At 35.0% G+C, this 111491-nt stretch carries 113 protein-coding genes (1 of these 113 only partly in view); 26 read left to right on the plus strand and 87 right to left on the minus strand.

What is annotated here, in order from left to right; all coding sequences use genetic code 11:
* The 10 genes from EQG63_RS09905 to recR all read right to left on the minus strand — a co-directional run.
* On the minus strand, positions 1-79 hold the 5' portion of the coding sequence (locus tag EQG63_RS09905; RefSeq protein ID WP_129436216.1) for an O-antigen ligase family protein. Its footprint begins 944 nt before the window's first position; only the first 79 of its 1023 coding nucleotides appear in the window; its start codon is at positions 77-79; the stop codon falls past the left edge of the window.
* Positions 80-248: 169 nt separating this feature from the next.
* Positions 249-1523 carry a lipopolysaccharide biosynthesis protein gene (locus tag EQG63_RS09910; protein ID WP_164974496.1) on the minus strand — a complete coding sequence of 425 codons (1275 nt, stop codon included), beginning with the start codon at positions 1521-1523 and terminating at the stop codon, positions 249-251.
* 45 nt (positions 1524-1568) lie between these two features.
* Positions 1569-2441 (minus strand): glucose-1-phosphate thymidylyltransferase RfbA, encoded by an 873-nt coding sequence (gene rfbA / locus EQG63_RS09915; RefSeq protein WP_129436218.1) that lies wholly within the window; start codon positions 2439-2441, stop codon positions 1569-1571.
* 91 nt (positions 2442-2532) lie between these two features.
* On the minus strand, positions 2533-3579 hold the full coding sequence (gene rfbB, locus EQG63_RS09920; protein WP_129436219.1) for a dTDP-glucose 4,6-dehydratase: 1047 nt from the start codon (positions 3577-3579) through the stop codon (positions 2533-2535).
* Positions 3580-3585: 6 nt separating this feature from the next.
* Positions 3586-4947: a UDP-glucose 6-dehydrogenase gene (locus tag EQG63_RS09925; RefSeq protein WP_129436220.1), complete on the minus strand. Its 1362-nt coding sequence runs from the start codon at positions 4945-4947 to the stop codon at positions 3586-3588.
* A 28-nt stretch (positions 4948-4975) separates the two neighbouring features.
* Positions 4976-6247 (minus strand): nucleotide sugar dehydrogenase, encoded by a 1272-nt coding sequence (locus EQG63_RS09930; protein ID WP_129436221.1) that lies wholly within the window; start codon positions 6245-6247, stop codon positions 4976-4978.
* Complete coding sequence (locus EQG63_RS09935) at positions 6244-7242, minus strand: SDR family oxidoreductase (RefSeq protein WP_164974497.1); 999 nt, start codon at positions 7240-7242, stop codon at positions 6244-6246. The genes EQG63_RS09930 and EQG63_RS09935 overlap by 4 nt, the downstream gene beginning before the upstream one ends.
* A complete protein-coding gene (locus EQG63_RS09940; RefSeq protein WP_129436222.1) occupies positions 7214-9688 on the minus strand; it encodes a polysaccharide biosynthesis tyrosine autokinase in 2475 nt (824 codons plus the stop codon). The genes EQG63_RS09935 and EQG63_RS09940 overlap by 29 nt, the downstream gene beginning before the upstream one ends.
* 8 nt (positions 9689-9696) lie before the next feature.
* Positions 9697-10482 (minus strand): polysaccharide biosynthesis/export family protein, encoded by a 786-nt coding sequence (locus EQG63_RS09945; protein WP_129436223.1) that lies wholly within the window; start codon positions 10480-10482, stop codon positions 9697-9699.
* A gap of 73 nt (positions 10483-10555) precedes the next feature.
* Positions 10556-11176, minus strand: coding sequence for a recombination mediator RecR (gene recR / locus EQG63_RS09950; RefSeq protein WP_129436224.1), 621 nt, complete (start codon positions 11174-11176; stop codon positions 10556-10558).
* Between the two features lie 86 nt (positions 11177-11262).
* Between recR and EQG63_RS09955 the strand changes: the two genes are divergently transcribed.
* Positions 11263-12759: a sodium:solute symporter gene (locus EQG63_RS09955; RefSeq protein ID WP_129436225.1), complete on the plus strand. Its 1497-nt coding sequence runs from the start codon at positions 11263-11265 to the stop codon at positions 12757-12759.
* 114 nt (positions 12760-12873) lie between these two features.
* Here EQG63_RS09955 and EQG63_RS09960 read toward each other — a convergent pair whose 3' ends face one another.
* Positions 12874-13239 carry a CoA-binding protein gene (locus EQG63_RS09960; protein WP_129436226.1) on the minus strand — a complete coding sequence of 122 codons (366 nt, stop codon included), beginning with the start codon at positions 13237-13239 and terminating at the stop codon, positions 12874-12876.
* Between the two features lie 115 nt (positions 13240-13354).
* On the opposite strand from EQG63_RS09960, the gene EQG63_RS09965 reads away from it, so the two are divergent.
* Entirely contained in the window at positions 13355-13990 is a 636-nt protein-coding gene (locus EQG63_RS09965; protein ID WP_129436227.1) for a MarC family NAAT transporter, read from the plus strand.
* 48 nt (positions 13991-14038) lie between these two features.
* Here the strand turns inward: EQG63_RS09965 and ctlX are convergent, their stop codons facing one another.
* The 3 genes from ctlX to EQG63_RS09980 form a co-directional block, all read right to left on the minus strand.
* Positions 14039-14974 (minus strand): citrulline utilization hydrolase CtlX, encoded by a 936-nt coding sequence (ctlX, locus tag EQG63_RS09970; RefSeq protein WP_129436228.1) that lies wholly within the window; start codon positions 14972-14974, stop codon positions 14039-14041.
* A 1-nt stretch (position 14975) separates the two neighbouring features.
* Positions 14976-15932, minus strand: a complete 957-nt coding sequence (locus tag EQG63_RS09975) for an arginase (protein ID WP_129436229.1) — start codon at positions 15930-15932, stop codon at positions 14976-14978.
* A gap of 114 nt (positions 15933-16046) precedes the next feature.
* A complete protein-coding gene (locus tag EQG63_RS09980) occupies positions 16047-17330 on the minus strand; it encodes a citrate synthase (RefSeq protein WP_129436230.1) in 1284 nt (427 codons plus the stop codon).
* A 304-nt stretch (positions 17331-17634) separates the two neighbouring features.
* Here EQG63_RS09980 and EQG63_RS09985 point away from each other — a divergent pair, with 304 nt between their 5' ends.
* Positions 17635-18324, plus strand: coding sequence for a hypothetical protein (locus EQG63_RS09985; protein WP_129436231.1), 690 nt, complete (start codon positions 17635-17637; stop codon positions 18322-18324).
* A 53-nt stretch (positions 18325-18377) separates the two neighbouring features.
* Here EQG63_RS09985 and eno read toward each other — a convergent pair whose 3' ends face one another.
* The 34 genes from eno to rpsL all read right to left on the minus strand — a co-directional run bounded on the left by eno (position 18378) and on the right by rpsL (position 38136).
* Entirely contained in the window at positions 18378-19670 is a 1293-nt protein-coding gene (gene eno / locus EQG63_RS09990) for a phosphopyruvate hydratase (protein WP_129436232.1), read from the minus strand.
* A gap of 106 nt (positions 19671-19776) precedes the next feature.
* The gene (gene carA / locus EQG63_RS09995) at positions 19777-20886 is read right to left on the minus strand and encodes a glutamine-hydrolyzing carbamoyl-phosphate synthase small subunit (protein ID WP_129436233.1); all 1110 of its coding nucleotides are present in this window, start codon (positions 20884-20886) and stop codon (positions 19777-19779) included.
* Between the two features lie 86 nt (positions 20887-20972).
* Positions 20973-21461 carry a 50S ribosomal protein L17 gene (rplQ, locus tag EQG63_RS10000; RefSeq protein ID WP_129436234.1) on the minus strand — a complete coding sequence of 163 codons (489 nt, stop codon included), beginning with the start codon at positions 21459-21461 and terminating at the stop codon, positions 20973-20975.
* Between the two features lie 63 nt (positions 21462-21524).
* Positions 21525-22517 (minus strand): DNA-directed RNA polymerase subunit alpha, encoded by a 993-nt coding sequence (locus EQG63_RS10005; RefSeq protein ID WP_129436235.1) that lies wholly within the window; start codon positions 22515-22517, stop codon positions 21525-21527.
* A gap of 22 nt (positions 22518-22539) precedes the next feature.
* Positions 22540-23145: a 30S ribosomal protein S4 gene (gene rpsD / locus EQG63_RS10010; protein ID WP_129436236.1), complete on the minus strand. Its 606-nt coding sequence runs from the start codon at positions 23143-23145 to the stop codon at positions 22540-22542.
* 123 nt (positions 23146-23268) lie between these two features.
* Positions 23269-23652, minus strand: coding sequence for a 30S ribosomal protein S11 (gene rpsK / locus EQG63_RS10015; protein ID WP_129436237.1), 384 nt, complete (start codon positions 23650-23652; stop codon positions 23269-23271).
* An 11-nt stretch (positions 23653-23663) separates the two neighbouring features.
* A complete protein-coding gene (rpsM, locus tag EQG63_RS10020) occupies positions 23664-24038 on the minus strand; it encodes a 30S ribosomal protein S13 (protein ID WP_129436238.1) in 375 nt (124 codons plus the stop codon).
* A 2-nt stretch (positions 24039-24040) separates the two neighbouring features.
* On the minus strand, positions 24041-24157 hold the full coding sequence (gene ykgO, locus EQG63_RS10025) for a type B 50S ribosomal protein L36 (RefSeq protein WP_002987490.1): 117 nt from the start codon (positions 24155-24157) through the stop codon (positions 24041-24043).
* A 6-nt stretch (positions 24158-24163) separates the two neighbouring features.
* Positions 24164-24379 carry a translation initiation factor IF-1 gene (gene infA, locus EQG63_RS10030; protein WP_007136545.1) on the minus strand — a complete coding sequence of 72 codons (216 nt, stop codon included), beginning with the start codon at positions 24377-24379 and terminating at the stop codon, positions 24164-24166.
* A 1-nt stretch (position 24380) separates the two neighbouring features.
* A complete protein-coding gene (gene secY / locus EQG63_RS10035) occupies positions 24381-25727 on the minus strand; it encodes a preprotein translocase subunit SecY (RefSeq protein ID WP_129436239.1) in 1347 nt (448 codons plus the stop codon).
* A 13-nt stretch (positions 25728-25740) separates the two neighbouring features.
* Positions 25741-26193, minus strand: a complete 453-nt coding sequence (gene rplO / locus EQG63_RS10040) for a 50S ribosomal protein L15 (protein WP_129436240.1) — start codon at positions 26191-26193, stop codon at positions 25741-25743.
* Between the two features lie 12 nt (positions 26194-26205).
* The gene (gene rpmD / locus EQG63_RS10045) at positions 26206-26388 is read right to left on the minus strand and encodes a 50S ribosomal protein L30 (RefSeq protein ID WP_129436241.1); all 183 of its coding nucleotides are present in this window, start codon (positions 26386-26388) and stop codon (positions 26206-26208) included.
* Between the two features lie 12 nt (positions 26389-26400).
* Positions 26401-26925, minus strand: coding sequence for a 30S ribosomal protein S5 (gene rpsE, locus EQG63_RS10050; protein ID WP_129436242.1), 525 nt, complete (start codon positions 26923-26925; stop codon positions 26401-26403).
* Between the two features lie 6 nt (positions 26926-26931).
* Positions 26932-27285, minus strand: a complete 354-nt coding sequence (rplR, locus tag EQG63_RS10055; protein WP_129436243.1) for a 50S ribosomal protein L18 — start codon at positions 27283-27285, stop codon at positions 26932-26934.
* 11 nt (positions 27286-27296) lie between these two features.
* On the minus strand, positions 27297-27842 hold the full coding sequence (rplF, locus tag EQG63_RS10060) for a 50S ribosomal protein L6 (protein ID WP_129436244.1): 546 nt from the start codon (positions 27840-27842) through the stop codon (positions 27297-27299).
* A 17-nt stretch (positions 27843-27859) separates the two neighbouring features.
* Complete coding sequence (gene rpsH / locus EQG63_RS10065; RefSeq protein WP_129436245.1) at positions 27860-28258, minus strand: 30S ribosomal protein S8; 399 nt, start codon at positions 28256-28258, stop codon at positions 27860-27862.
* A 107-nt stretch (positions 28259-28365) separates the two neighbouring features.
* Complete coding sequence (gene rpsN, locus EQG63_RS10070) at positions 28366-28635, minus strand: 30S ribosomal protein S14 (RefSeq protein ID WP_129436246.1); 270 nt, start codon at positions 28633-28635, stop codon at positions 28366-28368.
* 3 nt (positions 28636-28638) lie between these two features.
* Positions 28639-29190, minus strand: coding sequence for a 50S ribosomal protein L5 (gene rplE, locus EQG63_RS10075; RefSeq protein ID WP_129436247.1), 552 nt, complete (start codon positions 29188-29190; stop codon positions 28639-28641).
* Positions 29191-29192: 2 nt separating this feature from the next.
* Positions 29193-29507, minus strand: coding sequence for a 50S ribosomal protein L24 (rplX, locus tag EQG63_RS10080; RefSeq protein WP_129436248.1), 315 nt, complete (start codon positions 29505-29507; stop codon positions 29193-29195).
* A gap of 12 nt (positions 29508-29519) precedes the next feature.
* Positions 29520-29888 carry a 50S ribosomal protein L14 gene (gene rplN / locus EQG63_RS10085; protein WP_129436249.1) on the minus strand — a complete coding sequence of 123 codons (369 nt, stop codon included), beginning with the start codon at positions 29886-29888 and terminating at the stop codon, positions 29520-29522.
* 2 nt (positions 29889-29890) lie between these two features.
* Positions 29891-30148 (minus strand): 30S ribosomal protein S17, encoded by a 258-nt coding sequence (gene rpsQ, locus EQG63_RS10090; protein WP_129436250.1) that lies wholly within the window; start codon positions 30146-30148, stop codon positions 29891-29893.
* A gap of 18 nt (positions 30149-30166) precedes the next feature.
* The gene (rpmC, locus tag EQG63_RS10095) at positions 30167-30358 is read right to left on the minus strand and encodes a 50S ribosomal protein L29 (protein WP_129436251.1); all 192 of its coding nucleotides are present in this window, start codon (positions 30356-30358) and stop codon (positions 30167-30169) included.
* 11 nt (positions 30359-30369) lie between these two features.
* Positions 30370-30795 (minus strand): 50S ribosomal protein L16, encoded by a 426-nt coding sequence (rplP, locus tag EQG63_RS10100; RefSeq protein WP_017495016.1) that lies wholly within the window; start codon positions 30793-30795, stop codon positions 30370-30372.
* A gap of 18 nt (positions 30796-30813) precedes the next feature.
* Positions 30814-31569 carry a 30S ribosomal protein S3 gene (gene rpsC, locus EQG63_RS10105; RefSeq protein WP_129436252.1) on the minus strand — a complete coding sequence of 252 codons (756 nt, stop codon included), beginning with the start codon at positions 31567-31569 and terminating at the stop codon, positions 30814-30816.
* A 5-nt stretch (positions 31570-31574) separates the two neighbouring features.
* Positions 31575-31985 (minus strand): 50S ribosomal protein L22, encoded by a 411-nt coding sequence (gene rplV, locus EQG63_RS10110; RefSeq protein WP_129436253.1) that lies wholly within the window; start codon positions 31983-31985, stop codon positions 31575-31577.
* 6 nt (positions 31986-31991) lie between these two features.
* Positions 31992-32270 (minus strand): 30S ribosomal protein S19, encoded by a 279-nt coding sequence (gene rpsS / locus EQG63_RS10115; protein ID WP_129436254.1) that lies wholly within the window; start codon positions 32268-32270, stop codon positions 31992-31994.
* Positions 32271-32276: 6 nt separating this feature from the next.
* Positions 32277-33101 (minus strand): 50S ribosomal protein L2, encoded by an 825-nt coding sequence (gene rplB, locus EQG63_RS10120; RefSeq protein ID WP_129436255.1) that lies wholly within the window; start codon positions 33099-33101, stop codon positions 32277-32279.
* 9 nt (positions 33102-33110) lie between these two features.
* On the minus strand, positions 33111-33401 hold the full coding sequence (gene rplW / locus EQG63_RS10125; protein WP_129436256.1) for a 50S ribosomal protein L23: 291 nt from the start codon (positions 33399-33401) through the stop codon (positions 33111-33113).
* A gap of 6 nt (positions 33402-33407) precedes the next feature.
* Positions 33408-34037, minus strand: a complete 630-nt coding sequence (rplD, locus tag EQG63_RS10130; protein ID WP_129436257.1) for a 50S ribosomal protein L4 — start codon at positions 34035-34037, stop codon at positions 33408-33410.
* Positions 34037-34654 carry a 50S ribosomal protein L3 gene (gene rplC, locus EQG63_RS10135; RefSeq protein WP_129436258.1) on the minus strand — a complete coding sequence of 206 codons (618 nt, stop codon included), beginning with the start codon at positions 34652-34654 and terminating at the stop codon, positions 34037-34039. The genes rplD and rplC overlap by 1 nt, the downstream gene beginning before the upstream one ends.
* A gap of 111 nt (positions 34655-34765) precedes the next feature.
* A complete protein-coding gene (gene rpsJ / locus EQG63_RS10140; RefSeq protein ID WP_073311719.1) occupies positions 34766-35071 on the minus strand; it encodes a 30S ribosomal protein S10 in 306 nt (101 codons plus the stop codon).
* A gap of 11 nt (positions 35072-35082) precedes the next feature.
* A complete protein-coding gene (fusA, locus tag EQG63_RS10145) occupies positions 35083-37239 on the minus strand; it encodes an elongation factor G (protein ID WP_129436259.1) in 2157 nt (718 codons plus the stop codon).
* Positions 37240-37250: 11 nt separating this feature from the next.
* Entirely contained in the window at positions 37251-37727 is a 477-nt protein-coding gene (gene rpsG, locus EQG63_RS10150; RefSeq protein ID WP_129436260.1) for a 30S ribosomal protein S7, read from the minus strand.
* A 25-nt stretch (positions 37728-37752) separates the two neighbouring features.
* On the minus strand, positions 37753-38136 hold the full coding sequence (rpsL, locus tag EQG63_RS10155) for a 30S ribosomal protein S12 (RefSeq protein WP_022828353.1): 384 nt from the start codon (positions 38134-38136) through the stop codon (positions 37753-37755).
* Positions 38137-38436: 300 nt separating this feature from the next.
* On the opposite strand from rpsL, the gene EQG63_RS10160 reads away from it, so the two are divergent.
* A complete protein-coding gene (locus EQG63_RS10160) occupies positions 38437-40086 on the plus strand; it encodes a BamA/TamA family outer membrane protein (protein WP_129436261.1) in 1650 nt (549 codons plus the stop codon).
* Between the two features lie 119 nt (positions 40087-40205).
* Entirely contained in the window at positions 40206-40943 is a 738-nt protein-coding gene (gene rlmB, locus EQG63_RS10165; protein ID WP_129436262.1) for a 23S rRNA (guanosine(2251)-2'-O)-methyltransferase RlmB, read from the plus strand.
* On the opposite strand, the gene EQG63_RS10170 is transcribed toward rlmB, so the two are convergent.
* Positions 40940-41713 carry a rhomboid family intramembrane serine protease gene (locus EQG63_RS10170; RefSeq protein ID WP_129436263.1) on the minus strand — a complete coding sequence of 258 codons (774 nt, stop codon included), beginning with the start codon at positions 41711-41713 and terminating at the stop codon, positions 40940-40942. The genes rlmB and EQG63_RS10170 overlap by 4 nt on opposite strands.
* Before the next feature lie 155 nt (positions 41714-41868).
* On the opposite strand from EQG63_RS10170, the gene EQG63_RS10175 reads away from it, so the two are divergent.
* On the plus strand, positions 41869-43146 hold the full coding sequence (locus EQG63_RS10175; RefSeq protein ID WP_129436264.1) for a replication-associated recombination protein A: 1278 nt from the start codon (positions 41869-41871) through the stop codon (positions 43144-43146).
* Here the strand turns inward: EQG63_RS10175 and EQG63_RS10180 are convergent.
* Genes EQG63_RS10180 through radC form a run of 6 tightly spaced genes read right to left on the minus strand, consistent with a single transcriptional unit; the run spans position 43143 to position 47524 of the window.
* Positions 43143-43853, minus strand: a complete 711-nt coding sequence (locus EQG63_RS10180) for a hypothetical protein (RefSeq protein WP_129436265.1) — start codon at positions 43851-43853, stop codon at positions 43143-43145. The genes EQG63_RS10175 and EQG63_RS10180 overlap by 4 nt on opposite strands.
* Before the next feature lie 2 nt (positions 43854-43855).
* Positions 43856-44548, minus strand: coding sequence for a YjjG family noncanonical pyrimidine nucleotidase (locus EQG63_RS10185; RefSeq protein WP_129436266.1), 693 nt, complete (start codon positions 44546-44548; stop codon positions 43856-43858).
* A gap of 6 nt (positions 44549-44554) precedes the next feature.
* Positions 44555-45028 carry a hypothetical protein gene (locus tag EQG63_RS10190; protein WP_129436267.1) on the minus strand — a complete coding sequence of 158 codons (474 nt, stop codon included), beginning with the start codon at positions 45026-45028 and terminating at the stop codon, positions 44555-44557.
* On the minus strand, positions 45021-46211 hold the full coding sequence (locus EQG63_RS10195; RefSeq protein ID WP_129436268.1) for an ABC transporter permease: 1191 nt from the start codon (positions 46209-46211) through the stop codon (positions 45021-45023). Before EQG63_RS10195 ends, EQG63_RS10190 begins: the two co-directional genes overlap by 8 nt.
* The gene (locus tag EQG63_RS10200) at positions 46208-46837 is read right to left on the minus strand and encodes an ABC transporter ATP-binding protein (RefSeq protein ID WP_129436269.1); all 630 of its coding nucleotides are present in this window, start codon (positions 46835-46837) and stop codon (positions 46208-46210) included. Before EQG63_RS10200 ends, EQG63_RS10195 begins: the two co-directional genes overlap by 4 nt.
* A 3-nt stretch (positions 46838-46840) precedes the next feature.
* Entirely contained in the window at positions 46841-47524 is a 684-nt protein-coding gene (radC, locus tag EQG63_RS10205) for a RadC family protein (RefSeq protein WP_129436270.1), read from the minus strand.
* An 86-nt stretch (positions 47525-47610) separates the two neighbouring features.
* Between radC and EQG63_RS10210 the strand changes: the two genes are divergently transcribed.
* Complete coding sequence (locus tag EQG63_RS10210; RefSeq protein ID WP_129436271.1) at positions 47611-48255, plus strand: DUF1287 domain-containing protein; 645 nt, start codon at positions 47611-47613, stop codon at positions 48253-48255.
* On the opposite strand, the gene EQG63_RS10215 is transcribed toward EQG63_RS10210, so the two are convergent.
* The 5 genes from EQG63_RS10215 to EQG63_RS10235 all read right to left on the minus strand — a co-directional run bounded on the left by EQG63_RS10215 (position 48256) and on the right by EQG63_RS10235 (position 55765).
* Positions 48256-49611, minus strand: coding sequence for a UDP-N-acetylmuramate--L-alanine ligase (locus EQG63_RS10215; RefSeq protein WP_129436272.1), 1356 nt, complete (start codon positions 49609-49611; stop codon positions 48256-48258). It abuts the gene before it with no gap.
* Positions 49612-49632: 21 nt separating this feature from the next.
* Entirely contained in the window at positions 49633-50322 is a 690-nt protein-coding gene (locus tag EQG63_RS10220) for a tetratricopeptide repeat protein (RefSeq protein ID WP_317125552.1), read from the minus strand.
* Positions 50319-52544: a hypothetical protein gene (locus EQG63_RS10225; RefSeq protein WP_129436273.1), complete on the minus strand. Its 2226-nt coding sequence runs from the start codon at positions 52542-52544 to the stop codon at positions 50319-50321. Before EQG63_RS10225 ends, EQG63_RS10220 begins: the two co-directional genes overlap by 4 nt.
* Entirely contained in the window at positions 52528-53376 is an 849-nt protein-coding gene (locus EQG63_RS10230) for a hypothetical protein (RefSeq protein WP_129436274.1), read from the minus strand. Before EQG63_RS10230 ends, EQG63_RS10225 begins: the two co-directional genes overlap by 17 nt.
* 238 nt (positions 53377-53614) lie before the next feature.
* On the minus strand, positions 53615-55765 hold the full coding sequence (locus tag EQG63_RS10235) for a S46 family peptidase (protein ID WP_129436275.1): 2151 nt from the start codon (positions 55763-55765) through the stop codon (positions 53615-53617).
* Between the two features lie 218 nt (positions 55766-55983).
* Between EQG63_RS10235 and lysM the strand changes: the two genes are divergently transcribed.
* Positions 55984-56448, plus strand: a complete 465-nt coding sequence (gene lysM / locus EQG63_RS10240; protein WP_129436276.1) for a peptidoglycan-binding protein LysM — start codon at positions 55984-55986, stop codon at positions 56446-56448.
* Between the two features lie 65 nt (positions 56449-56513).
* Here lysM and EQG63_RS10245 read toward each other — a convergent pair whose 3' ends face one another.
* The 5 genes from EQG63_RS10245 to hpt all read right to left on the minus strand — a co-directional run bounded on the left by EQG63_RS10245 (position 56514) and on the right by hpt (position 61404).
* Positions 56514-57782 carry a zinc-dependent metalloprotease gene (locus EQG63_RS10245; RefSeq protein WP_129436277.1) on the minus strand — a complete coding sequence of 423 codons (1269 nt, stop codon included), beginning with the start codon at positions 57780-57782 and terminating at the stop codon, positions 56514-56516.
* An 82-nt stretch (positions 57783-57864) separates the two neighbouring features.
* Entirely contained in the window at positions 57865-58872 is a 1008-nt protein-coding gene (obgE, locus tag EQG63_RS10250) for a GTPase ObgE (protein ID WP_129436278.1), read from the minus strand.
* 69 nt (positions 58873-58941) lie between these two features.
* Complete coding sequence (locus tag EQG63_RS10255) at positions 58942-60171, minus strand: hemolysin family protein (protein ID WP_235827830.1); 1230 nt, start codon at positions 60169-60171, stop codon at positions 58942-58944.
* An 83-nt stretch (positions 60172-60254) separates the two neighbouring features.
* A complete protein-coding gene (locus EQG63_RS10260; protein ID WP_129436280.1) occupies positions 60255-60827 on the minus strand; it encodes an adenylate kinase in 573 nt (190 codons plus the stop codon).
* A gap of 43 nt (positions 60828-60870) precedes the next feature.
* Complete coding sequence (gene hpt, locus EQG63_RS10265; RefSeq protein ID WP_129436281.1) at positions 60871-61404, minus strand: hypoxanthine phosphoribosyltransferase; 534 nt, start codon at positions 61402-61404, stop codon at positions 60871-60873.
* Positions 61405-61590: 186 nt separating this feature from the next.
* Here hpt and EQG63_RS10270 point away from each other — a divergent pair, with 186 nt between their 5' ends.
* The 4 genes from EQG63_RS10270 (at position 61591) to EQG63_RS10285 (ending at position 66481) form a co-directional block, all read left to right on the plus strand.
* The gene (locus EQG63_RS10270; protein WP_129436282.1) at positions 61591-62136 is read left to right on the plus strand and encodes a hypothetical protein; all 546 of its coding nucleotides are present in this window, start codon (positions 61591-61593) and stop codon (positions 62134-62136) included.
* 409 nt (positions 62137-62545) lie between these two features.
* The gene (locus tag EQG63_RS10275; protein ID WP_129436283.1) at positions 62546-63703 is read left to right on the plus strand and encodes a 5-(carboxyamino)imidazole ribonucleotide synthase; all 1158 of its coding nucleotides are present in this window, start codon (positions 62546-62548) and stop codon (positions 63701-63703) included.
* A 97-nt stretch (positions 63704-63800) separates the two neighbouring features.
* Positions 63801-64283, plus strand: a complete 483-nt coding sequence (gene purE, locus EQG63_RS10280; RefSeq protein ID WP_129436284.1) for a 5-(carboxyamino)imidazole ribonucleotide mutase — start codon at positions 63801-63803, stop codon at positions 64281-64283.
* A gap of 173 nt (positions 64284-64456) precedes the next feature.
* A complete protein-coding gene (locus tag EQG63_RS10285) occupies positions 64457-66481 on the plus strand; it encodes a M3 family metallopeptidase (RefSeq protein ID WP_129436285.1) in 2025 nt (674 codons plus the stop codon).
* 56 nt (positions 66482-66537) lie between these two features.
* Here EQG63_RS10285 and EQG63_RS10290 read toward each other — a convergent pair whose 3' ends face one another.
* Positions 66538-67353 carry a UbiA prenyltransferase family protein gene (locus EQG63_RS10290; protein WP_129436327.1) on the minus strand — a complete coding sequence of 272 codons (816 nt, stop codon included), beginning with the start codon at positions 67351-67353 and terminating at the stop codon, positions 66538-66540.
* Between the two features lie 142 nt (positions 67354-67495).
* Between EQG63_RS10290 and gcvP the strand changes: the two genes are divergently transcribed.
* From gcvP to EQG63_RS10305, 3 genes are all read left to right on the plus strand, one after another.
* On the plus strand, positions 67496-70345 hold the full coding sequence (gene gcvP / locus EQG63_RS10295) for an aminomethyl-transferring glycine dehydrogenase (protein ID WP_129436286.1): 2850 nt from the start codon (positions 67496-67498) through the stop codon (positions 70343-70345).
* Positions 70346-70418: 73 nt separating this feature from the next.
* A complete protein-coding gene (locus EQG63_RS10300; RefSeq protein ID WP_129436287.1) occupies positions 70419-70796 on the plus strand; it encodes a group III truncated hemoglobin in 378 nt (125 codons plus the stop codon).
* A gap of 93 nt (positions 70797-70889) precedes the next feature.
* Positions 70890-71948, plus strand: coding sequence for a 3-oxoacyl-ACP synthase III family protein (locus EQG63_RS10305; RefSeq protein WP_129436288.1), 1059 nt, complete (start codon positions 70890-70892; stop codon positions 71946-71948).
* 71 nt (positions 71949-72019) lie between these two features.
* Here the strand turns inward: EQG63_RS10305 and EQG63_RS10310 are convergent, their stop codons facing one another.
* From EQG63_RS10310 to EQG63_RS10320, 3 genes are all read right to left on the minus strand, one after another.
* Positions 72020-73483 carry a lipopolysaccharide biosynthesis protein gene (locus EQG63_RS10310; protein ID WP_129436289.1) on the minus strand — a complete coding sequence of 488 codons (1464 nt, stop codon included), beginning with the start codon at positions 73481-73483 and terminating at the stop codon, positions 72020-72022.
* Between the two features lie 19 nt (positions 73484-73502).
* Positions 73503-74264, minus strand: coding sequence for an FkbM family methyltransferase (locus EQG63_RS10315; protein ID WP_129436290.1), 762 nt, complete (start codon positions 74262-74264; stop codon positions 73503-73505).
* A gap of 95 nt (positions 74265-74359) precedes the next feature.
* The gene (locus EQG63_RS10320) at positions 74360-75463 is read right to left on the minus strand and encodes a glycosyltransferase family protein (RefSeq protein WP_129436291.1); all 1104 of its coding nucleotides are present in this window, start codon (positions 75461-75463) and stop codon (positions 74360-74362) included.
* 135 nt (positions 75464-75598) lie between these two features.
* On the opposite strand from EQG63_RS10320, the gene EQG63_RS10325 reads away from it, so the two are divergent.
* The gene (locus EQG63_RS10325) at positions 75599-76450 is read left to right on the plus strand and encodes a glycosyltransferase (protein WP_129436292.1); all 852 of its coding nucleotides are present in this window, start codon (positions 75599-75601) and stop codon (positions 76448-76450) included.
* Between the two features lie 47 nt (positions 76451-76497).
* Here the strand turns inward: EQG63_RS10325 and EQG63_RS10330 are convergent, their stop codons facing one another.
* Positions 76498-77670, minus strand: a complete 1173-nt coding sequence (locus EQG63_RS10330; RefSeq protein WP_129436293.1) for a response regulator — start codon at positions 77668-77670, stop codon at positions 76498-76500.
* Between the two features lie 221 nt (positions 77671-77891).
* On the opposite strand from EQG63_RS10330, the gene EQG63_RS10335 reads away from it, so the two are divergent.
* Positions 77892-78641, plus strand: coding sequence for an MlaE family ABC transporter permease (locus EQG63_RS10335; protein WP_129436294.1), 750 nt, complete (start codon positions 77892-77894; stop codon positions 78639-78641).
* A gap of 2 nt (positions 78642-78643) precedes the next feature.
* On the plus strand, positions 78644-79411 hold the full coding sequence (locus tag EQG63_RS10340) for an ABC transporter ATP-binding protein (protein ID WP_129436295.1): 768 nt from the start codon (positions 78644-78646) through the stop codon (positions 79409-79411).
* Here the strand turns inward: EQG63_RS10340 and EQG63_RS10345 are convergent.
* From EQG63_RS10345 to EQG63_RS10370, 6 genes are all read right to left on the minus strand, one after another.
* Positions 79408-82695, minus strand: a complete 3288-nt coding sequence (locus EQG63_RS10345) for a gliding motility-associated C-terminal domain-containing protein (protein WP_164974498.1) — start codon at positions 82693-82695, stop codon at positions 79408-79410. The genes EQG63_RS10340 and EQG63_RS10345 overlap by 4 nt on opposite strands.
* A gap of 87 nt (positions 82696-82782) precedes the next feature.
* The gene (locus tag EQG63_RS10350; protein ID WP_129436297.1) at positions 82783-83844 is read right to left on the minus strand and encodes a mannose-1-phosphate guanylyltransferase; all 1062 of its coding nucleotides are present in this window, start codon (positions 83842-83844) and stop codon (positions 82783-82785) included.
* A 52-nt stretch (positions 83845-83896) separates the two neighbouring features.
* Positions 83897-84496: a SprT-like domain-containing protein gene (locus EQG63_RS10355; protein WP_129436298.1), complete on the minus strand. Its 600-nt coding sequence runs from the start codon at positions 84494-84496 to the stop codon at positions 83897-83899.
* 3 nt (positions 84497-84499) lie between these two features.
* Entirely contained in the window at positions 84500-85183 is a 684-nt protein-coding gene (locus EQG63_RS10360) for an SDR family NAD(P)-dependent oxidoreductase (protein ID WP_129436299.1), read from the minus strand.
* Positions 85184-85357: 174 nt separating this feature from the next.
* On the minus strand, positions 85358-86332 hold the full coding sequence (locus EQG63_RS10365; protein ID WP_129436300.1) for a Kelch repeat-containing protein: 975 nt from the start codon (positions 86330-86332) through the stop codon (positions 85358-85360).
* 10 nt (positions 86333-86342) lie between these two features.
* A complete protein-coding gene (locus EQG63_RS10370) occupies positions 86343-87821 on the minus strand; it encodes a T9SS type A sorting domain-containing protein (protein ID WP_129436301.1) in 1479 nt (492 codons plus the stop codon).
* A gap of 200 nt (positions 87822-88021) precedes the next feature.
* Between EQG63_RS10370 and EQG63_RS10375 the strand changes: the two genes are divergently transcribed.
* On the plus strand, positions 88022-90940 hold the full coding sequence (locus EQG63_RS10375) for a sensor histidine kinase (protein ID WP_129436302.1): 2919 nt from the start codon (positions 88022-88024) through the stop codon (positions 90938-90940).
* On the plus strand, positions 90940-91686 hold the full coding sequence (locus EQG63_RS10380) for a LytR/AlgR family response regulator transcription factor (RefSeq protein ID WP_129436303.1): 747 nt from the start codon (positions 90940-90942) through the stop codon (positions 91684-91686). The genes EQG63_RS10375 and EQG63_RS10380 overlap by 1 nt, the downstream gene beginning before the upstream one ends.
* A 47-nt stretch (positions 91687-91733) precedes the next feature.
* On the opposite strand, the gene EQG63_RS10385 is transcribed toward EQG63_RS10380, so the two are convergent.
* From EQG63_RS10385 to porU, 5 genes are all read right to left on the minus strand, one after another.
* Entirely contained in the window at positions 91734-93341 is a 1608-nt protein-coding gene (locus EQG63_RS10385; protein WP_129436304.1) for a pyruvate dehydrogenase complex dihydrolipoamide acetyltransferase, read from the minus strand.
* Positions 93342-93345: 4 nt separating this feature from the next.
* Positions 93346-94344: a pyruvate dehydrogenase (acetyl-transferring) E1 component subunit alpha gene (gene pdhA / locus EQG63_RS10390; RefSeq protein WP_129436305.1), complete on the minus strand. Its 999-nt coding sequence runs from the start codon at positions 94342-94344 to the stop codon at positions 93346-93348.
* A gap of 129 nt (positions 94345-94473) precedes the next feature.
* A complete protein-coding gene (gene cdd, locus EQG63_RS10395) occupies positions 94474-94956 on the minus strand; it encodes a cytidine deaminase (RefSeq protein WP_129436306.1) in 483 nt (160 codons plus the stop codon).
* Between the two features lie 75 nt (positions 94957-95031).
* A complete protein-coding gene (porV, locus tag EQG63_RS10400) occupies positions 95032-96204 on the minus strand; it encodes a type IX secretion system outer membrane channel protein PorV (RefSeq protein WP_129436307.1) in 1173 nt (390 codons plus the stop codon).
* A gap of 41 nt (positions 96205-96245) precedes the next feature.
* The gene (gene porU / locus EQG63_RS10405) at positions 96246-100073 is read right to left on the minus strand and encodes a type IX secretion system sortase PorU (protein ID WP_129436308.1); all 3828 of its coding nucleotides are present in this window, start codon (positions 100071-100073) and stop codon (positions 96246-96248) included.
* Between the two features lie 202 nt (positions 100074-100275).
* Here porU and gldJ point away from each other — a divergent pair, with 202 nt between their 5' ends.
* From gldJ to EQG63_RS10420, 3 genes are all read left to right on the plus strand, one after another.
* A complete protein-coding gene (gldJ, locus tag EQG63_RS10410; protein WP_129436309.1) occupies positions 100276-101961 on the plus strand; it encodes a gliding motility lipoprotein GldJ in 1686 nt (561 codons plus the stop codon).
* Between the two features lie 67 nt (positions 101962-102028).
* Positions 102029-103312: a UDP-N-acetylmuramoyl-tripeptide--D-alanyl-D-alanine ligase gene (locus EQG63_RS10415; protein WP_129436310.1), complete on the plus strand. Its 1284-nt coding sequence runs from the start codon at positions 102029-102031 to the stop codon at positions 103310-103312.
* Positions 103313-103434: 122 nt separating this feature from the next.
* A complete protein-coding gene (locus tag EQG63_RS10420; RefSeq protein ID WP_129436311.1) occupies positions 103435-104535 on the plus strand; it encodes a DUF4407 domain-containing protein in 1101 nt (366 codons plus the stop codon).
* Between the two features lie 111 nt (positions 104536-104646).
* Here the strand turns inward: EQG63_RS10420 and EQG63_RS10425 are convergent, their stop codons facing one another.
* Genes EQG63_RS10425 through ruvC form a run of 5 tightly spaced genes read right to left on the minus strand, consistent with a single transcriptional unit; the run spans position 104647 to position 108211 of the window.
* A complete protein-coding gene (locus EQG63_RS10425) occupies positions 104647-105327 on the minus strand; it encodes a PH domain-containing protein (protein WP_129436312.1) in 681 nt (226 codons plus the stop codon).
* Positions 105328-105385: 58 nt separating this feature from the next.
* Entirely contained in the window at positions 105386-105751 is a 366-nt protein-coding gene (locus EQG63_RS10430; protein WP_129436313.1) for an MmcQ/YjbR family DNA-binding protein, read from the minus strand.
* Positions 105752-106507: a cyclase family protein gene (locus EQG63_RS10435; RefSeq protein ID WP_129436314.1), complete on the minus strand. Its 756-nt coding sequence runs from the start codon at positions 106505-106507 to the stop codon at positions 105752-105754.
* Between the two features lie 14 nt (positions 106508-106521).
* Positions 106522-107655, minus strand: a complete 1134-nt coding sequence (hemW, locus tag EQG63_RS10440) for a radical SAM family heme chaperone HemW (RefSeq protein WP_129436315.1) — start codon at positions 107653-107655, stop codon at positions 106522-106524.
* A gap of 1 nt (position 107656) precedes the next feature.
* The gene (ruvC, locus tag EQG63_RS10445; RefSeq protein ID WP_129436316.1) at positions 107657-108211 is read right to left on the minus strand and encodes a crossover junction endodeoxyribonuclease RuvC; all 555 of its coding nucleotides are present in this window, start codon (positions 108209-108211) and stop codon (positions 107657-107659) included.
* 31 nt (positions 108212-108242) lie between these two features.
* On the opposite strand from ruvC, the gene EQG63_RS10450 reads away from it, so the two are divergent.
* Both EQG63_RS10450 and EQG63_RS10455 read left to right on the plus strand, forming a co-directional pair.
* On the plus strand, positions 108243-109187 hold the full coding sequence (locus tag EQG63_RS10450; protein WP_129436317.1) for a lysylphosphatidylglycerol synthase domain-containing protein: 945 nt from the start codon (positions 108243-108245) through the stop codon (positions 109185-109187).
* Positions 109175-110269, plus strand: coding sequence for a glycosyltransferase family 2 protein (locus tag EQG63_RS10455; RefSeq protein ID WP_129436318.1), 1095 nt, complete (start codon positions 109175-109177; stop codon positions 110267-110269). The genes EQG63_RS10450 and EQG63_RS10455 overlap by 13 nt, the downstream gene beginning before the upstream one ends.
* 6 nt (positions 110270-110275) lie before the next feature.
* Here the strand turns inward: EQG63_RS10455 and EQG63_RS10460 are convergent, their stop codons facing one another.
* A complete protein-coding gene (locus EQG63_RS10460; protein ID WP_129436319.1) occupies positions 110276-110758 on the minus strand; it encodes a hypothetical protein in 483 nt (160 codons plus the stop codon).
* 69 nt (positions 110759-110827) lie between these two features.
* Here EQG63_RS10460 and EQG63_RS10465 point away from each other — a divergent pair, with 69 nt between their 5' ends.
* The gene (locus EQG63_RS10465; protein WP_129436320.1) at positions 110828-111334 is read left to right on the plus strand and encodes a DUF456 domain-containing protein; all 507 of its coding nucleotides are present in this window, start codon (positions 110828-110830) and stop codon (positions 111332-111334) included.
* Positions 111335-111491: the final 157 nt, after the last annotated feature.

Raw genomic sequence — 111491 nt, forward strand, 5'->3', positions numbered from 1 at the left:
CAACTGTTTCATATAAAAAACGAAGAATGTACAAAAACATGTATAGGAACAGAAAATTCACATTTTTATTGATCTGCATTTTTTCTTTCAGAATTATAAGCAGACAGACCAAACCAACAATTATTCTAAAGGGTACACTAATGGTTCTATTTTCAATCTCGAAGATATCCGGAAAAAACGACAAAAACTCATACCCACATATCACGGATACTATCAGAAAAATTTTGAGTCCTTGATTTTTTACTGTACTAACTTCCATTTTGGACTTGTGATAATTTAAAAGTAAAATACAAATTCGTAAAACTAAACATAATCGAAATAAAACTGTAGGTTTTAAGAATTATTAAAACATCTTTTTTTAATACTGAAAGCACTACAACAATTCCAATGCTGAAAAAAGTTTGTAGACTTTGTAATTTCAAAAATGTTTTTTGATTGTTACAAACGTAATATAAAGAATTAAATGGTTGTGTAAAAAACTCAACAAACAACATTACACACAAAATCTGTGCATAAATTGCGGAAGTTTCCCATTGTGCGCCAAAGAAAAAAACAAACAAATAAGGGGAAAGTATAAAAATGGAGGAATAGACTATTAATCCTATAAAAACCAATTTTTTAAACGTAGCCTTAAATAAAACTTGACAATTTCCTTTAACTCGTATATGATCTATGGCTTCATTTCTGAATATATTAGCGATCGCCGTGGTAAAAACTATATTTGGCAAGCGCAACATTCTATTGGCTAATGAAAATAACCCCACGATATGATTGGAATAAAAAACGGTAAAAACGAGAGGCAAAAATTGCTGATTCAGATTGAAGGCTAAATCTGAAAAAAGGGTATATTTTGGAAAAAATATATATTCTTTGGCGACTAAATTAATTTCTGTGGTGGATGCTTTCTCTTTGGGAATTTGTTTTAAATAGTGTACATAAAAATAAACTACCGAAGCAAACATTCCTGCTACCAATCCCAAAACCAATCCAAAACTATTAACCCCTAAAAACCCAAGCAATACACTTATCAGAATATTAAAAATTGCCGAAAACAGTGAGGAAAGACTAACTTTTCCGTATTCTTTATGACGATTGACCCAGTAAATTAGCGCTGAATTATTGATTACCAAAAAATTGTAAACAGGAAGCAACAAATAGGAAAAACTAAACAAATCCTGACGTATATAGCCTAGATAATGGCAACCCAAAAAAATAAAAACGGCAATAAAAAGAAGAACCGACGAAATAACTGATAGTTTCCTTACCAATTGCATAATTGCGACTGCTTTCGCTTCGCTTTCTGGTAGTCCAACAGCCAATTCGTATCGTCCCGAAAAAACAATCGAGCAAATCACGGCAATGCTTGTGAATGCTGAAAGCACACCAAAATCCTGAGGTGTAAAAAGTCGGGTAAGTAAAGGTGAAACCGCTACAAGAAGTATCTGACTAGAGACGGTTCCGACGGCAAGTGTAGAAAAACTTTTAAAATGTTTATTGCGCAATAATCCCTCTATCCTTTTCATTTTCATTCTAAATCCGATTATTACAGCGAAAATAAACTTCCTAAATTATTTTACAATTTTTCTCAAATACTCAGCATAGGTACTTTTACCTAAAACGCCAGCACAATTTTGAAACTGTTCTTTATTGATAAACCCTTTTCTGTAAGCCACTTCTTCGATACATGCAATTTTTAGTCCGGTACGTTTTTCTACCGCTTTTACAAACTCGGTAGCTTCTGTTAACGATTCGTGCGTTCCGGTATCTAACCAAGCAAATCCACGTCCCATTAATTGAAGATTTAATTTACCTTGTTCTAAATATTCTTGGTTTACAGTCGTAATTTCAAGTTCGCCTCTGTGTGATGGTTTTACATTTTTAGCAATTTTCACTACTGAATTTGGATAAAAATACAGCCCTACTACCGCAAAACTAGATTTTGGATCTTCGGGTTTTTCTTCGATAGAAAGTACTTTCCCATCCGCATCAAATTCGGCCACACCATAACGTTCTGGATCATCAACATAATAGCCAAAAACAGTGGCTTCGTTCTTTTCTGTCACTATATTTACAGCATTTGACAACAAGTTTTGTAATCCGGCGCCGTAGAAAATATTATCCCCTAAAACCAAACAAACATCATCGTCGCCAATAAATTCTTCTCCAAGAATAAACGCTTGGGCTAATCCATCTGGTGAAGGTTGTTCCACATAAGATATTTTTAATCCGATCTGACTTCCATCTCCAAATAATTTTTTGAAGTTTGGCAAATCGTGAGGTGTTGAAATAATTAATATTTCTTGTATACCCGCTAGCATCAATACTGATAACGGATAATAAATCATTGGCTTGTCGTATATTGGCAACAATTGTTTAGACACCACTTGTGTAAGTGGATGCAAACGCGTACCTGAACCTCCTGCTAATATTATTCCTTTCATAATTTAGATTTTTAGGCTTCTTAGATTTTTAGACTCTCAGATTTTTAAACTCATTACTAAATGGTCTAAAATTCAAAAAGGTCTAAGTTGTCTAACTATATTGTTTTTCGTAGTATTTTGAATATTCTCCTGAAGTGACATTATTTAACCACTCTGTATTCTCTAAATACCAATTGATCGTTTCTTGTAGGCCTTCTTCGAAGGTAACCGATGGTTTCCAACCCAATTCTTTGTTGATTTTTGAAGCGTCAATTGCATATCGTAAATCGTGTCCTGGTCTGTCCTTTACATAAGTAATCAGCTTTGCCGATTCCCCTTCAGCTCTTCCTAATTTTTCATCCATTTTAGCGCAAAGTAATTTCACTAAATCGATGTTTTTCCATTCGTTAAAACCACCAATATTATACGTTTCATGGTTTTTTCCTTCATGGAAAACCAAATCGATCGCTACTGCATGATCTTTTACATACAGCCAATCGCGGGTATAATTTCCGTCACCATATACTGGTAAAGGCTTATTATTAATAATATTATTGATAAATAACGGAATTAATTTTTCTGGAAAGTGAAACGAACCATAATTATTAGAACAATTGGTTAGTACATAAGGTAAACCATATGTTTCCCCATACGCACGAACAAAATGATCGGAACTGGCTTTTGAAGCAGAATAAGGAGAATTAGGATCGTAAGCGGTTGTCTCTGTAAAAAGACCTTCTGCTCCTAATGAACCATACACCTCATCTGTAGAAATATGATAAAAACGTTTTCCATCAAAATTGTCTTTCCAAAGATTTTTGGCAGCATTTAATAAATTCATTGTCCCAATCACATTGGTTCTCACAAATGCTAACGGATCGGTAATTGATCGGTCTACGTGTGATTCAGCAGCAAGATGTAAAACACCTTCAAATTGATATTTTGAAAAAATCTCATTTATGAATTGCTCATCAACAATATCTCCCTTTAAGAAAGTGTAATTTGGAGCATCTTGAATATCCTTAATATTTTCTAGATTTCCAGCATAGGTCAGTGCATCTAAATTATAGATATGGTATTGCGGATAACGCGTTACAAAACGTCTTACTACGTGTGATCCTATAAAACCTGCACCTCCAGTAATTAAAATATTTTTCATTTTTATCTAATTTGAGCTTCCAATAGCGGTATAAACAAATCCAATTTTTTTCAAGGCTTCTTTATCTAAAATATTACGACCATCAAAAACGAAAGCTGGTTTTAACATCGAATCGTATATTTTTTTCCAATCGTATTCTTTGAACTCATCCCATTCGGTTACCACGGCAATCGCGTGAGCATCTTTACAAGCTTGATAAGGATCTGCCGTTACTTTAATGTTATTTTCGATATTATTCACATCGTTTTTAATTTGATTTTCCGAAACTTTAGGATCATAGACCATAACATTCGCTTCTTCGGCAATTAAATCCAAAGCAATATCGATAGCCGCTGATTCCCGAGTATCATTGGTATCCTTTTTGAAGGCCCAGCCTAACATGGCAATCTTTTTACCCGAAACGGTATTGTACAATTTTTTGACTATTTTTTTAGCAAAACGATGTTTTTGATGGTCATTCATAATCACCACTTGTTGCCAATAATCAGCAACTTCATCCAAACCATACGATTTAGCAATATAGACTAAATTCAAGATATCTTTTTGAAAACACGATCCTCCAAAACCAACAGAAGCTTTTAAAAATTTGGGACCAATACGAGAATCCATCCCAATAGCTTTGGCCACTTCATTCACATCGGCTCCTGTTTTTTCACACAATTCTGATATGGCATTAATAGAAGAAACTCTTTGTGCTAAAAAGGCATTGGCTGTTAATTTTGACAATTCTGACGACCATAGATTAGCCGTCAAGATTCTTTCTTTTGGCACCCATTGTCCATAAACTTCTACCAAAGATTGAATGGCTTCTTGTTCATTTCCTCCAATCAAAACGCGATCGGGACGATGTAAATCTTCTACCGCAGTTCCTTCCGCTAAAAATTCTGGGTTGGATAAAATTTGAAATTTCACTCCATTCCCAGTATTATCTAAAATACTTTTGATTGCTTCGGCAGTACGAACTGGCAAAGTTGATTTTTCTACCACAATTTTATCTGAAGTAGCTACTCTGGCAATTTGACGAGCACATAATTCGATATATTTTAAATCGGCCGCCATCCCTTTTCCAGCACCATACATCTTCGTTGGTGTATTTACTGAAATAAATATCATTTGGGCTTCATCTATGGCTTTATCCACTTCGGTAGAAAAAAATAAATTTCTTCCACGTGCTTCTTTAACAACAGCATCTAAACCCGGTTCATATACGGGCAATTTAGTAAAATCAGAATCATTCCAAGCGGCGATTCTTGATTCGTTTAAGTCAACAACAGTTACTTTTATATCCGGACATTTTTGTGCGATTACAGCCATTGTAGGTCCTCCTACATAACCAGCTCCAATACAACAAATGCTATTTATTTTCATTTAATATTATTTTTAACGAATTGCAAATTTACAATTTTCCATCGACTTGGCTTCCTAAAACTCCTTTTACGTCGTATAAAATTGCATTTTTTTTCTTTAATGATTCAAAATCCAAATTGATAAATTCCTTGTGAGCAACTCCTAAAACAATAGCATCGAATTTAGCATTTGGTATTTTATTTACAGCTTCAAGATCGTATTCATGTTTCACTTCTGCTACATTTACCCAAGGATCGTAAATAGTAACAGTTACACCATATTCTTTTAGTGAAGCAATTACATCTACTATTTTGGTATTACGAACATCTGGGCAATTTTCTTTAAAAGCAATGCCAAGCATTAAAATTTCGGCGTTATTAACCGTAATACCCTTTTTTATCATCAATTTAACCACTTGAGAAGCAACATACTCTCCCATACTATCATTGAGGCGTCTGCCTGCTAATATTATTTCAGGATGATACCCCATTTCTTGCGCTTTTTGCGCCAAATAATAAGGATCAACCCCAATACAATGTCCGCCAACAAGACCGGGTTTGAACGGTAAAAAATTCCATTTAGTCCCCGCCGCCTCTAGTACATCACTAGTATCGATATCAAGTACATTGAAAATTTTAGCCAATTCATTCACAAAAGCGATATTAATATCTCGCTGCGAATTTTCAATCACTTTTGCGGCTTCAGCCACCTTAATTGTGGGAGCAAGATGTGTTCCTGCCGTAATCACCGATTTATATAAATCGTCTACTTTTCTTCCTATTTCAGGAGTGGAACCGGAGGTTACTTTAAGAATTTTTTCAACTGTGTGCTCTTTATCTCCAGGATTAATTCGTTCAGGCGAATATCCAGCAAAGAAATCCACATTAAATTTTAGTCCACTTATTTTTTCTAAAACAGGCACACATTCTTCTTCAGTCACACCAGGATAAACGGTTGATTCATAGATTACAATATCTCCTTTTTTCAACACTTTCCCTACGGTTTCACTCGATTTGTATAAAGGATTTAAATCGGGTTTATTATTTTTATCAACAGGAGTTGGCACCGTAACTACATAATAGTTACAATCTTTGATATCATCTAAAGAAGTCGAGCAAAACAATCCCGTTTCCTTCGAATGAGAAGATTTCAAAACGGATTTCAATAACTCTTCGCTGATTTCTAATGTAAAATCTTTACCTTGATTTAGTTCGTTTACTCGATTTTGATTAATATCAAACCCAACCACATTATATTTGGTTGCAAACAATCTAGCTAGAGGCAAACCCACATAACCCAATCCTATAACTCCTATTTTCATTTTTCTTTTTCCAAATTTTCCCAATACCACTTAACTGCTTCTTTCAAACCTTCTTGAAGTGAAAATTGAGGAGTATAACCCAATATTTTTTTACCTTTTTCTATACTAGCCAAAGAATGCGGGATATCTCCTGCTCTGTTTGGGCCATACATTATTTTTACCTCTGCAATTTTAGCATTATAATTTGATAATTCGGATTGCAAACAATGAATTAGTTGATTTAATGTTGTTCTATCTCCATAAGCCGTATTAAAAACTGTATTTATAGCTTCAGGATTTTGAGTCAACATAGCCAACTCGTTCATTTGAATGACATTATCAATATAAGTAAAATCCCTTGAATAATTACCGTCACCGTTAATCACGGGACTTTCATATTTCATTAACTGCATCACAAACTTTGGAATTACGGCAGCATAGGCACCATTTGGATCTTGATTTCTTCCAAACACATTAAAATAACGCAATCCAATTGTTTCTATTCCATAAGTTCTACCAAATATTTCAGCATACAACTCATTTACATATTTAGTAATAGCGTAGGGTGATAAAGGTTTCCCTATTTTATCTTCCACTTTAGGTAGTGCTTCCGAATCGCCATAAGTAGACGAACTGGCAGCATACACAAAACGTTTTACGCCAGCTTCTTTAGAGGCCTGCAACATATTCAAAAATCCGGTAACGTTAACTTCATTAGAAGTAATGGGATCTTTAATAGATCTTGGAACCGAACCTAAAGCTGCTTGATGCAATACATAATCAATTCCAACAAGGGCACTGACACAGGTATCGTAATGACGAATATCTCCTTCTATTAATTTAAAATTTGGATTAGAAAGATTATGTTCTATATTTTTTCTATGGCCTGTTGCAAAATTATCCAAACAAACCACTTCATACTCTTTTGATAAAAAATAGTCACAGAGATTAGAACCTATAAATCCTGCACCTCCTGTAATTAATATTTTATTTTTTTCGACCATCTCTAATACCATTCCAGATTTTTTTAATAAATCTTCCAATTGTCATTCCCGAATCGTCTACATCATGATAGCCGTTGGCATAACTACCATAACCATAGCCATAACCATAACCGTAGCCGTAACCATATTTTGCTTTATTTTCAAATCCGTTAAAAAGAATACTAATATTATTTAATTCGCCTCTTTTGTGCTTATTATTTACTAGAGAAAGCATTTCTTTTTTAGTTACATTTTGGCGTACCACATAAATGGTCGCGTCACAATATGGAGTAAGCTCGAGTGCATCGGCCACTAATCCTACTGGAGGTGTATCCAAAATGATGTAATCGTATTTGGTCTTTAATTCTTCAATCATTTCCTTCATACTATCTCCCATAATTAATTCGGCAGGGTTTGGCGGAATGGGTCCTGACGGAATAACATCTAAAAACGGAATATGAGTTTTTGAAATAATTTCATCCAATGACTTTTGACCAATCAGGTAATTTACCACTCCTACTTCATTATTAATTTCAAAATCTTGAAATATCTTAGGTTTTCGTAAATCCAAACCAACAATAACAGTTCTTTTTTCACTTAATGCAAAAACCGTTGCAATATTCATCGAACAGAATGTTTTACCTTCTCCACTGATTGACGAGGTAAGCATAAGCGTTTTTGTCCCAGTTTGTTTTTGTTGTTTGTATAAAAATTGCAATGAAGAACGAACGGCTCTGAAACTTTCAGCCAAAGCCGATTTAGGTTTTTCAAATACAGCTAGGTTATTTTTAGTATTCTTTTTACCAACTACTCCTAAAATTGGAATTTTGGTCATTTTTACGATATCGTCTGTATTTTTAATGGTACTATCAACAATTGTTACCGCAAAAACCATTGCAAGAGGAATTAACAATCCTAAAAACAATGCTAACACATAATTTACGTTTGTTTTTGGACCTAACAATCCGCCACCAGTATCTTTTGCTGGATCTATAAATTGTATATCAGAAAGGTTGGCTGCTTTAACAATATCAGCTTCACTTCTTTTTTCAAGAAAACTATTATAGATACTTTTATTTAAATCGTACTTTCGATTGATTTTCACTAATTCCTGCTGTTGTTCAGGAAGCCTCCTAATATTACCTTCTATTTGTGCAATTTTTCTGTTTACGACCCCTAAATCATTTTGAATAACTGCTTTTGCAGAAGCAATATTTTCAATTAAGACTTTTTTCAACGCATCCATTTGTGCGTCAAAATCTTTAAATTTTTTATCGTTTTTCAAGGTGTAGGCTAATTCCGAACGTTCGGTAGACAAAGCGGTCAGTTTCCCTACATTCGTGAGGATATTGGGATCGTCTATTCCCGCCACTGATGGAGCAGGAAGCTTCGAAAAATCGACACTATTTACTAAATAAGATCGTAGCGTATTGTAATAGGAAATTTTTCGGTTCAATAAATCCTTTTCTAAATCGAGATTGGAAACTTGGTCCGTATATTTCCCACCCCCCATTTCAACTTCAAAAATATTTTTACCCTTGCTAAAATCTTTTAATTCGTCTTCGGTATTTTTCAATTGCCCTTCCATAGCAATCAAGGTGCTATCTATAAATGCAATGGTATTGGTTGCAAATTGATTTTTAGCCTGCAGTTGCCTCTTAATTAAATAATTAACTGTTCCATTAAGGTAATCAACCATTCTAGCCTTGTTGGTACCTTCCAATTTTAAATCAAGAATTGCAGAGGCTCTGGCATCGTTTACGATATCTAAATTTTTAAAAGTATTAACTATTCCATTGAAATTAGCAAAGCGAATAAGATGAGAGGAACCTTCATAATAACCAGGGTTTTTTGTCAATTGCAATTTGAAATGCAAAAATGGCAAAGCCACTTGTTGACCAATTCTATATTGCTTTTTAAACAACCCAATTGGTACTAGACAAGTACTGGCAGTTTCAGTTTGATAATTATACAATGGCGCCGATTCACTTTCGAAATCGATACTCATTTCATAAACGGTTGGACTAATAAATTTGATAGTAATCAAATAGCCTTCCAATTGCGGCATATTGGTATTGGGATGTATCACAAAAGGAACTGCACCATATGCATCCTCAATATTATATTTCCCTTGACGCAAATATTCAATATAAAATTTTAAATCTTTAACCACCATTTCGTTATGCGAACGTGATTTTATTGTAGTCATTAAGGTTTGTACTTGATCGGAAGTTCCACCCCAATTAAAAACCAAACTAGTATTGGAAGTAAAAAAAGGATTATTTTCCTCTTTAAAAGCAATTGTAGTATTAACTCCCCAAATTTTTTGCTTACGAACATTGACCTGATAAGCAATTGTAAATGCAATAATTAAGCTTATTAAAAACCATGGCCAATGACCCAAAATTTTTGTAAAAAAAGCTTTAAAGTCGAAGTTATTTTGGGCTTCGAAAAATGAAAAATCTTTTGTATCAAGCATTTAATTGATTATCTATTGATTAACAAATAAGTTGTAATCACCAAAGTTAATGCACTCAATATGGTGGTAAACGATTGCAGGCCATTGGTTCCAAACCCCCAAGTCTTCTGTTTTATGGGTTTTACATAAATGTAATCGTTGGGTTGAATATAATAGTAAGGCGATTTTAAAATTGCCGCGCTGGTTAAATCTACCGAATACATTTCGGTACCGTGTGGCAGTTGCCTAACAATGACAACATCTTTTCGATCGCCAGTAATTGTTACATCACCACTATTGGCTATAGCTTCTAATATCGTTACTTTTTCTTGTAATATTGATTTTGTCCCTGGCGAAACAATCTCACCGTTTATGGTATATCGTAATCCTGCCAATTTTGCAATAACAAAAATATCAGCCTCTTTATTAAAATAGTCTGACAATAATTGCTTTTCAATTTTAACCCTAATTTCATCAAGTGTAAGTCCTAAAACAGCAACTTCTCCCAAAACAGGGATTCTAACATTCCCATGATCATCAACAGTGTATCCATCAAAATACAAACCATCTGCCGAAGTTGGACTTGCACCCGTTGTGGAAACATTAAACATTTCGACTAACTTTTGATCTAAGGCTTTTATCTTAATAGAAATAACATCATTCGACTGAACTCTATAGGGTTTTTGACTGGTTTGTTCTACTGAGCCTTGCTCTTTTTTTGAATCTCCTTGCAGATAAACGATATCTTTATGACTAATGCACGATGTCATTAACATCAAATAAAGAACACACAAGAAACTATATATTTTATACATTTTTAAGACTAATTTGGGAAACAAATATAGTTTTTCATTTTTAATTATAAAACCTTAAACCTAATAAATTCAATCAATTGCTTTTTAAAGAATTCTCAAATGGAATTCGGTTTACAATACTTCTTCCTAAAGTAACTTCATCAGCATATTCTAATTCGTCACCAACTGAAATTCCTCTAGCTATCGTTGATGTTTTTATATCAAAATCTTTTAGTTGCTTGTAAATATAAAAATTGGTGGTATCGCCTTCCATTGTTGAGCTTAACGCGAATATAATTTCTTCTACTTCGCTCATTTTTACTTTATCCACCAAAGTTGCGATATTCAACTGACTTGGTCCTACCCCATCAATGGGAGAAATTTTCCCTCCAAGGACGTGATAAATCCCTCGAAATTGCCCCGTATTTTCAATAGCCATGACATCGCGAATGTCTTCCACAACGCAAATAATGTTGTGATTTCTGTTTTGATTTGAGCAAATTTCACAAACCTCAACATCGGAAATATTATGACAGGACTTGCAAAACTTAATTTCTTCCCGCATTTGCAACAAAGACTTTGCTAAAAAATCAGTTTGTTCCAAAGGTTGTTTTAACAAATGAAGTAGTAATCGCAATGCCGTACGCTTGCCTATTCCGGGCAATTGGGCCATTTCATTTACGGCACGTTCTAATAATTTTGAAGAAAAATCCATACGGCAAAAGTAGTTAATTTGAAAATTACTTAATTTGAAAATTTGAAGATTATTTATGTAAATTGGCACCATAAAAACGAAAACCCATGACGCCATTTGCCATTTTAACGCTAATCATCATTTATTTTGGATTATTATTTTTCATTTCTCATGTCATGAGTAAAAATGACAGTGGAAATGACGCTTTTTTTAAAGCCAATAAAAATTCAAAATGGTACTTGGTTGCTTTCGGGATGATTGGAACAGCACTTTCAGGTGTGACTTTTATTTCGGTACCGGGCGAAGTTGGAAATCCTGATTTACAGTTTAAATATTTTCAGTTCGTATTGGGAAATGCCATTGGTTTTATCGTAGTAGCAACGGTTTTACTTCCTTTGTATTACCGTATGAACTTAACTTCCATCTATGGATACATCGAGCAACGATTAGGAAAGACCAGTTATAAAACAGCCGCTTCAATTTTCTTAATCAGTCGTACTATTGGTTCGGCTTTTCGATTGTATTTGGTTGTGATTGTTTTGCAACGTTATGTGTTTGATTATTACGGAATCCCTTTTACCGTTACCGTTTTCCTATCACTTTTATTGATTTTTGCTTATACTTACAAAGGAGGATTAAAAACCATTATTATCACTGATACTTTACAAACTTTCTTTTTGGTTTCCTCTGTATTTTTAACCATTTTCTTTATTTGCAAAAGTCTTGATTTGGGGGTAATACAAGCATTTGAAACCGTAAAGGAAAGCAACTATTCTAAAATTTTCTTTTTTGACGACTTTTTAAAAGGGAATTATTTTTGGAAACAAATTTTGGGTGGAATATTCGTAACTATTGCGATGGTTGGTCTTGATCAAGATTTAATGCAGAAAAATTTAAGTTGTGCCAATATTGGCGAAGCCCAAAAAAACATGTTCACTTTTACGGGAATCTTTGTGATCATAAATATATTTTTCTTGAGTGTTGGAGCTTTATTGTATATGTATGCTGAGAAAAACGGAATTTCAGTTCCTATGGTGGATGATGTGGCACGAACCGACTTTTTATTCCCAGAAATAGCCTTAAAATCGTTGGGTTTAATTCCCGCTATTGTTTTTTTATTGGGATTAACCGCAGCCACATTTGCCACAACTGATTCGGCTTTAACAGCCTTGACCACATCTTTTTGTGTCGACTTTTTAGGAATGGAAAAAAGTGAAAACATTAACAATCCGAACATTGTTAAAACAAGACACCTGGTTCACATTGGCTTTTCCTTTTTAATGTTTTTAGTGATTGTGTTTTTTAATGCTGTAAATGATGCATCGGTAGTGAAAATGATTTTTAAAATCGCATCGTATACTTACGGTCCACTTTTAGGTTTGTACGCTTTTGGATTGTTTATGAAAACCAAAACGGTGAACGACAAACTGGTGCCGTTTATTTGTTTGATTTCGCCAATAATATGTTATTTTATTTCGACTTATTCTGCAGAATGGTTAGGAGGCTATACGATTGCGGAAGAATTAATCATCATCAACGGATTGATTACTTTTATTGGGTTATTGTGTATTAGTAAGCCAGCGACGGGAGAAACCAGATTCTAAATAGCCCCGATAGCAATGGAAATCCTGTCTTTGCGAAAACCGAATGCTCTTTGTGAGATTACAACGTTCCTCGCAATGACAGATTGAAATGGATAGCGGGATTAGCTCCTCATTTTAATACTGATTAGTAGCCAACAACACCAAGGTACAAGCGACTTCTACTTTAATTCCGTTGGCTTTTAGCAACTGATAAAACTCAGGATTTTCGGTACCCGGATTAAAAATCACTCGTTTGGGTTTGGTTTCCAAAATGTAGTTATAATAGTCGCGTTGACGTGTTGGATTAAGATACAACGTCACGGTATTGATATTAGAAAGCGGAATTTGCTTCGTATTGATTTTAATTCCAGCTACTTCCCCCGTATTTTGACCAATTGCAATTACCGAATGCCCTTTTTCAACTAGATTAGTAACCGCCATAAAAGCATAACGATCTGGTTTTGTGGAAGCACCCAGTACTACCGTTTTTTTATTGTTCATTTTGTATTTATTTTTTACAAAAGTACTCAAAATTGTAGCTTTAGGTAAATTTATCTATATTTAACATTTTAATAAATTTTATAGCATTTCAAACCAATAATTTTGTAAAAAAACCATGGATTTATTCTTTTACATTTTCGCCGCCTTATTCTCTGTATTAAACCCGATTGGTGCCATTCCGGTCTTTGTGGGATTAACACAAGACTATACCAAACCTGAGTTAAATAAAACCGCATTATGGACCGCCATCAATGTGTTTATTATATTAGTAGTTTCTTATTTTATTGGTGAATATGTACTGCGTTTTTTCGGAATTAGTTTGGAAGCCTTGCGAATCGCTGGTGGTCTTATTATTGCGAATTCTGGTTTTGGATTACTTTCTGGGAAAGTCAAAAAACGCAAAGGAATTAATAAAAAAGTAGAAAGCGAAGCGCAAGAAAAACAAGCTATCGCCTTAACACCTTTAGCCATGCCTTTATTGGCAGGACCGGGTTCCATTTCATTATTAATTGCTTTTTATCAAGAACACAACAATATAGCTGCTATAAGTATTGCCATTGGCGCCATTTTGGCGGTGGCACTTTCGATTTATTTAGTATTAAATAGCGCACATTATTTAGTGAAATACCTTGGAGAATCCGGAATTGTAGCGATCTCAAGAATTGTTGGTTTCTTTGTCATTGCCATTGGAATTCAGTATATCGTAAATGCCGTATTAAAAATTATTGAAGTCAGTCACATTTTAAAATAAAAAAAATCCGAGTAGTACTCGGATTTTTTGTTTTAGTTCATTTGCCTTTTATTCGTTAGGCAAAAATATTTCAGCCATCATACAACGAGCACTTCCGCCCCCACAGGCTTCAATAGTGTCTAATGAAGCATGCAAAATCGTCACATGTTCTTCCAGTTGTGCAATTTGTTTTTTAGTTAAACTGCTATAAGCAGAAGAGCTCATTACCAAATACCTTCTATCGTCGGCACCTTTAACTTCCAACATATTTCCGGCAAAGTTATTCACTTGTTCTTCTGTGATCAGAATTACTTCTTTATCATCGCCACGCAAACTATCCAAGACCATTTTGCGTTCTTTTTTATCATCGATACTATCGGCACAAATCACTGCAAAAGTTTCTCCAATGGTCATCATGACATTGGTATGGTAAATCAATTTACGCTCTCCATGTACGGTTTGAAACGCTTCAAAAATAACGGGCGTAAATTCGAAATCTTCACAAAACTCGATAAACAATTCCTCATCGGCTCGAGAAGACAAAGCGCAATAGGCTTTCCCGTTTTGTCGGTCTAAAACGATACTTCCTGTACCTTCCAAAAAGATATTATCGTCTTCTGCCGAAGTATAATCGACTACATTTTCAATAACGAATCCTTTTTCTTCTAATAAATCTAAAATTTCTTCGCGACGTTCCAATCTTCTGTTTTCGGCAAACATAGGATACAAAGCCACATCGCCATTCTCATGAAACGAAATCCAATTGTTTGGAAAAACACTGTCGGGAGTATCCGAATCTTTCGAATCATCAACAACCGTAACTTCTACTCCAACCGACCTTAATTTTTCTACAAAAGCATCAAATTCTTGTTGGGCTTTGGCATTTACAGTAGCTGGCAATAATCCGTCAAGTACTTTTTGGTAGTAATTATTAACAGACGTTTGCTCATTCATACGGAAAGCTACCGGACGAATCATCAAGATTGCATTGGTGGTTTGATTCATTTTATTTGTTTTTTATTGCATTGGTTACCGCTTCAAGAATATCAAGGGTGACTTCTGCCATGGTGTTTTCTTTTTCGTCAAGACACGGATTTACTTCCACAATTTCGACACAAATGGTTTTAGGAAGTGTTGACATGGCTACCATTAATTCCTTCGCTTCTTGTGGTGTAATTCCATTTGGCACCGGAGTTCCCGTTCCATGTGAGGTTAAATTCGGATCCATTGAATCGACATCGAAAGTTACGTAAATAATATCACAATCTTTTAGTCTTTCTTGGATTCCGTCTACAATGGCTTGCACTCCTTTTGTTCTGACATCCTGCACGGTAAACCACTTCATTCCGAATTGATTGATGACCGCTTCTTCCTGCTCTTCTGTATCGCGAACGGCTACATAAACCACATCATCAGGATGAATTTTTTGAAGGGTATTCCCCACATTTTTCAATTGATTCCATAACGTTTCCGTTTCCGAATCGATATCGTTAATCTTACACTCTAGATTGTCAATATTCATCACCGAAGCCAAAGGCATTCCGTGCATATTTCCAGATGGCGTGGTATAAGGCGTATGGATATCAGCATGTGCATCAATCCAAACCGCACCCAATCGTTTATCAGGGAAAGCCGATTTGATTCCGGCAATCGTTCCACCCGCAGAACCGTGATCGGCGGCTAAAATAATTGGAAAAGTATTTCCTTTTAAAAGGGTAATCATTTTGGCATTCAGCTCTTCGTAAATGGCAAGCAATCCGTCAATTCGTTTGGCAAACGGAAAATTGGTTTGTTTATCTAGATATCCATTTACATTTTGAATTTTATCGATGGCATTTTCACCAAAAATAAAACTCCCTCTTTTTCTTGCAGCTGTTATAATGGCATCTGGCCCCAAAGATGCACCACGTGTCCCTGCTGTAATTTCTGATTTATTAATTAAAAAAGTAACATTTGTACTCATAAATTGTTGATTTGATGCTATAGTTTAAAAACTATTTGATCGTTTAGTTTGTTCACAAATATAAAAAAAAAGCCTCTCTAAAAGAGAAGCTTTCTTGGTATTTAATTTTTGAAATTATCTTTTGTCCATTGGCGCAAAATCACGTAACGGATGTCCAGTATAAACTTGACGTGGACGACCGATTGGCTCTTTGTTAACACGCATTTCTTTCCATTGTGCGATCCAACCCGGAAGACGACCAATTGCGAATAATACCGTAAACATATCGGTTGGAATTCCTAAAGCACGGTAAATAATTCCCGAGTAGAAATCTACGTTTGGATATAATTTTCTTTCTACGAAATAAGGATCAACCAACGCCGATTCTTCTAATTTTTTAGCAATTGCCAAAATTGGATCGTTTACTCCTAGTTCTGCTAATACTTCATCGGCTGCTTTTTTGATGATTTTAGCACGCGGATCGAAGTTTTTGTATACTCGGTGTCCGAATCCCATCAAACGGAACTCGTCATTTTTGTCTTTTGCTTTTGCTAAGTACTTATCGGCATCACCACCATCTTTTTGAATCGCTTCTAACATTTCAAGTACCGCTTGGTTAGCACCACCGTGAAGTGGTCCCCAAAGCGCAGAAACTCCGGCTGAAATTGAAGCAAACAATCCAGCATGAGAAGAACCTACCATTCTAACAGTTGAAGTCGAACAGTTTTGCTCGTGATCGGCATGAAGGATAAATAATTTATCCAACGCCGCAACAACAGTTGGATTGATTTTGTATGGTCCTGTAGGTAATTCAAACATCAAACGCATGAAGTTTTCTACATAGCCTTTGGTGTTGTCATAATAATTTAATGGGTATCCCATCGATTTTCTGTAGGTCCAAGTTGCTAATACCAAGAATTTACCCATGGTTTTGCAAATAGCCTCATACATTTCTTTTTCGTTTTCAACGTTTACCACTTTTGGATTAAACGCTGTTAACGCACTTGTTAACGAAGACAACACTCCCATTGGATGGGCTGTTTTTGGAAAACCATCAATGATGTTTTTCATTTCTTCATTTACTAAAGTATATTTTCGAATATTGGTTTCGAAGTGTTCTAGTTGTGCTTTAGTAGGTAATTCACCAAAAATTACTAAATACGATACTTCAAGAAAATCTGCTTTATCCGCTAAATCTTCAATAGAATATCCACGGTAACGAAGAATTCCTTCCTCACCATCTAAAAAAGTAATATCACTTTTACAAACGCCTGAATTCTTGTATCCTGGATCGTAAGTAATGGCTCCTGATAAATCTCTTAATTTACTAATATCGATAGCGGTTTCGTTCTCACTTCCAACCATTACTGGAAGTTCATACTTGTTGCCATCAATTTCTACTATTGCTGTTTTTGACATAATATAACTTGGGATTTAATCTAAAATATATAATTTAACAAATCTATGAAATTATGTATTAAATAAAAAAGTTTTACTGAAACGTTTTCGTTAAATCTTTGATAAAAAACAAAAATCTTCTTGAAACTTCGCCAAGTTTTTTCATTAGGTCATAAATTTACATTTACTACTTTAAAGACATTTGCAATTCTATTTCCAAAAAGAAAGACAATTCACTTATTTTGAAGCTAATACATATAAATATGTTAATTTTGTACTACAATATTTATTCCTTTGGTTGTATTCTGACCAATGATTTGCCGACATGAATATTTTAAAATCACATCTTAGGTTGTACTTTATTTTTGGAATTTTGTATTTCCTATCCACTTTTATGGATTGGACGTATACCTCCTATTTTGCAAAACCTTTATTCATCGGCGCAATTAGTTTTTATTATATAGAAGAAAGCAGGAAAAATATCAATTATTACAACTGTATTATTTTAATCTTCTTTCTCATATCGGGAGTAATCAACTTATTGGAAGGCTTTGACTATTTTGTTTATGTTTTATTTTTCAATTTTCTAGCTTACTGTATGTTGCTGCTACAATTAATCAAAGAATTAAGGCATAAAAAACTATACATCATTGATAAAGAGAATTACACCTCCATTTTGTTAACCTTCATTTTCCTAGCGTGTATACTGTATATATCTTCACTTATTGTTTTTGACAGTTCCTTTGAGTTGTACAAAGTGATTTTAGTGTACGATGCCATTTTAATTACTTTTGTGTTTAGTGCTGCTTATGCCTATTTAGCCAAACCCAATCAAAAAAACACCTATTTAATAATTTATGCTTTAATCACCATCATGTGTGAGCTTTTTTATGGTATTTACTATTATTATTACAAATTAGATTTCCTTAGGTTTACGAGTATCTTTTGTTATATCCTTTCTTTTTATTTTTTAATACACTACTTTTTAAAAGAGAACGATACAATTTTGGAATAAAAAAACACCCGTTAATTTAAAACTAACGGGTGTCATTATTTATTCAATGAATATTATTTCACTTTAAAAGCATTTTTACCAGGAAAATAGGCAACATCAGCTAATTCTTCTTCAATGCGTAATAATTGATTGTATTTAGCCATACGATCCGAGCGAGAAGCCGAACCTGTTTTGATTTGTCCACAGTTTAAAGCTACGGCTAAATCGGCAATTGTGTTGTCTTCTGTTTCTCCCGAACGGTGTGACATTACCGAAGTATACCCAGCGTTGTGTGCCATATTTACCGCTGCAATGGTTTCAGTTAAGGTACCAATTTGATTTACTTTTACTAAAATGGAATTGGCAATCCCTTCCTTAATTCCGCGAGACAATCTGTCAACATTAGTTACGAATAAATCATCACCCACTAATTGCACTTTATTTCCGATTTTTTCTGTCAAATATTTCCATCCTTTCCAATCGTCTTCATACATTCCGTCTTCAATGGAAACAATTGGATATTTTGCTGCTAATTCTGCCAAATAATCGGCTTGTTCTTCTGACGTTCTGATTTTTCCTCCAGCGCCTTCAAATTTTGTGTAATCGTATTTTCCATCTACATAGAATTCCGAAGCTGCACAATCTAAAGCAATCATAATGTCATCGCCAAAAGTGTAACCCGCATTCGTAACCGCTAATTTGATAGAATCTAAAGCATCTTCTGTTCCACCTGCTAAATTCGGAGCAAAACCACCTTCATCCCCTACAGCCGTAGAAAGATTTCTATCGTGTAACACTTTCTTTAAATTGTGAAAAATCTCTGTTCCCATTTGCATCGCGTGCGTAAATGACGTAGCCTTAACCGGCATAATCATAAACTCTTGAAAAGCAATTGGCGCATCAGAATGCGAACCACCATTGATAATATTCATCATGGGTACCGGTAAGGTATTGGCAGAAACACCTCCAATATATCGGTACAAAGGCAATCCTAACTCGTTTGCTGCTGCTTTAGCTACCGCTAAAGAAACCCCTAAAATAGCGTTAGCACCCAATTTCGATTTGTTTGGCGTTCCATCCAAATCAATCATGGTTTTATCAATTAAATTTTGTTCAAAAACTGAAGTTCCCAATAATTCTTCAGCAATTAAAGTATTTACGTTTTCAACTGCTTTTAACACTCCTTTACCCATGAAAGCTTTCCCGCCGTCACGTAATTCTACCGCTTCGTGCTCCCCCGTTGAAGCTCCAGATGGTACCGCTGCACGGCCTAAAATTCCGTTATCCGTTACTACATCCACTTCAATGGTTGGGTTTCCTCTTGAATCAAGAATTTGTCTTGCGTGTATTTTAATTATTATGCTCATTTCTATATTAGATTTAAGATTTTTATAAATTTTGAATTGCAACAAATTTACCTATTCCATTTAAATGTAAACAGACAAAAATGTAATTGTTATTAACGATAACGTTTTAGTTTTTCGCCGATTTGATATTTTCTACAAATTGATCAAACAAATAAGAGGAATCGTGTGGTCCTGGACTTGCTTCTGGATGGTATTGTACCGAAAAACAGTTTTTAGATTTCATTCGCATCCCTGCTACAGTACCGTCGTTTAAATGTTCGTGTGTAATTTCCAATTCGTGATGTTGGTCTAATTCTTCTCTATTTACAGCAAAACCGTGATTTTGAGAGGTAATCTCCCCTTTACCAGAAATTAGATTTTTCACCGGATGATTAATGCCGCGGTGACCATTAAACATTTTATAAGTAGAAACGCCATTCGCCAAAGCAATAACTTGGTGTCCTAAACAAATTCCGAATAATGGATGGTTGTTCGCAATAATTTCTTTTGCTACTGAAATAGCACTTTCTAAAGGGTCTGGATCACCAGGTCCGTTAGACAAGAAATAGCCATCTGGATTGAATGCTTTTAATTCTTCATATTTGGCATCAAAAGGGAATACTTTTATATAACAATCTCTTTTGGCTAAATTTCTAAGAATATTGGTTTTGATTCCCAAATCTAAAGCAGAAATTTTATGAGTAGCGTTTTCATTTCCAAAGAAATAAGGTTGTTTGGTAGATACTTTTGAAGCCAACTCCAATCCTTTCATATCGGGTACTTGAGCCAATTGTTTTTTCAATTCTTCCACAGAAGTTCCATCAGTAGAAATCACTGCATTTTGCGCTCCGTTATCACGAATATAACTTACAAGCGCACGGGTATCGACATCAGAAATACAAACCAAATTCTGTTTTTGAAAATAATCAAACAAGTTACTTTCAGAATCAGGGCGGGAATGATTGACTGAGAAGTTTTTACAAACCAAACCTGAAATCATGATTTTGTCCGATTCTACTTCCTCTGCGTTTACTCCGTAATTTCCGATGTGCGCATTGGTCGCCACCATGATTTGTCCGAAATAAGAAGGATCGGTAAAAATTTCTTGATAGCCTGTAGTTCCGGTATTGAAGCAAACCTCTCCGAAAGTAGTTCCGCTAATTCCAATAGATTTCCCGTGAAAAATGGTACCGTCAGCTAGTAGTAATATAGCTTGTTGTTTTGTTGTGTGTTGCATTGTTATTTTTAGTTTGGCAAATTTATTCAAAAAAAAAGGATAAACTCAAAAAGTTTATCCTTAATATTTATGAAGCAAGATTCATATTATTCTGCAGCGTCAGTAGATTCTTCAGAAGTTGCTGCTGGAGCTTCAGGAGCTGCCTCAGCTTTTTTAGCTTTTCCACCACGACGGCTTTTAGCTTTTTTCTCTTCTTTTTTACCTCCGTTGTATAATTCGTTGAAATCTACTAATTCGATCATTGCCATATCCGCATTATCTCCTAAACGATTTCCTAACTTGATGATACGAGTGTAACCTCCTGGACGATCACCAACTTTAGCCGCTACGTCTCTGAATAAATCAGTTACCGCATATTTGCTGCGTAAGTAAGCGAAAACGATACGACGGTTGTGAGTAGTATCTTCTTTTGATTTTGTAATAAGCGGCTCAACAAATTGTTTAAGTGCTTTAGCTTTAGCAACAGTGGTGTTGATACGTTTGTGCTCGATAAGAGAACAAGCCATATTCGCTAACATAGCTTTTCTATGTCCCGTTTGTCTGCTTAAGTGGTTGAATTTTTTTCCGTGTCTCATGACGTATTTGTTTAAACCTTCATCTTGCTACAATCCGCTTTGGAGAGCAAAATATGAAGTAATTTATTCTTTATCTAATTTGTATTTTGCTAAGTCCATTCCGAATGTTAAATTCTTGTTGGCTACTAATTCATCAAGCTCTGTTAATGATTTTTTACCGAAGTTACGGAACTTCATTAAGTCATTTTTATTGAACGATACTAAGTCACCTAATGTATCAACTTCAGCTGCTTTTAAGCAATTTAAGGCTCTTACTGATAAATCCATATCGACAAGCTTAGTTTTAAGCAATTGTCTCATATGCAATGATTCTTCGTCGTAAGACTCTGTTTGAGCTATTTCATCAGCTTCCAAAGTAATTCTCTCATCAGAGAATAACATAAAATGGTGAATTAATACTTTTGCAGCTTCAGTTAAGGCATCTTTAGGATGAATTGATCCATCAGTTTTGATTTCGAAAACTAATTTTTCATAATCCGTTTTTTGCTCTACACGGAAGTTTTCAATTGCATACTTCACATTCTTTACCGGAGTAAAGATTGAGTCTGTAAAGATAGTACCGATTGCAGCATTTTGTTTTTTGTTTTCCTCAGCAGGAACATAACCACGACCTTTCTCGATAGTCATTTCCATGTTAAGGTTTACTTTACTGTCAAGATTACAAATAACCAATTCTGGGTTTAACACTTGAAATCCAGAAATGAATTTTTGGAAATCACCAGCGGTAATTTGATCTTTTCCTGTCAATGAAATAGAAACTGATTCGTTATCGATATCTTCAATTTGACGTTTTAAACGTACTTGCTTTAAGTTAAGGATAATTTCAGTTACGTCTTCCACCACTCCAGAAATAGTAGAGAATTCGTGATCTACACCATCAATTCTGATAGATGTAATCGCGTATCCCTCAAGAGCAGAAAGTAAAACTCTTCTAAGTGCATTACCAACAGTCAATCCGTATCCCGGTTCTAAAGGTCTGAATTCAAACTTACCTTCAAAATCGTTAGAATCGATCATGATAACTTTATCGGGCTTCTGAAAATTAAATATTGCCATAAATTTCGACTGATGTCAATTATTATTTGTTGTACAATTCGACGATTAGTTGTTCTTTAATGTTCTCCGGAATTTGAAGTCTTTGTGGAACAGATACGAAAGTACCTTCTTTAGTATCATTATTCCAAGTAATCCACTCATAAACGTGAGAAGATGCAGCTAAAGAACGTTCGATAGCTTCTAAAGATTTAGATTTTTCACGAACAGCAACTTTGTCACCAGGTTTTAAATGGTAAGAAGGAACGTTAACCACTTCACCATTTACAGTAATATGTCTGTGAGATACAATTTGTCTAGCAGCTCTTCTTGATGGTGCTACACCCATTCTGAAAACAACGTTGTCTAAACGTGCTTCACATAATTGTAAAAGGATTTCACCAGTTACACCTTTAGAAGCTGCTGCTTTTTCGAATAAGTTTCTGAATTGTTTTTCTAAAATTCCATAAGAATATTTAGCTTTTTGCTTTTCCATTAACTGGATTGCATATTCAGATTTTTTACCTCTTTTTTTTGCCATCCCGTGTTGACCAGGAGGGTAATTTCTTCTTTCGAATGATTTGTCATCACCGAAGATTGCTTCGCCAAATTTACGAGCAATTCTTGTACTTGGACCAGTATATCTTGCCATTTTAAAAAATTGTTTAAGGTTGAGATTATGAATTCAGGTCTAATAAATCCTTCGTAATCTTAAGCCAACCTAGTTATACTTAAAAATTAAATTATAAAGATGTTGAAATAAATTCAACAAACATTACACTCTACGTCTTTTAGGAGGACGACATCCGTTGTGTGGCATTGGAGTAACGTCAATGATTTCTGTTACTTCAATTCCTGAGTTGTGGATAGAACGGATAGCAGATTCTCTACCGTTTCCTGGTCCTTTTACAAAAACTTTTACTTTTTTAAGACCAGCCTCTAACGCAACTTTTGAACAATCTTCAGCGGCCATTTGAGCTGCATACGGAGTATTCTTTTTAGAACCTCTGAAGCCCATTTTACCAGCTGATGACCAAGAAACAACTTCACCTTTTTTGTTGGTTAACGAAATGATGATGTTGTTAAAAGTTGCACTAATATGAGCTTCACCAGTTGACTCAACTACAACTTTACGTTTTTTTGTATTTGCCTTCGCCATATTACTACTTATTATTTAGTTGCTTTTTTCTTGTTAGCAACAGTTTTTCTTTTACCTTTTCTAGTTCTAGAATTGTTTTTAGTTCTTTGACCTCTTAAAGGAAGACCTGATCTGTGACGGATACCTCTGTAGCATCCGATATCCATTAAACGTTTGATGTTTAATGAAGTTTCAGAACGTAATTCTCCTTCAATTTTATAGTATGATACCGCGTCACGGATTGCTCCGATTTCGTCATCATTCCAATCTTGAACTTTTTTGTCTTGACTTACTTGAGCTTTTTCTAAAATCTCAATAGCTCTGCTTTTTCCAATTCCGAAGATATAAGTTAAAGCGATAACTCCTCTTTTGTTTTTAGGTATATCTACCCCTGCTATTCTTGCCATAATTATCCTTGTCTTTGTTTAAATCTAGGATTCTTTTTGTTAATAACGTATAATCTTCCTTTTCTGCGAACGATAATGCACTCGGCACTACGTTTCTTTACTGATGCTCTTACTTTCATATTAGTTTAGTATCTATAAGTAATTCTTGCTTTTGACAAATCGTATGGGCTCATTTCTAGTTTCACTTTATCACCAGGTAATAATTTGATGTAATGCATACGCATTTTTCCAGAGATGTGAGCAATTACGATATGCCCGTTTTCTAATTCAACACGGAACATTGCATTTGATAATGCTTCAATGATTGATCCGTCTTGTTCTATTGCTGATTGTTTTGCCATATTAAGCTACTGCTTTTCTGTTTTTACCAGTCTTCATTAATCCATCATAATGTTGGTTTAACAAGTATGAATTAATTTGTTGAATGGTATCAATTGCTACTCCAACCAAAATCAACAATGATGTACCTCCAAAAAACAAGGCCCATTGTGCTTGAACACCCATTACACTAACTACAATTGCTGGGAACACAGCAAGTAAAGCAAGGAATAATGACCCTGGGAATGTAATTAAAGACATCACTTTATCTAAAAAGTCGCCTGTTTCAACTCCTGGTTTAACCCCTGGAATAAAACCACCACTTCTTTTCAAATCATCAGCCATTCTGTTGGTAGGGATTGTAATAGCGGTGTAAAAGTAAGTAAAAATTACGATTAAAAACGCGAATAACAAATTATACTCCCAACCGAATATGTTTTGAAATCTTGTACTAATGGATTGTGCTGTTTCTGAGCTTGACATTCCAGCAACGGCAGCAGGTATGAACATGATTGCTTGCGCAAAAATGATTGGCATAACTCCAGAAGCGTTTAATTTTAAAGGAATAAACTGTCTGTTTCCTCCTGTCAAATCGCTTTCTAAGTCACCCGATACCGTACGGCGTGCATACTGAACCGCTACTCTTCTTACAGCCATTGTCATTAAAACACAGGCAATAATAATCAATAACCATACAATGATTTCAACTACTATTTTCATAATTCCACCGTTGTTTTGAGAAACAGCAGAAGAAAATTCTTGTGTAAATGCTTGCGGTAAACGAGCTACGATACCTACTAAAATTAATAGAGAAATACCGTTTCCAATACCTTTATCGGTAATTTTTTCTCCTAACCACATTGCAAAAATTGTTCCTGTAGTTAAAATAATTACTGATGAGAATAAGAAAGAGAATGAATTAAATCCTAATAAGAAAGCATCAGCCGGTAACGTACGGTATAAGTTATAAATATAACCAGGACCTTGTACTAATGTAATTCCGATTGTTAACCATCTTGTGATTTGGTTCATTTTTTTTCTTCCGCTTTCTCCTTCTTTTTGAAGTTTTTGTAAATAAGGAATCGCAATTCCCATTAACTGAACTACAATAGAAGCAGAAATATAAGGCATGATCCCCAAAGCAAACACAGAAGCCTGAGAAAAGGCACCACCTGTAAATACGTCAATTAACCAACCAATACCTTTATCGGTTTGATTAGTCAATCCTTGTAATTTAGTCGCGTCTATTCCTGGAAGTGTTACTTGAGCACCAAAACGATAAACTAACAGAAATCCTAATGTAATTAGGATTCTGTTTCTTAGTTCCTCAATTTTCCAAACGTTTTGAATCGATTCAATAAATTTTTTCATCGTTTTCAGAAAATTATAATTCTATAGCTTCTCCTCCAGCAGCTTCGATAGCAGCTTTTGCAGTAGCAGTAAATTTGTGTGCACTTACTTTTAATTTTGCTTTAAGCTCACCTCTACCTAAAATTTTAACAACTTCAGTTTTAGTAGCTAAACGGTTTGCAACGATTGTAGCGAAATCTACAGTATCGGTTACAATTCCGTTATCAACTAGAGCTTGTAATGTATCAAGGTTTAATCCTTGGTATTCTACTCTGTTGATGTTTTTGAAACCAAACTTAGGCACACGTCTTTGAAGTGGCATTTGCCCTCCTTCAAATCCAATCTTTTTAGAATATCCAGAACGAGATTTAGCTCCTTTGTGTCCACGTGCAGCGGTACCACCTTTACCAGAACCTTCTCCTCTACCTAATCTTTTATTTTGATTATGTGTTGACCCTTCAGCTGGCTGTAAATTACTTAAATTCATAACAGTTATTTGTTATTTAGTTTCTTCTACAGAAACTAAGTGTTTAACTTTATTTACCATTCCAAGGACAGCAGGACTTGCATCGTGCTCAACAACTTGTCCCATTTTACGAAGACCTAAAGCTTCCATTGTTCTCTTTTGATCCTGAGGACAATTGATTTTGCTTCTTACTTGTTTTACTAATATCTTAGCCATAATTTCCTTGAATTAACCTTTGAATACTTTCTCTAAAGATACTCCTCTTTGTTTCGCTACAGTAAGCGCACTTCTCATTTGTAATAAAGCATCGAAAGTTGCTTTTACCACATTGTGAGGGTTTGAAGATCCTTGAGATTTTGACAATACATCGTGAATACCTACAGATTCAAGAACTGAACGAACAGCACCACCCGCGATTACTCCGGTACCATGAGAAGCTGGCATTAAAAATACTCTTGCTCCACCAAATTTACCTTTTTGCTCGTGAGGTACAGATTGTCCACTTAAAGGAATTCTAACTAAGTTTTTCTTTGCATCTTCTACTGCTTTAGCAATAGCTTCAGAAACATCTTTAGATTTTCCTAATCCGTGACCAACCACTCCGTTTTCGTCTCCTACTACTACAATTGCAGAGAACCCGAAAGCTCTACCACCTTTTGTAACTTTAGTAACACGATTTACACTAACTAAACGATCTTTTAATTCAAGACCGCTTGGTTTTACTAACTCTACGTTTTTGTATTTATGATACATAATTTCTTAGAATTTTAATCCAGCTGCTCTAGCGCCTTCTGCTAATGATTGAACACGACCGTGGTATAAATATCCACCTCTATCAAATGTTACATTTTCGAAACCAGCTTTTAAAGCCTTCTCGCCAACTAATTTCCCAACTGCAGTTGCAATTTCGATTTTAGTTCCTTTGTTATCAACACCTTTTTCGCGAGAAGAAGCTGTTAATAATGTAACACCGTTTACATCATCTATAAGCTGAGCATAGATTTCTTTGTTACTTCTGAATACAGATAAACGAGGTTTTGCAGCAGTTCCGCTTACAATCTTTCTAATTCTGTACTGTATTCTTTGTCTTCTATCAGATTTTGTTAATGACATGATCTTAATTTTTAAGCTGATTTACCTGCTTTTCTTCTTAATACTTCACCCACAAACTTAATACCTTTTCCTTTGTAAGGTTCAGGTTTACGGAAAGAACGGATTTTTGCCGCTACTTGTCCTACTAATTGTTTGTCGAATGACGTTAATTTTACAATTGGGTTTTTCCCTTTTTCAGAAATTGTCTCTACAGTAACTTCAGGAGCTACATTTAAAACAATATTGTGAGAATATCCTAAAGCTAAATCAAGTTTATTCCCTTGATTAGAAGCTCTGTATCCTACCCCAACTAATTCTAATTCTTTTGTAAAACCAGTAGATACACCAGTAATCATGTTATTGATTAAAGCTCTATATAAACCATGTTGAGCTCTCTCTTGTTTGCTATCAGCAGCTCTCTCTACAAGAACCTGATCACCTTCAACTTTTACAGTTACGTTATCAGTATATTCTTGAGCAAGTTGCCCTAGTTTTCCTTTTACTGTAACAACAGCGTCTTTAACCTCTACAGTTACACCAGCTGGAATTGCAATTGGATTTTTACCTATTCTTGACATTTCTCTTATGGTCTATTTTAGTATACGTAACAAATAACTTCACCACCAACATTTAATTGTTTAGCTTGTTTTCCTGTCATTACTCCTTTAGAAGTAGACACGATAGCAATACCTAAACCATTTAAAATTCTTGGTAATTTAGCAGCACCTGCATATTTACGTAAACCTGGTTTACTAATTCTTTGGATATCTTTAATTACTGACTCTTTGGTATCTTTATCATACTTAAGAGCGATTTTGATAGTACCTTGAACAGCGCTATCTTCAAATTTGTAACTAAGGATGTACCCTTGGTCAAATAAAATCTTTGTGATTTCCTTTTTCAAGTTAGATGCCGGAATCTCAACCACCTTGTGGTTTGCCATCACTGCATTTCTAACTCTCGTAAGATAATCCGCAATTGGATCTGTATACATATAAACAAAATTGTGGTTATGGTTTTCAATCCGCCCTCAGCGGATTGAACCTTTAACCCATTAAACTTTAATATTTTGGTTTGCAAAAGTATGAAACTTTTACGAAACTACCAAGAAGCTTTTTTAACTCCTGGAATCAAGCCTTGATTAGCCATTTCACGGAATGTTACACGTGAAAGACCAAATTGACGCATGTACCCTCTTGGTCTACCTGTTAATTTACAACGATTGTGTAAACGAACTGGCGAAGCATTTTTCGGTAATTTTTGCAAAGCTACATAATCTCCAGCTTCTAACAAAGCTTTTCTTTTTTCTGCATATTTTGCTACCGTTTTTTCTCTTTTCACCTCGCGGGCTTTCATTGATTCTTTAGCCATGTCTTAATTCTTTTTAAAAGGTAAACCTAATTCAGCCAATAATGATTTTGCTTCTTTATCTGTAGCAGCAGAAGTAACGAAAGTAATATCCATTCCAGAGATTTTGTTCACTTTATCAATGTCAATTTCTGGGAAGATAATTTGTTCTAAAACTCCTAAATTGTAATTTCCTCTACCGTCGAAACCTGTAGATTTAATTCCACCGAAATCTCTTACACGTGGTAAAGAAGAAGTGATAAGTCTATCTAAAAACTCATACATTCTTTCTCCACGTAAAGTTACTTTTGCTCCAATTGGCATTCCTTTTCTCAATTTGAAAGACGCAACGTCTTTTTTAGAGATAGTAGCTACCGCTTTTTGACCAGTAATTTTCGTTAACTCTTCTACAGCGTAATCGATAAGTTTTTTATCAGATACAGCTGCTCCAACTCCTTTACTAATAACGATTTTTTCAAGTTTAGGAACTTGCATTACGTTTTTGTAACCGAATTCTTCTGTAAGAGCAGAGATAACTCTACTCTTATATTCTTCTTTTAGTCTAGGTATATAAGTCATGACTATAATACTTGATTAGATTTTTTAGAAACTCTTACTTTCTTATCTCCTTCAACTTTAATTCCAACTCTTGTTGCAGATTTGGTTTTAGGGTCGATCAAAGCGATATTAGAAATATGTATCGCAGCTTCTTTCTTTACGATTCCTCCTTGAGGGTTTTTTGCACTTGGTTTAGTATGTTTCGAAACCATGTTCACACCTTCAACAACCGCTTTGTTTTTCTCACGGTATACACGTAAAACTTTACCTTCAGCACCTTTATGGTCTCCAGCAATTACTTTTACCGTATCTCCTGATTTTATTTTTAGCTTTATCATCTTACTAAATAATTAAAGCACTTCAGGTGCTAATGATACAATTTTCATGAATTGTTTTTCACGAAGTTCTCTTGCTACAGGACCAAAAACACGAGTTCCTCTCATTTCCCCTGCTGCGTTCAAAAGAACACAAGCATTGTCATCGAAACGGATATAAGAACCATCAGCTCTTCTCACTTCTTTTTTGGTACGTACAACAACTGCAGTAGATACAGCTCCTTTTTTAACGTTTCCGTTAGGAGTTGCATCTTTAATTGACACTACAATTTTATCTCCAACAGAGGCATAACGACGTTTCGTTCCTCCTAAAACACGGATAGTTAAAACTTCTTTAGCTCCCGTGTTATCTGCTACTCTTAATCTTGATTCTTGTTGTACCATAATTATTTAGCTCTTTCAATGATTTCAACTAATCTCCAACATTTTGATTTCGATAAAGGTCGTGTTTCCATGATCTTTACTGTATCTCCAATGTTACAGTCGTTTGTTTCGTCGTGCGCAACGTATTTTTTAGTTTTTAACACGAACTTACCGTATAATGGGTGTTTTACTTTAGTAACTTGAGCAACCACAATAGACTTGTCCATTTTGTTTGAAGTTACTACACCTATTCTTTCTTTTCTTAAATTTCTTTTTTCCATCTTTTCAGCTGAATACTATTATTGAAGCTCTCTTTTAGTTAATTCAGTGGCAATTCTTGCTACTGAACGTCTGATACTTCTAATTTGAAGTGGATTCTCTATAGGAGAAATTGCGTGAGCATTTCTTAGGTCGGCATAAGTTTTTCTTAATTGACTAAGCTTTTCTTGCAACTCAGCTGCAGATAGATTTTTAATTTCTGATTGTTTCATAATTCTATATATTATGCTTCGAAATCTCTAGCAACGACGAATTTAGTTTTTACTGGTAATTTTTGAGCTGCAAGACGTAATGCCTCTTTAGCAACTGACAAAGGAACACCACCAACTTCAAACATAATTCTTCCTGGTTTAACAACAGCAGCCCAGTATTCAACTGCACCTTTACCTTTACCCATACGTACTTCAAGAGGTTTCTTTGTTATCGGTTTGTCTGGGAAAATTTTGATCCATAATTGACCTTCACGTTTCATGTAACGAGTCGCTGCAATACGAGCGGCTTCGATTTGACGAGATGTTAAAAACATTCCATCTTCATGAACCGATTTAATTCCAAACATTCCATTAGAAAGTTCGTGCCCTCTTTGAGAGTTTCCTTTCATTTTACCTTTCTGTACCTTACGGTATTTTGTTCTTTTAGGCTGTAACATTTTTCTTTAATTTAAAAATTACTTTCTTTTACGAGCGTCTGGTTTACCACCTTTGTTAAAAGGTTTTCTATCTCCTCTTGGAGAATCTCCACCTTTACCACCTGAAGCTTGTTTTTTGTCCATGCCTACAAGTGGAGAAAGATCTCTTTTTCCGTAAACCTCACCTTTCATGATCCATACTTTGATACCCATTCTACCGTAAGTAGTATGTGCTTCAGCCAAAGCATAATCAATATCGGCTCTGAAAGTTGATAGAGGAATTCTTCCTTCTTTGAAACCTTCTGAACGTGCCATTTCAGCTCCGTTTAAACGACCAGAAATTAAAACTTTAATTCCTTCTGCATTCATTCTCATAGATGCAGCGATTGCCATTTTGATAGCTCTTCTGTAAGAGATACGGCTTTCAATTTGACGGCAGATGCTATTCGCCACTAAATACGCATCTAATTCAGGTCTTTTGATTTCAAAGATGTTGATTTGAACCTCTTTGTCAGTAATTTTCTTAAGTTCTTCTTTTAACTTGTCTACCTCTTGTCCACCTTTTCCGATAATGATACCAGGTCTAGCAGTAGTGATAGTAACGGTTACAAGTTTTAAAGTTCTCTCGATGATTACTTTTGATACACTAGCTTTTGATAAACGAGCATGTATATACTTTCTGATTTTGTAGTCTTCGGCGATTTTATCACCGTAGTCATTACCACCATACCAGTTAGAATCCCATCCTCTGATGATACCAAGGCGATTTCCGATTGGATTAGTCTTTTGTCCCATCTTTATTAATTGCTTTGTGTGTTATTAATAGCTCCTAACACGATTGTTACGTGGTTAGAACGTTTTCTAATTCTGTGTGCACGACCTTGTGGTGCTGGACGAAGTCTTTTTAACATCATTCCACCATCAACTTTGATCTCTTTTATAAATAAGCCTGCTTCAGTTACATCACCTTCACTATTTTTTTGCTCCCAGTTATTGATGGCAGATAATAATAGTTTTTCTAATTTTCTTGAAGCTTCTTTTTGACTAAATCTTAAAATATTTAGTGCTCTTTCCACTTTCTGACCTCTTACCAAGTCCGCTACTAAGCGCATTTTTCTAGGTGAAGTAGGGCAGTTATTTAACTTCGCGAAAGCAATAGACTTATTAGCCTCTTTTCTCGCATCTGCTGTTTCTCTTTTACGAACTCCCATTTCTTCTTATTTTTTACCTTTGTTTTTTGCTCCAGCGTGACCTCTAAATGATCTTGTTGGCGAAAATTCTCCTAATTTATGACCTACCATGTTTTCAGTAACATATACCGGTACGAATTGACGTCCGTTGTGAACTGCGATAGTTTGTCCTACGAATTCTGGAGTAATCATAGAAGCTCTAGACCAAGTCTTTACTACTCCTTTGTTTCCTCCTTCGATATTTTCTTGTACTTTCTTTTCTAATTTATAGTGTACGAAAGGTCCTTTTTTTAATGAACGTGCCATATCTTATTATTTCTTTCTACGTTCTACAATATACTTGTTGCTCGGGTTTTGCTTAGAACGAGTTCTATAACCTTTAGCCGGTAAACCTTTTCTTGAACGTGGGTGACCTCCAGAAGAACGTCCTTCACCACCACCCATTGGGTGATCAACCGGGTTCATCGCTACTGGTCTAGTTCTAGGTCTTCTACCTAACCATCTTGTTCTACCTGCTTTACCAGATACGATCAATTGGTGGTCAGAGTTAGAAACAGCTCCAATTGTTGCTGAACAAGTTAACAAGATTAATCTTGTTTCTCCTGAAGGCATTTTAATTGTAGCATATTTACCATCACGTGCCATTAATTGAGCAAATGTTCCAGCTGAACGAGCGATTGTAGCTCCTTGACCAGGACGTAACTCAATACAAGATATTACAGTTCCTAATGGAATTTTGCTTAATGGTAAAGTATTTCCGATTTCTGGAGCTGCATCAGCACCTGAAACCACTTTTTGACCCACTTGCAATCCGTTTTGAGCAATAATATACGTTTTCTCACCATCAGCATAAGCTAATAAAGCGATAAAAGCAGTTCTGTTCGGATCGTATTCAATAGATTTCACTGAAGCTGGAATTCCATCTTTAGTTCTTTTGAAATCAATGATACGATATCTTTGTTTGTGACCACCGCCTGTGTAACGCATGGTCATTTTTCCTTGACTATTTCTACCTCCTGAGTTTTTTATCGGTGCGATTAATGAACGCTCCGGCTTATCAGTTGTAATGGCGTCAAAACCATTCACAACTCTAAAACGCTGACCCGGGGTAATAGGTTTTAATTTTCTTACTGACATCTTTTTTTATTAGATATTGTTGTAAAAATCTATTGTTTCTCCTTCTTGTACTTGTACAATTGCTTTTTTGTAAGCATTTGTTTTACCAGTGATCATTCCACTTTTAGTGTACTTTGTTGATCTGTCTGGACGTACATTCATTGTATTTACAGCTACAACGTTTACTCCATAAGCAGCTTCTACAGCTTTCTTAATTTGTACTTTGTTTGCTTTTTTATCTACAACGAAACCAAAACGGTTGAATAATTCTCCGTCTTTGGTTATTTTCTCTGTTACGATAGGTTTAATTATGATACTCATGGCCTATTATTTGCTTAAATTTTCTTCAATTCCTTCTAAAGATCCTTCTAAAAGAACTAAATTATTTGCGTTTAATATCGCGTAAGTACTTAATTCTGAACTAGTTACAACAGAAGAACTTTTTAAATTACGAGATGACAAATATACATTATTATTTGCATCACCTAAAACGAAAAGCGATTTTTTGTTATCTAATCCTAACGCTTTCAACACGTTAATGAAATTCTTAGTACTTGGAGCTTCAAAATTGAAATCCTCTACTACGATTAAATTTGATTCTTGAGCTTTTAAAGTTAAAGCTGATTTACGAGCCAATCTTTTTAAAGCTTTGTTCAATTTGAAAGAATAGCTTCTTGGTCTAGGACCGAAAACTGTTCCTCCACCTTTAAACAAAGGAGATTTTTTTGATCCTGCACGAGCAGTACCTGTCCCTTTTTGTTTTTTGATCTTACGAGTACTACCTGCTACTTCAGCTCTTTCTTTAGCTTTGTGCGTTCCTTGTCTTTGATTCGCCAAGTATTGCTTAACATCAAGATAAACCGCGTGCTTGTTAGGCTCGATTGCGAAAACTGAGTCAGAAAGTTGAACTTTTCTACCCGTTTCTTTTCCGTTGCTATTTAAAACTTTTACTTCCATTACTTCTGAATGATTACGTAAGAGTCTTTACATCCAGGAACACATCCTTTAATAACAAGTAGGTTCTTTTCAGCAACCACTTTTAAAACTCTTAAATTTTGAACTTTTACATTATCACCACCCATTCTTCCAGCCATACGCATTCCTTTGAATACTCTAGATGGATATGACGAAGCTCCTACAGAACCTGGTGCTCTCAAACGGTTATGTTGACCATGAGTTGCTTGACCAACACCACCAAAACCGTGACGTTTTACAACCCCTTGAAAACCTTTACCTTTAGATACACCCTGAACATCTACGAACTCGCCTTCAGCGAATAGATCTACAGTGATAACATCTCCTAATTTGTGCTCATTCTCAAATCCTTGGAACTCAACGACTTTTTTCTTAGCTACAGTACCTGCTTTTTTGAAGTGACCTTCAGCAGCTTTGGTAGTGTGCTTCGCATTCTTGTCATCGAAACCAAGTTGAAGAGCTTCATACCCGTCAACCTCTTTGGTTCTGACTTGGGTAACTACGCAAGGACCTACTTCAATAACAGTACAAGGAATATTTTTCCCGTTCTCGTCAAAGATGCTAGTCATTCCGATTTTCTTTCCGATTAACCCAGACATATTTAATTAATTATTAATTATTTACTAAACTTTTTATTTTTGAGTGTGCAAAAGTAGGGATTAAGTTTTGAATATCAAAACTTAATCCCTAAATATTTTACTTTGAGGAAATTATACTTTAATCTCTACTTCTACTCCACTTGGTAACTCTAACTTCATTAGAGCATCGATAGTTTTAGAAGACGAAGAATAAATATCTAATAATCTCTTGTATGACATTACTTCAAATTGTTCTCTCGACTTTTTGTTAACGTGTGGAGAACGTAATACAGTAAAAATCTTTTTGTTTGTTGGTAATGGAATTGGACCCGTTACCACAGCACCTGTACTTTTTACAGTTTTTACGATTTTCTCTGCTGATTTATCAACCAACATGTGATCGTAAGACTTTAATTTTATTCTGATTTTTTGACTCATTTTCTTAAAAATTAAGCGTTACCTTTTGCTTTCTTGATTACTTCTTCTGAAATGTTAGATGGAGTTTGCTCATAGTGAGAGAATTCCATTGTAGAAGTGGCACGACCTGAAGATAAAGTTCTTAAAGTTGTAACATATCCAAACATTTCTGATAATGGCACGTTTGCTTTAATAGTTTTAGCACCATTTCTGTCTCCCATATCATTTACTTGACCACGACGACGGTTTAAGTCACCTACGATATCACCCATATTTTCTTCTGGAGTAATAACTTCAATTTTCATGATTGGTTCAAGGATTACAGCTCCTGCAGCTTTCGCTACTTCTTTATAACCCATTTTAGCCGCTAATTCGAAAGAAAGTGCATCTGAATCCACAGGGTGGTAAGAACCATCTAACAAAGTAACTTTTAAACTATCTACAGTATATCCAGCTAAAGGTCCTGTTTTCATAGCTTCTTTGAAACCTTTTTCAACAGCAGGAATATATTCTTTAGGAACGTTTCCTCCTTTTACTTCATTAACGAATTGTAAACCTACAGCAGCTTTACCATCAACTAAGTCAGCTGGCTCTAAACGGAATACGATATCTCCGAATTTACCACGACCTCCAGATTGTTTTTTGTAAACTTCTCTGTGTTGTGCTGATTTTGTAAAAGCTTCTTTGTATTCTACTTGAGGCTCACCTTGGTTTACTTCCACTTTGAACTCACGTTTCATACGGTCTACTAAGATATCTAAGTGAAGCTCACCCATACCTGAAATAATTGTTTGCCCAGAAGCCTCATCTGTTCTAACTGTAAACGTTGGATCCTCTTCTGCTAATTTAGCTAAAGCCATACCCATTTTATCTACGTCAGCCTTAGTTTTAGGCTCAATAGCGATACCAATTACTGGATCAGGGAATTTCATAGACTCAAGAATAATTGGGTGTTTTTCATCACACATTGTATCTCCAGTCTTGATATCTTTAAATCCAACTGCTGCTCCAATATCACCTGCCTCGATATATTCGATTGGGTTTTGTTTGTTAGCGTGCATTTGGTAGATACGAGATATACGCTCTTTGTTTCCAGAACGTGTGTTCAAGATATAAGAACCTGCATCTAAACGTCCTGAATACGCACGGAAGAAAGCTAAACGACCAACATAAGGGTCAGTAGCAATTTTAAATGCTAAAGCTGCGAACGGCTCTTTTACATCTGGACGACGTAATATTTTAGTTTGATCTTCTTCTAATAAATCAGCATCATCAGGATGAATTCCTTCGATACCTTCTTTATCCAATGGAGATGGTAAGTATTTACATACTGCATCTAACATGAATTGAACTCCTTTGTTTTTGAAAGACGAACCAGCAATCATCGGGATGATAGCCATGTCAATCGTAGCAGCACGTAATGCAGCGTTGATTTCGTCTTCCGTAATAGAGTTCTCATCTTCCATGTATTTGTCAAGTAGATTTTCATCATACTCAGCAACCGCTTCGATAAGAATAGATCTGTATTCTTTAACTTCAGCCACCATATCAGCAGGAATATCTACAATATCAAAAGTTGCCCCTTGAGTTGCATCATGCCAAACGATTGCTTGGTTTTTTACTAAATCTACTACTCCTTTAAAATCATTTTCCTCACCGATTGGTAAAGTAATCGCTACTGCGTTTGATTTTAGCATGTCACGAACTTGTTGACATACATTTAAGAAGTTAGACCCTTGACGGTCCATTTTGTTTACGAATCCCATACGAGGAACTCTATATTGGTCAGCAAGTCTCCAGTTAGTTTCTGATTGAGGCTCTACACCATCAACAGCAGAAAATAAGAAAACTAAACCATCTAATACACGTAACGAACGGTTTACCTCTACTGTAAAGTCAACGTGACCTGGAGTATCGATAATGTTAAAGTGGTACGGTTTAGAATCACCAATTAATTTACCTTGTTCAGTTGGGAAACTCCATTCACAAGTTGTTGCAGCAGAAGTAATAGTAATACCTCTTTCTTGCTCTTGTGCCATCCAGTCCATTGTTGCAGCACCATCGTGTACTTCACCAATTTTGTGTGATTTTCCCGTATAAAATAAGATACGCTCAGTAGTAGTGGTTTTACCAGCATCAATGTGAGCTGCAATACCAATATTTCTTGTGAATTTTAAATCTCTAGCCATTTCTCTATGAATTAAAATCTAAAGTGAGAGAATGCTTTATTAGCATCTGCCATTTTGTGAGTATCCATTCTTTTCTTAACAGCAGCTCCTTCTTCTTTAGCCGCAGCTAAAATTTCTGAAGCAAGTTTACCTGCCATTGATTTCTCGTTTCTTTTTCTTGCATACAAAATCATCCATTTGATAGCATAAGATATCTTTCTATCTGGACGGATTTGCATTGGAATTTGGAAAGTAGCTCCACCCACACGACGTGAACGAACTTCTACGTGAGGCATAACATTTGTTAATGCATCTTTCCAGATTTCTAATGATGATTTTTCTGCATCTTGTTTCTTAGACTCTACGATGTCCATTGCATCATAAAATACTTTGAACGCTGTTGATTTTTTACCGTCCCACATTAAGTTGTTCACAAAACGCGTTACCAATTGATCATTAAATCTTGGATCCGGTAAAAGGGGTCTCTTCTTTGCCGCTCTTTTTCTCATGTCTTTTTCTTAAAAGTTTTAAAAATTACTTTTTAGCCTCTTTTGGGCGTTTTGCTCCGTACTTAGATCTTCTTTGTGTTCTTCCTGCTACACCTGATGTATCAAGCGCACCACGAACGATGTGATAACGTACTCCTGGCAAATCTTTTACCCTTCCACCTCTAACTAATACTATCGAGTGCTCTTGTAGATTGTGTCCTTCTCCTGGGATGTAAGCATTCACTTCATTTCCATTAGTCAAACGTACACGCGCAACTTTACGCATTGCAGAGTTTGGTTTTTTTGGAGTAGTAGTGTAAACACGCGTACAAACACCTCTTCTTTGAGGACAAGAATCTAAAGCAACCGATTTAGACTTCTTAGTCATTTGGGTTCTTCCTGTTCTTACTAATTGTTGAATCGTTGGCATAATTAAATACTAAAAATTACTTGTTTATAAAATCCCGCTTTTTACGGGGTTGCAAATGTATGTATTATTTTTTGAAAAAACAAAACGTAAAATATTAATTTTCAGTAGGATTATTTTTTGAAATACGATTTTTTATTTTTTGCGTTATTTTGAAATTGATAATCGTATTTTTAACCAAATTTTGCGTGAGGGATGGAAGCGGCATCCTTTTTTAGTTTCCGAAGCTGGCGAAGGAATTAAAAAAGATATAGCAAACAGCCCGACCGAAGCGACAGCAAAGGTCACGCCCAAACATTCATTTTGAAAAATTGTATTCTTCTCTTTTTATGCCTGTTGTGTTTCCAAACTGTTTTGGGACAGGAATTGCATGTGAAAATAAAATCGGAAAAAGCGAGTGAAACCAAAACAATCGATTCTATTGGTTACACTAAAAAACACAGCAATGCCAAGCTAATTACGAATGAAGTACAAGTATTAGAACAAAAGTTGTTGCGTATTGGTTATTTAAATCAGACGAAGGAAGCCATAACAAAAGTGAACGATACCTTGTTTGAAGTCAAAATGTCACTTGGCCAACAGCAAAAATTTATTCATATATATATAGGTGAAAATTTCGAACTTCTTGGCGCTTCAAATACCACGGAAATAAAACCCATTCATGAAGTGGAAAATTTTATGAATTACATTTTAAAAACCCTTGAACGAAAAGGATATTCGTTGGCAAAAATTCAATTAGTGAATTTTAAAACAACCAACAACGAACTGCACGCCGATTTAAAAACCGATATAGAAATTAAAAGAACCCTGGATGACCTTGTGATTAATGGCTACGAAAAATTCCCAAAAAGTCACACGAAGAATATAAAAAGGATTTACCGAAATAAAGTATTCAATCAAACCACACTCAAAAGTCTTTCGGATGATTTTGACAGGTTCCGATTTGTAAAACAACTGAAATCGCCCGAAATATTATTTACCAAAGACTCAACCAAAGTCTATGTCTATTTAGAAAAAACCAAACCCAATACTTTTGATGGTTTTGTCGGTTTTACCAACGACAAAAAAAAGCTAATCTTTAACGGGTACTTGGATTTGAAATTGCAAAATATTTTAAATGGTGGTGAAAAATTCAACATCTATTGGAAAAGCGACGGTAAAGACCAAAAAACTTTTGATGCGAATATCGAAATTCCGTATATTTTGCAATCGCCGCTAGGCATCAAGGCCCAATTGAATATTTTCAAACAAGACAGTATTTTTCAAAATGCCAAAACCGGAATTGACTTGGGTTACTATTTCAATTACAACACCAAAGTTTATTTAGGATATCAAAGCACCGAATCTAGCGATATTCAAAATACAAATTCCAGCACTTTAAGTGATTTCAACAATTCCTTTTTCACTTCGCATTTGGATTTTGTCGCTATTGACAACAACACTATTTTATTTCCAGAGAAAACAGCTGTGTTTTTTAAACTTGGATTTGGAAAACGAGACGCGAATTTGGGTTCAGAAAGTCAGTTTTTTGGGAATCTGAATTTGAGTCACAACCTGTATTTAAACAAAAAAAACAGCATCAATATTCGAAGTCAGAATTTCTATTTGAATAGCAATACTTACATCATTAATGAATTATTCCGTTTTGGAGGCATCAACTCGATTCGTGGCTTTAATGAAAATAGCCTGCAAGGCAATACTTTTGGTTCAGTATTAACCGAATACCGATATGCTTTTAATGATGGGATTTATCTTCACTCAATAATTGATTATGGCTACTACCAAGACAAAACCAGTAACCTTTCCAATAGTTTAGTTGGACTCGGTTTCGGATTTGGACTAGCCACCAAAAATGGTTTACTCAATTTTGTGTATGCCAACGGAAGCACGAAAGACCAAACCATCAAATTATCCAATTCAATTGTACATCTAAGTTTTAAAGCAAGATTTTAAGTTAGACTTCTAGACTGTTAGACTTCTTAGATTGCTAGAATTTTTGATTTTTTTCTATGTCGTCTAAATATCTAATAATCTAAGAAGTCTAAATAGTCTAAAAAAACTATCTTTGCCCCATGGAAAAAGAGAATCAAATATTCGGAATTAGAGCAATTATTGAAGCGATTAATGCAAAAAAAGAAGTAGACAAGGTGTTTATTCAAAGTGATGCGCACAGCGAACTGATGAACGAACTGATGAAAACATTGAAGAAAAACAGCATTAATTTTTCGTATGTTCCCGTTGAAAAACTAAACCGATTGACTCCCAACAACCATCAAGGAGCGGTCGCTACGATTGCCCCTATTTCCTTTGTAAAACTTGAAACTTTAGTTGATGGGGTTGTAGAAAGTGGAAAAACTCCACTATTTCTTATCCTTGACCAATTGAGCGATGCGCGTAATTTCGGCGCCATCATTCGTACTGCCGAATGTACGGGTGTAGATGGAATCATTATTCAGAAACAAGGCTCAGCTCCTGTAAATGGAGATACGGTAAAAACGTCTGCTGGAGCGGTTTTCAATGTGCCGATTTGCAAAGTAGACCATATTAAAGATGCCATATTTTACTTACAAGGCTCTGGAATTAAAACGGTGGCTGCCACTGAAAAAACAGACAACACTATTTACGACATATCATTAAGCGAAGGTGTAGCTATTATTATGGGAAGTGAAGACCGTGGGGTGAATCCATCTGTTTTGAAAATTGTAGACGAAAAAGCAAAACTACCAATGTTTGGCTCTATCGAATCTTTGAATGTTTCGGTGGCGTGTGGTGCTTTTTTGTATGAAACGGTGAGACAGAGACAGTCTTAATTTCGGGTTTCTTCGCTCGATTTAAACTCATACATCACAGGTAAGTTAGAAATAAAATAGTTCCATTTTTCCGCTTCCATTTCTCGCATTTTAGAGCTGGAAATAAAATTTCCGTTGTCATCAAAATGTTTCATGAATGCATCTTGCGAAGCATCAAAATCAGGTTGTTGCCAATCGTAAATAATAGGTTTGACATATTTTTCGACATCAAATAGCAAACTAAAAACATAACCCACCACAAAACCTGATAAATGCGCTTCCCATGAAATATGCTGTTCACCAGTAATTTCAGGACTTGGAAACATATACCAAATCATTCCGCCGTACAAAATTACAACGGTAAATGACAAAGCAACCAATCGATAGTATTTGGTTTGAATTCCTTTAAAGAAAATAAAACTTGCCAAGACATAGACCAATCCGCTGGCACCAATGTGATAACTTGGTCTTCCAATGAACCAAGTGCCGAGTCCTGAGAAGAGAATTCCTAAAAGCAAAACTTTAAACGCATGGTTGCGGTAAAAGAAACGCAAACAACTCAATAAAAATAATAAGGGTAACGAATTGTTAAACAAATGGCTGATATCACCGTGGAGGAATGGTGAAAATAAAATACCTTTTAAACCATGAATCTCTCTTGGATAAATTCCGTATTCTGTAAAACGAATCTTAAAATGCCGTTCTACCCAAAAAACAATCCATAATGTCAACACAAAATAGAGCGGCAATAAAATAACGGAAGGCGTAAATTTAAAATCGGTGTCTTTCATACTTATTGTTAATCAAAAACATAACCAAATCGAATTTAATGAACTTTTGTCATAAGTTGGCTAGGTAATTTGTTGATTTGATTATTGAAATGTCATAAATTTGAATGCTGTTATTTTCAAATAACCGAATCAACACATCCACGAATTAAGATAAAATGGAAGCTCCTTTAGCCGAACGCATACGTCCAAAATCATTAGAAGAATACATCAGTCAATCGCACTTGGTTGGCGAAAACGGTTCTTTGACGCAACAAATTGCACGTGGCGTAATTCCTTCTTTAATTTTATGGGGACCTCCAGGCACAGGTAAAACGACGTTGGCTCAAATCATCGCGCAAGAAAGCAAACGTCCTTTTTATGAATTGAGCGCGATTAATTCGGGGGTAAAAGACATTCGGGAAGTCATAGAAAAAGCCAAACAAAGTGGTGGCTTATTTACGGCCAAAAATCCAATTTTATTTATTGATGAGATTCATCGTTTCAGTAAATCCCAACAAGATTCTTTACTGGCTGCGGTCGAAAAAGGCTGGATTACTTTAGTTGGTGCCACTACTGAAAACCCTAGTTTTGAAGTCATTCCCGCTTTATTGTCACGTTGTCAGGTGTATATTTTAAATGCGTTTACCAAAGAAGATTTGGAAGCCATTTTACAACGCGCCATACAAGAAGACACTTATTTAAAATCCAAATCCATTCAACTGCAAGAAACAGAAGCATTACTTCGTCTTTCTGGTGGAGATGGAAGAAAATTATTGAATATTTTCGAATTAATTGTAAATGCTTCTGAAGGCGATGCTGTAGAGATTACCAACGAAAAAGTAATGCAGTTGGTTCAGAAGAATACCGTTTTATACGACAAAACAGGCGAGCAACATTACGACATTGTTTCGGCATTTATCAAATCAATCCGTGGCAGCGATCCTAATGGTGCTGTATATTGGCTAGCACGTATGATAGAAGGTGGTGAAGATGTTAAATTCATTGCCAGAAGGATGCTTATTCTAGCTTCAGAAGATATAGGAAATGCCAATCCAACCGCTTTGATTATGGCCAACAATACGTTTCAAGCCGTAACGACGATAGGCTATCCTGAAAGTCGTATTATTTTGAGTCAATGCGCTATTTATTTGGCGACTTCTGCCAAAAGTAATGCGAGTTATATGGCTATCGGGAAAGCCCAACAAATCGTAAAACAGACTGGTGATCTACCGGTTCCTTTGCATTTACGAAATGCTCCAACCAAACTTATGAAAGAATTGGGCTATGGTGATGAATACAAATATTCGCACGATTATGCCAATAATTTTGCCGAACAAGAGTTTTTACCTGATGCCATTGCCACAACTTCCTTTTTTGAACCTGGCGATAATGCTAGGGAAAAAGAAATTCGTCAGTTTTTAAAAAACAGATGGAAAGATAAATATGGGTATTAGAACTTAATGTCTAATTTATCGGAACTCACTTTTTCGTTTTCGATGGATTCAAAATACCAAATTCCTCCTTTAGCTAGGACAACCCCATTTTTCCCATTTCTATTGCATAAGAAAACATCTTGTCTTGTCGTTTTGTACAACACCAATTCTTCTTTGGTAGCAGTATTGAACACTTTTACTGAAATTTCATTTTTTTCTGTTTTGACACTTTCCATCGAAACCTCCACTTTATCCATAGATTTCAATTTTTCTTGTGCTTCTTCATCAAAATAAGTTTTTCCAGAATACTTATACTTTGCTTTATCGAATGACTTCAAGGCTATAAGCAATACTTCATTATAAGCTTTGCCATATTCCTTTTCACGTGTTTCTCCAAAATCGGTTGCGAAAAGCACGTTATTTCTACAATCTTTAAATTCTAATTTAAGAGCAGTTTTAAACATTGTACTTTCTTCTACAGCATTCACAAACACTTTATTGCAATTGTAATCCATAAATCCTTCAGGCAATACGTCGCTAGAAAGATATACTTCAAATCCTTTTTGCTTCAAAAATGCTTTGATAGTTGAATTTATTCTGTATTGATTGTCCTCTTTTTGAAATTCAAATTTGGCAGGAATAATCGCAGTATTATAATCATTTAAACTCGGTTGTGCGATTCCGATAACAGAAATGAACAGTATTGAAATTAAAAGTAATTTTTTCATTGTTAAAATAGTTTTTTTAGTTCCACTAAATTAGTGATTTGTTTAATAGGTTGGGCAACTTCCGTTGCATTTACATTAAAAAAAATTGCGTCCATCCCGAAATTTAAAGCGCCACCAATATCGGCATCAAGACAATCGCCAATCATAATACTTTCCCCTTTCGCCGCCTTGGCAATGGAAAGCGCATGGTCAAAAATCTTAGCATTGGGTTTTTTAACCCCAGCCATTTCAGAATTGGTTATGGTATCAAAAAAATGATGTATCCCTGAATTGTTGAGTTTTTTAAACTGTACATCCGCAAATCCATTGGTAATAATATGTAATTTATAGTTCTTATGAAGATACTCTAAGGTTTCAACACAGCCTTCAAACAAATGATTGCTATTGGGCAAATGCAAGATATATTCGTCGGAAATTATAGCAATCAACTCATCCGAAACTTCCATCTTTAATTCTGAAAAAGAATCGGCTAAGCGTTTATAACGTAACTCTTCATGGGTGATTTGATTGTTTTGATACAATTTCCAACACGCCTGATTAATGGGCGCATAAACGGCTATAAATTTCGAAATCTCCAGTTCCGGAAACAAATCCTTAAAAATGACTTGAAAAGCGATTTCCGAATTTTTATCAAAATCCCAGAGCGTGTGGTCCAAATCGAAAAAAATGTGTTGTATGTGTTTGAATTCTGACATAAACTATTAATTCCCTTTCACAATAACGACATCTTCAATATTGTACATCCAATTATCAATATCGGTTTCGTTGAGTTTTAAAACCCCTACAATGGTAACATATTGATCGGTTCTCAGTTTCATTTTCCCGGCACGAAATTTCAATCCAGCAATGGTTTCCGGCCCTGCTTTTCCGCAAAAAAAACACGAAGCAAAAACGTTTTTACTAATGGCATAATTAACGTTGTCAATCGGAACTATAAAACCAGACACAATTACTTTTCGATTGTTTCGAAATTTGATTTCAGGGCTTATAACCGGATAATCAATCATCCCGTAACTTTTATGCTGCTTTTTTACAAATTTTACTTGTCCTAGTTGTTTCCAAGTGACCGTATCGTTTACAACCGTTTTTTCGATTGATTTACTGTTGAAATTTGATTTTTGAAAACCAACTAAACCAAAAAACACAATCAGCACTACATATTTTAATTTATCCATTCGCTAATGTTTTTGAAATATTCATTTTGTAGGCTTTTACCGCAGGAAGAATAGCTGAAATTATTCCCACAAAAAGCGTTACTATTAACAAGGCTCCTTCTTTGTTCCAAATGATTTCGAAAGGATTAAATCCTAGTTTAAAATCTTCTTCTGAAGCAGAAGAAAGCAGTTGTAATGCAAATCTACCAATAATCGTTCCAAAAAAATACCCGAGAACACATAAAAACAGACTCTCCAATAATACCAACCACAACAATTGAAAACGAGAAGCGCCTTGCAAACGCAATAAGGCAAACTCGTATTTTCGTTCTTTCAATCGGTTATAAAGTGCGATAAAAATACTGATCCCAGAAATGAGCATAATTCCGTAAGCAAGATATTCTAGTGTTTTTAATCCAATACCAAACAACGTAAACAAACGATTGATTTCAATCGCAGGAGAAACGGCTTGCATATTGGTATTTTGACCAATAATTCTTGGCCAAGTCATGATCGCCATTTTGTTTCGCAATTGTAAAATAACCGCCGTTATTTCTTTAGGTTCCTGAATTCCTCCTTCATGCTGTTCGTGTTCGCTGTGCATTGCCCACACACTTTCTATGTTCGACAAAATCAAATTATCAATGACTTTCCCTGTTCTAGAAGCAATTCCTACCACTTCATATTTATATTCTTCATGTTGCTCGCCTTCTTTGGCATCACCATGCGTTCCATTAAATTTGTCGCCTACTTTAAGGTTTATTTTTTTGGCCAATTCACTACCAATCACCACTTCAAAATTGCCTGAAAATAATCTCCCACTTTCAATTTTTGAATTGAATTTTGACAAATATTCGGGTGTAGTCCCTACAATTTTAAAGCCTAAATAATTATCCCCAAAGGCCAACGGAATTGCTGATTGTACAAAAGGATGACGCATCCAAACCTGAGCCGAATCATATTCAATATTTCCGGTGGGAGCATCGACTTGATACACCGATGACAATACCAATTGTAATGGACTGCCTTGTGCTCCTAATACTAAATCGATATTATCGGCATTGCTTGAAAACTGCTCTTCAAATTGTTTTTGCAACAAAATCAACAGTGTAATAATGGCTACACTCGATGCCAATAACAAAACACTCAAAGCTGTATTGAGAGGCTTGAACCAAATATTTCGCCATGCCAATTTTGCAATCATAATAGTGAAATTTGGTTAGAAAATCGTTCTTTCAATCTGGAATCATGGGTTACGATAATTAAAGCTGTATCGTATTCTTTGGCTAAATTTTCTAGCAAATTGGCCACTTTTAAAGTATTGGCATCATCGAGACTTGATGTCGGTTCATCTGCTAAAAGCACTTTGGGATTATTAATTAAAGCTCTAGCTATGGAAACTCTTTGTTGTTGCCCCACACTCAATTGCGAAGGCAACTTATCCCAATGTTTTTCCAAATGAAGGTGTTCCAGTAGTGATTTCGCTTTGGCCTTGTCTTTTTTTCCGGTTGCCAACCACGAAGCCAACATTACATTTTCCAAAACCGACAATGCTTCAACAAAATGATTTTGCTGCAATACGATTCCGATATTTTTTCCTCGAAAGGCATCCAGTTTTTTGTCTGAAAGCGTTTGAATTGCAACGTTATCCAAGTTGATTTCACCTGAAATAGGGCGTAATAAACCTCCTAGCAAATGCAGCAAAGTTGTTTTTCCAACCCCCGAATTCCCCGTAATTAACAAAGATTCTGAAGCATTACAAACGATATCTGGAAATTGAAATTGATTTTCATTCCCGTAAGCAAAAGAAATATTTTTGGTTGCGATCATTTTTTAAAGAATTCCTTCATCGGCGAAGCTAAAATAATTGATTTCTGTGACAATTATATGGTCTAGAACCAAAATATCCAAATGTTTTCCTGCTTCTTGTAGCTTTCTGGTAATTTGTTTATCGGCATCACTCGCCAATAATTTTCCAGAAGGATGATTGTGTGTTAAAACAACACTTGTCGCATGATGTTCCAATGCCGTTTTGAACACCAATCGGGTATCGACCACTGTGCCGGTAATTCCCCCTTTACTGATTTGTGATTTATACATTACTTTATTGGAATTATTGAGATACAACACCCAAAATTCTTCGTGTGGCAGCTCGCCAAGTATAGGTTGCATGATTTCAAAAACAGATTTACTGGACGTGATTCTTGCTAATTCCGGCACTTCTTCTCCTCTTCGACGACGCCCTAATTCTAACGCTGCCGCGATTGTTATGGCTTTGGCTTCACCAATTCCTTTGAACTGCATGAGTTGCTGAGCCGATAATTTTCCGAGAGTGTTAAGATTATTATTTGCAGAAGCTAAAATACGTTGACACAACTGTACCGCACTCTCGTTACGAGAACCGGAACCTATAAGTATGGCTAATAATTCGGAATCGGATAAGGTGGATTTACCTTTAAGCAGAAATTTTTCACGGGGACGATCGTCTTCGGCCCACTGATGGATTGGCGTGTACATACTATTTATTTTGGCGATTATAAAAAACAAAGCTAATCAAAATATTAAAACCAAAAATTTTACGTTCCAATTAAAAAGCAACAAGTATGAAAATCGTAATCCTTTCCCTTTTTTCCATTTTATTTCTGAATTGTAAAAAAGAAAATACTTCTTATGTAGCAAAAGCTACTTCAAACCAATCAGTTGTACCAATTGAAAAACCTTTTGATTTTTATGATAAACTCTCCAATGCGGCCATTTCGATTATTGATCCAGAAGTGGTTTACACACCCAATTATATAGGAATAGAATACCCAAACGGAGATGTTCCTTCCAAAACAGGAGTTTGCACGGATGTTGTGATTAGAACCTATAGAAAACTTGACATCGATTTACAAAAAGAAGTTCATGAAGACATGAAAGCTAATTTTACACTTTATCCGAATTTAAAAAAATGGGGACTAAAAACCACAGACACCAACATCGACCACAGAAGAGTGCCCAATTTGGAAATTTTTTTTGAAAGAAAAGGAAAAAAATTACCCGTTTCACAAAATCCAGCGGATTATAAAACGGGTGATATTGTCACTTGGATGATCAATGAGAAACTTCCACATATAGGGATTGTAACGCATTTAAAATCGGAAGATGGCAAACGCAATTTAATTGTGCACAATGTAGGGAACGGACAAGTTTTAGCGGATTGCTTATTCAGTTATACTATTGTAGGACATTTTAGATATGGACAATAATTATTGTATAAGTTCTTTAACCTCATCAAAATTCAATCCACCATAATTCCCAGAACTCATCAATAACAAAGCTGAATTGTCCAAATCGGCACTGAATAAAAACTGCTTGAATTCAGCCGGATTGGTATAAATTACTAAATCTTTTCGTTTGAAGGATTGTGCAATTTGTTCATAGGTCACTTCTTCCAATTGTTTGATTTTTACTGCATCTGGCGAATAAAAAACTACTGCCACATCAGCACTATCCAAAGCACCTTCATACTCTTTCAAGAATTCAGCATTCAAACTACTATAGGTATGCAATTCTAAACATGCAACTAATTTTCGGTCAGGATATTGCGATTTAACCGCCTTTGTTGTGGCAGCTACTTTACTCGGCGAATGCGCGAAATCTTTGTAGGCTACTTTCGATTTACTTTCTGCTATTTTTTCTAGACGTTTGGAAGCGCCTTTAAAACTTGCTATTGCTTCATAAAAATCCGCTTCATCAACACCCATACATTGACAAATCCATTTGGCTCCTGCTAAATTATTTAAGTTGTGTGCTCCAAAAACTTCAATCGGCATTGGTCCTTCAGGAGTATCTAATAACGTCACTCCATTTTCTACCACATAACTTGGTGTTTGATAAGGAATTTTTCGAATAGGATTTCCAGCACTTTCAGCTACTTCTTTAACCGTTTCATCTTCTTCATTATAAATTAAAACACCACCATTGGTAATTTGATTGGTGAAAATTCGAAACTGTTCTACGTAATTATCAAACGTTGGAAACACATTGATATGATCCCAAGCAATTCCCGAAAGCAAAGCAATATTGGGTTGGTACAAATGGAATTTTGGTCGGCGATCTATAGGAGATGACAAATACTCATCGCCTTCTAAAACGATAAAATCATTTTTCTCGGTAAGGTGTACCATCGTATCAAAACCTTCTAGTTGGGCGCCCACCATATAATCGACTTCGATGTTGTGATAATGCATGACATGCAAAATCATAGAAGTTATGGTTGTTTTTCCGTGAGAACCACCGATAACCACACGTGTTTTATTTTTCGATTGTTCGTATAAAAACTCAGGATAAGAATAAATTTTCAGTCCTAACGCTGTTGCTTTTAACAATTCAGGATTATCGGCTTTGGCGTGCATTCCAAGAATGACCGCTTCAATATCTTGTGTGATTTTTTCAGGAAACCAGCCCATTTCAAGAGGAAGTAATCCTTTCTTTTCTAGTCGTGATTTGGAAGGTTCAAAAATAGCATCATCGCTACCGGTAACCTGATATCCTTTATTATGTAATGCTAATGCTAAATTGTGCATAGCAGCTCCGCCAATGGCTATAAAATGAGTTCTCATTAAGTGTATTTGTGTATTCGTTTATTTGTCAAAATCGGCTTTTAATTTAGCCGCCTTTTTCTCATCTTTTATTTTATTCAAATATAAATCATAAAGCTTTTCGAAAGTAGTTTTAGAATGTCCAATTTCATGTGCTTTTTTATAATTCATTTCAGCAGCAGCATACCGCTCAAAATACACGTCTATATATCCCTTTGCCAAAAATCCATCTACTTTAGATATGCGCATTAACTCGTTAGCGTATTTTTGTGATTTTGCTTCGCTTCCACCAATAATTCCGGGTAATTCGATATAAAACATTACCATCGCCCAACGAACACCTATATGTTTGGGATCAAGATTTGCCGATGTTTCAAATGCTTCTTTCACATCATCAATCATACCCAAAGCTTTGAATTTATTGCTATTTTTTGCTTTGAGCCCTAATGCACCGCCATATTTGTACCAATAATCGGCGTTATTAGGAAACACCGTTTTGAGCTTGTAACCACATCTTACAGCTTCATCCCAGTTTTTGGTATAAACAGAAACTTCCCCTAATTTATCTATTGCCTCGTAATTCTTAGGATTTTGCCTAATTACTTCTTCAAAAAATGGTTTTGCTTGTACGTACTTTTTTTGCTCAAAAAATTGCATTCCTTTTTCAAAATTGGATTGCGACCACAAATTCAGTGATGTAAAAAGAAATAAGAATACTATTGGCTTCATCATTTTTGAACTATATTTCTAAAATATCCACATTCGTTTATGACTTCCTGATAATACTTTGTTTTTGAATATTGCTTCAATTTTTTAAATCCATCAAACACAACATAATCAACTTCCCATGGAATGTATACTGGAGTTAAATAAAACGTATTGCGTTCTATTTTGGTTAATAAATAGATTGCTTTTGCTTTTTGCTCATCATTTTTTGCCAATAATAATGCTTTTGAATAATATTTTTCTGTTTCAGCATTGCTCATCAATACATTTTTATAGGTATCATTTAGATAATTTGTATTGTATTGATTAATAATGTTATTGTCATAAAAAAGTCGAGCGTTTCCATAATACGACAGGTTATAAAAAGCATTTCCTAACAAAATATTTTCTATGTAAGTATCGCCATTTTTGGCGGTAATTTCTTGCAATTCTTTTACTTTTTGCAAAAAAGACAATTTTGTATATTTTGTTTTTTGAAAAGCGACATGATCGCAGTCATTACAATCTTTAATATTGCCGTTAAAAGGATTTCCTAATAATTCAACGTTTGCAAATGAAGATTTTTGAATTTCAGCAATTGCCTGAGAGATCTGATTATTGTAGGCATATTTAATTGCTTTGAATTCATAAATATCATCTATTCTAATATTATATAAAGAATTAGCAAAGGTATGCCAATCCGAATATTTATTAGTATTTAAATGCGTTATCATTTTTTCGGTTCTTACAGGATTTAAATAATAATCGGCATCACGCAAGAACAGTTCGGCCATAACTTCATTTCCTTGTTTTTTATACAAACTGGAAACATAGTTTCTGCTCCAATTAATGAGGAATTGTGTTCGAAGTTTATCGGAACTATTTTCTTTTTCGAAAACAAAAAGCCACTTTAAATTTGGCAAGAGTTGTATCTCGGCAGCTTGATCTATTTTTTTTACCGAAGCGATGGTATTAAAAATCTCAAACAATTTCAATTGTTCTTGTGCTAATTTTGTATTCGGAATCGTTTTTTTCGCTTCAGAAAAATAATGTGTAGCTTTAGCATTATTTGCTTTGATAATTTCAAAATAACCGGCAGCTATATTCCAAATGTGAGGCGAATTGCTTTTTTTCTCATTGGCAATTTTAGTTACAACTTGGTACAACTTTGAATGCAAACTATCATTCGCTATTTTAGCTTTACTTCCATACTCTGCGTACTTCCATTCCGTTGTGTTCATTTTGTTCTCGGCGATATTTAAAGCACGAGTCAGCAAATAATCCAAATGTTTGTTTTTGGGATCCAAAGTATATACTTGTTGAATAGCTTCCACCTCGTCACCATAATATCCATATAAAGCCCACAATGCCGCTTTTTGAGAATTGGTATTGGCAATAGCTAATGCTTGTTGAAAATCTTTGTTTTCTTGCGGATGAAAACTATAGGTGGCAACCGTTCTCAGTTTTGGACAATTATCAAAAACTACGCTGTACATAAAATTAGAACGTGCATACTCTTTATTTTTATACAAAACTCCTGCTATATAAGAAAGTCCTCTATAATACAATTCATTTCGTTCAACTTTAGCTTGGGTTTTATTAAAAAAAGTAATCGCTTCATTTCTGTTTTGAGAATAGAAATAAGACTTCATGGTAAGAAACCAATATCTGTTTTTTAAGAAGGGATCATTCGATAAATTATAAATGTCTTCGACTTTTTTTGCTTGTCCAACCGACATATACTGCATTGGATCTAAACTATCTGTATTATAATTCCAGGAAGCTACATTATTGGAATAGGTCTCTAAAGATTTGGCAAGATTCATAAAAGCGAAAAACTGTTTTAGTTTCGCATCTTTTAAATCGAATTTTTGGGCTAATTTATTATTTTCTTTTTTAAGTATTGCTTTACTAATTTTTGACAATTCTACATTCGAAGAATCGGATAAAACATAATAATTAAGTTGTTCTTCCGATAATTTTTTACCTAAATACTTTTTCCAATCAGCGATAATCGATTCTTTAAACCTGTTAGAATGTGCATTATCATACCAATCTTCCCCATAAAACATATTAATGCTATAAAAAAGTTGCTCATATGATTTATCTTGAACATAGGCTTCAGGTGCAAAACTTGAATTGCTTTCAAACCAATCCCAATCGCCTCCAGCACAAATGGAAACATAAGAAGTGATTCCTATAAGTACTGTACTAAAAAAAACAAATAATGGTCTAAAAAACGAACTCATTTTGATATTTTTTTAAATTATTTTCATCTAAATCGTAGTAGATGATTTCTTGAGGCTCTTTATCCATATAATCATATAGTAAAGCCTTTATTTCTTGTAAATTACTTTCTGTAATTTCTTCCAAATGCAATTTATCTCCTTTCTTAAAGAAAAACCCTTTGAAGAGACCATTTTCTTTTACTGAAATAGTATTGTTTTTCACTTCAAAAGTAGGATTATTTCTAAAATCATCCCTACTCGTTTTCGAAATTAAATTCACAATTTGATCATTTCTACTATGCACCATCCAAGAAAAAATGGGTAATGCTACTTTTAGTTGTAATGGATAGTTTTTTAATGCTGGTAAATATTGCAATGCAACCTTTTTATCATAAATAGAATTGGCACCATTGGCGCTTAATTTTCCCATATTATAAAACATTAAAACACCATAATCAACGGGTGGCACTTTGGTTTGATTAAAATACTTTATTTGATGTAAACGTATGGTTGCCGAAATTGTTTTAGTCCATTTCTCTTTTAACGATTTCAAAAAAGTCAAATAACGATCTCTACTTGCTAAAGACCAATCGCAATCAATTTGGATTTCACTAGTTTGAATAGTATTCACTTGATTAATTTGATTTATTAATCCAATAATTTTCGTGGCCAAATCAACTTCGTTTAGCTTTTGGGAGAGAAAAACTTCATTTTTAATAAATATTACAGGAATTATAGTCTGATCAATTTTTTTTTCTTTGAAGAAAATTGGAGCCAAAGGCATTGGGATTCCGTTTTTAAGACCCACATCAAAATAGCGAACATAAAGTTTTGTGACCTTATTTTGATTCATTACATTTTTTTCTGTTTTAGAGAGCTGAAAAATTGTTTTCCAATAATAAAAAGATACCGATTGAGGTTCTTTTTTTGCACAAGAAAGAAGGAAGAAAAAAACAGATAGTAGAAGAAATCGTTTCATTTTTGATAATAGGAAAGTAAAGATATAAAAAAACCGAACTCAAATAGAGTTCGGTTTAGTTTAGATTGCTTCGCTATCGCTTCGACAAGCTCAGGGTGACAGCTCGCAATAACTATTTCACTAATGTCATTTCATCAACAATGTGTTTTGCTCCTGAGAAATTCTCAATTACCCATAACACATAACGAATATCAACATTGATGGTTCTTTGTAAGTTTTTATCAAAGATTACGTCACCCGCCATAGCTTCGATGTTTCCGTCGAAAGCCAAACCGATTAACTCCCCTTTTCCATTTAAAACTGGAGAACCTGAGTTACCACCAGTAATATCATTGTCAGTTAAGAAATTTACGTGTAAAGAACCGTCTTTATCTGCATAACGACCAAAATCTTTATTCTTGTTCATTTCTAACAAACGTGCTGGTAAATCAAATTCTTGATCTCCTTTTTTGTATTTTTTAACTTGACCAGTTAAAGTAGTATAGTTGTTAATTGTAGCATCATTTCTTTTATCTGCTGGCAATGAACGTACTTTACCGTATGTTAAACGCAATGTTGAGTTAGCATCTGGATATTTGATTTCTCCAATTTTAGATTCTCTCAATCCTTCTACTAATTTACGGTATGCTGCACCAAAATCATTTTGCGCTTTTGCAATCGCATCTGATTTTGAGCTAAAATGAGTAGTCATATCATTAGATAATGCTACCAATGGATCATTCGCTAATAAACCTTCACTTGGTAAATCTAAGAATGCTTTGATTCTATCTTTTGATGTTACAATACTTAAATCGAAAGCAGCATTTACATATTTAGAAAAATCACCGTTGTTTTCTTTTCCGATTTTTTCAACCATCGGAGCGATAGCATATCCTGTAGATTTAGTTGAGTACAATTTTAATTGTGCGGCAAGGATGTCTTTTTCAGCAGGAATATGTGCTTCTTTGAATAATTCGTCAGCCATTTCTAAAATAGCAGGAGCCAATTGAGCACGTTTTGCAGCATCTGCTTTTGCATACGTTTCTAATTGTTTTCCTAAAGTTCTTCCGATAGTTCCAAAAGTGGTTGTTCTGAACAACTGTTGTAAATAATTATCGTGACGTGATTTTTCGTTCGTTAACTTATAGTAGTTATTGATTGTTTCAACCACATTTCCGTATTTCGCTTTGTTTGCAGCCGAATTAGCCCATTTGTTAAATTTAGCTTCTTGCGCTGCTTTAGATTTAGCGGTTTGGAATTTTGATAAAGCATCAATCATTCCTTGACGGTTTTTCCAGTAGTTTGCTGTTGAAGCAAATTTTGAAGCATATACCAAGTTCAAAGCATCACTTTGATTCATGTATTTCTTCATGTTGTCCATACCTGTTTTAGCACCTTCTACCCAAGCAGGGTAAGCAAACTTAACGTTTTGCTCAATTCCGCCTGCTGGCATCCAACGATTCGTACGACCAGGATACCCTAAAATCATCGCGAAATCATTTTCTTTAACTCCTTTTAAGTTAACAGGTAAGTGGTGTTTTGGTTGTAACGGAACGTTACTTGTAGAGTATTCTGCTGGATTACCGTTAGCATCTGCATACACACGGAACATAGAGAAATCGGCAGTGTGACGTGGCCATTCCCAGTTGTCAGTATCCCCTCCAAATTTACCTAAGCTTTCTGGTGGTGTACCTACTAAACGAACGTCTTTATAATCTTGGTATACGAAATAGTAATATTCGTTTCCTTGGAAGAATGAACGTACCGAAACGGTATATTTTCCTCCTTCGTTGTTTTCTTTTTCAATTTTTGCAATTTCAGCATTGATCGCTTTTTCGCGCTCTGCTTCTGTCATTGTAGCATTTACAACTCCTAAAATTCTTTTAGAACAGTCGTCCATACGAACGAAGAAACGGACAAATAAGCTTGAAGGTTTAATTTCTTCTGCTCTTGTTTTTGCCCAAAATCCATTTTTTAAGTGATTTTTTTCAGCTGTAGATTGTTCTGCAATTGCATCGTATCCACAGTGGTGGTTTGTTAATACTAAACCATCTTTAGAAATTAATTCTGCTGTACATCCACCATTAAACTGAACAATAGCATCTTTTAAACTGTGATTGTTGATACTGTAAATTTCTTGAGCTGTAAGTTGTAAGCCCATTTTTTGCATATCTCTGTGATTTAAACGTTCGATGAACATTAAAAACCACATTCCCTCATCTGCTTTTACGCTTGATGGTACAAGTGTAATTGCTGCGATTAGAGATAAAAGTAATTTTTTCATAATAAAATATTTTTTTAGTGGTGCGAATATACTCTATTTCAATTTTATCAAAAAATTTAATAAATAGAAAATGAATTTCATTAAGAAAATTTTAACCTTTAGATAAACAGCTATATTTCAATTATTTATTTATTTAAATATTATTTTTTATCTGCTTAAAGAACCTTGGCACTTAATTTGCTAAATTTGAGTGAATAACAAATTAAATTATAAAAATTATGGGATTATTTTCTTTTATTAAAGGAGCTGGAAAAAAATTATTCGGTGCCAAAGAAGAAGCTGCACCTGCAGAAGAAAAAGCACAATTAAAAGCAAGTGCTTTATTGGGTCATGTTCAAGCCTTGGGGTTGCCTTTCAACTCTTTAAAAGTGGCCGTTAAAGAAGACGGTTTGGTTGTAGTAACTGGAGAAGTTGACCAACAAGCCGATTCTGAAAAAATTGTATTGGCATTGGGTAATGTTGAAGGTGTTGAAACGGTTGACAATCAAATGACAGTGGCTATTCCTGCTCCAGAAGCAAGATACCACACGGTTGTGGAAGGCGATTGGTTGTCTAAAATTGCCAAAGAATATTATGGAGATGCCATGAAATATGAAGTGATTTTTGAAGCAAACAAGCCAATGTTACAAGATCCAGACGAAATTTATCCAGGTCAAGTATTACGAATTCCAAACTTAGACTAAAAAATAAATTCAAAAAAAATCCCATTCAAATGAATGGGATTTTTTTGCTTTCTAATTTTTGAAAACTATTCAACTATAATTTGTTTCACTGCTGAAGCAGTTTCTGTCATTACTTTTACAAAATACACTCCAGAAGCCACTGAATTCAAATCTACATTATATAATAAATCGGCATTTTGAATGGCATTTTTCTCATATACAATTCTTCCTGCTTGATCAATTACTTGAACTGAATAATTGGTATTCGATTCATCAAATTGAATGGTAAAACTTCCTTTGTTAGGATTTGGGTAGATTTCAAATGTGTTTTTAGTAAAACTTTCTGTACTTAATACATTAGGTTTAAATTCACCTACAATAGTATTAATATAAGCAAGTGCTCTTGTAGCCTGTCCCGCTGTAAACATATACATACAAGGATCATCAACATAATCCATATAATTCATTGTTAATGATTTCAATGTAGCACATGCATTTACAGAACCTGCAGCAGGACAATTATAAGTTTCACTAGTAACTCTTGGTGTATCACAAACTCTATCCCCTTCTGTAGCACAATTTGCACCTGCTGGATTACAACTTGATGAAGCAAAAGTATGATCTAAATTAAAAAAGTGACCTAGCTCATGGGTAACTGTTCTTCCTAAATTAAAAGGGGACTGAGGCACATAACCTGTACATCCAGCTCCTGTTCCATAACAAAATGTATTCATAACAACTGTTTGTCCGGAAGCTGGCGAACCACCTAGTGGTGAATATCCTAAAATTTGAGTTCCTTCATCTCTCACTACAAAGTTCATATATCCAGCCCAAGTTGCATCACTATCAGCACCACCAAGGAAATCTGTTCCAAAAGTAACAGCACTCGTGCCATTTGCAATACCTGTTCCCGTAGGGTGATTTTGATTAGCAATTACGAATCGAACATCCATATTACCAACATTTACTCCTGGATAAAAAGCACTAGCAGATGCCCAGTTAGACAAATCGGAATTTGTTGCATTATAATCGGCATTAATTACATCAATTTGTGTTTGAGCAAACGCTCTAAAACAAGCTTTTGTTGTAGCATTACTTGCATTTGAAACCGATGGGAAATGAACTGCAACAGGAATTATAATGGTAGCATTTGGACTTAATAATTTATCTGTTGACGTTTGTTTATTTAATAGTTTTTGATATTCAACTTCAAATTTAGCTTGTCTTTCCTCATATTGTTTTTTAAATACAGGATTAGACATCATTTGTGCCATTTTTTCTTGCATTCCACAAGTGCGATGTTGTGCTATTCCTAACTGGCTAATTAGTAATAGAATAAGTAATTTTACTTTCATATTTTTAAATTTTTGCGAATATATTCATATTTCCCTTACAAACCATAGGATAATAAAAAAATCCCGGATAACCGGGATTTTTTTAAGCTTCTGTATTTAACATCTGCCATAATTTGTCTTTTAACTCTGTCAGACCTTGTTGAGCAACTGACGAGATAAACATATATGGAATTCCTTTAAAATCCTTGTCCAATTGCTTTTTCATTTCTGATTTGAGCTCATCATCAAGCATATCACATTTTGAAACTACAATCAAGCGGTCTTTATCTAACATTTCCGGATTGTAACGACGCAATTCATCTAATAAAATATCGTATTCTTTCTTAATATCATCCGCATCTGCTGGAACCAAAAATAATAGTGTTGAATTTCGTTCAATGTGACGTAAGAAATAATGACCTAGTCCTTTTCCTTCCGCAGCACCTTCTATAATTCCAGGAATATCTGCAATTACAAACGATTGAAAATCACGGTAGGCTACAATTCCCAAATTGGGTTTTAAAGTGGTAAAAGCATAATCCGCAATTTTTGGTTTTGCTGAAGTCAACACCGACAATAAAGTCGATTTTCCTGCATTTGGAAATCCAACCAAACCAACATCGGCTAATACTTTTAATTCTAAAATAATATCAGCTTCTACTGGAGGCATTCCGGGTTGTGCGTAACGAGGCGTTTGATTCGTTGACGAACGAAAATGCCAGTTACCTAAGCCTCCTTTTCCACCTTCTGCTACAATTCTTTTTTCGCCATCTTCTGTGATTTCAAAAAGAATTTCGTTGGTGTCTTTATCACGAACCACTGTTCCTAATGGCACTTCAATAATTTTATCTTCTCCATCATGACCAGTACTACGAGAGCTTCCGCCATCGCCTCCATGGCCTGCTTTGACGTGACGCGCAAATTTTAGGTGGAACAAAGTCCAAAGTCCTTTATTGCCTACTAAATATACGTGCCCACCACGACCACCATCTCCACCATCTGGACCACCTTTTTCAATAAATTTTTCTCTGTGTAAATGCGAAGAACCTTTTCCTCCTTTACCAGATGAAACATATATTTTTACGTAGTCTACAAAGTTACCCTCTGTCATTGTTTTTTATTTTCAATATTATGATTTACGCTTCGACAAGCTAAGCGTGACAATTGCAAAAAATGCAACTTAATTCAATTCTTTTAAGGAACGCACTAAAACCTTATCGATTTTAACACCATCCATATCTATTACTTCCAATTCCATTTTATTCCACAACAACTTCTCTCCTACTTTAGGTATATAAGACAACTCGGTCATAATTAAACCACTAACTGTAGTCACATCATAATCATTAATCAGATCATCCATATCAAAATAGGTTAAGAAATCGTGTAACGAATAATGACCATCTACCAACCAAGTACCATCTTCACGAGCGATTAATTGGAATTCCTCATCATAAAACTCCGCTGCATCGCCTACTAATGCTTCCAAAATATCATTTAAAGTGATAATCCCTTGTAAAACACCATACTCATCGGTTACAAAAGCATAATGTACTTTAGTTTTTTTGAAAATCTCTAAGGCTTTATAGGCCGAAGTATGTTCAATAAAATATACTGGTTCCTTTGCAATTGATTTTAAATCGAAAGTACCTTTTTCAAAATTAGCGAACAAGTCCTTCAATAAAACCACCCCAATTACATTATCCAAATTGTCTTCACAAACCGGATAAATAGAGTGCAATTCTTCCAATACTTTTCCTTTGGTTTCTTTCAAATCGTCTTCCAAAGACAAATACACCAACGCTTTTCTGTGCGTCATTAAGGAATTAATTTTACGATCCCCAATATGAAATACACGTTCCACAATATCTTGCTCGATCTCTTGCACTTCACCACCTTCAGTTCCTTCTTTGATAATGGCTTTAATTTCTTCTTCTGTTACTTTACCGTCGGCAGTTGGTTTGATTTTGAAAATATCTAAAATAAAATCTGTCGAAACCGTCAACAACCAAATGAAAGGTGCCGTAACAATCGAAATCACTTTCATTGGAAGCGCCACCGCTTTAGCAATAGACTCCGGATAATTCAATCCGATACGTTTGGGTAATAATTCGCCAAAAACTAACGAAAAATAAGTTAAAATAACCACAACTGTTCCAACCGACAAGGATGCCGCATAGGGTTGCGTTATTGTATAACTTTCATAAAAAAAACGAACATTTTCGGTTACTTTTTCACCCGAATAAATACCCGTTAAAATACCAATAAGGGTAATCCCTATTTGCACAGTAGATAAAAATTTGTTTGGCGAGTTGGCCAAATCTAAAGCTGTTTTCGCACTCGCATTGCCTTTTTTGGCAGCGGTTTCTAACCTGTTTTTTCTTGCTGAAATGAGTGCGATTTCTGACATAGAAAAAATTCCATTAAGTAAAATCAGCAAGAAAATTATGACTATTTCCAATTGTTTTTGTTTAGTTTATAGTTTGTACTAATTTACAAATTTTCAATTACATTACTCAATCGTTCTGTAATTTCTGCAATAGTACCGATACCGTTTACGGCATAAAATTTATTTTGCTCTTTATAATAATCCATTAAAGGAGCTGTTTTTTCGTTGTATTCTTGATAACGATTTCTAATTTTCTCTTCGTCTTGATCATCAATTCTTCCTGAAGTTTTTCCTCTTTCCAATAAACGTTGCACTAAAATTTCATCATCGGCTTCTAAGGCAATCGTTGCGGTAATTTTTTGATTTTTTGAAGCCAAAAAAAGGTCTAACGCTCCCGCTTGTGCCAATGTTCTTGGAAAACCATCGAATAAAAATCCATCCGAATGTGGGTTTTTCTCCACTTCATCTTCTAACATATTGATGGTTAAACTGTCCGGAACCAAATCGCCTCTATCAATGTAGGTTTTGGCTTCTAGACCAAGTGGCGTGTTATTTTTTATATTGAATCGAAAAATATCACCTGTAGACAAGTGCGTTAAATTGTATTTTCCTTTTAAAAATTCTGCTTGTGTGCCTTTTCCTGCACCAGGTTTTCCGAAAAGAACGATATTAATCATTACTAAAGTTTATGTTGTATTACGTTTAATGTTATTTAAATGTTTATTCTGAAAGTTGATACACATCTTTCAAGTTTCTTCCCAAACCATCGTAGTCCAATCCGAAGCCAACAATAAACTTATTTGGAATTCGCACCCCGACATAATCTAACTTGATGTCTTTTTTGTAGGCTTCTGGTTTTAGGAAAAGTGTAGCGATTTTGAAATGCTTCACCCCTTGATTTTTGAAAATATGTTTCAATTCCTCAATGGTATTTCCCGTATCTACAATGTCTTCCACAATAATTACACTACGCCCTTCTAGGTTTTGATTTAACCCTATTAGTTGCTTTACTTCATTCGTTGATTGCGTCCCTTCATAGGAAGCCATTTTTACAAATGACACTTCACATGGATGACTGTAATGCTTCATTAAATCAGACATTACCATAAATGAACCATTTAAAACCCCAATAAAAACTGGTGTTTCGTCTTGAAAATCATCTTCAATTTGCTTGGCCATATTGGCAATAGCAAAGTCCAATTCTTGTGCCGAAATAAACGGAACAAAATATTTGTCGTGTAACTTAATTTCCATAGTTGTGATTAGAAATAAAGGGCAAAGATAGTAAAATCAAATTCACATTTTAGAACTTTTAAAACTCATACACAATAAATTGTATTTTTGAAAAATGAAATCGCTACAAATCATCTATTTGTTACAAGCAAACACAATAAAAAAGAGATACCATATGTTACTTCTTAAAAAAACATTTTCAAACATATGAAATCTGAATTCTACCAACTTTTAGAGAACTGCACAATCGCTCGAAAAGAGCGTGACAAAATGCGCAATTTGGTCATTCGGAAACCCGAATTTATACCTGAATTGTGTTCAATCGCCTTTGATTTAAAAGAAGACATTCATATCAAAGCCTATTGGGTATTAGAATTAATAAGTGAAAAGAAACTCAAACTTTTAGTTCCTTATATTGAAGATTTTTGTGAAACTGTTCCGAAATTGACCGATGATTCTGCGAAAAGAACCGCTTCACATATTATTTTTTATTTGGCCAAAAGCAATCATCGTGCTAATGGAATTAATCTTACACAATTACAAGAAACTCAAATCATAGAAATGTGCTTCGATTGGTTGATTCGCGATGAAAAAGTGGCCACAAAAGTCTACGCCATAAAAGCCTTATTTGTCCTTGGCAAAAAATACGATTGGATTCATCCCGAACTCAAAAACATCATTCAACAAGATTACACCACCCATACTGCTGCCTACCAAGCTGCTACAAGAATTATCTTAAAAAAAATAAAATAACAAACATTAACATTTTTTGCGGAAAAACCGTAAGGTGCGGTGAAAAATTATATTTACTTTTAACTAAGAATTTCTTACAGGATTAAATCAAAATACCACTTTATTTAATTCTTGCATATAATTCTATCATAAACACCTACTTATTCAAATAAAGAGACTGTTTAACCCAAAGTAACTTTATTTATAAACCTCAACAATTGTTGGGGTTTTATAATTAGTAGAAATCCCATCTCACTGAATTTAGTTAGAGGAATATCAAAATTTTACTTTTTAATTCTTGAAATAGTTTGAGAAAATCAACTCCAATTTTGCCGATTTAAAAAAATCTTAAATTCAAAAACTATCCTACAAATCTACTTGTAATACATTTTTAAAAAAGTTTATCTTTGCACGACACAACTAGATTACAATGAACTACTTTTCTTCCGATTTTAAATTAGGAATACTAGGCGGAGGCCAGTTAGGCAAGATGCTTCTTACCGAAACTCGAAAATATGACATTCAAACTTTAGTGCTTGACCCAAGCGAAGAAGCACCCGCCCAATACGGCTGTACTGCTTTTTACAAAGGGAGTCTATTAGAATATGACACTGTTTATCAATTTGGTAAAATGGTAAATGCATTAACAATCGAAATTGAAAATGTAAATCTTGAAGCCTTAGAAAAATTAGAAGAAGAAGGATTACCTGTTTTTCCCTCTCCTAAAACACTACGCTTAATTCAGAATAAAGGCCGACAAAAAGATTATTATGTAGAACATAAAATTCCAACATCAGCGCACCAACGTTTTGTAGCAATTTCCGATTTAAAAAAAGCACTTGAAAAAGACACATTGGATTTTCCTTTTGTATGGAAAGCAGCACAAGGCGGTTATGATGGCAATGGCGTAAAAATTGTCCGTTCTACCCTCGATTTAATCGGACTACCGGAAGTCGAATGCATTGCCGAAGCTATGGTTCCGTTTAAAAATGAATTGGCAGTTATTGTGGCCCGCAGTCCAAAAGGTGAAATCAAAACTTATCCGGTGGTTGAAATGGAATTTCATCCCGAAGCCAATCAAGTGGAATATACGATTTGCCCAGCTCGTATCTCTAAAAAAGTAGCCGATAAAGCTCAAAAAATAGCACTTCAAGTTTCCGAAGCATTCAATCACGTAGGATTATTAGCAGTAGAAATGTTCCAAACAGAAGACGATGACATTTTAGTAAACGAAGTGGCCCCTCGCCCGCACAACTCAGGACATTATAGTATTGAAGCCAGCTATACTTCACAATTTGAACAACATTTACGTGCTATTTTGGATTTACCTTTGGGTGCAACCGAAAGCAAAGTTGCCGGAATCATGGTAAATTTGGTAGGCGAAGAAGGGTATTCAGGACCTGTTCATTATGAAAACATATCCAATATCATGGCCATTGAAGGTGTTACCCCACATATATATGGCAAACGAGAAACGAGACCGTTTCGTAAAATGGGCCACGTAACTATTGTGAATGAAGACATGGCGGAAGCTAGAAAAATTGCTGAACAAGTGAAGAATAGTATTCGAGTGATTTCTCAAAATTAAAAAATTTAATAATTTAAAGATTCAAAGATTATTGCGAACTCATTTAGTTGCAGAAATTTTTCAATTTTTAAATATTTCAATCTTTAAATAAAAAAAAATGAAAGTAGCTGTAATTATGGGAAGCATATCCGATATGCCAGTAATGCAAGAAGCCATAGATATTTTAAAAGGATTTGACATTGAGGTCGAAGTCGATATTGTTTCAGCACATCGTACCCCTGAAAAACTATTCGATTTTAGTCAAAACGCCCACAACCGTGGCATTTCAGTGATAATTGCTGGTGCTGGTGGTGCGGCTCATTTACCAGGAATGGTAGCGAGTATGAGTCCGTTACCTGTAATTGGAGTTCCTGTAAAATCAAGCAATTCTATAGATGGTTGGGACTCTGTTTTGTCTATTTTACAAATGCCTGGTGGTGTTCCTGTAGCGACTGTGGCACTCAACGGTGCTAAAAATGCCGGAATCTTGGCCGCTCAAATTATTGGTAGTTCTGATAAGACCGTATTGGATAAAATTATTTCCTATAAAGAAGGATTAAAACAAGCTGTCATTTCTGCTTCGGAGGGCTTAAAAAAATAAAGCTCCAGTGGTATTTGGAGCTTTAATTAACACAAACATAAATACCGATTGGGTTAAATCAATACTTAAATTTTAAATATTTTGACTGCAAAAACAGATTTTCGATTTTTCAGTCACGAATATAGAGTTTGTTTCGATATGTAACAAATAAAATCGACGAAATACAATATATTATGAAAATTCTTATAAATAAATTCGACACCAAACACAACACAGCACCTTTCAATTCAATAAAAATGGAGGATTATAAGCCAGCCATCATTGAAGGAATCGCTATGACTCGTAAAGAAATTAATGACATTACCCATAACCGTAACGAACCCACTTTCGAGAATACCGTAGAAGCCTTAGAATATGCTGGCAATACTTTGGATAGAATTACAAGTATTTTCTTCAATTTGAATTCGGCAGAAACCAGTGACGAAATGCAAAAAATCGCACAGGACGTTTCACCTCTTTTAACCGAATTGGCCAATGACATTACTTTAAATGAAGTGCTTTTCAAAAGAATTAAATCGGTATACGAAAACAGAACCAATTTAAAACTAACCACAGAACAAGCTACTTTATTAGAAAAAAAATACAAAGGTTTTTCCAGAAATGGAGCCTTATTACCAGAAGAAAAAAAAGTTCGTTTACGCGAAATCGACACCCAATTGGCGAAGTTAAAATTAACTTATGGTGAAAATGTATTGGCCGAAACCAACAATTACGAATTACACCTTACCAACGAAGCAGACTTAAAAGGATTGCCTCAAGACACTATCGATTCGGCAGGTTCCTTAGCCAAAAGCAAAGACAAAGAAGGTTGGATTTTCACTTTAGACATGCCAAGCTACTTGCCTTTTGTGACGTATGCTGACAACCGTGAACTACGCAAGGAAATTTCGATAGCAGCTGGTAAAAAAGCGTTTCAAAATAATGAATTCGATAACCAAAAAAATGTCAAAAACATTGTAGCCTTACGTCACGAAAGAGCTCAATTATTGGGTTATGAATCGCATTCGCATTTTGTTTTGGAAGAGCGTATGGCGCAAAATCCAGATAAAGTCAAATCATTCTTGAATGACTTGTTAGATAAAGCCAAACCAGCAGCCAAAAACGAATTTAGTCAACTAACCAATTTTGCTAAAAAACTAGACAATATTGATCAATTGCAAAAATGGGATGGTGCTTATTATTCCGAAAAACTGAAACAGGAATTGTTCAGTTTGGATGATGAAATGCTAAAACCGTATTTCAAACTGCAAAATGTTCAAGAAGGTGCTTTCGAAGTAGCCAAACGATTATTTGGATTGACTTTTACCGAAGTTTTTGATATAGACAAATACCATGAAGACGTACATACTTTTGAAGTAAGTGATGAAAAAGGTGAATTAGTTGCCATTTTCTACTCCGATTTCTTCCCAAGAAAAGGAAAACGAAATGGTGCTTGGATGACCTCTTACAAACATCAATATGTAAAAGACGGCAAACAAGAACGTCCTCATGTATCCATCGTATGCAACTTTACCAAACCGACGGAAACCAAACCTTCGTTATTAACTTTTAGTGAAGTCACCACTTTATTCCATGAATTTGGTCATGCCTTACATGGTATGTTGGCGAACACGACCTATCCAAGTTTGTCAGGAACATCAGTCTATTGGGATTTTGTAGAATTACCAAGTCAGGTCATGGAAAACTGGTGCTACGAACCAGAAGCTTTAGCTATTTTTGCTAAACATTACGAAACAGGAGAAATCATTCCGCAGGAATATGTCAATAAAATCAAAGAAAGTGCTGCCTTTTTGGAAGGCATGGCCACGATGCGTCAAATTAGTTTTGGACTTTTAGACATCGCTTATCACGGGCAACCCGTTACGGTAGAAAACGTCAAAGCTTTCGAAAAAAGTGCTATGGAAAACACTGCCTTGTATCCAGATGTGGAGGAAAATTGCATGAGCGTTTCGTTTTCACATATTTTCCAAGGTGGTTATTCTTCGGGCTATTACAGCTATAAATGGGCAGAAGTTTTAGATGCTGATGCGTTTGCGTATTTCCAAGAAAAAGGAATTTTCAACAAAGAAGTAGCCAATAAATTTAAGGGAAATGTCTTATCGCAAGGAGGCACTGATCATCCAATGACCTTGTATAAAAAATTTAGAGGTCAGGAGCCGAAACCAGAGGCTTTATTGAAAAGAGCGGGGTTGATTTAGTAAATCAAACCACTTAGCACATAAATTTATTAGAACCGAAGTTTTTCTTCGGTTTTTTATTTCCAAAAAATCACCAACAACCACCAAAAAAAAGGCACACTTTCCACCCAAAAAGACGTGTAATAATCGGAACGTTTCGGACTAGCGAAAATGGTAAAAAGAGCCAAAACCACTATCAGAACAAGATTTATCCACAATTGAATAATCTGAAAATCTGATTTGAAAAATTCCAAACAATAAAACGGAATCAGTAAAAAAAGATTCAAAAGTTTTGTTTTATAAATTCCCAATTTTTGAGGTACCGTTTGCAAGGACACATGGTCATTGTTTAAGTCGATTATTTCAAAAATCAGAATCAAGATTATTACCAATAAAAAACGCTGGCAAAATTTCAACCAAACATCCTGAGAAAGTGGTAAATCAGCATTAATAATGGGCAAAAAAAGGGTAATCCCTGCCCAACAAAACGCAACGATGTAAATCTTCACTCCCGCCCAATTTCTTGCATTTCCTATCTTTGGAAAAATCGGAAGTGTGTACAATATCGTCAAACCTAAAAAAAGAACAGTAACCAATTGTGTTTTCCATTCCAATTGAAAAAAATAATATCCCGCAGCAAAAAATGATATCAGACTCAAAGCAACAATCAACTTTCGTTCGGTAGTCATTTTTAGTTTTTTGGCACGAACCAATTCGTCGTATTTCACAAAATTATATCCAACAATGGTCCCAAAAAATGCAAACAAAGTCATAGGTTCGTCATAGCCGATATGAAAGAAATGAAACGTCATTCGCACCAAAGCATAAACCGCTAAAGCAACATGAATACTTCCATGAATATAAAGGTCGATTAATCTTTTCAAAAATAGCATACTGTAAAAATAATGAATTGTTAATAAATCACAATTTTGGTTTATAATTTGATAAAAAACCGTCGCCATTTAATGGTTAATTTTAAGATTAATAACTACTTTTGTCATCACAAAAACAACACGCTTTTTATACATTGATTGAATGAAAACAGATGCATTTGCTTTAAGACACATTGGTCCGAGAGAATCTGACCTACAACACATGTTCAAAACCATTGGTGTTAACGACATGACCCAATTATTATTCGAAACATTTCCTGACGGAATTCGTTTAAAACAAGATTTACAATTAGACCCCGCTTTGACCGAATATGAGTACCTAACTCACATCAGTCAGTTGGGTGCCAAAAATAAAGTATTCAAATCTTACATTGGTTTGGGATACCACCCGGCTATTGTACCACCGGTAATTCAAAGAAATATTTTTGAAAACCCAGGATGGTATACTGCGTATACGCCCTATCAGGCAGAAATTGCTCAAGGTCGTTTAGAGGCTTTATTAAATTTCCAAACTACCATTATTGAATTGACAGGAATGGAAATTGCTAATGCTTCATTATTAGATGAAGGTACGGCTGCAGCAGAAGCTATGGCATTGCTTTTTGATGTAAGAACGCGTGATCAAAAGAAAAATAACGTTAGTAAATTCTTCGTTTCCGAAGAAATTTTACCACAAACGCTATCAATTTTACAAACGCGATCGACTCCGTTAAACATTGAATTAGTAGTTGGTAATCACGAAACTTTTGATTTTTCAACGGATTATTTCGGAGCGATTTTACAATACCCAGGGAAATTTGGTCAAGTACATGACTATGCTCCATTTATTGCAAAAGCAGCTGAAAATGAAATTAAAGTGGCAGTTGCAGCTGATATTTTATCTTTAGTGAAATTGACTCCTCCGGGAGAATTAGGCGCTGCTGTTGTAGTAGGTACAACACAACGTTTTGGAATTCCAATGGGATTCGGAGGACCGCACGCAGGTTTCTTCGCTACCAAAGAAGAATACAAACGTTCGATGCCTGGTAGAATTATTGGAGTTTCAATCGATGTTAACGGAAACCGTGCTTTACGTATGGCATTAGGTACTCGTGAGCAGCACATCAAACGTGAAAAAGCGACTTCAAATATTTGTACCGCTCAAGTATTATTGGCTGTAATGGCTGGTATGTATGCGGTATATCACGGACCAAAAGGGTTACAATATATTGCAAACAAAGTACATGCTTCGGCAGTAACAACAGCAAAAGCATTGGCTTCATTAGGAATCAATCAAGTCAATTCCGCTTTCTTTGATACTCTTTTAGTAAAAGCAGATGCAGAAAAAGTAAAAGCTATAGCAGAGAAGAATGAATTCAACTTCTTCTACCCTAATAAAGATTGTGTTTCGATTTCTTTCAACGAAACAACTTCAATTGCCGATATTAATACCATCATTGCGATCTTCTCGGAAGCAGCAGGTAAATCGGCAGTGCATGTTTCTGAATTGACGTCAGAAATCAACATTCAAAACAATTTAGTAAGAACCTCAACATTCTTACAACATGATGTATTCAACAATCACCATTCGGAAAGTCAGTTGATGCGTTATATCAAAAAATTAGAGCGCAAAGATTTATCGTTGAATCACTCAATGATTTCTTTAGGTTCTTGTACAATGAAATTGAATGCAGCAGCAGAAATGTTACCACTTTCAATGCCAAACTGGAACAGCATCCACCCATTTGCACCAGCTGATCAAGCGCAAGGTTATATGACCATGTTGAAAAAATTAGAACAGCAATTAAATGTAGTAACAGGTTTCAAAGGAACTTCCTTACAACCGAATTCGGGAGCACAAGGAGAATATGCCGGTTTAATGGCCATTCGTGCCTACCATATTTCTCGTGGTGAAGGCCATAGAAACGTTTGTTTGATCCCATCATCAGCGCACGGAACCAATCCGGCTTCTGCAGCAATGGCGGGAATGAAAATCATTGTAACAAAAACGACTCCGGAAGGAAATATCGACGTAGAAGATTTAAGAGCAAGAGCTATTGAGCACGCGGCGGATTTATCTTGTTTAATGGTAACCTATCCATCGACTCATGGAGTATACGAATCTTCTATTATTGAAGTTACACAATTAATCCACGATAACGGCGGATTAGTATACATGGATGGTGCGAACATGAATGCACAAGTAGGTTTAACAAATCCTGCAACTATTGGCGCTGATGTTTGTCACTTAAACTTACACAAAACCTTTGCTATTCCTCACGGTGGTGGCGGACCTGGTGTTGGACCAATTTGTGTGAACGAAAAATTAGTAGATTTCTTACCAACTAATCCTGTAATAGCAACTGGAGGAAAAGATGCTATCTCGGCTATTTCTGCTGCGCCTTACGGATCTGCATTAGTATGTTTGATTTCTTACGGCTACATTACAATGTTAGGGGCAGAAGGATTGCGTTCGTCTACCGAATATGCGATTTTAAATGCCAACTATATGAAAGCGCGTTTAGAAGAACATTATCCAGTTTTATATTCTGGAGAGATGGGACGTGCCGCGCACGAAATGATCTTAGATTGTCGTGAATTCAAACAAAACGGAATTGAAGTTACCGATATCGCAAAACGTTTAATGGATTATGGTTTCCACGCGCCAACGGTTTCTTTCCCTGTGGCTGGAACGTTAATGGTAGAACCAACAGAATCGGAAGATTTAGCAGAACTAGACCGTTTTTGTGATGCGATGATTGCAATTCGTAAAGAAATTGCAGAAGCCAATGCAGAGAATCCTAACAATCCATTGAAGAACGCTCCTCATACTTTAGGAATGTTGACTTCCGATGCTTGGGACTTCCCTTATAGTAGAGAAAAAGCAGCCTATCCTTTAGACTATATTTATGATAATAAATTCTGGCCTACTGTTCGTCGTGTAGACGATGCCTTTGGAGACCGTAATTTAGTATGTTCATGTGCTCCAATAGAAGCTTACATGGAACATTAATCAAAAAATCTTAAGATTATAAAACCGAATGTCATAAAGCAAGACATTCGGTTTTTCTTTTAAAAGCAAAATAATGAAAGACATAGAAAATCCAGGAGACCTGTACTTATTAGTCGATGAATTCTATAAAAAACTATTAGACGACCCCAGCATCAGCTATATTTTTACCGATGTGGTTAAAATTAAGATTGAGGAACATTTACCCATCTTGGTTACTTTTTGGTCGCAAGCGATTTTAGGAACGGGTGGTTACACAAAAAATCTTACTGAAATTCATTTGGACATTGACAAAAAAGAGCATTTAACCCCTGAATTATTCAAAATTTGGCTCGGACATTTCTATACAACGGTCGATGAGTTGTTTGCTGGAACAAAAGCCGAACAAATCAAAACGCAAGCTCTCAGTATTGCTACTATTATGCAGATTAAAATACATCAGCAAAATCAATAATTTTTTTTTAAATTCAAAAGAACATTTAAAAGAATATTTTAAAACAATTCCTATAATAAATCGATAACTTCGTAATATAAAAACCATCAGAAAATGAATATCAAAATAACGGGTTCAGGAAGTTACATTCCGACAGAAATAGTTTCCAATATCGATTTTGCCAAACATGTCTTTTTAAATGATGATGGTAGCCCATTCCCTTTGCCGAATGAAACCATTACCGAAAAATTTTATGACATTACGGGCATCGAAGAGCGTCGTTATGTTTCTGATGATTTAACCACGTCTGATATCGCTTCAATTGCTGCCAAAAAAGCGATTGAAAATTCTGGCATTGATCCGGAAACGTTAGATTATATCATTTTTGCCCATAATTTTGGGAACGTAAAAAAGAATGCGATTCAAACCGATATTTTACCGAGTTTGGCAACACGTGTCAAGTATGATTTGCGAATTAAAAATCCGAAATGTGTGGCATATGACATGCTTTTTGGTTGTCCAGGCTGGATAGAAGGTGTCATCCAAGCACAAGCGTACATTAAAGCCGGAATGGCAAAAAAATGTTTGATTATTGGTGCCGAAACCTTATCACGAGTAGTTGATTTACACGACAGAGATTCTATGATTTATTCTGATGGAGCGGGTGCTACCATTATAGAAGCGACAGATGAAGAGGGCGGAATTCTAGCACACGAAACAGCAAGCTTTTCTTACGATGAAGCGTATTATTTATACTTTGGAAATTCCTTCAATAAAGACCACGATCCTGATGTACGATATATAAAAATGCAAGGTCGTAAAATTTATGAATTTGCATTAAGCCAAGTCCCTAAAGCGATGGCAGCTTGTTTAGACAAAAGCGGTATCGGTATTAACGAGGTTAAAAAAGTATTGATTCACCAAGCCAATGAAAAAATGGACGAAGCCATTATTCAGCGTTTTTATAAAATCTACAAACAAACCCCACCTGAAGGCGTTATGCCCATGAGCATTCATAAACTAGGCAACTCAAGCGTAGCAACCGTCCCTACTTTGTATGATTTAATTGTAAAAGGAGAAATTCAAAACCAACAACTCAATAAAGGTGATGTAATAATTTTTGCTTCTGTAGGCGCTGGGATGAATATTAATGCGATTGTTTACAGATACTAATTTTAGAAAACCACATAAGTCATATAAGTACATTTAAGCTTCTTTGTCTTATGTGACTTATGTTGTGTAAATTATTTAAATAACGATTTAGGCAAAACTTCTTTTATCGGAATAATTTTAAAAATCCAATTTCCGAAGGCAAAAATCATCAGTCCAACCAAAGGTTTATAGCAAAGTGTCATAAATTGATTATCGAGGTCTGGCAAAAGTTTACCGATCAATATAACCGAAATCAAAATCCCTAAAACATAGACATACTTTACCCCAAAAGGATGTACCCCGAACTTTTTGTAGTTGAAAACAATCTTAATCAAATTGTAAGTTGTTAAGGACAAAGCTGTAGCTAAAGAAACACCTACAATTCCCATTTTAAACCAAAAGAGAAAAATTAGATTCGTAGAAATGGTCAGCAAAGCCAAAGCAATCGTTGTGGTATTATTGAATTTATAATATTTGGAATTCGTAATAATATATCCGTTGAATCCTGTTGCCAAATCGAACAAAAAAGCAAAGCCCATGATATAGACCACATTCAATCCTTTGAGTAACTGGCTTCCGTTTTTCATCAAACCAAACAAATCTTCAATTCCAACCGCTACTAAACCGAACAATACTGCACCAATAGCAAACAGATAGAAAGAGGTTTTATAATGCAAACTTTTCAAATCTTTCATATTATTTTCGGCAATATAGCCTGCAATAATAGGCGCCGAAATTGTATACACACCCAACGCCGGAACCGTGATCATTCGCACTAGATTCAGCGAAGTATTGTAAATCGCTACTTCTGAAAAAGTCAATAATTCACCTATCATCGTCGCATCTATATTCAAGGCAATAACTGACCCCATACTTCCTAAAAAAGTATAGACCGAATACACCATCAGTTCTCGGCCAAAACCTTCTTTTTTTAGAAACGCAAAATTTATTTTCTTGGATACTTTTTCCAATCGGTTGAGATAGAACATCATACCAAAAAAAGCCAAAATGAAGAAACCCATGTAAAGCACCATCGCATTTTCTTCGGAATAGTGATAAAAAACAAAAAGAGCAAAAGCCGCCAACATTCCTATTTTCGGGATGACATTCTCAAAAATATTGGGAACCACAATTCGCTTTTTTATGGAAATGTATTTGGAACACAGCTGAATTAAAGCCAACAGCAAAGTCATCGGTAAAATATAGGGACTGTATTCCCAAAAATCCGTTTGTTTGATGGAAGGAAAAATCAGCACCGCCAAAAGTAACAAGCCGACTCCAATAAAAAAATTAACAATAATAAAGACGATCGAAAACTTAAAAAGTTGCTGTTGCTGATTGTCGACCGACATTTTTGGAAAAAATCGCACATTGGCATGCATGATTCCCAAAGCTACAACTGGCAAGATAAGTAGTGCCGTTTGAAAAACAAATTGCAGTTTTCCAGCAAATTCAAAATCATTCGGATATAAAAATACCGTTGATAGAATTCCTATCAAGGTACTGAAATAACCTACGATACTGTATTTTAAACTTTGTCTGGCGACTACACTCATTTTGAATTATAAATTATAACTATTTCGGAATGAAAATAAAGTTATTAATATACGTATTAAAATCATTCAAGTATTCCTCTTTCTGGAAATCGGCGATTTGTGACACTTCAAACGGTTTCAGGCTTAATGTTGCTCTATCATAATAAAACACATCGTAACCGAAACCTTTTATAAAATCGAAAATTTCATTGATTTGATACTTTGCATGGCGCAATTCAATTTCAATGATAAAAATCGGTTTGACGGTATTTAAAATGGAGGAACATCCTTTAATCGAATCAAATTCATGACCTTCAACATCAATTTTGACAACATCAATTTTAGAAATAGCTTCCTGTTTTACCCAATCGTCTAGCGTAATGGTTTTAATTTCGATTTTCTCTACGGCATCACCCATAGCTTCTAATGACGCTCTGGTATCTTGCAATCCGTTGCCTTTTTTTGGAATATTCAATACCGAAGTTCCGGTTTGGGACGAAACTGCATAGGTAAACAATTTTACTTTCGGGAATAAGGGCTGAATGTAATTCACCAAACTTTCATTCGGTTCAAATCCGTATATTTTTCCTGATTGGATTACTTTCTCCGCTTGATACAAATAAATCCCTTTATTGGTTCCAATATCGACAAAAACCGAATCACCTTTCAAAACTTGATGAATGTACAACAATTCTGGTTCGCATTTGTAATTCCCAGTTGGTAACGAATCCAAGGTTTTATAATAACGTTTTTTATATAAAGAAGGCCAATAATTGTAGGCCAATTTGATTAAAAATTTCATTTTTTTTATTTTAAACCGCTAGGTTCGCTAGGTTAATGCAATGAACGCAAAACTTTGCCAACTTAGCGCTATCGTTGTGGCCTTTGCGGTTACATTTATAAATTTAACAATAGTTTTTCTAATTCACTTTTTACTTTCTCAAAAGTATATTTTTCTAAGTAAGGATTTAGATTTTTATACTCTTTTTTAATTATTTCTACATTCAAATCTTCTATTATTTTTTTCAAATCATTTTTGTCCTCATAGTACAGATTGTGCCAATCCATTTTAGGGTAACTGCTTGGGAAAATTCCGATTTTACCATTATAAATACAATCGGCTTCTGCCCCACTGACTTTTGTACTTCCATAATACTCATCCACCCAATAAAAAGAAGTTTTTGATTTGATGGGACACAACAATAAATGCGCTTGAGCAATTACTTTACTGTACTCTTCCCAAGGGATGAACTTGTGAAAATGCGTAATCGAAATATTGGAATGACATTGCGTTTTCAAACGTTCCAATTGTTGCAAAACCGTATCATTTTCGGGTTTCCCTAAAAACGTAAAATGGATTTTGGATTGTGGTTGTAATTTTGGAAGGATTTTAAACAACAAATCGACATCTTTTCGTTTGTTGGAAACATTTCCAGGCATGACAATTTGAATCCTATCGGAAGAAGGGAATTCGGAATTTTGACAATAATTCATCGGAATTAAGCGACTTTTTTCAGAATATCTCCCATCTGTTTTGATGGTTTCTAAAGCCGATGCAGAAATCACACCGAAATTTTTGGCGCGATGCACTACGTTTCGTTTCGAACCCACTTTTTCTTTGAGATACAATTTTAAAAAGTAGGTTAATTTTTCTTTCTCTTTAAAAATATTTTTCCAAGAAATCGATTTCAGAAACAAACTAAAATTCAAATTGTGTACCAAGCACAAAACCTTTTTTTGTTGAAATAAATCCGCATAATCCGAAAAATTACGATGCAAAGTATTCACCACTACCGCGTCAAAATTTGAAAAATCAGTCGCCCTAACGGAAGCGATTATCGTAATATGATTGATCGGAATTGCTGTTAATTTTTCGAATACTTTTTGGCTGACAAAAAAATGAAAATCAATAGAGTCTATTTGCGAAACCAACAAATACCATTGTTCTAATAACGCCGAATGCGTTTCCATTTCGATAAAGGCTATTTGTTTCTTTTTCAAGCGAATCGTTTTCTAATCCCACAAAAATAAAGATATTTCCGCTTTAAAAATTTATTTTTGGTTGGAAAGCGGGAACTTGACCTAAAATTTTAAAATTAAAAATTTTATGTACGTTTGTAGCACTTATTAGAAACAATGAACTATTATATTGTCATTCCGGCTCATAATGAAGAAAAATTTATTGGCTTAACGCTAGAATCGTTAGTCAATCAAACCGTTTTACCTAAAAAAGCGGTGATTGTGAATGATAATTCGACCGATAAAACTTCCGAAATTGTACAATCTTATCTTGAAAAACACCCTTGGATTTCTTTGGTTGAGAAAAAATCAGATGCCATACATTTACCGGGAAGCAAAGTGATTCAAGCCTTTCAAGCTGGTTTAGAAACGTTGGATGATGATTATGATATCATGGTCAAAGGCGATTCGGATTTGATTTTTCCGCCGCAGTATTTCGAAACCATTATTCAGCATTTTAAAAGCGACAACACGATTGGCATGGCGGGCGGGTTTGCTTACATTGAAAAAGATGGTCATTGGATTTTAGAAAATCTAACCGATAAAGATCATATTCGCGGAGCATTTAAAGCCTATCGAAAAGTAACTTTCCAGCAAATTGGGGGATTGAAACCTGCTATGGGTTGGGATACCGTTGATGAATTGCTTTGCAAATTTTACAATTGGAAAGTCGTGACGGATGAATCGTTACAAGTCAAACATCTAAAACCAACCGGCGCCAATTACAACAAAGCGGCGCGTTACAAACAAGGGGAAGCTTTTTACACTTTGGGTTATGGGTTTTTTATCACGGCTGTTGCTTCGTTAAAATTAGCGATGCGAAAAGGAAAACCTTTATTATTTATCGATTACCTCAGTGGATTTTGGAAAGCCAAAGCCGAAAACAAAACCATGCTAGTCACTCCAGAACAAGCCAAATTTGTCAGAGCCTACCGTTGGAAAAAAATGAAAGCGAAGCTATTTAAATAAGAAACACCTCAATTGAGGTGCATCTGGTTTACATTTATTTTACATTTTCAATTCAATTCCGCTAAGTCTAAATATTTATTCACGACTTCTTCAAATTCTTTTTTGCTAACCGGTTTGGAAAGATAGCCGTTAAAAGATTTACTCACATTTTCTTTGTCGTCTTTAAACGAATAAGCCGATTGGGCTATGATAGGAATATCAGGTGACTCGCTCTTAATGAGTTGTGCAGCAACATAACCATCTACTTGTGGCATACGTAAATCCATCAGAATCAAATTGATATCGGGATTGCTTTTATAAATCTCATACGCTTCTTCTCCGTTTTTAGCTCTAATAATTTCAACATCCCCTTTTTGCATCAATTTTTTAAGCAACATAAAGCTAATTTCTTCATCATCGGCAATTAACACTTTAATCGTTTTTTTCGCTTCCTCTTTCACTTTTTCTAAGGCTGGTTCGTATGGAATTTGAAAAGAAATACTAGTTCCTAAACCTGATTTAGACTCTATTTGTAAGGTTCCATGCAACAATTCAACCAATTGTTTTACGGTTGCGAGCCCAATACTAGCCTGATTTTCAACAACCGCGTTTTCTAAATTATCGATACCGATTCCCGTATCTTTTACATAAAATTGCAATTCGTTATCGACTACTTGATAGCCCATTTCGACATATCCTTTATTGGTAAACTTAATGGCGTTACTCAGTAGACTAGAAAAAATTTGGTTAACAATCTCTCTATCCGTAAAAACCATATCATCTTCATCCGACAATCCTTTTACCGAGCGCAGACTCAAGTCTTTAAAAAACACTTGATCTAGAAATTTTATTTTCAAATCGTCTAGCAATTCATTTAAGGAAACCTCTTTAATGTTTAATTCATTAACATGTGTTTTCAAGGCATTGTAGCTCAAAAATTCAGAAAAAATACTTTGTAATTCCGTAGCAGTATTTGCAATTATTTCCGATAAATTATTTTTTTCTTCAAAATCTAAATTGGCCGTACTTATAAGTTTTGCTAGTCCGACAACAGTATCCAATGGCGCTTTGATACGATTTAAAACCGATACCGTAAGTTCTTTGTTTTCAATAGATTTTAATTGTGAAACCTTACTTTCATCTTTGAATTGATTCCATAACGAATTCGATTTGTCAAGCTCTCGCTGCAGTTCATTTACCAATTCAAGAAGTTCTTCGTATGATGGTTTATTCGCTTTCATAACAATAATTTTAAAATTAAAATACAACAATTAAGGAAGAGTAAAATTTGTAACTATTTAGTTTTCATAAAGTTAACTAATTAAAAATTATAAATATTAAATTTTACTTATAAAATTTCAGTTAAAAATTCAATGCGCAATTGAAACTTTAAAAATCCATCAAAATATAGTATTTTTACCACGTAGTACATAACTGAACGCTACAAACTGAATTCTACACCATGATGTTAGTCCGTTACTTATCGCAAATCGGAAGATATTTTATAATGCTTCGCGAAATTTTCAAAAAACCTACCAAATGGTCTATGATGCGCCAATTAATTTTTAAAGAGGTTGATGATTTGATTATTGATTCTTTAGGGATTGTGGCGTTTATTTCGTTTTTCGTTGGAGGTGTTGTTGCCATTCAAACAGCTTTGAATTTAACCAATCCCTTAATTCCGAAATATTTAATAGGTTTTGCGACACGACAATCGGTAATTTTAGAATTTGCTCCTACGTTTATTTCCATAATTATGGCCGGTAAAATGGGCTCTTTTATCACGTCGAGTATTGGAACAATGAGGGTTACGGAACAGATTGACGCGTTAGAAGTAATGGGAGTTAATTCACTCAATTATTTAGTATTTCCAAAATTAATTGCGTTATTATTATACCCATTTGTGATCGGAATCAGTATGTTTTTAGGAGTATTTGGGGGTTGGCTAGCAGCTGTTTACGGTGGATTTGCCACTGCTAATGAATTTATTACCGGAATTCAATCGGAATTTATTCCTTTTCACATTGCCTACGCTTTTATAAAAACCATCGTATTTGCTTTTTTATTGGCTACTATTCCTTCATTTCATGGCTATTACATGAAAGGCGGCGCCTTGGAAGTAGGTAAAGCCAGTACTGTATCCTTTGTTTGGACCTCGGTGGTAATCATTTTATGCAATTATATTTTAACCCAACTCCTTTTAGCTAATTAATTATGATAGAAGTAAAAGACATCAAAAAATCATTTGGTGAGCAAATGGTGTTAAAAGGGATTACAACGACTTTAGAAGCTGGAATGACCAATTTAATTATTGGACAATCAGGCTCAGGGAAAACCGTTTTTTTGAAATCATTATTAGGCATTCATCAAATTGATAGTGGAACTATTTCATTTGACGGAAGAATTTATTCCGATTTATCTGATGATGACAAACGCGAATTGCGAACCGAAATTGGAATGGTTTTTCAAGGTAGCGCTTTGTTCGATTCGATGACCGTAGAAGAAAATATTGGTTTTCCTTTGAAAATGTTTTCCAATAAAAACAAAAAAGAAATTAAGGAACGTGTTGATTTTGTTATCGAACGCGTTAATTTAATAAACGCACACACCAAGAAACCTTCTGAATTATCGGGAGGAATGCAAAAACGTGTGGCGATTGCTCGTGCAATTGTAAACAATCCGAAATATTTATTTTGTGACGAACCCAACTCGGGATTGGACCCAAAAACAGCGATTGTAATTGACAATTTGATTCAAGAAATCACAAAAGAATACAACATTACTACCGTGATTAATACCCATGATATGAACTCAGTAATGGAAATTGGTGACAAAATCGTTTTCTTAAAAAATGGATTAAAAGCTTGGGAAGGTGATAAAACCCAAATCTTTAAAACCGATAATGAAGCGGTAACCGACTTTGTCTATTCTTCTGAATTGTTTAAAAAAGTAAGAGAGGCAGTATTGAAAGAAGGAATTTAATACGTCAAATACACCCAACCTGTTTTCGTTTCACCGGAATTGAAAGTTATCTGATAATAGTAAGTAGCCGTTGGAAGCAAAGCACCATTTTTATCTCGTCCCTTCCACTCTTTTACGTAATTGTCTTGATCAAAAAGAAGCACTCCGTATCGATTGTAGATTTTTACATTTTTGACACCTTCCAAGCATTGCAAATCAAAAGCCTCATTTAGATTATCCCCGTTTGCCGAAACACCCTTTGGGATGTAACCACAAGAAGTACATTTGACCACAATTTCTTTGGAAGTCGAACAGCCTTCTTGATTTTGAACTGCTACAGAATATCCCCCTGAATCACCAGTTGCAATTGAAATTGGATTTCCGGTATGAGAAGTGCCGTCTGGAAATGTCCAAACATAATTCGAAAATTCTTGTGCAATTGTATTTCCAATGGGTTCAATATATAATTGCTTACTTCCGTTAAAACAAGTGGTGGAAATGGAAAAATCTGGCGTGTTCTTAACATCAATTTCTACAGAATTCATCCCAGAGTTACAACCATTTTTTACAGCAATTACGGTATAAACACCAGTATTAGAAGCAGAAATATTTGCAATTGATGGGTTTTGTAAAGTCGAATTAAATCCGTTAGGTCCATTCCAAACATAAGTCGCCCCAGGAACTGCTGTTGCATACAATTGTAAAATTCCTGAATCACATACGATGGGATCAAAAGTAGCAATTGGTGTTTGTGGAATCTCGTTGATAGTTATTGTCACCAAAGCTTCATCTTGAAATCCACATGATCCATTTACTGTGTATTTAAAACGATAGGTCCCGGGAGTTACAGTTGCAGAATTCCATAAATTGCCGGTCAAGGTTCCACTATTCGAAATTTCTTGCCACAGTCCGTTTGTATCATATGCGCCTGATAAAATGCTAAATAAATTAACCGTCCCCTGACGACCACAATAGGAAACAGTTGCATCACCTCCAGCATTTGGATTGGGTGAAGATGCTTGAATTGTATAATCTACTATGAAGCTAATACACGTATTCGGGTTACCTGGATTGGTAATCCGAACATGGTAGGTTCCCACATTATTAGCATTGCTGAATGGATTAAATGCCAAAACATTAGTCGAACTCAGTATCGTTGAAGAAGCAGTATCTTTCCACCATTCATACTGCAAATAAGGAAAGAAAGGTACCCGCAATGAGCCTACACTTCCTTCACAAAATGGCGTTGCTGCAATCGTCAAAATTACATTTCCACTCACTTCAAACAGTCTTAATCTTTCATTTCCGCAAGAATCTGTAACTCTAAATTTATACACCCCTGGAGCTACATTATCAAAAATACTGGAATTACCATTGTCTCTGTAAAAAGGCAGTCCGTCCTTTTCAATTATTTCATATCGAAAAGGGGCAACACCAATAACATCAACTATGACTTGGTATAAATTATTTCCGCAAGAAAAACTATAAATATCCCTGATTCTTGGTTCAAAATAAAACTCAAATTCCCCTAATTCTTCAATACAATAATGTATTGAACTAAAATTAGTCAAAGTAGGAAGTTTGAAGCTGTAAAAGTATTTGACAATTCTAAACCTTCCTGTTGAATTATTAACAACATTTACTGAATTATTTAGTAATGATAATGCGTTATTATTATTAATTCCGTTTGAAGAAGAAACACCAGTTATGGGATGAACCCATTCATTTGTAGAGGGATTGAATTTTTGTATCCAATAAGTAACAAGACTTGAAGGAATATTGGATACATTTCGTAAATCCAAACTAAATTGAGAACAGCCATTGATAACTGAAAAATTGTTTGATGTAATTTGATATCCAACAACATTTGCAAAAACATCTCGAACATTGCCACAACTATCCGTGATTTTAAATTGATAATTCCCTGAAGTTAGATTTGATAAATAAATTTGACCGTTATAAATAAACGAATTTAAATTTAATGGCAGGGTACTCGTATAGGTTGCTGGAGCAGCTGCTAAATCGGCCGATACAATTTGATAGGCTATATTATTTATGTTAATATTTAAGGAAGAATACCCTACAGCACAACCTTTTAGCTGCGAAACCACTATGTTGGGGTGTAGTGGTTGATTGTTATCTATTACAAAATTCGTAATTCCGGATCTACCACAGGCATCGGTAACTTGTACTTCGTAATTACCTGTAGGCAATGGCGTTGATGAGTTGTAATAAACAAACGGAGAACTACTAAAATTAGGATGTAAAGTATTAAATACGGTTGGTACAAATCCTGCCGGTGCGTTTAAAAAACTGGCTGTAAAGGGAGGAAAGCCAAATTCATTAACACTAATTTGAATCTTTTTAGTATTACAATTTGACACTCCAATATCTGAAGTAACATCCATTTCGGGATGCAATGCAAAATCAGAACTATTAAAAACATTTCCACAACTATCGGTAACAGTAATGGCATAATGATAGAACTGGTCGTAATAAAATACAATAGGTTGGGAAAGTAATAAAAGATTAAGATCTCCAGAAGTAACAACTTGTGAAGAGGTTGTTGTATTTCCACTCGGATCATAAATCGTGTATACAATGGTTAATGGATACATGATTTGTCCTGTGCTGGCTGTAATCGTATTTTTAACATCTATCGAAGCACAATTTTGAAGAGTAATAGTGTTGCCTCCAAAAACCAGATTTGGATTTAAGTAATCAACCGTTATGTTTTGAGTGATAAATGCACCACAGTTATCAGTGATTTTAATCTGATAATTGCCACTTACTAAATTGGTAAATATGGTAGAGGTTTGAGAAACAGGGGCATTTGGTCCCGCTATAATTTCAAACAAAACAGGCTGTCCTGCAAGTGTTGTAACTGTTATAGAACCTCTTTGCATACACGTTTGAGGAGTTACCAAATAGTTCACTTGAAGGGGTGTGATAAGGTTTAAAATAACAGTATCTACTTGCTGCGTATTGACATCCCCATTCGGTAATGATTCAGTGGCCACTACTCTATAATTTGCAGCCACTAAACCAGTAAAGGTATTCAGTTGAGTGGTGACAATGGGTGTTGTGAGATTAGGTAATTTATATATTGTATAAATGATTGTCCCCCCTGGAGTTGGATTGGTAACCAAAAAATCCAAACGACCATTCCCCGGACACGTTTCATTTGTGGGAGTGACTTGCAAGCCCAAAGCAAAATTTGCTAGATGTCCGAAAGAAAAATTAAAAAAAAGAATACATACTACAAGTTGTAAATATTGCTTTTTTTTCGAAATAGGACTATACATATTTTGTGATAGAATCATACTATACAGATGACTATAGAACAATAAGGTTGCGTAAGAATTTTCTTTTATTTGTGACTTTTGAAAAAACTAATGGCTACTCAACTTCGCAACCACTGCTTTGATGTCTTGCTCTTTACTTTTCGGATAAATAAGCAATATTCCTTCTCTGTCAACAATAATATAATCGTGCAATCCGTCGATAATAATCAGCTTGTCGGCATCCGAACGCACTATATTGTTGGAAGCATTTTCTAGGACTACTTTTGCATTCACCACTGCATTATTATTATCGTCTTTGTCCAATTTTTCATGAAGCGAACCCCAAGTACCCAAATCGTTCCAATCGAAAGTAGCAGGAAGTACATATACATTATCCGCTTTTTCCATGACGGCATAATCGATGGAAATATTTTCGGCTAGCGAATAATTTTGATCAATAAATAATTTTTCAGAAGCAGTATTGTAGCTATCAAAACCTTGCTGAAACAAACTGTTCATTTGGGGTTGGAAAGTAGCAAAAGCTTCCGTTATTGTTTTAGCACTCCATATAAAAATACCTCCATTCCAAAGGAAATTACCACTGTCTAAAAATGATTTTGCGGTTTCGTAATCCGGTTTTTCTCTGAATTGTTTTACTTTTTTTATTGGATTGGCATCGGTTTTATCAAATTCAATATATCCGAAACCTGTATTGGGGAAAGTCGGTTGAATGCCAAGTGTCATTAAAGCACTTTCTTTAGCACAAAAATCAAAACATTGCTGTAAATTCTCGGTAAAAGCCGTTTCATCTTCAATCCAGTGATCACTAGGGGCAACCACCATTACGGCATCGGGATTTTGCTTTTGAATTTTCAACGAAGCATATAAAATACAGGGTGCCGTATTACGCATTGCTGGCTCCAATAAAACTTGTTCTTGCTTGACTTGAGGCAATTGTTCCAAAACCAAATCATTGTACTTTTCATTGGTTAAAATCAAAATATTCTCTGCAGGTATCAATTTAGATAATCTGGAAAAAGTCTTCTGAATTAACGTTTCTCCCGAACCCAACATATCGTGAAATTGTTTTGGAAATTCGGTGGTTGAAACGGGCCAAAAACGAGAACCAACTCCTCCAGCCATCAATATTGCGTAATAATTTTTGTTCATATATTCTATCTGCTACAAAGTAACGAATTGGCAAAGTTACAAAGAATTATAGTTAACTCGGCAACAACTCCACTTCCGCATTGGGATTAAACAAATAAGTTTTGCCCGAACTAATTTCAAGACATTCGTATCGCTTGGTGCGTTGGGCTATTTTTTTGAATATTTTTCCATTATGGATTCTAAAAGTACTTCCGTACGGAATTTCAAATACATAATGTTTATCATTTTCGGGATCAAATTGTTTCAAAGCCAAAGCCAAAGTAGCATCGGTATCGCTGCTTGCCTTCGGATTTCGGAAATGACGCGCAATAAGTGGCAACAACTGATTCGGAAATATTTCCGGGCGAATAAAAGGCACCATCAATCGTTGAAAAGTCAGTTTCCACTCGTCTCCATGAGGTTTGATATTTCTTCCGAATTTTTCAAAAGCGACCAAGTGAGCAATTTCATGAATTAAGGTAATTAAAAATCGGTATTTATTTTGCGAAAAATTTACCGTAATAATATGGGAGCCATCGCGTTCTCTTCGATAATCACCATGACGTGTCACCCGTTCGTTGACAATTTTGAGATGCACGTGATTGGCTTTGATTAACTCAAAACACAGGGGAACGGAATGTTCAGGAAGGTATTTTAATAAAGTATCGCTCAATTTTTAAGGAGTTGTAGAAGAAACCTGAAGCACTTTCCCATTGTAATATTTATTCCCAGTAAGGGCAAAATTGAAAATATAATCGGCCATTTCTTTTGCTGAAAGTGGTGCTTCGTATCCGGGAAACGCTTCTTGTAGCATTTCGGTATTCACAGCACCAAGAGCCAACACATTGAAAGCAATTCCGCGTTCTTTGTATTCTTCTGCTAATAATTCCGACAAAGTAATTACCGCCCCTTTACTAGAACTGTAGGCCGCTAATCCAGCAAATTTCATACTTCCTTGAATCCCACCCATTGAACTAATTGTCACTACGTGACTTCCTTTTTGCAAAAACGGAATACAAGTTCGGGTTAAATTAACCACTCCAAAAACATTGACTTTGTATATGCTTTCAAATTCTTCCGCTGAAATTTGGTCAAAAGGCTTGTGTAATAAACTACCTGCGTTATGAATAATCACATCTACTTTTTTCCAGGTATGCTCTAAAAATTGCTCCACTTTTTTCAAATCTTCCTCAACAGACAAGTCGATAGAAAGACAAGTAATATTCGGATTTTCAATTAAAGTCTGTGGGGTTTTTCTGGAAATAGCCAACACATTATGACCTACAGCGGAAAACTGTAGCGCCAATTCATAACCAATTCCGCGGGAAGTTCCTGTGATGATGATGTTTTTACTCAAAATTTTATATCATTTTTTTTGTAAAAATAAGAAATAAAAAAAATCCCGAAGAAAATTTCGGGATTTAGATTCAAAAACTTAACAACATTACTACTATTCCTATAATACAATAAAAGACAAACAGAAATAACTCTAATCGATATTCATTAATCGCATTAAAAATATTTTTCATTTATTCTAATTTGAAGACCAAACATCATTAAAATAACCTCCTCCATTTCTTCCCGCAGAAATTATAATTTTATTATTAAACCAAACGGCTTGATGACCAGACCTTGCGGTAAAACTTGAATTAGCAATTACATTCGTCCAATTTTTACCATCAGTAGATTTTTTGAAGGTATCAAAATGAGTAGTAAAATCTCTTCCTCCTAACAAATACAAAGTAGTTCCAGTATTTACTATTTGATGCACTGCAGAGGCATTAAAATTTGAAGTGGTTTCCAATGTCCAATTCACTCCATTCGTTGAAGAATAAATAGTTGAATAGGTGTTTCCATCTCCCCATCCTCCTGAAATCCACATTTTGTTATTAAAAACAAATGCTTGGTGGTCCCGACGCAAACCAAATTCGGCAGTATTTGTAACTAATGTCCAAGTAATCCCATCAGTACTTGACCAAACATCATCGTATTCTACCGCAGAATTATCCAAACCTCCAAACAACCACAATTTGTTATTAAAGACAACCACATCAAAAGCATATCGTTGACCAAAAGCTGCACTTGCGGTTTCTTGTGTCCAATGTACCCCGTCAGCCGTTGACCATACATCACTTAATCCAGCATTATTCCAACCTGCAATTACCCAAAGTTTGTTGTTAAACACAATAGCTCTATGGTATGATCTTGGTCCGAATTGAGTTCCTGAAACCGTTACTTTTGTCCATTTTTTTCCATCGGTACTATTCCAAATATCATTGATGTACTGATCTGTTAATCCGCCAATAATCCAAAGTTTATTATTAAAACCAATCATTTGATGGTATACCAAACTTGGAAGCACGGCACCTGATAATGTATTTTGAGTAAATTGAGTAATTTGTTTTGGAGTTTGAGGCACCACTACAATTGGCGCACCATCATCATTACTACAACCGAAAAGTATCAAGCAAGTTCCTAGACAAAACAAATTTTTAAAAAAATTTCTCATAATTTATGTATTAGTTTTTAATTAATTTTTTAGTTCCTTTTCCTTCTTCGGAAGAAATGATTAAAGAATAAATCCCGGTTGGCAAGTCAGCAACAGATACAGTTTTTTGACCCTCAACCGCTTTAATTAGCTGTCCTTGTAGGGAATAAATTTCTACTTTATTAATTTCAAATGCTGATGTGATTTCAAAAGAATCATTGGCAGGATTCGGGAATAAATTGAATTTATTGTTTAAAGAAAATTCATTGGCAGAAAGTGCTGCGGTATAATCATAAATTTGAACATATCCAAAAGCGGGATTTGTAGGAATTCCAACAGCTGCGGTATTTCCGTCATTAGATAATGCAACAGCATACCCTAATTGTTCTCCATTTTGACCATTTCCGATAATCGATGTACCCACAGTATTCCATGTTGTGCCATTCCACTTATAGTATCTTGCCAAACCTCGATTTGTATTTGATGCTGACGCATCATAACCAGGTGCTCCAACAAAAATAGCATCTCCCGCACCATTTATAGCAACAGCATTACCAAGATACATATCTACCTGAGTGCCATAAATGATGCCTCCCAATTGGGACCAAACTGAACCGCTGTAATTGTAAACACGAACTTGACCACAATTTGTAGTTGCCCCATTATCGGCCAAAGAAGCTCCGATCACAACTCTAGTTCCTGTATTTGAAATAGCAACAGAAGAACCAAAATTATCATTAGCAAGTGCCCCCGATGTTATTTGTATTTCTGACCCCATAAGTACCCAACTAGAGCCATTCCAATTATACACTTTTACATGTCCGGTATTTTGCGCAAAACCATCATATTTTCTTGCCCCAACGGCCAATTTTGTGCCGTCTGGAGATAGTGACACTGCGGTTCCAAACTCATCACCTGCTGCAGATCCATTTATATCCGTTCCTCTTTGAATCCATGAAGAACCATTCCAAGAATAAACTCTAACATGACCAGCATCTACACCAGCTCCATCATTTAAATGTGCTCCAACAGCAATAACTGTTCCATCGTTTGAAATAGCCGTTTTAACTCCAAATTGATCACCTGCTGCTTCCCCATTAATATCGGTTCCCATTTGAGCCCAATTGGTGCCATTATAATTATAAACTCTAACATGACCAGAATCAACTCCATTGCCATCATTAGTACTCGCTCCTGAAATTAATCTTGTCCCATCTCCAGAAATAGCAACTCTACCGAAGTTATCAGACAATGCTTCACCCGCAATTGCGGTTCCTCTTAAAGTCCAAGCATTACTTACTTTTTCGTGAACATGAGCATAACCATTAATAGAACTTACTGTATTGTATGGCGCTCCAGTAGCTACTCTAGAACCATTCGAACTCAACGAAACCGTAAATCCTAGAACATCATCGGGTGCCCCTCCATTAATATCAGACCCAATTTTACTCTGTGCCATTAAATTGTTTGCCAAAATTAACAGCAAAATTTGAAGTAGATTTTTTTTCATAATAGTTTGATTTTATTTGTTTTACACTACAAAAAAACGAAACTATAGAATCCTAATTTTTATAAAATGACAAGTGGTCAATACGATTGTATAGACTTCTATTTGAATAGGATAAATGGACCTAATACATTTATAATTGTACACATCAACAGCCTATTGCTATTTTTTTTATTCTAAATTTGTTACAAACTCATTATTCAATGCTCATCAAAAAGTATTTTTTAATCCTAATTCTATTTCCACTTTCTCTTTTCTCACAAGAACTTTACAAGGTTGCTTATGAAAGAAAAGACGGGTTGCCGACTACAAATTTTTATAGTTCGCTATCCGCAAAAGATGGTTCATTATGGTTTGCTTCAGACATGGGGGTGTTGAAATATGATGGGTATTCTTTTAAACAATATGATTCTCAAAATGGTTTAGCCGATGATGAAAATTTCAACTTTTTTCAGGACAAATCTGGCCGAATTTGGTTTTATTCTTACAATGGAAAAATTTCTTTTTTGGAAAATGGTGAATTTTACAACGATCTAAAATATCCCTTTTTACGAATTCGAGATAATATTGGTTTTATTGTTTCTATTACAGAAAACAACGATGGCAGTTTCGATATTATTTATTCTAAAGGCGCACTCTTAAATCTAAATCTAAAAAACAAAAGGTTAACACCCGTTCGAACCAACACCATTTTTAACTACAAATATTCATTAGGACGTTCCAATTATTATATTACGCCAAACGCAATAAACGATGAATCCTTTAAAAAAGTAGCCAGTTTAGGCATTCCGAATTTCAATACTTTAACCTTTGCGCGTTACTGCAAGTGGAAAAATAATTTGTTTTTATCTCAAGGGAACTCCATTTATCGAATTGAAAATTTCAAGTGTAAAAAAGTAATTGAACTCACGAGTGTTTCGAACGAAATTATTCATCTCTATATTGATTCTTTAAACAAACTCTGGGTGGGCACAAGACTAGGCGTCTATGTTTATGACATCAATAATTTTAAAAAAATACCCGAACATTATTTTGCTAACAATGCCATCTCTAGTATAAATGAAGATTTTGAAGGTAAGATTTGGCTGACAACTTTAGACAATGGCATTTATTATATTCCCAACCGAAATACAAAAATCATAAAAAATAAGGGAGAAGATTTAAAAGTGACATCACTCGGTATTTCGACTAACAATGCAATATTAGGTGGGACAAGTTTGGATAAATATTTCTCTATTTCCAATTCTTTATTGGTTTCAAAATTTGACTTGCATGCCTTTCAAGCCAAAAATAATATTTCGCAAATCATCCAACACAACAATTCCAATTACATAGTAGGTAAACACGGCATTAGAATAATTAGTAAATACGGTCTGAACGATATTCCTTTTATTGGCTCAAAATGTTTACTCTTTGAAAGTGATTCGGTTTGGGTTGGTGCCACTTACTTATTAAAGATTGCTCAAAAGGACTTAGTTCACTTAAAAAACAAAGATTTATTATCTACCGATTCAAGAGTGGTGCTTACCCAAAAAACCAATTGTATTGTTCCTGTTAACAATGCCAAATGGATTGGTACAAACAATGGATTATATACTATCGAAAATGGAAAAATGGAAGAGATTTCAACAAAATTCCCGAACATTAAAACCATTATTTCAGATATTTTGTATTTGGAAAACCAAAAAACAATACTTGTTTCCACCAACAACAAAGGTATTTTTGTCTTTAAAAACAAACAACTAGTTAAACATTTTACAACCAAAAATGGCTTGTTGAGCAACACGATTCATAGATTAAGAAAAAATAATTCTCATTCTGTTTTTATTTGCACCAATCAAGGCTTGAACAATTTGTATTTCGAAAAAGACCTTCCGAAAATTTCCAATTTGAACAAATATATTGGCTTTGAAAATTTTAAAATTAACGACATTCTTTCTCGCAATAACCTACTTTATTTGGCTACTGAAAATGGTTTATTATATCTTCCTATGGAATCATTGCAGTTTAAACCTGTTCTACCAAAAATTACCGTTGATCTCTTGGAAGTCAATAATTTAAAGAAAAAACCATTAGAACTACAACATCTTTCTCACAAAGAAAACAACATTAAAATTGGTTATAGTGGTATTTCATTTCAGTCCCAAAAAAGCATCAATTACCTCTACCGATTGCGAGGTAATGAATCCACTTGGCAAACCTCAACTGCTCGGGAATTAAATTACAAATCGCTTGCTCCAGGACACTATACTTTTGAAATCAAAGCTGTTAATGGAAGTAATACCTCAAGTGAATTAATTTCAATACCCATAATCATTCAAAAACCATTTTGGAAAACCATTTGGTTTATAGTAACTGTAATTATTTTTAGTGCATTGGTAACCTTGCTGCTTTGGAAAAAAAGATTGAAAAATTTAGAGCAAAAATTTGAACAAGAACGCCATCAAATTCAAATGGAACGTGACAAAGCCAATTTAGAAAAACAAATGATTGAATTGGAACAAAAAGCACTGCGAATGCAAATGAATCCGCATTTTATATTTAATGCACTGAACACTATTAAGGGTTATTATGCCGAAGGGAATGATGAAAAAGCGAGCGATTATATCTCAAAATTTTCGATGCTTTTACGCTTATTATTAGAAAATTCGGAGCAATTAATTCCGCTTTCAACAGAAGTTAGCATGTTACAATTGTACCTTGAACTGACTCAAATTCGCTATAAAAACACCTTTACTTTTTCTATAATCACCAATAACATCAAACATCCAGAAGACACTGCAATACCTCCATTATTATTACAACCGATGGTGGAAAATGCCGTTATTCATGGACTAGCACCCAAAGAAACAAAAGGGGCTTTACAAATTACATTTACAAAAGAAAATGATTGGTTAGTCTGCAAAGTACAAGACAACGGAATTGGCTTGAGGGCGGCAGCAGAAAAACATCAAATAAAACATCATGAATCGAAGGCCATTGCAATCACCAAAGAACGTGTTGCTTTATTAAACGAATCAATTGATAATCATTTCTTTGCTATAAAAGAGAATTTTGATTCCTCAAACAATAGTTTAGGAACGGAAGTCATCATAAAAATTCCATTTAAAACGATTTGGTAATGAGAAGTATCATCATTGAAGACGAAGAACAAGCCATTTCGGCATTAATTTCAGAGATTAACAGAAATTGTCCTGAATTAGATATTGTAGGCACAGCTGGAAAAATAAAAGAAGCAATCGATTTGATAGAGCGTTCCAATCCTGAATTGATTTTTCTTGACATTCAACTCACAGATGGTTTAGGTTTTGAAATACTTAATCATTTTGAGAAGCATAATTTTCAAATAATATTCACCACTGCCTACAGTCAGTATGCTATAAATGCCATAAAGTTTAGTGCCTTAGATTATTTATTAAAACCAATTAATGCTACCGAATTAAAAAGCGCAGTTTCCAGAGCAAAGGCAAAAAACAAAAATGAATTGCATTATCAAATTGAAAGTTTTCTAAAAAACCAATCGTTACAAAACCAAAATAAGAAGATTGCTTTACAAACTTCACAAGGCATTTTTATACATGAAATTCAAACCATTATCAAATGTACCTCTGAAGGAAATTACACTAATATCCATTTTATTGATGGTAAAAAATTATTGATTTCTAAACCCTTAAAAGATTTCGAAGATATGCTGTGCAGTTTTGGTTTCGAACGTATTCATCATTCTCATATCATTAACTTGAATCACCTATCGAGTTATGTTTTTAAAGATGGAGGTTATGTGATTCTCACCGACAAAAGTACTTTACCTGTTTCCAAACGAAAAAAAGCCAGTTTGATGGACTATTTGTCTAAAATGAATTCATAAAAAAATCCCGAGAATTCTCGGGATTTAATTTATATTAATTTTATTGATTACGCTAACATCGTTACAGGATTTTCCATAAACGCTTTGAACGTTTGAAGGAATTGTGCTCCCGTAGCGCCATCAACTGTACGGTGATCACAAGCTAAAGTTACTGTCATAGTATTTCCTACAACGATCTGACCGTTCTTAACCACTGGTTTTTCAATGATTGCCCCAACCGATAAAATAGCAGAGTTAGGTTGGTTGATAATGGAAGTAAACGACTGAATTCCGAACATTCCCAAGTTAGAAATAGTGAAAGTACTACCTTCCATTTCATTTGGTTGGATTTTTTTCACTTTCGCTCTTCCAGCCATATCTTTTACAGTGGCTCCAATTTGAGTCAAACTCATCTGGTCTGTAAATTTCAATACCGGAACTACTAATCCGTCTTCTACTGCTACTGCTACACCAATGTTAACATGATGATTGATTATCATCGCTTCCTCTTTCCATTGCGAATTCACCTGTGGGTGTTTTTTCAAGGCCATAGCTGAAGCTTTGATTACCATATCATTGAAAGAAACTTTCGTTTCAGGCAATCCATTAATCATATTACGAGAAGCAATCGCATTATCCATATCCAACTCGATAGTTAGATAATAATGTGGTGCTGTAAATTTAGATTCTGATAAACGTTTCGCAATAACTTTACGCATTTGCGAATTTTTGATTTCTTCTTGGGAGATTTCACCCGCTGGAACAAAAGGTTTAACTGCTGCTACAGCTGAAGTCGCTTGAGCAACTGCTTGTGCTGAACCAGAAGAAGCTGAAGGTGTAAAGTTTTCTACATCCGTTTTGGTAATTCTTCCGTTTTCTCCAGAACCCGCAATTTGTCCTAAGTCTATTCCTTTATCTTGCGCAATTTTTTTAGCCAAAGGCGAAGCAAAAATTCTTCCAGAATTGTTTGCAACTGGAGCTACAACTGAAGTCGCAGCAATTGCTTCTACTTTTTCTGCTGCTTTAGGCGCTTCAACAGCACCTCCCACTTTAAAATCAGCCACAATTCCTGAAACATCTGTTCCGGCTGGGCCTAAAATCGCTAATATACTATCAACCGGAGCCGAACCACCTTCTTCAATCCCGATGTACAATAAGGTACCCGCATTGAACGATTCGAATTCCATGGTTGCTTTATCGGTTTCAATTTCGGCAAGAATATCACCTTCTTTAACCGTATCACCCACTTTTTTCAACCAAGTCGCTACCGTTCCAGTAGTCATGGTATCACTTAAACGTGGCATGGTTACTACTTTTACTCCTGCAGGCAATGCTTCAGAGGGAGCAGCAACTGGTGCTGATTTCTCTTCTACTGCTGGAGCAGTAGCTTCCGTTTTTGGAGCCGAACCACCATTTAATAAAGCTGAAATATCTTCTCCTTCATTACCGATGATTGCTAATAACGAATCAACGGGAGCCGATTGTCCGGCTTCGATTCCAATATGTAATAATGTTCCTGCATTGAAAGACTCAAACTCCATCGTCGCTTTGTCTGTTTCAATTTCAGCAAGGATATCGCCTTCTTTAATTTTATCACCCACTTTTTTTAACCATGTTGCCACAGTTCCTTCCGTCATGGTATCGCTCAAACGCGGCATTGTAATTACTGTTGCCATAATCTTATAATCTATGAGGAATGAATGGATAATTTGGTTCTTCGTACACTACATCGTACAATTGTTGTGCTTCTGGGAATGGAGATTCTTCAGCGAATTTCTCACATTCAGCCACTAAATCTACTACTCTTTGATCAATCGCTTCAATTTCGGCATCGGTAGCATATTTTTTCTCTTTGATAATATCAAGAACCTGAGTAATTGGATCGATTTTTTTGTATTCTTCCACCTCTTCTTTGGTTCTGTATAACTGTGCATCCGACATTGAGTGTCCTCTGTAACGGTACGTTTTCATTTCAAGGAATGTTGGTCCGTCGCCACGACGTGCTCTATCAATCGCTTCATGCATTGCTTCTGCTACTTTAACTGGATTCATTCCGTCGACCGGTCCGCAGGGCATTTCATAACCTAAACCAAGTTTCCAAATATCGGTATGATTGGCTGTTCTTTCCACAGAAGTTCCCATGGCATAACCGTTGTTTTCCACGATAAAGACCACAGGTAATTTCCACAACATGGCCATGTTGAATGCTTCGTGAAGCGACCCTTGACGAGCTGCACCATCACCAAAATAGGTTAAGGTAACACCACCGGTTTCAAAATATTTATCGGCAAAGGCCATACCAGCACCTACAGGAATTTGAGCTCCTACAATACCGTGACCACCATAAAATCCTTTTTCTTTTGAGAAAATGTGCATAGAACCACCCATCCCTTTTGAAGTACCCGTTACTTTTCCAAGTAATTCAGCCATAACCGCTTTTGGATCAACGCCCATACCAATAGGCTGCACGTGATTACGATACGCGGTAATCATTTTGTCTTTCCCCAATTCCATCGCGTGAAGTGCTCCCGCTAGTACTGCTTCCTGACCGTTATATAAGTGAAGAAATCCTCTTACTTTTTGTTGAATATAAAGTGCAGCTAATTTATCTTCGAATTTTCTCCAAAACTGCATGTCCTCATACCATTTAAGGTATACTTCTTTTGTAATTTCTTTCATTGGTTTCGTGCTAATTTTTTGTGCTTATAACTATTTAAATACAAATACCTACCTCACACAAATTTGCGAGGAGCAAAAATAAGACATTCCGATTAAGATGTAAAATTTAAAGCCTACTTTTTATTTTTTTTATAAAAAGTTCTTATCAAACGTTAGCGGAAGTAAGTTTTTAATAGAATTTGACTTGTAGACTTCTCCCGTTTCTCCCATGAAGAAAATCTCAATATCCGCATCTTGTTTGAATTCGTATTCAAATATGGATTGTCGGCATGCACCGCAAGGTGGAATTGGTTTAGTCGTTTTGTTTTCTGTAGAACCTGCCGTTATTGCCATTTTTACAATTTTTGCATCAGGATATACTGCACCTGATTGAAAAATAGCCACACGTTCAGCGCAAAGTCCAGAAGGATAGGCCGCGTTTTCTTGATTGGAACCCACCACTACTTGCCCGTTATCTAATAAAATAGCGGCACCTACTTTGAATTTAGAATACGGCGCATAAGCGTTTTTTCTAATTTCAATAGCTCTTTGCATTAATGATTGATCATTCGTTGACAATTCATTCAAAGATTCGAAAGCAATAAGTTGTGTGTTAATGTTAATCTCCTTCATACGTTCTTTTTAAGGGAAAAAAAATCCAAATCTCATTTTACTGAAATTTGGATTATAAATGTATTAAATATTTACTTAGTATTGATCATAGTCATCTCCAAAATTAAACGTTAAGGAGAAACGTAATGTATTTTCTAATGGGTTTTTAATTTTAGATATCGAAAACAAATAGGAAACATCTAAAGTAATGGCCGAATACTTAAACCCAGCTCCTAAAGTGGCGAATTTCCTCGCCCCTTTTTCTTTACTTTCATTAAAATATCCAGTTCTGAAAGCAAATGAATCTTGGTACCAATATTCCAAACCTGCTCCGTAATTTACTTCTTTTAACTCTTCACTAAATCCATCAGGTGCATCCCCAAAAGATTTAAAAATCCCTGAAGTCCAACCCACACTATTATATTCGTTAGCCGCTTCTTGAGATTCTCCAGCATCTATAAATCCGTTACCGTTTACATCAATCAGTTTTTGTGGAGTTGGCACTAATAATTTATTGAATTCTAAATTAACTGCTACTTTATTATAATCATCAAAGATAAAATCGAATCCACCTCCTAATTTAAGATTGGACGGTAAGAAATTTGAACTTCTTTCTATGTCGGCATCGTAAGAAATTTTTGGTCCAAGATTTTGAAGATTAAATCCTAAACGGTAACGACCATTAAAACTAGTAAAGGCCATTTCTTCCGATTGGTAAAACCCAGCCACGTCAACCGCAAAACTATTTGCTGCCGAAGCGTCGTTTGTGTTAGTATTTACTTTTAAATTAGAACGTATATAACGACCCGCAACTGCCATCGAAAATTTTTGATTTAACTGTAATGCATACGATACGTCTATTGCCATCTCGTTAGGCTTAACTGTACCATTTGGATTGGCATTTTCGTCAGTTAGTTGAATTTCTCCTAAACTAAAATAACGCAAACTTCCGGCGAATGCACTACGCTCGTTGTATCGGTTAAAATAATTAACTTGACCTAAAGAAATATCATTAACCAAATCCGTAAGATAAGGTGTATAACTAGCAGTAAATCCTGATTTTTTTAGCGAAAATGCATATTTCGCAGGGTTGAATTGTTGTGAAAACGCATCTGGTGATGAAGCCACACCAACATCTCCCATACCTGCTGAACGTGCATCGGCAGCGATTAAAAGAAAAGGAACTCCTGTTGTTATTGGACGCTCGTTTTGAGCTTTTATAGAATAGGTTGAAATTAACCCCAAAATAATTACAACTATTTTTTTCATTAAAAAAATTTATTTAAAGTGTGACAAATATATACTCTTTTTTAAAGTATAACTAATTTCTCGTATTTTTCAGTCTTTTTATTTGTTAAAGTGGATCGAACCGTAAGCTTATAAACATAAACTCCTTTTCCAATTTTGTCTCCAAAATCGTCTCGACCGTCCCAAGTGATGTCTCTCGAAGTAAACCCTGCAGTGGTAATGGTTTGATTCTTTGACCAAACTACTTTTCCTGTAATCGTTAACACCTGTACTTGTACATCTAGTGGCTCAAATGGTTTATTATGGGTAAACCAAAACTCAGTATGATTGACAAATGGATTTGGATAATTCAACACATTCGAAAGCGTTAGGGTTTCATCACCAACCACGATAAATTGCAATTGAGCCGTTATTGGATTATTGTACACATCCCACGCTTTGAAGGTAAGTGTGTGCAATCCAATAGCTAAATTTTTAAAAGGAAATTTCAATTTTCCTTTGGTATAATCATTTAGTTCTGTTTCATAAAAATCATTTAATACATAAGGTTTTGTTTCATCGCCATCCAAATAAGCCACAATATCATGACCGATTCCACTGGCGGTATTAATCCCGTGCTCATCTTCCAGAAATGCTAAAAACAAAGGGTTTTGACTGGTAATTCCTCCTGAAGCGAAGGTTTCATCATTCATATAAATTCTAACTCTTGGTGGTTTAGTATCGGCTTCAGCATTCACATTAACCCCTCCTACTTTTATAGACAAATCGTAACCTGTTTGATCTTCTAAAACGGCATTCTTTTTCGCATAAAAACTAACTCTTCCATTGCCTTCAGCAATTTTTATATCTCTTGGAACAATAAAACCAAATTCAAACTGACCATTTGTAACCGATGCATTTCCCCTGAAAATGGTTTCCCCTAATGTTTTAAAATCCATTATAAAAACACCAGTCCCAACGACTGTACCATCATTCCCTAAAGTTACTCTATCAATTTCTTTATCAAAAACACTTACTGATAATTCTCCATTATAATTTGAGATAACTGCATTGGATTCATCTACCACTTCACCCGACAGTTTGACAAAACTAAGCGCTTTAAGCAAATCGGTAGTCCCGGAAACGGGCACATCATTAATTTTGGTCAACACAATTTTAGGTTTGGGTATGGCTAATTTTAAAGCTGGATCACCTAGGTAAAAAATCACATAATTCCCAGTTGAAGTATTCATGTTTTTTGTCAATCGTACTGCCTCTGCAATGGTTGGATATTGGTCAGAACCATACGAATACAAATTACTCGCCAATGCTAAATTAAATTGAGATCCTGTAAATTGCCCTATTTGTCTTGTTGTGGTAACCATCCCAATAGCTCCCCCTGACGCATTCCAATACACAAACTCACCAGCCGTTAAACGGGTTGGATCGTCAAATTTTGTAAACTCACAGGTTACCGTAATAAACAAAGGATACTTATACTTATTATATAAAGTAATTGCGTCGCTTTTTTCAAAAATTCGTTCTCCTGCTAAACCATCTTCTCCACCATGACCAAAGTAATTAACCACTAAGGTCCCTTGACTAAATGAGTTTACAAAATTCTCTCTCACTTTTGGGTATTTTTGCCCTCCAGAAGTGGTTTCTTGTACATAAGAATCGGAATGTATTTTTTTTACATTCAAAAATGGCTTTTGGGCATATATGGCATCCGATAATTGATCTACATCTACCTGTAAACTAGCATCACTATCCCGATCGGCATCATCTGAAATCATGGTAATGTTATTTCTCCATTTTCCGTAAGATTTCTCGTTATGGTAATCAATAATTTTGGCAACCATTTGTTCTGCTTGAACAACAGAAGATGCTAAAACCCTACCCACTGCAATATCCAAACCTTTAAATCCTGCATCCATATCTCCTTCATCAGAATCCATTAAAACGAAATAATCATCTGAAATATAGGATGAAGCGACAGAAAAACTATAAAGCGAATGAAAAATAGGGACAACATTGGTATTGTTCTTAATCCTATCTTTAAAATCAAAGGAGGCATCACCAAACAAACAAAGGTATTTTAGCCTTTTACTATCATCCGAAGCATTATCATATACATATTTGACTAAATTTCGAATGGCTCCAATATCTTGTTTCCCAGACGAAAATTCATTGTAAATTCCAGTTAAAGTAACCACTTTTACATTAAGCCCTGATTTGGTTCTATGAAAATTAGCCAGTTTATCGGCTTGTGTTTTCAACCAATAAGGTGTAACAATTAAATAGTCAATATCTTTAAAAGTATTATTGGCATCATTAAATATGGTTCCTTTTATATCCTGATTGTATACTGTTGCATCAGTATCATATATAGGTGTAAACAAATCAGATTTATCTATCGCAATATATTTTCTTACTTCCCCCATATTCGCTTTAAAGCTGAAATTGGCATTATTGGTATTGGAAATAGAGGACACATTATAAATATCGGTAATATCCCAAACTTGAGAAATATTGGATGCACTTGAAAATTGATACTGACAAACACCCAAATTATTGATATTATCATCTACCGTAAATCGGAATTGTTTTCCAAAGCCTTTTAACGCACTCTTTGTTGTCAACCTTATATAATCAAGATAGCCATTTGAAGAAGGCACACCTCCATTATTATATTTCAACACCACCGAAAAATTGTTGCTCGTAGAAGGCAATGAAGCATTTAATTCATTTTCAGAACCCAAAACGGTACCTCCGGACATTGGAGAAAAGGAAATATCTCCTAAATCCTGGCTGTTTACTTTCACATTTAAACTAGTAGTGACTGCAGATTTTGCACCTGCATTTATTTTAATTCCAATGTTTTCTCCAGGAACTTTATTTGGAAAATTAAACAAAAACGTTTGCACATCATTTACACTAAACGAATCGCCAAACCATTTTCTCCCTAATTTTCCAATATTGTTTTTATCCACTTCGTAATGTCTTTGATCATCAAAAGAAGTATGAATTGTTGCAGGAGAAGAAGTTGGTTCTACTATTGCGGAAATTCTTTTGCTTGGAGCAGCATTTGACGTCACATAATAATAAGATTTATTAGAATACAAGTTATTATACGTATTACTGTCGTCATTCCAATTGTCAACACCTTCCGCATAGAACATGATATAATCACTATCGTTAAAAACACCATCTTCTTCTCCTGAAAACAAAATGGCATTTTCTTCAAGATCTTTAGGATAAGGCACCGAATTAAGCAAAGGCACCATTCTTCCACCATTGCCATATATTTTAATCGTTTGCGGATTGACATTTACATTAAAACCTAAACCCAACAAAAATGCTTTACTTATTTTATACACTCCGGAATTGGTCACGTAGAATTTTTTCCAAACCCCAGTTTTAAGAACAGAAGAAGCTATTGTGTTTACATTCCTATTTTCGGAGACATTACTGCTACCCTCGTTAAAAGAATAGGAAATATTTTTTACTTTTTTATAGCCATTTCCATCTTTTACAATCAGATTAAAAGAAACAACTCCTATAAATTTATCTCTAGCTTTGGTAGAATATAGCTTAAAATTCAATCCTGAAGAAATAGATTGAGGATTTAATCCGCCCAACTTAGTAGCCGGGACAGACTCGTATTCAACATTGGAAACAACAACACTAGCCGAATTAATAGGTGAAACAAGATTTATGTTGTCAACGTAAGAAATACTTTTTAGCTTGTCATTAAAAACCATCTTCCCCCCTTTTACATAAGGGATTGTAACAAAATTATCATCTGCCACGCTATAAGAACCATAGTCCCAATTTAGAGCAATAGACTTACTATTTTGCGCATATCCAATTTGAAGGAAAAACAAAAAAAAACAAAAAAACTTTCTCATATATAACAACAACTAACGAAAATATACCTCATTTATTTTATGTAAAAGTAATTTATTTAAACAATAAATAAAATTTATATACGTTATATCAAATACCAAAGAAAAACATTAATTTAGCCTTTTGAAACTTTTTTAACAAAAAGTGTTGCGATTTAATGGTTAATTATTATATTGCGCCACAAAATAATTACCTACTGAAAGTATGAAAGTAAACAAAATGATGACTGCAAGACTACTATTTACATTATTAGTAGCTATGGGAATTACTACAAGTTGTAGTAAAAAGTCTAGTTCAAAAAACACTTCCGCAGCTACTGGATGGAAGATTAACGACCCAAACGGAGGTTTCCAGTACAACTCAAATTTCACCAAGCAAGAAACAGCTCCTGGATTGATCTTGGTAGAAGGTGGAACATTTACAATGGGTAAAGTGCAAGATGACGTGATGCACGATTGGAACAATACACCAAACCAACAACACGTTCAGTCTTTCTATATGGATGAAACTGAGGTTACCAATATAGCCTATATGGAATACCTTGACTGGGTAAAAAGAGTATTTCCTCCAACAGATGAAAACTACAAACACATATATACTGGCGCTCTTCCTGATACTTTAGTATGGAGAAATAGATTAGGTTATAACGAAACTATGACTAATAACTATTTAAGACACCCGGCTTATTCTCAATACCCAGTTGTTGGGGTTAACTGGATTCAAGCTACAGAATATGCCAAATGGAGAACGAATCGTGTAAATGAGTCTATTCTTGAAAGAGAAGGCTACATGAAGAAAGGTGCTAAAATTGTTGATGTTGATGCAAACAACACATTCGACACAGAAGCATACTTGGCTACACCTTCAACTTCTTTCGGTGGTAATGATAGTATCATTTTAAAGAAAACTAAAGGACGTGCTAAAAAAGGTAAAAATGCTGCCGATTCTACAAACGTTTATGCACAAAAAACTTCAGGTGTTTTATTACCTGAATATAGATTACCAACTGAAGCAGAGTGGGAATATGCTGCTGCTGCTGATGTAGGGAACAGAGAATACAACATTTACCGTGGTCAAAAGAAATACCCATGGAAAGGTCAATATACTCGCTCTGGAAAAAGAGAAACTAGAGGTGATCAATTGGCTAACTTCAAACAAGGAAAAGGAGATTACGGCGGAATTGCTGGATGGTCTGATGACAATGCAGATATTACTGCAGCTGTAAAATCATACAAACCAAATGATTTCGGATTATATGATATGGCAGGAAACGTTGCCGAATGGGTACAAGACGTTTACAGACCAATGGTTGACGACGAAGCAAATGATTTCAACTACTACCGTGGAAATGTTTATACTAAAAACAAAATCGCAGATGATGGTAAAGTTGAATTAGTTACGGCTGAAACAATGAAATATGACACATTAAGTAATGGTAAAATTGTTGCGAGAACAAAACCAGGAGAAATTGCTCAGGTTCCAGTAGACGAACAAGAAACTTACTTAAGACAAAACTTCGACAAGAGTAATGAGATTAACTATAGAGATGGTGATAAACAATCTACAAGATTCTATAGATTTGTTGACGAAGAAGGCGAAGCTAAAGTTGACGACAAGAAAAGAATGTACGATTCTCCTGTACACAGAGTAGGAAAAGATACTACAGGTAAATTAGATAGAAAATTTGATAAATCTACTAAGAGAACTACATTAATCGGTGACGATGTAAGAGTTTACAAAGGTGGTTCTTGGAGAGATAGAGCTTACTGGTTAGACCCAGCTTCAAGAAGATTCTGCCAACAAGATATCGCTTCTGACCATATCGGATTCAGATGTGCTATGTCTAGAGTAGGTCCAAAATCTGACTTTAAGAAAAGAGCAAGAAATTAATTATACTTTCATATTAAATAAAAGTCCCGCTATTTGCGGGACTTTTATTTTTTAGTAATTTAGCTTTATGAGAATAGAAGAAATATACCAATGCTTTTTACAATGTGATTCTGTATCTACAGACACTAGAAAAATAGAACCCAACTCTCTTTTTGTAGCCTTAAAAGGAGATAATTTTGACGCCAATACCTTTGCTCAAGAAGCTTTAAATAAAGGCGCTCAATTCGTCATCATCGACAATAAAAACTATTACACCGACGAGAATAAAATGCTATTGGTGGCTGATAGCTTAAAAACACTACAAGAACTTGCCAATTACCATAGAAAACAATTAGGATTACCTATCATTGCCCTTACAGGAAGCAACGGAAAGACTACAACCAAAGAGTTGATAAATTGTGTACTCTCGAAAAAATACAATACCAAAGCTACCATTGGCAATCTAAACAATCATATTGGAGTTCCTTTAACCCTATTAAGTTTTAAAGAAGATACCGATATCGGTATCGTAGAAATGGGAGCCAATCATCAAAAAGAGATCGAATTTTTATCTTCCATTGCCGAACCTGACTTTGGCTATATCACCAACTTTGGAAAAGCACACTTGGAAGGATTTGGTGGTTTGGAAGGCGTAATCAAAGGCAAAAGTGAGTTGTACAATTATCTTATTCAAAATGACAAAACCATTTTTGTGAATCTAGATGATACTTTACAAGAGGAAAAAACAGATCATACCAATCGTTATACTTTTTCATTAGAAAAAAAGTCAGATGTCAAAATCGAAGGTATTTCAGCCAATCCGATGGTTAAAATTGTTTTCAACAACATACAAATTCATTCGCATTTAATAGGGATTTACAACGCTAATAACATCAATGCAGCTATCACAATTGGAAAGTATTTCAATATTAGTGATGAAGACATAAAATCAGCTATTGAAAACTATATCCCGAACAATAACCGTTCGCAGTTGATCGAAAAAAACAGCAATCAAATTATATTGGACGCTTACAATGCGAATCCAAGCAGTATGCAAGCAGCCATAACCAACTTCGTTCAATTAGATGCTGCCAATAAAATTGCCATTTTAGGAGACATGTTTGAATTGGGAAATGAAAGCATTGAAGAACACAAAAAAATCATAGCCTCTCTAGAAAATGAAAGTCAGATTCAAGTGTATTTTATTGGAAAAGACTTTTACCAAAATAAATCGGAAACTAATCATTTTGCTTTTTTTGAAAACTTACAATCATTTATAGAAGCCCTGAAAAAGACCAAACTAAGTAACAAAACAATTCTAATCAAAGGTTCCCGAGGAATGGCCTTAGAAAAAACACTAGAAATTATTTAGCTGCAAAAAGTTTTAACACAATTATAATCAACAAATTATAAATTTATTCAAAAATTGGTCTTAAATTTGATGTAATCATCACCTGATTGAATCAGGTACATCATCAATCAAAAGAATCAATTATGTTAAAACATTTTTTCATTCTGTGCTCTGGCGCAGATCGAGAGCTACTCTCAACATGTAGCGAAGGCGAACAAACCAAATATGTTGGAATTGGAGCCACCGTTTTCTTCACTGCGGTAATGGCTTTTTTAGCCAGTGCTTATGCGCTGTTTACTGTTTTTGATAATCCCTATTATGCCATAGCGTTCGGAATTGTATGGGCACTGCTCATTTTCAATTTGGACCGATTTATTGTTTCGACTATTCGAAAAAGAGACAATCTATGGGCAGAATTTTTACAGGCTTCTCCTCGAATTATATTGGCGATGATTATTGCAATTGTAATTTCAAAACCCTTAGAAATTAAAATCTTCGAAAAAGAAATCAATACCGTTTTATTGAAAGAAAAAAACGCGATGGCCATTGCCAATAAAAATCAGGTAACTAATTATTTTAAAGGAGATGTCACCAAAAATCAATCGGAAATAGACAGTATTAAGTCAACAATTTCTAAAAAAGAAAAGGAAGTTGCCGATTTATACCAATCCTATATCACTGAAGCGGAAGGTTCTGCAGGGACAAAAAAAATGGGAAAAGGTCCTATTTATAAAGAAAAGCGTGACGCGCACGATTTGGCATTGCGACAACTGGATTCATTAAAAGCAAATTCATCAAAAGTAATTGCCGACAAAGAAGCTAGAGCCAAAACCTTACAAGCCGATTTAGACAAAAAAGTAGCCGATACCAAACCTATCATTGAAGGTTTCGACGGATTAATGGCGCGAATTAATGCTTTGGGCCAACTTCCGTTATTACCATCACTTTTTATTATGCTGTTGTTTTTGGCCATTGAAACTTCTCCGATTATTGCTAAAATGTTATCCCCTAAAGGCGAATATGATTTCAAATTAGAAGATACCGAAACCGCTTTACGCACCCATATCGAACAAAACAATCATCAGCGATCGTTACAGAAACAAACTGATGCCGATATATACAATCGCGTTTATGAAGATATTCGGACGGAAAAAGAACTATTTGACTACAAACGCAAACGCGCTAAAGAATTATTAGAAATGCAAGCCGATGCTTTTGTAGAGAAGCAGAAAAGTGTGATGTAGTATACACCGAAAAGTTTGCAAAGAAATTACGCTGAGAACGCAAAAAAGACTGCTTGTAAATTAAGTCAGTCTTTTTTTTATGATTATGGTGAGCTTTTAACGGTAAGATTATTACAAATATTGCAATACTTCTGCTTTCAATCGGTCGTATTCGCTTTGCAAAATCAAACCGTTATCCAATAATTTCTTGTAATTCTGAAGTTTTTCGAACAATTCGTCTTTGGTCAAATCTTTCATCGCTTTACCACTTTGTGAATATTCTACTTCTACTTCCGTGTCCGGCACTGGTTGAGAGATAGATTCCTCTTCGACAAAAGAAGTCACTTCTTCAGCGGCTACTTCTTCAACAATTTCGTTTTGTAGTGGAACCACAACTTCAGGAGAAGCCACAATAGGATTTTTTAAAGCATCCAATTGCTCTTTGGCATAAGTATATAATTTTCTAGCCTGAGTTTTTGGCAAATAGTCAACGGTATGTGTCAAATCGGTATTGGTAGAAAACGTAAAATCGGAGCCTAAAATTCCTTCTTTCACAAAAGTTCCTGAAATTTCATCCCAACTAAAATCGATGAATTCCATCGACAATCCTAAATTCTTAGGCTTGCACAAAATAATGCGCTTATTGGTTACCACAATACTATCGGGCAAAATAGTAACCGCTGGTTTTTTTTGCACGGCAATATAGCCAACTTCCTCAGAAGACATTAACAAGTTTTCCAATTTAGCTGTGATTTTTTCGATTGCCTTTGGATCTTGGTCTTCGTTTAATATTTTTTTTAAATTGTCAATCATTACTTCATTTATAAATTTAAAATGTTTCGATTTTTAGCAGCAATAGTTATGCCTAAAATTAAGCATTTAAAACTTCAGTTTGCAATTTCTTAGTCAAACTTTTAAATACCAATTCGTAAGAATCATTTAGCAATCCACACATCATTTTATCAGAAACATCTTTATTAAAATCGACAGTATTCCAATGTACTTTACTCATATGATAGCCCGGATTTATAGCTTCATATTCGGCACGAAGCTCCAGCGCTTTTTCGGGATCGCATTTTAGGTTAAGCGAAGGCGTTCCGTTTTCCCATTCCTTTAAAGAAGTCAGACAAAACATTTTTCCACCCACTTTAAACACCAAAGTATCTTCATCGAAAGGAAAATGCTCGGTTACCCCTTTTTTGGCTTGACAAAATTCGTATAGTTGTTGAATGTTCATTTATAGCACTTTATATAAAACGGGTTTACTCGGACTCGCATCATTTTCAAACGAAGCGATTTGTAAATTTAGTATGTAACTGCCATCCGGAATTTGATCATTTACAAAAATCATTTCGGTTATAGTGCAATCCATACGTGCATCGGCATTCAAATTTTGAACATTTTTCACATTCCAAAAGGCTTTGTGCGCCACCAATTTCCCTTCATCTTCTTCCCTATCTACACTGGGCAAATCGATTAGTAAATGTTGGATTCCTTTTTCTCGAAGCAATACAGAAGCTTCTTCGCTCAAATAAGGCGGATTGGTATGCGAATAATTTTTGGCTTTTTTTTCTTCGGAATTTGGAAGCGTACGAATAATTACTGCTTCAGTCATTGCGAGTGAAGCGAAGCTATCCTTTTCTATAACCAAATCTTCCCCAATTTTTTCAGGGGCAACCGAAATCAATTCAGCCAAAAAGAAAAACTGTTTCAAACATTGATTGATGCTATAAAAATCGTTCGTAATATGACCCAAACACTCGGTATGCGTACCATGTCCGTGCGGATTGAAGAAAATATTATTGAAATTAGTAGAACTTCCTTCCGAAACCTTCCCTACCCAATCACCAAAACGAACGGGTTCAATAATTGGCTTTTCGATATACCAAGCAATCGGGTTTTTATCGGAATTCGTTAATGGAATCGAAATATCGAGCGGTTTTGACAAATCTACCGTAACTGTTGTATCGTTTAGTTGAATGGTTGCAATCACAAATTTGAAATTAATTATTCCAAATTTAACCAAAAAAGATCGGAAGCTATCCCATCACAAAAGAATTTTCCTTTATTCGTAGTTTTTAATATATTATCAACCAGTTGCAGTTTTTCTTCCTTCAAATAGTTTTCGGCATTTTGAAGTAAATACTTTAAGTAAGTGTCTCCAAATTCACTTTCAATTCGATGAAGTGAAACGCCCCAAACGGTTCGCAAACCCGTCATTACATACTCATTATAACGATCGGTTGTAGTCAACGTTTCTACTTCTAATGGCAAAACATTTTCAGTCAAAGATTTTAAATACAAGGCATTATTGGCAATATTCCAGGAGCGGTTTTTTCCATCATAACTATGTGCAGAAGGACCAATGCCAAGGTATTTTTTCCCTAACCAATAGGCCGAATTGTTGCGAGAAAAATAATCAGGTTTCCCAAAATTTGACAATTCGTAATGCACAAATCCGTTGTTTTCAAGTGTCTCAACCAACAATAAAAATTGATCGTGAGCGACACCATCATCAGGAGTTGGTATTTTACCATTTTTGATTAGAGTGGCCAAAGCCGTTTTAGGCTCCACTGTTAAGGCATAACTCGAGATATGTGGAATATTTAAATCTAATAATACCTGAATGTTTTGTTGCCATTTTTCGTTGGTCAATCCTGGAATTCCATAAATTAAATCGACTGAAATATTATCGAAATATCGGGTCGCGATTTCCAAACATTTTTTGGCTTCCGCTGCATTATGGGCACGATTCATCAATTGCAAATCTTCTTCAAAAAAAGACTGCACCCCAATACTCAATCGGTTGATTTTGATTTTTGACAATTCGATGATGCGTTCTTCCGACAAATCATCGGGATTGGCTTCAATCGTTATTTCAGGAGTTTCGGAAACCCTATAATTTTCATACACTGTATCAATGAGCATTCGCAAATCGGATATTTCCAAAATACTTGGCGTACCACCACCAAAGTAGATGGATTCTATTAATTCATTTCCAAAATAATTTTTACGCCATTCAATTTCCTTAGCTAGCGCCAAAATCATCTCGTCTTTTTTCTTCATTGAAGTCGAAAAATGAAAGTCGCAATAATGACACGCTTGCTTGCAAAAAGGGATATGAATGTAGATTCCTGCCAAATTATTTTCTTACTCGTTCTTCATTTTTTTTGACAAAAGCATCCCAACCCGAATAACTTTTGGTTCCAATTACTTTTCCGGTATTAAAAAAATGACACACAGCGGCTGCTAATCCATCGGTACTGTCAAGATTCTTGGGCAATTCTTTTAATCCTAATAATTGCTGGAGCATTTTGGCTACTTGTTCTTTGCTGGCGTTTCCGTTACCGGTAATGGCCATTTTTATTTTTTTGGGTTCGTATTCCGTAATCGGAATTTGACGCGATAATCCTGCCGCCATTGCCACACCTTGCGCGCGACCCAACTTCAGCATCGATTGTACGTTTTTTCCAAAGAAAGGCGCTTCAATAGCAATTTCATCCGGATGATGCGTTTCGATTAATTCGATGGTGCGTTCAAAAATGACTCTCAACTTCGTATAATGGTCGTCATATTTAGACAAAATCAATTCATTCAACTGAAGAAATTCCATCTTTTTGTTGACGACTTTAATCAAGCCGAAACCCATGATGGTAGTTCCGGGGTCAATTCCTAATATGATGCGTTCGTTTGCCAAATTTTAGTCTAAAGTTTTGTTTCTTTGTCTTATGATAACATTGCCCAACAAAGCTAAACAATTCTTAGTACTTCTACTCAAAGTTTTAGTAGTCGTGGGTGCATTTTATTTTATTTATGAACGATTGGCTTCGAACGAGCAACTCGATTGGGTTAAATTCCAACAATTGGTTTGGAGCAAAGCTTCTTTTTGGAGTGTATTGTTAGTTTTATTTTTATCGTTTCTGAATCGGTTTTTAGAAATTTTAAAATGGCAAAATTTGGTTCAAGTCATTAAACCTATTTCAGTTTTGGAAGCTTCCGAACAAGTTTTAGGCGCCTTGACTCTGGCGCTATTTACCCCTAATGGAATTGGCGAATATGCTGGAAAAGCGTTGTTTTTCGAAAAGATAAAAACCAAAAAAGTCATTTTTTTAAACTTGATTTGTAACGGCATTCAATTGATATTAACGGTTATTTTTGGAGTTTTCGGATTGTTATATTTCAACACTCAATTTCATGTAATTTCTTCCACTGCAGTACTCGTTTTGTTTGGACTGTGTGTTTTGTTATTAGGCATTTTCTTTTTGACAAAATCCTTAAAAATTAAAGGGTATTCCATTGAAAAACTTATTCATAAAGTAAATGAACTTCCAAAATCGGTACATCAAAAAAACATTCTTTTAGGAGTACTTCGCTATCTGACATTTTCGCATCAATACTATTTTTTGTTTTTACTATTTGATGTTCAAATCCCCTATCTTGTGTTAATAGCCACAATTACATCGGTATATTTTTTAGCGTCCTCATTACCTACTTTTCAATTTTTAGATTTTGCGGTAAAAGGAAGTGTTGCCGTCTATTTTTTCGGACTTTTAGGCGTTAATGAATGGATTGTAGTTTTTATTAGTACTTTAATGTGGTTCTTAAACACGGTCATTCCGGTAGTAATTGGAAGTTATTTTGTGCTTAATTTTAAATCGAAATGGAAGTCTTAATTCTTATATTCTATTATATTTCCTTTTGGTATTTATTCAATATCCTTTGGCTAATCGTGGGATTTAGTAAAGCGAAGACTTTTCATCATCATTCTATTATTCCGAAAACAAAATTTTCAATTATTGTTCCGTTTCGAAATGAAAAAGAAACACTGCCCAAACTTTTGCATTCGATAGCAAAGCTAAATTACCCCACAGCACTTTTTGAAGTTATTTTAGTGGATGATGCCTCGGAAGAAAAATTCGAAATACAAAATACGAAGCACGAATTGACTCTGATCGACAACTTCAGAAAAACCAATTCTCCGAAGAAAGATGCTATAAATACTGCCATAACCATTGCCAAATATGATTGGATTATAAGTACCGATGCCGATTGTGAAGTTCCAGAAAACTGGCTAGCGGTATTTGATGCATTTATCCAAAAAGAAAAAGTTAAAATGATTGCTTCCGGAGTAATGTATAATAATGTAAGTGGTTTTTTAGACACGTTCCAGCAAATGGATCTGTTAAGTTTACAAGGCACTACAATTGGAAGTTTCGGAAACCAGCAAGCTTTTATGTGCAATGGCGCTAATTTTTGTTACCAAAAAACATTTTTTTTAGAACTAAATGGATTTGAAGGAAACGATTCGATTGCCAGCGGAGATGATGTGTTCTTATTACAAAAAGCAATTTTAAAAGAAGTCAAATCGGTTCATTTTCTAAAATCAAATCAAGCTATAGTTACCACTAAAACGGAAAAAAATTGGAAAAATTTATTCTTTCAGCGAGTTCGTTGGGCCAGTAAAACGGCGAATTACCAATCGATTTATAGCAAACAACTTGGTTTGAGTGTATTGGCGATGAATATGATTTTGGTTTTTTCGATAGTACTTGGGGAATGGAGATTTTTTTTGGTGCTATTTTCCATTAAATTTTGGATTGATTTTATCTTGCTTTTTCAAACAAGTTCTTTTTTTAAAACCAGTTTAAAACACTTTTTACTGTCCAGTTTGGTGTATCCTTTTTTTAGTACTTCCGTCGCATTGTATTCTTTTTTCGGGAAATATACTTGGAAAGGAAGAGTTTTTAGAAAATAGAATGTATTACTTTTTCGCTTTAATATACACAGGTATTACAAATTCCGATTTTACTTTCATACCACGTTTTATAGCTGGTTCAACAGAAGGGAAATTTATCAGTTTTGATTGTAATACACTATCCGCTGCTGTTCGATTAAAAAGTAAACTATCGGTCTTAAAATGAGTTTGAAATGATATTTGTGCATTCGACAGTACCTTAACTTTTACATTCAAGGTATCCAACCCTTTATAATACGAACGAATTGTATCGTTGGTTAATTTCAGTTGTAATTCTGTCGTCATAAAATCAAAGAAACATTGTTTGCGTTGCACTTTATCTGTGATTGAATCACAAGCTAGTGTAGTAGGAAATTCATCTACTTCTTCCCAATTGATTTTTTTTAATTCCTTTTGAAGTAACTCTTCTTTATTAGGGACATTTTTTTCAAAATATTGACAACTTTGAAACAATGCGATAAGTACGAATAAAAAGCTTACTTTTTTCATTAGAATTATAATGCCTTAAAATTTAGATAAATGATTATATTTAATGTCAAAAGTAATAAAAATTAAGCTATGGATTCATTATTGTTACTCATTGGTTTTATTTGTATAATTGTTGGCATATTTGGAAGTTTTTTACCTGCTTTACCCGGACCTGGATTAAGTTGGCTTGGATTACTATTTTTATATTTAACTAAAGTTGTTCCTGAGAATTATTGGGTGTTAGCAATTACATTTGCTATAACCATCGCAATACTTATTTTAGATTATATTATTCCGGCAAAAGGCACTAAAAAATTTGGAGGGAGTAAATACGGCATTTGGGGAACTAATATCGGATTGTTAGTCGGATTGATTTTCATTCCAATTCCTTTTGGATTTGTTATAGGAGCTTTTTCTGGCGCATTACTTGGTGAATTGTATTATGACAATCAAGATCACAAACGTGCTCTAAAAGCTGCAACTGGATCCATTTTAGGATTTTTAGCTTCAGCTTTTATGAAATTTGTAGTCTGTATGATTTTCTTGGGCACTTTTATCTATGTCGCTTGGGAATACCGATATGCCTTTTTGGAGTAAAGCGTACTTATTCAAAATAAAAAACCGTCGAGATTTTTATAAATCTTGACGGTTTTCAAATCAAATAAACAAAACAAACTATTTTTTCATGAATAAATTCGTGTAATATTTTTTTCCATCGGCATTAGCACGTATAGCAATACCAAAATGTGTAAAG

It is taken from the genome of Flavobacterium amnicola, assembly GCF_004122165.1.
Classification (GTDB): Bacteria; Bacteroidota; Bacteroidia; order Flavobacteriales; family Flavobacteriaceae; genus Flavobacterium; species Flavobacterium amnicola.

Bases quoted from the DNA above. Each gene is read 5' to 3' on its own strand.
- EQG63_RS09910 (WP_164974496.1), bottom strand. From the start codon at position 1,523: ATGAAAAGGATAGAGGGATTATTGCGCAATAAACATTTTAAAAGTTTT.
- rfbA (WP_129436218.1), bottom strand. From the start codon at position 2,441: ATGAAAGGAATAATATTAGCAGGAGGTTCAGGTACGCGTTTGCATCCA.
- rfbB (WP_129436219.1), bottom strand. From the start codon at position 3,579: ATGAAAAATATTTTAATTACTGGAGGTGCAGGTTTTATAGGATCACAC.
- EQG63_RS09925 (WP_129436220.1), bottom strand. From the start codon at position 4,947: ATGAAAATAAATAGCATTTGTTGTATTGGAGCTGGTTATGTAGGAGGA.
- EQG63_RS09930 (WP_129436221.1), bottom strand. From the start codon at position 6,247: ATGAAAATAGGAGTTATAGGATTGGGTTATGTGGGTTTGCCTCTAGCT.
- EQG63_RS09935 (WP_164974497.1), bottom strand. From the start codon at position 7,242: ATGGTATTAGAGATGGTCGAAAAAAATAAAATATTAATTACAGGAGGT.
- EQG63_RS09940 (WP_129436222.1), bottom strand. From the start codon at position 9,688: ATGCTTGATACAAAAGATTTTTCATTTTTCGAAGCCCAAAATAACTTC.
- EQG63_RS09945 (WP_129436223.1), bottom strand. From the start codon at position 10,482: ATGTATAAAATATATAGTTTCTTGTGTGTTCTTTATTTGATGTTAATG.
- recR (WP_129436224.1), bottom strand. From the start codon at position 11,176: ATGGATTTTTCTTCAAAATTATTAGAACGTGCCGTAAATGAAATGGCC.
- EQG63_RS09955 (WP_129436225.1), top strand. From the start codon at position 11,263: ATGACGCCATTTGCCATTTTAACGCTAATCATCATTTATTTTGGATTA.
- EQG63_RS09960 (WP_129436226.1), bottom strand. From the start codon at position 13,239: ATGAACAATAAAAAAACGGTAGTACTGGGTGCTTCCACAAAACCAGAT.
- EQG63_RS09965 (WP_129436227.1), top strand. From the start codon at position 13,355: ATGGATTTATTCTTTTACATTTTCGCCGCCTTATTCTCTGTATTAAAC.
- ctlX (WP_129436228.1), bottom strand. From the start codon at position 14,974: ATGAATCAAACCACCAATGCAATCTTGATGATTCGTCCGGTAGCTTTC.
- EQG63_RS09975 (WP_129436229.1), bottom strand. From the start codon at position 15,932: ATGAGTACAAATGTTACTTTTTTAATTAATAAATCAGAAATTACAGCA.
- EQG63_RS09980 (WP_129436230.1), bottom strand. From the start codon at position 17,330: ATGTCAAAAACAGCAATAGTAGAAATTGATGGCAACAAGTATGAACTT.
- EQG63_RS09985 (WP_129436231.1), top strand. From the start codon at position 17,635: ATGAATATTTTAAAATCACATCTTAGGTTGTACTTTATTTTTGGAATT.
- eno (WP_129436232.1), bottom strand. From the start codon at position 19,670: ATGAGCATAATAATTAAAATACACGCAAGACAAATTCTTGATTCAAGA.
- carA (WP_129436233.1), bottom strand. From the start codon at position 20,886: ATGCAACACACAACAAAACAACAAGCTATATTACTACTAGCTGACGGT.
- rplQ (WP_129436234.1), bottom strand. From the start codon at position 21,461: ATGAGACACGGAAAAAAATTCAACCACTTAAGCAGACAAACGGGACAT.
- EQG63_RS10005 (WP_129436235.1), bottom strand. From the start codon at position 22,517: ATGGCAATATTTAATTTTCAGAAGCCCGATAAAGTTATCATGATCGAT.
- rpsD (WP_129436236.1), bottom strand. From the start codon at position 23,145: ATGGCAAGATATACTGGTCCAAGTACAAGAATTGCTCGTAAATTTGGC.
- rpsK (WP_129436237.1), bottom strand. From the start codon at position 23,652: ATGGCGAAGGCAAATACAAAAAAACGTAAAGTTGTAGTTGAGTCAACT.
- rpsM (WP_129436238.1), bottom strand. From the start codon at position 24,038: ATGGCAAGAATAGCAGGGGTAGATATACCTAAAAACAAAAGAGGAGTT.
- ykgO (WP_002987490.1), bottom strand. From the start codon at position 24,157: ATGAAAGTAAGAGCATCAGTAAAGAAACGTAGTGCCGAGTGCATTATC.
- infA (WP_007136545.1), bottom strand. From the start codon at position 24,379: ATGGCAAAACAATCAGCAATAGAACAAGACGGATCAATCATTGAAGCA.
- secY (WP_129436239.1), bottom strand. From the start codon at position 25,727: ATGAAAAAATTTATTGAATCGATTCAAAACGTTTGGAAAATTGAGGAA.
- rplO (WP_129436240.1), bottom strand. From the start codon at position 26,193: ATGAATTTAAGTAATTTACAGCCAGCTGAAGGGTCAACACATAATCAA.
- rpmD (WP_129436241.1), bottom strand. From the start codon at position 26,388: ATGGCTAAGATATTAGTAAAACAAGTAAGAAGCAAAATCAATTGTCCT.
- rpsE (WP_129436242.1), bottom strand. From the start codon at position 26,925: ATGTATCATAAATACAAAAACGTAGAGTTAGTAAAACCAAGCGGTCTT.
- rplR (WP_129436243.1), bottom strand. From the start codon at position 27,285: ATGTCATTAACAAAATCTGATAGAAGACAAAGAATACAGTACAGAATT.
- rplF (WP_129436244.1), bottom strand. From the start codon at position 27,842: ATGTCAAGAATAGGTAAAAATCCAATTGCAATTCCAGCTGGTGTAACT.
- rpsH (WP_129436245.1), bottom strand. From the start codon at position 28,258: ATGTATACAGATCCAATTGCGGATTATCTTACGAGAGTTAGAAATGCA.
- rpsN (WP_129436246.1), bottom strand. From the start codon at position 28,635: ATGGCTAAAGAATCAATGAAAGCCCGCGAGGTGAAAAGAGAAAAAACG.
- rplE (WP_129436247.1), bottom strand. From the start codon at position 29,190: ATGACTTATATACCTAGACTAAAAGAAGAATATAAGAGTAGAGTTATC.
- rplX (WP_129436248.1), bottom strand. From the start codon at position 29,507: ATGATAAAGCTAAAAATAAAATCAGGAGATACGGTAAAAGTAATTGCT.
- rplN (WP_129436249.1), bottom strand. From the start codon at position 29,888: ATGGTACAACAAGAATCAAGATTAAGAGTAGCAGATAACACGGGAGCT.
- rpsQ (WP_129436250.1), bottom strand. From the start codon at position 30,148: ATGGAAAAAAGAAATTTAAGAAAAGAAAGAATAGGTGTAGTAACTTCA.
- rpmC (WP_129436251.1), bottom strand. From the start codon at position 30,358: ATGAAACAATCAGAAATTAAAAATCTATCTGCAGCTGAGTTGCAAGAA.
- rplP (WP_017495016.1), bottom strand. From the start codon at position 30,795: ATGTTACAGCCTAAAAGAACAAAATACCGTAAGGTACAGAAAGGTAAA.
- rpsC (WP_129436252.1), bottom strand. From the start codon at position 31,569: ATGGGACAAAAGACTAATCCAATCGGAAATCGCCTTGGTATCATCAGA.
- rplV (WP_129436253.1), bottom strand. From the start codon at position 31,985: ATGGGAGTTCGTAAAAGAGAAACAGCAGATGCGAGAAAAGAGGCTAAT.
- rpsS (WP_129436254.1), bottom strand. From the start codon at position 32,270: ATGGCACGTTCATTAAAAAAAGGACCTTTCGTACACTATAAATTAGAA.
- rplB (WP_129436255.1), bottom strand. From the start codon at position 33,101: ATGTCAGTAAGAAAATTAAAACCTATTACCCCGGGTCAGCGTTTTAGA.
- rplW (WP_129436256.1), bottom strand. From the start codon at position 33,401: ATGAGTATCATAATTAAACCTATCGTAACAGAGAAAATAACCAAAGAC.
- rplD (WP_129436257.1), bottom strand. From the start codon at position 34,037: ATGGAAGTAAAAGTTTTAAATAGCAACGGAAAAGAAACGGGTAGAAAA.
- rplC (WP_129436258.1), bottom strand. From the start codon at position 34,654: ATGTCTGGGTTAATCGGAAAGAAAATCGGAATGACTAGCATCTTTGAC.
- rpsJ (WP_073311719.1), bottom strand. From the start codon at position 35,071: ATGAGTCAAAAAATCAGAATAAAATTAAAGTCTTACGATCACATGTTG.
- fusA (WP_129436259.1), bottom strand. From the start codon at position 37,239: ATGGCTAGAGATTTAAAATTCACAAGAAATATTGGTATTGCAGCTCAC.
- rpsG (WP_129436260.1), bottom strand. From the start codon at position 37,727: ATGAGAAAAAGAGCGGCAAAGAAGAGACCCCTTTTACCGGATCCAAGA.
- rpsL (WP_022828353.1), bottom strand. From the start codon at position 38,136: ATGCCAACGATTCAACAATTAGTAAGAACAGGAAGAACCCAAATGACT.
- rlmB (WP_129436262.1), top strand. From the start codon at position 40,206: ATGGAAAAAGAGAATCAAATATTCGGAATTAGAGCAATTATTGAAGCG.
- EQG63_RS10170 (WP_129436263.1), bottom strand. From the start codon at position 41,713: ATGAAAGACACCGATTTTAAATTTACGCCTTCCGTTATTTTATTGCCG.
- EQG63_RS10175 (WP_129436264.1), top strand. From the start codon at position 41,869: ATGGAAGCTCCTTTAGCCGAACGCATACGTCCAAAATCATTAGAAGAA.
- EQG63_RS10180 (WP_129436265.1), bottom strand. From the start codon at position 43,853: ATGAAAAAATTACTTTTAATTTCAATACTGTTCATTTCTGTTATCGGA.
- EQG63_RS10185 (WP_129436266.1), bottom strand. From the start codon at position 44,548: ATGTCAGAATTCAAACACATACAACACATTTTTTTCGATTTGGACCAC.
- EQG63_RS10190 (WP_129436267.1), bottom strand. From the start codon at position 45,028: ATGGATAAATTAAAATATGTAGTGCTGATTGTGTTTTTTGGTTTAGTT.
- EQG63_RS10195 (WP_129436268.1), bottom strand. From the start codon at position 46,211: ATGATTGCAAAATTGGCATGGCGAAATATTTGGTTCAAGCCTCTCAAT.
- EQG63_RS10200 (WP_129436269.1), bottom strand. From the start codon at position 46,837: ATGATCGCAACCAAAAATATTTCTTTTGCTTACGGGAATGAAAATCAA.
- radC (WP_129436270.1), bottom strand. From the start codon at position 47,524: ATGTACACGCCAATCCATCAGTGGGCCGAAGACGATCGTCCCCGTGAA.
- EQG63_RS10210 (WP_129436271.1), top strand. From the start codon at position 47,611: ATGAAAATCGTAATCCTTTCCCTTTTTTCCATTTTATTTCTGAATTGT.
- EQG63_RS10215 (WP_129436272.1), bottom strand. From the start codon at position 49,611: ATGAGAACTCATTTTATAGCCATTGGCGGAGCTGCTATGCACAATTTA.
- EQG63_RS10220 (WP_317125552.1), bottom strand. From the start codon at position 50,322: ATGATGAAGCCAATAGTATTCTTATTTCTTTTTACATCACTGAATTTG.
- EQG63_RS10225 (WP_129436273.1), bottom strand. From the start codon at position 52,544: ATGAGTTCGTTTTTTAGACCATTATTTGTTTTTTTTAGTACAGTACTT.
- EQG63_RS10230 (WP_129436274.1), bottom strand. From the start codon at position 53,376: ATGAATCAAAATAAGGTCACAAAACTTTATGTTCGCTATTTTGATGTG.
- EQG63_RS10235 (WP_129436275.1), bottom strand. From the start codon at position 55,765: ATGAAAAAATTACTTTTATCTCTAATCGCAGCAATTACACTTGTACCA.
- lysM (WP_129436276.1), top strand. From the start codon at position 55,984: ATGGGATTATTTTCTTTTATTAAAGGAGCTGGAAAAAAATTATTCGGT.
- EQG63_RS10245 (WP_129436277.1), bottom strand. From the start codon at position 57,782: ATGAAAGTAAAATTACTTATTCTATTACTAATTAGCCAGTTAGGAATA.
- obgE (WP_129436278.1), bottom strand. From the start codon at position 58,872: ATGACAGAGGGTAACTTTGTAGACTACGTAAAAATATATGTTTCATCT.
- EQG63_RS10255 (WP_235827830.1), bottom strand. From the start codon at position 60,171: ATGTCAGAAATCGCACTCATTTCAGCAAGAAAAAACAGGTTAGAAACC.
- EQG63_RS10260 (WP_129436280.1), bottom strand. From the start codon at position 60,827: ATGATTAATATCGTTCTTTTCGGAAAACCTGGTGCAGGAAAAGGCACA.
- hpt (WP_129436281.1), bottom strand. From the start codon at position 61,404: ATGGAAATTAAGTTACACGACAAATATTTTGTTCCGTTTATTTCGGCA.
- EQG63_RS10270 (WP_129436282.1), top strand. From the start codon at position 61,591: ATGAAATCTGAATTCTACCAACTTTTAGAGAACTGCACAATCGCTCGA.
- EQG63_RS10275 (WP_129436283.1), top strand. From the start codon at position 62,546: ATGAACTACTTTTCTTCCGATTTTAAATTAGGAATACTAGGCGGAGGC.
- purE (WP_129436284.1), top strand. From the start codon at position 63,801: ATGAAAGTAGCTGTAATTATGGGAAGCATATCCGATATGCCAGTAATG.
- EQG63_RS10285 (WP_129436285.1), top strand. From the start codon at position 64,457: ATGAAAATTCTTATAAATAAATTCGACACCAAACACAACACAGCACCT.
- EQG63_RS10290 (WP_129436327.1), bottom strand. From the start codon at position 67,353: ATGCTATTTTTGAAAAGATTAATCGACCTTTATATTCATGGAAGTATT.
- gcvP (WP_129436286.1), top strand. From the start codon at position 67,496: ATGAAAACAGATGCATTTGCTTTAAGACACATTGGTCCGAGAGAATCT.
- EQG63_RS10300 (WP_129436287.1), top strand. From the start codon at position 70,419: ATGAAAGACATAGAAAATCCAGGAGACCTGTACTTATTAGTCGATGAA.
- EQG63_RS10305 (WP_129436288.1), top strand. From the start codon at position 70,890: ATGAATATCAAAATAACGGGTTCAGGAAGTTACATTCCGACAGAAATA.
- EQG63_RS10310 (WP_129436289.1), bottom strand. From the start codon at position 73,483: ATGAGTGTAGTCGCCAGACAAAGTTTAAAATACAGTATCGTAGGTTAT.
- EQG63_RS10315 (WP_129436290.1), bottom strand. From the start codon at position 74,264: ATGAAATTTTTAATCAAATTGGCCTACAATTATTGGCCTTCTTTATAT.
- EQG63_RS10325 (WP_129436292.1), top strand. From the start codon at position 75,599: ATGAACTATTATATTGTCATTCCGGCTCATAATGAAGAAAAATTTATT.
- EQG63_RS10330 (WP_129436293.1), bottom strand. From the start codon at position 77,670: ATGAAAGCGAATAAACCATCATACGAAGAACTTCTTGAATTGGTAAAT.
- EQG63_RS10335 (WP_129436294.1), top strand. From the start codon at position 77,892: ATGATGTTAGTCCGTTACTTATCGCAAATCGGAAGATATTTTATAATG.
- EQG63_RS10340 (WP_129436295.1), top strand. From the start codon at position 78,644: ATGATAGAAGTAAAAGACATCAAAAAATCATTTGGTGAGCAAATGGTG.
- EQG63_RS10345 (WP_164974498.1), bottom strand. From the start codon at position 82,695: ATGTATAGTCCTATTTCGAAAAAAAAGCAATATTTACAACTTGTAGTA.
- EQG63_RS10350 (WP_129436297.1), bottom strand. From the start codon at position 83,844: ATGAACAAAAATTATTACGCAATATTGATGGCTGGAGGAGTTGGTTCT.
- EQG63_RS10365 (WP_129436300.1), bottom strand. From the start codon at position 86,332: ATGAGAAATTTTTTTAAAAATTTGTTTTGTCTAGGAACTTGCTTGATA.
- EQG63_RS10370 (WP_129436301.1), bottom strand. From the start codon at position 87,821: ATGAAAAAAAATCTACTTCAAATTTTGCTGTTAATTTTGGCAAACAAT.
- EQG63_RS10375 (WP_129436302.1), top strand. From the start codon at position 88,022: ATGCTCATCAAAAAGTATTTTTTAATCCTAATTCTATTTCCACTTTCT.
- EQG63_RS10380 (WP_129436303.1), top strand. From the start codon at position 90,940: ATGAGAAGTATCATCATTGAAGACGAAGAACAAGCCATTTCGGCATTA.
- EQG63_RS10385 (WP_129436304.1), bottom strand. From the start codon at position 93,341: ATGGCAACAGTAATTACAATGCCGCGTTTGAGCGATACCATGACGGAA.
- pdhA (WP_129436305.1), bottom strand. From the start codon at position 94,344: ATGAAAGAAATTACAAAAGAAGTATACCTTAAATGGTATGAGGACATG.
- cdd (WP_129436306.1), bottom strand. From the start codon at position 94,956: ATGAAGGAGATTAACATTAACACACAACTTATTGCTTTCGAATCTTTG.
- porV (WP_129436307.1), bottom strand. From the start codon at position 96,204: ATGAAAAAAATAGTTGTAATTATTTTGGGGTTAATTTCAACCTATTCT.
- porU (WP_129436308.1), bottom strand. From the start codon at position 100,073: ATGAGAAAGTTTTTTTGTTTTTTTTTGTTTTTCCTTCAAATTGGATAT.
- gldJ (WP_129436309.1), top strand. From the start codon at position 100,276: ATGAAAGTAAACAAAATGATGACTGCAAGACTACTATTTACATTATTA.
- EQG63_RS10415 (WP_129436310.1), top strand. From the start codon at position 102,029: ATGAGAATAGAAGAAATATACCAATGCTTTTTACAATGTGATTCTGTA.
- EQG63_RS10420 (WP_129436311.1), top strand. From the start codon at position 103,435: ATGTTAAAACATTTTTTCATTCTGTGCTCTGGCGCAGATCGAGAGCTA.
- EQG63_RS10425 (WP_129436312.1), bottom strand. From the start codon at position 105,327: ATGATTGACAATTTAAAAAAAATATTAAACGAAGACCAAGATCCAAAG.
- EQG63_RS10430 (WP_129436313.1), bottom strand. From the start codon at position 105,751: ATGAACATTCAACAACTATACGAATTTTGTCAAGCCAAAAAAGGGGTA.
- EQG63_RS10450 (WP_129436317.1), top strand. From the start codon at position 108,243: ATGATAACATTGCCCAACAAAGCTAAACAATTCTTAGTACTTCTACTC.
- EQG63_RS10455 (WP_129436318.1), top strand. From the start codon at position 109,175: ATGGAAGTCTTAATTCTTATATTCTATTATATTTCCTTTTGGTATTTA.
- EQG63_RS10460 (WP_129436319.1), bottom strand. From the start codon at position 110,758: ATGAAAAAAGTAAGCTTTTTATTCGTACTTATCGCATTGTTTCAAAGT.
- EQG63_RS10465 (WP_129436320.1), top strand. From the start codon at position 110,828: ATGGATTCATTATTGTTACTCATTGGTTTTATTTGTATAATTGTTGGC.